The sequence below is a fragment of the Acidovorax sp. 93 genome (assembly GCF_003633835.1).
Classification (GTDB): Bacteria; Pseudomonadota; Gammaproteobacteria; order Burkholderiales; family Burkholderiaceae_C; genus Acidovorax; species Acidovorax facilis.
The window spans coordinates 1,110,211-1,225,553 of the sequence record NZ_RBIT01000001.1 but is presented as its reverse complement, the minus strand read 5'-3'; the positions used below and the strand labels follow the sequence as shown (position 1 = coordinate 1,225,553).

Annotated in this window: 101 protein-coding genes, 1 tRNA gene and 1 other RNA gene (1 of these 103 running past the window's edge); 25 read left to right on the top strand and 78 right to left on the bottom strand. The window is 64.0% G+C overall.

Annotated features, from left to right (window positions below; genetic code table 11):
• Positions 1 to 865, top strand: partial view of a lipid A export permease/ATP-binding protein MsbA gene (gene msbA / locus C8C93_RS05555; RefSeq protein WP_121506179.1) — the final stretch only. It extends 941 nt beyond the left edge of the window; the window shows 865 of its 1,806 coding nt (coding positions 942-1,806); its start codon lies beyond the left edge, outside the window; its stop codon occupies positions 863 to 865.
• 64 nt (positions 866 to 929) lie between these two features.
• Here msbA and C8C93_RS05550 read toward each other — a convergent pair whose 3' ends face one another.
• From C8C93_RS05550 to mltG, 6 genes are all read right to left on the bottom strand, one after another.
• Positions 930 to 1,604: an ankyrin repeat domain-containing protein gene (locus C8C93_RS05550; protein ID WP_199726986.1), complete on the bottom strand. Its 675-nt coding sequence runs from the start codon at positions 1,602 to 1,604 to the stop codon at positions 930 to 932.
• On the bottom strand, positions 1,601 to 2,407 hold the full coding sequence (locus tag C8C93_RS05545) for a TatD family hydrolase (RefSeq protein ID WP_121506178.1): 807 nt from the start codon (positions 2,405 to 2,407) through the stop codon (positions 1,601 to 1,603). The genes C8C93_RS05550 and C8C93_RS05545 overlap by 4 nt, the downstream gene beginning before the upstream one ends.
• A gap of 154 nt (positions 2,408 to 2,561) precedes the next feature.
• Positions 2,562 to 2,921 (bottom strand): PilZ domain-containing protein, encoded by a 360-nt coding sequence (locus C8C93_RS05540; RefSeq protein WP_010465538.1) that lies wholly within the window; start codon positions 2,919 to 2,921, stop codon positions 2,562 to 2,564.
• Between the two features lie 17 nt (positions 2,922 to 2,938).
• Positions 2,939 to 3,949, bottom strand: a complete 1,011-nt coding sequence (locus C8C93_RS05535; RefSeq protein ID WP_121506177.1) for a DNA polymerase III subunit delta' — start codon at positions 3,947 to 3,949, stop codon at positions 2,939 to 2,941.
• Complete coding sequence (tmk, locus tag C8C93_RS05530; RefSeq protein WP_121506176.1) at positions 3,946 to 4,623, bottom strand: dTMP kinase; 678 nt, start codon at positions 4,621 to 4,623, stop codon at positions 3,946 to 3,948. Before tmk ends, C8C93_RS05535 begins: the two co-directional genes overlap by 4 nt.
• A 20-nt stretch (positions 4,624 to 4,643) precedes the next feature.
• A complete protein-coding gene (mltG, locus tag C8C93_RS05525) occupies positions 4,644 to 5,630 on the bottom strand; it encodes an endolytic transglycosylase MltG (protein WP_370108275.1) in 987 nt (328 codons plus the stop codon).
• A 45-nt stretch (positions 5,631 to 5,675) separates the two neighbouring features.
• On the opposite strand from mltG, the gene C8C93_RS05520 reads away from it, so the two are divergent.
• Positions 5,676 to 6,584 (top strand): folate-binding protein YgfZ, encoded by a 909-nt coding sequence (locus tag C8C93_RS05520; RefSeq protein ID WP_121506175.1) that lies wholly within the window; start codon positions 5,676 to 5,678, stop codon positions 6,582 to 6,584.
• 65 nt (positions 6,585 to 6,649) lie between these two features.
• On the opposite strand, the gene C8C93_RS05515 is transcribed toward C8C93_RS05520, so the two are convergent.
• From C8C93_RS05515 to C8C93_RS05505, 3 genes are all read right to left on the bottom strand, one after another.
• The gene (locus tag C8C93_RS05515; protein ID WP_121506174.1) at positions 6,650 to 7,507 is read right to left on the bottom strand and encodes a YbgC/FadM family acyl-CoA thioesterase; all 858 of its coding nucleotides are present in this window, start codon (positions 7,505 to 7,507) and stop codon (positions 6,650 to 6,652) included.
• Between the two features lie 7 nt (positions 7,508 to 7,514).
• Positions 7,515 to 8,435 carry an alpha/beta hydrolase gene (locus C8C93_RS05510; protein WP_233559575.1) on the bottom strand — a complete coding sequence of 307 codons (921 nt, stop codon included), beginning with the start codon at positions 8,433 to 8,435 and terminating at the stop codon, positions 7,515 to 7,517.
• A 104-nt stretch (positions 8,436 to 8,539) separates the two neighbouring features.
• Positions 8,540 to 9,409 carry a 2-keto-4-pentenoate hydratase gene (locus C8C93_RS05505; protein WP_121506172.1) on the bottom strand — a complete coding sequence of 290 codons (870 nt, stop codon included), beginning with the start codon at positions 9,407 to 9,409 and terminating at the stop codon, positions 8,540 to 8,542.
• Positions 9,410 to 9,506: 97 nt separating this feature from the next.
• On the opposite strand from C8C93_RS05505, the gene C8C93_RS05500 reads away from it, so the two are divergent.
• Both C8C93_RS05500 and C8C93_RS05495 read left to right on the top strand, forming a co-directional pair.
• A complete protein-coding gene (locus C8C93_RS05500; RefSeq protein WP_121506171.1) occupies positions 9,507 to 10,643 on the top strand; it encodes an iron-containing alcohol dehydrogenase in 1,137 nt (378 codons plus the stop codon).
• Positions 10,644 to 10,913: 270 nt separating this feature from the next.
• The gene (locus C8C93_RS05495; protein WP_121506170.1) at positions 10,914 to 13,748 is read left to right on the top strand and encodes an EAL domain-containing protein; all 2,835 of its coding nucleotides are present in this window, start codon (positions 10,914 to 10,916) and stop codon (positions 13,746 to 13,748) included.
• A gap of 3 nt (positions 13,749 to 13,751) precedes the next feature.
• Here the strand turns inward: C8C93_RS05495 and C8C93_RS05490 are convergent, their stop codons facing one another.
• From C8C93_RS05490 to C8C93_RS05480, 3 genes are all read right to left on the bottom strand, one after another.
• A complete protein-coding gene (locus C8C93_RS05490; protein WP_121506169.1) occupies positions 13,752 to 14,957 on the bottom strand; it encodes a patatin-like phospholipase family protein in 1,206 nt (401 codons plus the stop codon).
• A gap of 44 nt (positions 14,958 to 15,001) precedes the next feature.
• Positions 15,002 to 15,829, bottom strand: coding sequence for an HDOD domain-containing protein (locus C8C93_RS05485; RefSeq protein WP_055393979.1), 828 nt, complete (start codon positions 15,827 to 15,829; stop codon positions 15,002 to 15,004).
• A gap of 81 nt (positions 15,830 to 15,910) precedes the next feature.
• Entirely contained in the window at positions 15,911 to 18,280 is a 2,370-nt protein-coding gene (locus C8C93_RS05480; RefSeq protein ID WP_121506168.1) for a Tex family protein, read from the bottom strand.
• A gap of 163 nt (positions 18,281 to 18,443) precedes the next feature.
• On the opposite strand from C8C93_RS05480, the gene C8C93_RS05475 reads away from it, so the two are divergent.
• Both C8C93_RS05475 and C8C93_RS05470 read left to right on the top strand, forming a co-directional pair.
• A complete protein-coding gene (locus C8C93_RS05475) occupies positions 18,444 to 18,854 on the top strand; it encodes a hypothetical protein (protein WP_121506167.1) in 411 nt (136 codons plus the stop codon).
• 42 nt (positions 18,855 to 18,896) lie between these two features.
• A complete protein-coding gene (locus C8C93_RS05470; RefSeq protein ID WP_121506166.1) occupies positions 18,897 to 20,003 on the top strand; it encodes a DUF72 domain-containing protein in 1,107 nt (368 codons plus the stop codon).
• A gap of 173 nt (positions 20,004 to 20,176) precedes the next feature.
• On the opposite strand, the gene C8C93_RS05465 is transcribed toward C8C93_RS05470, so the two are convergent.
• Both C8C93_RS05465 and C8C93_RS05460 read right to left on the bottom strand, forming a co-directional pair.
• Positions 20,177 to 21,379, bottom strand: a complete 1,203-nt coding sequence (locus C8C93_RS05465) for a multidrug effflux MFS transporter (protein WP_121506165.1) — start codon at positions 21,377 to 21,379, stop codon at positions 20,177 to 20,179.
• A 99-nt stretch (positions 21,380 to 21,478) separates the two neighbouring features.
• A complete protein-coding gene (locus C8C93_RS05460) occupies positions 21,479 to 22,501 on the bottom strand; it encodes a diguanylate cyclase domain-containing protein (protein ID WP_121506164.1) in 1,023 nt (340 codons plus the stop codon).
• Between the two features lie 380 nt (positions 22,502 to 22,881).
• Between C8C93_RS05460 and C8C93_RS05455 the strand changes: the two genes are divergently transcribed.
• A complete protein-coding gene (locus C8C93_RS05455; protein WP_121506163.1) occupies positions 22,882 to 23,745 on the top strand; it encodes a GGDEF domain-containing protein in 864 nt (287 codons plus the stop codon).
• Between the two features lie 132 nt (positions 23,746 to 23,877).
• Positions 23,878 to 24,495, top strand: a complete 618-nt coding sequence (locus C8C93_RS05450) for a BON domain-containing protein (protein WP_233559240.1) — start codon at positions 23,878 to 23,880, stop codon at positions 24,493 to 24,495.
• A gap of 77 nt (positions 24,496 to 24,572) precedes the next feature.
• Here the strand turns inward: C8C93_RS05450 and C8C93_RS05445 are convergent, their stop codons facing one another.
• The 23 genes from C8C93_RS05445 to C8C93_RS05330 form a co-directional block, all read right to left on the bottom strand.
• Positions 24,573 to 25,274: a Crp/Fnr family transcriptional regulator gene (locus tag C8C93_RS05445; protein WP_121506161.1), complete on the bottom strand. Its 702-nt coding sequence runs from the start codon at positions 25,272 to 25,274 to the stop codon at positions 24,573 to 24,575.
• 175 nt (positions 25,275 to 25,449) lie between these two features.
• Complete coding sequence (locus C8C93_RS05440; RefSeq protein ID WP_121508659.1) at positions 25,450 to 26,124, bottom strand: Crp/Fnr family transcriptional regulator; 675 nt, start codon at positions 26,122 to 26,124, stop codon at positions 25,450 to 25,452.
• 192 nt (positions 26,125 to 26,316) lie between these two features.
• A complete protein-coding gene (locus C8C93_RS05435; RefSeq protein ID WP_121506160.1) occupies positions 26,317 to 34,962 on the bottom strand; it encodes a GH36-type glycosyl hydrolase domain-containing protein in 8,646 nt (2,881 codons plus the stop codon).
• 59 nt (positions 34,963 to 35,021) lie between these two features.
• Positions 35,022 to 35,264 carry a hypothetical protein gene (locus C8C93_RS05430; RefSeq protein ID WP_121506159.1) on the bottom strand — a complete coding sequence of 81 codons (243 nt, stop codon included), beginning with the start codon at positions 35,262 to 35,264 and terminating at the stop codon, positions 35,022 to 35,024.
• 162 nt (positions 35,265 to 35,426) lie between these two features.
• Positions 35,427 to 35,987, bottom strand: coding sequence for a methylated-DNA--[protein]-cysteine S-methyltransferase (locus C8C93_RS05425; protein WP_121506158.1), 561 nt, complete (start codon positions 35,985 to 35,987; stop codon positions 35,427 to 35,429).
• A gap of 124 nt (positions 35,988 to 36,111) precedes the next feature.
• Complete coding sequence (locus C8C93_RS05420) at positions 36,112 to 37,017, bottom strand: SDR family oxidoreductase (protein WP_121506157.1); 906 nt, start codon at positions 37,015 to 37,017, stop codon at positions 36,112 to 36,114.
• 152 nt (positions 37,018 to 37,169) lie between these two features.
• On the bottom strand, positions 37,170 to 38,102 hold the full coding sequence (locus tag C8C93_RS05415) for a glutathione S-transferase family protein (RefSeq protein ID WP_121506156.1): 933 nt from the start codon (positions 38,100 to 38,102) through the stop codon (positions 37,170 to 37,172).
• Between the two features lie 186 nt (positions 38,103 to 38,288).
• Positions 38,289 to 39,959 carry an isovaleryl-CoA dehydrogenase gene (locus C8C93_RS05410; protein ID WP_121506155.1) on the bottom strand — a complete coding sequence of 557 codons (1,671 nt, stop codon included), beginning with the start codon at positions 39,957 to 39,959 and terminating at the stop codon, positions 38,289 to 38,291.
• Between the two features lie 9 nt (positions 39,960 to 39,968).
• Positions 39,969 to 40,433, bottom strand: coding sequence for a GNAT family N-acetyltransferase (locus tag C8C93_RS05405; protein WP_121506154.1), 465 nt, complete (start codon positions 40,431 to 40,433; stop codon positions 39,969 to 39,971).
• Positions 40,433 to 41,449 (bottom strand): NADP-dependent oxidoreductase, encoded by a 1,017-nt coding sequence (locus tag C8C93_RS05400; protein WP_121506153.1) that lies wholly within the window; start codon positions 41,447 to 41,449, stop codon positions 40,433 to 40,435. Before C8C93_RS05400 ends, C8C93_RS05405 begins: the two co-directional genes overlap by 1 nt.
• Before the next feature lie 95 nt (positions 41,450 to 41,544).
• A complete protein-coding gene (locus C8C93_RS05395; protein WP_121506152.1) occupies positions 41,545 to 41,976 on the bottom strand; it encodes a PaaI family thioesterase in 432 nt (143 codons plus the stop codon).
• 146 nt (positions 41,977 to 42,122) lie between these two features.
• On the bottom strand, positions 42,123 to 42,914 hold the full coding sequence (locus tag C8C93_RS05390; protein ID WP_055394014.1) for an SDR family oxidoreductase: 792 nt from the start codon (positions 42,912 to 42,914) through the stop codon (positions 42,123 to 42,125).
• A gap of 387 nt (positions 42,915 to 43,301) precedes the next feature.
• Complete coding sequence (locus C8C93_RS05380) at positions 43,302 to 43,511, bottom strand: hypothetical protein (RefSeq protein ID WP_121506151.1); 210 nt, start codon at positions 43,509 to 43,511, stop codon at positions 43,302 to 43,304.
• Positions 43,511 to 45,364: an acyl-CoA dehydrogenase gene (locus C8C93_RS05375; protein ID WP_121506150.1), complete on the bottom strand. Its 1,854-nt coding sequence runs from the start codon at positions 45,362 to 45,364 to the stop codon at positions 43,511 to 43,513. Before C8C93_RS05375 ends, C8C93_RS05380 begins: the two co-directional genes overlap by 1 nt.
• A gap of 55 nt (positions 45,365 to 45,419) precedes the next feature.
• A complete protein-coding gene (locus C8C93_RS05370) occupies positions 45,420 to 45,902 on the bottom strand; it encodes a hypothetical protein (RefSeq protein ID WP_121506149.1) in 483 nt (160 codons plus the stop codon).
• Between the two features lie 342 nt (positions 45,903 to 46,244).
• The gene (locus tag C8C93_RS05365; RefSeq protein WP_055394022.1) at positions 46,245 to 47,420 is read right to left on the bottom strand and encodes an acetyl-CoA C-acyltransferase; all 1,176 of its coding nucleotides are present in this window, start codon (positions 47,418 to 47,420) and stop codon (positions 46,245 to 46,247) included.
• 40 nt (positions 47,421 to 47,460) lie between these two features.
• A complete protein-coding gene (locus C8C93_RS05360; protein WP_121506148.1) occupies positions 47,461 to 49,560 on the bottom strand; it encodes a 3-hydroxyacyl-CoA dehydrogenase NAD-binding domain-containing protein in 2,100 nt (699 codons plus the stop codon).
• A gap of 189 nt (positions 49,561 to 49,749) precedes the next feature.
• Entirely contained in the window at positions 49,750 to 50,445 is a 696-nt protein-coding gene (locus tag C8C93_RS05355) for an ABC transporter ATP-binding protein (RefSeq protein ID WP_121420373.1), read from the bottom strand.
• A 1-nt stretch (position 50,446) separates the two neighbouring features.
• Positions 50,447 to 51,241: an ABC transporter ATP-binding protein gene (locus C8C93_RS05350; RefSeq protein WP_055394028.1), complete on the bottom strand. Its 795-nt coding sequence runs from the start codon at positions 51,239 to 51,241 to the stop codon at positions 50,447 to 50,449.
• A 2-nt stretch (positions 51,242 to 51,243) separates the two neighbouring features.
• Entirely contained in the window at positions 51,244 to 52,572 is a 1,329-nt protein-coding gene (locus C8C93_RS05345; protein ID WP_121506147.1) for a branched-chain amino acid ABC transporter permease, read from the bottom strand.
• 4 nt (positions 52,573 to 52,576) lie between these two features.
• Complete coding sequence (locus tag C8C93_RS05340; RefSeq protein WP_055394032.1) at positions 52,577 to 53,530, bottom strand: branched-chain amino acid ABC transporter permease; 954 nt, start codon at positions 53,528 to 53,530, stop codon at positions 52,577 to 52,579.
• Positions 53,531 to 53,598: 68 nt separating this feature from the next.
• Complete coding sequence (locus C8C93_RS05335; protein WP_055394034.1) at positions 53,599 to 54,831, bottom strand: branched-chain amino acid ABC transporter substrate-binding protein; 1,233 nt, start codon at positions 54,829 to 54,831, stop codon at positions 53,599 to 53,601.
• A gap of 187 nt (positions 54,832 to 55,018) precedes the next feature.
• On the bottom strand, positions 55,019 to 56,662 hold the full coding sequence (locus C8C93_RS05330; RefSeq protein WP_121506146.1) for a 3-(methylthio)propionyl-CoA ligase: 1,644 nt from the start codon (positions 56,660 to 56,662) through the stop codon (positions 55,019 to 55,021).
• Positions 56,663 to 56,878: 216 nt separating this feature from the next.
• Between C8C93_RS05330 and C8C93_RS05325 the strand changes: the two genes are divergently transcribed.
• Positions 56,879 to 57,565 carry a Crp/Fnr family transcriptional regulator gene (locus tag C8C93_RS05325; RefSeq protein ID WP_055394037.1) on the top strand — a complete coding sequence of 229 codons (687 nt, stop codon included), beginning with the start codon at positions 56,879 to 56,881 and terminating at the stop codon, positions 57,563 to 57,565.
• A 40-nt stretch (positions 57,566 to 57,605) separates the two neighbouring features.
• Here C8C93_RS05325 and C8C93_RS05320 read toward each other — a convergent pair whose 3' ends face one another.
• On the bottom strand, positions 57,606 to 59,312 hold the full coding sequence (locus tag C8C93_RS05320) for a carboxylesterase/lipase family protein (protein ID WP_121506145.1): 1,707 nt from the start codon (positions 59,310 to 59,312) through the stop codon (positions 57,606 to 57,608).
• A 194-nt stretch (positions 59,313 to 59,506) separates the two neighbouring features.
• Between C8C93_RS05320 and C8C93_RS05315 the strand changes: the two genes are divergently transcribed.
• The 6 genes from C8C93_RS05315 (at position 59,507) to C8C93_RS05290 (ending at position 64,214) form a co-directional block, all read left to right on the top strand.
• The gene (locus C8C93_RS05315) at positions 59,507 to 60,556 is read left to right on the top strand and encodes an AraC family transcriptional regulator (protein WP_121506144.1); all 1,050 of its coding nucleotides are present in this window, start codon (positions 59,507 to 59,509) and stop codon (positions 60,554 to 60,556) included.
• A gap of 62 nt (positions 60,557 to 60,618) precedes the next feature.
• Complete coding sequence (locus tag C8C93_RS05310) at positions 60,619 to 62,103, top strand: YdiU family protein (protein ID WP_121506143.1); 1,485 nt, start codon at positions 60,619 to 60,621, stop codon at positions 62,101 to 62,103.
• Entirely contained in the window at positions 62,100 to 62,513 is a 414-nt protein-coding gene (gene msrB / locus C8C93_RS05305; protein ID WP_055394045.1) for a peptide-methionine (R)-S-oxide reductase MsrB, read from the top strand. Before C8C93_RS05310 ends, msrB begins: the two co-directional genes overlap by 4 nt.
• 25 nt (positions 62,514 to 62,538) lie before the next feature.
• Positions 62,539 to 63,087, top strand: a complete 549-nt coding sequence (locus C8C93_RS05300) for a septation protein A (RefSeq protein ID WP_055394047.1) — start codon at positions 62,539 to 62,541, stop codon at positions 63,085 to 63,087.
• Between the two features lie 13 nt (positions 63,088 to 63,100).
• On the top strand, positions 63,101 to 63,361 hold the full coding sequence (locus tag C8C93_RS05295; protein WP_055394049.1) for a BolA family transcriptional regulator: 261 nt from the start codon (positions 63,101 to 63,103) through the stop codon (positions 63,359 to 63,361).
• A 67-nt stretch (positions 63,362 to 63,428) separates the two neighbouring features.
• Complete coding sequence (locus tag C8C93_RS05290; protein ID WP_055394051.1) at positions 63,429 to 64,214, top strand: peptidylprolyl isomerase; 786 nt, start codon at positions 63,429 to 63,431, stop codon at positions 64,212 to 64,214.
• 150 nt (positions 64,215 to 64,364) lie between these two features.
• On the opposite strand, the gene C8C93_RS05285 is transcribed toward C8C93_RS05290, so the two are convergent.
• The 4 genes from C8C93_RS05285 to C8C93_RS05270 form a co-directional block, all read right to left on the bottom strand.
• On the bottom strand, positions 64,365 to 65,159 hold the full coding sequence (locus C8C93_RS05285; protein ID WP_121506142.1) for a DUF1624 domain-containing protein: 795 nt from the start codon (positions 65,157 to 65,159) through the stop codon (positions 64,365 to 64,367).
• A gap of 171 nt (positions 65,160 to 65,330) precedes the next feature.
• Positions 65,331 to 65,407, bottom strand: a tRNA-Pro gene (locus C8C93_RS05280).
• A 206-nt stretch (positions 65,408 to 65,613) separates the two neighbouring features.
• The gene (gene infA, locus C8C93_RS05275; RefSeq protein ID WP_010465645.1) at positions 65,614 to 65,865 is read right to left on the bottom strand and encodes a translation initiation factor IF-1; all 252 of its coding nucleotides are present in this window, start codon (positions 65,863 to 65,865) and stop codon (positions 65,614 to 65,616) included.
• Positions 65,866 to 66,091: 226 nt separating this feature from the next.
• Entirely contained in the window at positions 66,092 to 67,117 is a 1,026-nt protein-coding gene (locus C8C93_RS05270; RefSeq protein WP_121506141.1) for an HPP family protein, read from the bottom strand.
• 689 nt (positions 67,118 to 67,806) lie between these two features.
• On the opposite strand from C8C93_RS05270, the gene C8C93_RS05265 reads away from it, so the two are divergent.
• From C8C93_RS05265 to asd, 7 genes are all read left to right on the top strand, one after another.
• Positions 67,807 to 68,994, top strand: a complete 1,188-nt coding sequence (locus C8C93_RS05265; protein WP_121420383.1) for an ABC transporter substrate-binding protein — start codon at positions 67,807 to 67,809, stop codon at positions 68,992 to 68,994.
• Positions 68,995 to 69,149: 155 nt separating this feature from the next.
• Positions 69,150 to 69,791 (top strand): LysE family translocator, encoded by a 642-nt coding sequence (locus tag C8C93_RS05260; RefSeq protein WP_055394059.1) that lies wholly within the window; start codon positions 69,150 to 69,152, stop codon positions 69,789 to 69,791.
• A 21-nt stretch (positions 69,792 to 69,812) separates the two neighbouring features.
• Complete coding sequence (locus C8C93_RS05255) at positions 69,813 to 70,676, top strand: branched-chain amino acid ABC transporter permease (RefSeq protein WP_121420385.1); 864 nt, start codon at positions 69,813 to 69,815, stop codon at positions 70,674 to 70,676.
• Between the two features lie 73 nt (positions 70,677 to 70,749).
• The gene (locus C8C93_RS05250; RefSeq protein WP_121506140.1) at positions 70,750 to 71,748 is read left to right on the top strand and encodes a branched-chain amino acid ABC transporter permease; all 999 of its coding nucleotides are present in this window, start codon (positions 70,750 to 70,752) and stop codon (positions 71,746 to 71,748) included.
• Entirely contained in the window at positions 71,741 to 72,514 is a 774-nt protein-coding gene (locus C8C93_RS05245; RefSeq protein WP_055394062.1) for an ABC transporter ATP-binding protein, read from the top strand. Before C8C93_RS05250 ends, C8C93_RS05245 begins: the two co-directional genes overlap by 8 nt.
• Before the next feature lies 1 nt (position 72,515).
• A complete protein-coding gene (locus tag C8C93_RS05240) occupies positions 72,516 to 73,229 on the top strand; it encodes an ABC transporter ATP-binding protein (RefSeq protein WP_055394064.1) in 714 nt (237 codons plus the stop codon).
• A gap of 62 nt (positions 73,230 to 73,291) precedes the next feature.
• Positions 73,292 to 74,143: an archaetidylserine decarboxylase gene (asd, locus tag C8C93_RS05235; RefSeq protein ID WP_121506139.1), complete on the top strand. Its 852-nt coding sequence runs from the start codon at positions 73,292 to 73,294 to the stop codon at positions 74,141 to 74,143.
• Between the two features lie 60 nt (positions 74,144 to 74,203).
• On the opposite strand, the gene C8C93_RS05230 is transcribed toward asd, so the two are convergent.
• From C8C93_RS05230 to C8C93_RS05105, 26 genes are all read right to left on the bottom strand, one after another.
• Complete coding sequence (locus C8C93_RS05230) at positions 74,204 to 74,413, bottom strand: hypothetical protein (protein ID WP_055394068.1); 210 nt, start codon at positions 74,411 to 74,413, stop codon at positions 74,204 to 74,206.
• Between the two features lie 130 nt (positions 74,414 to 74,543).
• Complete coding sequence (gene hutG / locus C8C93_RS05225; RefSeq protein WP_121506138.1) at positions 74,544 to 75,362, bottom strand: N-formylglutamate deformylase; 819 nt, start codon at positions 75,360 to 75,362, stop codon at positions 74,544 to 74,546.
• Positions 75,363 to 75,383: 21 nt separating this feature from the next.
• A complete protein-coding gene (locus tag C8C93_RS05220; protein WP_121506137.1) occupies positions 75,384 to 76,766 on the bottom strand; it encodes a formimidoylglutamate deiminase in 1,383 nt (460 codons plus the stop codon).
• A 3-nt stretch (positions 76,767 to 76,769) separates the two neighbouring features.
• Positions 76,770 to 77,609, bottom strand: a complete 840-nt coding sequence (locus tag C8C93_RS05215) for an alpha/beta fold hydrolase (RefSeq protein WP_121506136.1) — start codon at positions 77,607 to 77,609, stop codon at positions 76,770 to 76,772.
• A complete protein-coding gene (gene hutI, locus C8C93_RS05210) occupies positions 77,606 to 78,889 on the bottom strand; it encodes an imidazolonepropionase (RefSeq protein ID WP_121506135.1) in 1,284 nt (427 codons plus the stop codon). The genes C8C93_RS05215 and hutI overlap by 4 nt, the downstream gene beginning before the upstream one ends.
• Before the next feature lie 89 nt (positions 78,890 to 78,978).
• Complete coding sequence (locus tag C8C93_RS05205) at positions 78,979 to 79,587, bottom strand: HutD family protein (protein ID WP_121506134.1); 609 nt, start codon at positions 79,585 to 79,587, stop codon at positions 78,979 to 78,981.
• Positions 79,588 to 79,626: 39 nt separating this feature from the next.
• A complete protein-coding gene (locus C8C93_RS05200; protein WP_121506133.1) occupies positions 79,627 to 80,517 on the bottom strand; it encodes a phytanoyl-CoA dioxygenase family protein in 891 nt (296 codons plus the stop codon).
• A gap of 61 nt (positions 80,518 to 80,578) precedes the next feature.
• Entirely contained in the window at positions 80,579 to 81,373 is a 795-nt protein-coding gene (locus tag C8C93_RS05195; protein ID WP_305000485.1) for an amino acid ABC transporter ATP-binding protein, read from the bottom strand.
• The gene (locus C8C93_RS05190) at positions 81,370 to 82,038 is read right to left on the bottom strand and encodes an amino acid ABC transporter permease (RefSeq protein WP_121506132.1); all 669 of its coding nucleotides are present in this window, start codon (positions 82,036 to 82,038) and stop codon (positions 81,370 to 81,372) included. Before C8C93_RS05190 ends, C8C93_RS05195 begins: the two co-directional genes overlap by 4 nt.
• Positions 82,039 to 82,072: 34 nt before the next feature.
• Positions 82,073 to 82,822: a glutamine ABC transporter substrate-binding protein gene (locus C8C93_RS05185; protein ID WP_121506131.1), complete on the bottom strand. Its 750-nt coding sequence runs from the start codon at positions 82,820 to 82,822 to the stop codon at positions 82,073 to 82,075.
• 32 nt (positions 82,823 to 82,854) lie between these two features.
• Entirely contained in the window at positions 82,855 to 83,601 is a 747-nt protein-coding gene (locus tag C8C93_RS05180; protein WP_199726983.1) for an IclR family transcriptional regulator, read from the bottom strand.
• Positions 83,602 to 83,706: 105 nt separating this feature from the next.
• Positions 83,707 to 85,431: a urocanate hydratase gene (hutU, locus tag C8C93_RS05175; RefSeq protein WP_121506129.1), complete on the bottom strand. Its 1,725-nt coding sequence runs from the start codon at positions 85,429 to 85,431 to the stop codon at positions 83,707 to 83,709.
• Between the two features lie 39 nt (positions 85,432 to 85,470).
• On the bottom strand, positions 85,471 to 87,009 hold the full coding sequence (hutH, locus tag C8C93_RS05170) for a histidine ammonia-lyase (RefSeq protein WP_121506128.1): 1,539 nt from the start codon (positions 87,007 to 87,009) through the stop codon (positions 85,471 to 85,473).
• Positions 87,010 to 87,210: 201 nt separating this feature from the next.
• Positions 87,211 to 88,023, bottom strand: a complete 813-nt coding sequence (gene hutC, locus C8C93_RS05165; protein ID WP_121506127.1) for a histidine utilization repressor — start codon at positions 88,021 to 88,023, stop codon at positions 87,211 to 87,213.
• Between the two features lie 18 nt (positions 88,024 to 88,041).
• On the bottom strand, positions 88,042 to 88,821 hold the full coding sequence (locus C8C93_RS05160) for an ABC transporter ATP-binding protein (protein ID WP_121506126.1): 780 nt from the start codon (positions 88,819 to 88,821) through the stop codon (positions 88,042 to 88,044).
• Positions 88,818 to 89,654 carry an ABC transporter permease gene (locus C8C93_RS05155; protein ID WP_121506125.1) on the bottom strand — a complete coding sequence of 279 codons (837 nt, stop codon included), beginning with the start codon at positions 89,652 to 89,654 and terminating at the stop codon, positions 88,818 to 88,820. The genes C8C93_RS05160 and C8C93_RS05155 overlap by 4 nt, the downstream gene beginning before the upstream one ends.
• 22 nt (positions 89,655 to 89,676) lie before the next feature.
• Positions 89,677 to 90,642: an ABC transporter substrate-binding protein gene (locus tag C8C93_RS05150; RefSeq protein ID WP_121422772.1), complete on the bottom strand. Its 966-nt coding sequence runs from the start codon at positions 90,640 to 90,642 to the stop codon at positions 89,677 to 89,679.
• A gap of 395 nt (positions 90,643 to 91,037) precedes the next feature.
• Positions 91,038 to 92,450, bottom strand: coding sequence for a HAMP domain-containing sensor histidine kinase (locus C8C93_RS05145; RefSeq protein WP_121420400.1), 1,413 nt, complete (start codon positions 92,448 to 92,450; stop codon positions 91,038 to 91,040).
• Complete coding sequence (locus C8C93_RS05140; protein WP_121506124.1) at positions 92,447 to 93,175, bottom strand: response regulator transcription factor; 729 nt, start codon at positions 93,173 to 93,175, stop codon at positions 92,447 to 92,449. Before C8C93_RS05140 ends, C8C93_RS05145 begins: the two co-directional genes overlap by 4 nt.
• A gap of 17 nt (positions 93,176 to 93,192) precedes the next feature.
• Entirely contained in the window at positions 93,193 to 93,519 is a 327-nt protein-coding gene (locus tag C8C93_RS05135) for a hypothetical protein (protein ID WP_121420402.1), read from the bottom strand.
• Between the two features lie 17 nt (positions 93,520 to 93,536).
• Positions 93,537 to 94,004 (bottom strand): Spy/CpxP family protein refolding chaperone, encoded by a 468-nt coding sequence (locus C8C93_RS05130; protein ID WP_055394104.1) that lies wholly within the window; start codon positions 94,002 to 94,004, stop codon positions 93,537 to 93,539.
• A 152-nt stretch (positions 94,005 to 94,156) separates the two neighbouring features.
• Positions 94,157 to 94,432: a hypothetical protein gene (locus C8C93_RS05125; protein ID WP_121420404.1), complete on the bottom strand. Its 276-nt coding sequence runs from the start codon at positions 94,430 to 94,432 to the stop codon at positions 94,157 to 94,159.
• A gap of 40 nt (positions 94,433 to 94,472) precedes the next feature.
• Positions 94,473 to 94,676, bottom strand: a complete 204-nt coding sequence (locus tag C8C93_RS05120) for a hypothetical protein (protein ID WP_121506123.1) — start codon at positions 94,674 to 94,676, stop codon at positions 94,473 to 94,475.
• 165 nt (positions 94,677 to 94,841) lie between these two features.
• Complete coding sequence (locus C8C93_RS05115; RefSeq protein WP_055394110.1) at positions 94,842 to 95,153, bottom strand: hypothetical protein; 312 nt, start codon at positions 95,151 to 95,153, stop codon at positions 94,842 to 94,844.
• Positions 95,154 to 95,302: 149 nt separating this feature from the next.
• Entirely contained in the window at positions 95,303 to 95,563 is a 261-nt protein-coding gene (locus tag C8C93_RS05110) for a hypothetical protein (RefSeq protein WP_121506122.1), read from the bottom strand.
• Between the two features lie 1,066 nt (positions 95,564 to 96,629).
• Positions 96,630 to 97,193 carry a transposase zinc-binding domain-containing protein gene (locus C8C93_RS05105; protein WP_121506121.1) on the bottom strand — a complete coding sequence of 188 codons (564 nt, stop codon included), beginning with the start codon at positions 97,191 to 97,193 and terminating at the stop codon, positions 96,630 to 96,632.
• An 845-nt stretch (positions 97,194 to 98,038) separates the two neighbouring features.
• Here C8C93_RS05105 and C8C93_RS24930 point away from each other — a divergent pair.
• On the top strand, positions 98,039 to 98,566 hold the full coding sequence (locus C8C93_RS24930; protein WP_147433731.1) for a hypothetical protein: 528 nt from the start codon (positions 98,039 to 98,041) through the stop codon (positions 98,564 to 98,566).
• A 31-nt stretch (positions 98,567 to 98,597) separates the two neighbouring features.
• On the opposite strand, the gene C8C93_RS24925 is transcribed toward C8C93_RS24930, so the two are convergent.
• Entirely contained in the window at positions 98,598 to 99,134 is a 537-nt protein-coding gene (locus C8C93_RS24925) for a hypothetical protein (RefSeq protein ID WP_147433730.1), read from the bottom strand.
• Between the two features lie 82 nt (positions 99,135 to 99,216).
• Positions 99,217 to 100,881, bottom strand: coding sequence for a hypothetical protein (locus C8C93_RS05100; protein ID WP_121506120.1), 1,665 nt, complete (start codon positions 100,879 to 100,881; stop codon positions 99,217 to 99,219).
• 1,657 nt (positions 100,882 to 102,538) lie between these two features.
• Here C8C93_RS05100 and C8C93_RS05090 point away from each other — a divergent pair.
• A complete protein-coding gene (locus C8C93_RS05090) occupies positions 102,539 to 102,781 on the top strand; it encodes a hypothetical protein (protein ID WP_121506118.1) in 243 nt (80 codons plus the stop codon).
• 1,375 nt (positions 102,782 to 104,156) lie between these two features.
• Here the strand turns inward: C8C93_RS05090 and C8C93_RS05085 are convergent.
• The 3 genes from C8C93_RS05085 to C8C93_RS25340 all read right to left on the bottom strand — a co-directional run bounded on the left by C8C93_RS05085 (position 104,157) and on the right by C8C93_RS25340 (position 107,549).
• Positions 104,157 to 104,879, bottom strand: coding sequence for an HNH endonuclease (locus tag C8C93_RS05085; RefSeq protein ID WP_121506117.1), 723 nt, complete (start codon positions 104,877 to 104,879; stop codon positions 104,157 to 104,159).
• The gene (locus tag C8C93_RS05080; protein WP_121506116.1) at positions 104,876 to 107,221 is read right to left on the bottom strand and encodes an AAA family ATPase; all 2,346 of its coding nucleotides are present in this window, start codon (positions 107,219 to 107,221) and stop codon (positions 104,876 to 104,878) included. The genes C8C93_RS05085 and C8C93_RS05080 overlap by 4 nt, the downstream gene beginning before the upstream one ends.
• 196 nt (positions 107,222 to 107,417) lie before the next feature.
• The gene (locus C8C93_RS25340) at positions 107,418 to 107,549 is read right to left on the bottom strand and encodes a hypothetical protein (RefSeq protein ID WP_370108240.1); all 132 of its coding nucleotides are present in this window, start codon (positions 107,547 to 107,549) and stop codon (positions 107,418 to 107,420) included.
• A gap of 79 nt (positions 107,550 to 107,628) precedes the next feature.
• On the opposite strand from C8C93_RS25340, the gene C8C93_RS05070 reads away from it, so the two are divergent.
• Complete coding sequence (locus tag C8C93_RS05070; protein WP_121506115.1) at positions 107,629 to 109,107, top strand: PIN domain-containing protein; 1,479 nt, start codon at positions 107,629 to 107,631, stop codon at positions 109,105 to 109,107.
• Between the two features lie 325 nt (positions 109,108 to 109,432).
• Here the strand turns inward: C8C93_RS05070 and fusA are convergent, their stop codons facing one another.
• The 5 genes from fusA to ubiG all read right to left on the bottom strand — a co-directional run bounded on the left by fusA (position 109,433) and on the right by ubiG (position 115,256).
• The gene (fusA, locus tag C8C93_RS05065; protein ID WP_121506114.1) at positions 109,433 to 111,493 is read right to left on the bottom strand and encodes an elongation factor G; all 2,061 of its coding nucleotides are present in this window, start codon (positions 111,491 to 111,493) and stop codon (positions 109,433 to 109,435) included.
• A 499-nt stretch (positions 111,494 to 111,992) separates the two neighbouring features.
• Positions 111,993 to 113,252: a site-specific integrase gene (locus tag C8C93_RS05060; protein ID WP_121506113.1), complete on the bottom strand. Its 1,260-nt coding sequence runs from the start codon at positions 113,250 to 113,252 to the stop codon at positions 111,993 to 111,995.
• Positions 113,253 to 113,470: 218 nt separating this feature from the next.
• Positions 113,471 to 113,857: a transfer-messenger RNA gene (ssrA, locus tag C8C93_RS05055) on the bottom strand.
• Between the two features lie 12 nt (positions 113,858 to 113,869).
• Positions 113,870 to 114,535 (bottom strand): HAD-IA family hydrolase, encoded by a 666-nt coding sequence (locus C8C93_RS05050; RefSeq protein ID WP_121508657.1) that lies wholly within the window; start codon positions 114,533 to 114,535, stop codon positions 113,870 to 113,872.
• Positions 114,536 to 114,545: 10 nt separating this feature from the next.
• Positions 114,546 to 115,256 carry a bifunctional 2-polyprenyl-6-hydroxyphenol methylase/3-demethylubiquinol 3-O-methyltransferase UbiG gene (gene ubiG / locus C8C93_RS05045; protein WP_121506112.1) on the bottom strand — a complete coding sequence of 237 codons (711 nt, stop codon included), beginning with the start codon at positions 115,254 to 115,256 and terminating at the stop codon, positions 114,546 to 114,548.
• Positions 115,257 to 115,343: the final 87 nt, after the last annotated feature.

Sequence of the window (115,343 nt, the reverse complement as noted above, 5' to 3'; positions counted from 1 at the left end):
CCGCCTTGCCGATGTCGCCAGCCCGATCACGCGGGGTGTTGCCGCCCTGGAGCGGGGGCTGGCACTGCTGGGAGACACCGGAGCCGAAGCGGGCGGCCAGTTCCGCAAGGACCGCGCCCAGGGGGCGCTGGAACTCAAGCAGGTCACGGTGTCATTTGGCCCTGACCACGCCCCTGCACTGGACCACATCAGCTTGCGCGTGGAGCCTGGCGAAATCGTCGCCCTGGTCGGCCCCTCCGGGGCAGGCAAGACTACGCTGGTCAACCTGTTGCCACGGTTTGTGACGCCCGCTTCGGGTGAAATCCTGGTCGACGAGACCCCGTTGCCAGAGTGGGACCTCGGATCGCTGCGCTCGCAATTCGCCATGGTGAGCCAAGACGTGGTGATGTTCAACGACACCATTGCGGCCAACGTGGCACTGGGGCACGCGGTGGATGAAGCACGCGTGCAGGCGTGCCTGGCGGCCGCCAACCTGGCCGAACACGTGGCAGCACTCCCCCAGGGCATGCACACGGTGGTGGGTCACAACGCCACGCAGTTGTCGGGGGGGCAGCGCCAGCGGCTGGCGATTGCGCGAGCGCTGTACAAGGACGCCCCCATCCTGATCCTGGACGAAGCCACCTCGGCGCTGGACACCGAATCCGAACGGCTGGTACAGGACGCCCTGCAGCGCCTGATGCAGGGACGTACCACCTTGGTCATTGCGCACCGCCTGTCCACCATCGAGCATGCCAACCGGGTCATCGTCATGGAGCGTGGGCGCATTGCCGAACAAGGCACACACGCTGAGCTGATGGCGATGGGCGGACTGTACGCACGCCTGCAGGCCCGGCCGGCCTCGGGCGAAACCGCCGCATTGCACTGAACACGCTATTGCGTGCTATTGCGCGCTAACCGGCGCGCGACAACGGCCGATCCCAGCGCTACGTCTACCACCGGCCCCGGTTGGGCTGGCGCTTGCGGATGGCTGCGGCGATTTTGTCGGCGGATTCGGTACGACTCACCCGCAAGGCAAAGTCGGCGGCCGTGAGCCCCAGCTGGTTCTTGAGCGTGGGGTCCGCGCCCTCATCCAGCAGCAGCTGAACGGCCTCGTTGGAACCGTATTGCGCCGCCATCATGAGGGGCGTGGTGCCGTTGGGTGATGTGGCATCGATGTAAGCGTGGTTTTCCAGCAGCAACGCGATGATGGCTACATGCTGGCGCGAACCTGCAGAGGCCGCATAGTGCAAGGGCGCCCAGCCTGTCTTGTTCACATCCGCATCGCGTGCCAGCAGCGCCTTGACGGCTTCCAGATTGCCCTTGAGGGCCGCCATCATCAAGGGACTTTCGTCCTGCTCATTGCGGGCCTCCACGTTCACTTGGCTGGATGCCAGCAAGGCTGCAAACGCTTTGGACGACCCATTCTGTAAAGCGATGGTCAGGCCCACCTGCCCTTTCGGGTCGCGCGTATTGGGATCAAAACCCCTGCGCAACAGCGCGGCAATGGCAGCATCGTCATCACGCAGGATGGCGACAAAAAAATCCTCATAGGCTCCGGCCCAGATGCCGGGGGCGGCAAGCCCCAGCGCCAGGGTGGCCAGCGCATTGCGGCGATGGCAAATCATGCGGTCACTCCCTTGAACAGAATGTCGAAGTTGCGGCTGGTGGCGTCGGCCACTTCCTCCAGCGTCAGCCCCTTGGTCTCGGCAACCTGCCGGGCCACATAGGGCACATACGAGGGATTGTTGGTCTTGCCGCGATACGGCACGGGCGCCAGATAGGGGCTGTCGGTTTCAATCAGCGTGCGGTCCAGCGGCACAAAGGCCACTACGTCGCGCAGCTCCTGGGCGCTCTTGAAGGTCACGATGCCCGAGAAGGAAATGTAGTAGCCCAGATCCAGCGCCGCACGCGCCACCTGCATCGATTCGGTAAAGCAGTGGAAGACACCGCCTGCACGGTTTCCGGGGCCGTCCTCGCCCTCTTCGCGCAAGATGGCGAGGGTGTCGTCCGACGCGCTGCGCGTATGGATGACCAAGGGCTTTTCGCACACCCGGGCCGCGCGAATGTGGTTGCGAAAACGGTCGCGCTGCCACTCCAGATCGGCGATGCTGCGCCCGCCCTTGCGGTCTTCCATGCCGTAGTAGTCGAGCCCCGTTTCGCCAATGGCCACTACGCGCGGCAGGGCAGCACGGTCCAGCAGGTCCTGCACCGTTGGCTCGGCAATGCCTTCGTTGTCGGGGTGCACCCCCACCGTGCTCCAGAAGTTGTCGTGCGCCATGGCCAGGGCATGTACCCCGTCGAATTCTTCCAGCGTGGTGCAGATGCAAAGAGCCCGGGTGACCTGTGCCTCGGCCATGGCCTGGCGGATGGCGGGCAGCTGGCTCACCAGTTCCGGAAAATTGAGATGGCAGTGCGAATCAGTGAACATGCGGTTTCAAATTAGTCGTTTCTTGGGCGCAACGCGGGCCGTCAAAGGCGGCGCAGCGCTCTGGAGCAAAGATACGCCATCCGCTCCCTCGTCGTGGGCGCCCATAAAAAATGCCGACCAGCCTGCGCAGGTCGGCACGGTGGCGGCGCCAAACTCAGATGGTCTGGGTGGGCCGGTCGGACCCCAGGGATGTGCCCAGCAGCTCCTCGATCTTGGCCTTGAGCTGGCGCGACTTTTCGTCCTTGGGAAACTGGATGCCCACGCCCTGGGTGCGGTTGCCCGCAGCCCGTGCTGGCGTGACCCATGCCACGCGCCCCGCCACCGGATAGCGCTGCGTGTCGTCCGGCAGCGTGAGCAGCACATAGACATCATCGCCCAGCTTGTAGTCCCGCTGGGTGGGAACAAAAATGCCCCCTTCGGCAAAAAAGGGAATGTAGGCCGCGTACAGGGCCCCCTTTTCCTTGATGGCCAGCTGCATGACGCTGGGGCGGGGGGCGGTGGATGGACTGCTCATGGATGGATGGGTGCGGCTCAGTGCTTGGAGTGTAGGGTGTTTCGCGCCTGGGCGACAAGCGCCTCCAGCATGAGGCCAGCATTGAAAGGATGGTCCGCTGTGCGTGCAGCCTTGGCCAGTGCGCGCGACCAGCGGGTCAGAGCACCCAACGGTGGCACCGCCTTGGGCAGCTCTGCGGGTGCAAAGTAGCGCGGCGCGCCGCCTACGCTGGCCGCCAGCAGGTCATGGCAGAGTTTTTGCAGTGCGTCGATCACCTGCGCGGGCGACCAGTCTCCCAAGGCAGTCACATCGCCCTTGGCCACCGCCTGCGGCAAGGCCGACCAGGCTTGTGGACTTCGGCCCGAGCGCGCCAGTGCCAACGCATCGTCGGGCCGCCCGCCCGTGGCCCGCAAAAACGACACAGCGGCATCCGCAGCGATGCCCTGCCCTTGCAGCCACTGCAGCATCTGGTCCTGTGCGGGCCAGACCATGGTGTGGCCCAGGCAGCGGCTGCGAATGGTGGGCAGCAATTGGTGCGCCGCCTCGCTAGCGAGTACAAAGCGCACGTCACCCGGCGGCTCCTCCAGGGTCTTGAGCAAGGCATTGGCCGTGATGTGGTTCATCTGCTCGGCCGGGTACACCAGCACCGCCTTGCCTTTGCCGCGCGCCGAGGTGCGCTGCGAGAACTCCACCGCATCGCGCATCGCTTCCACGCGGATCTCGCGACTGGGCTTGCGCTTCTTGTCGTCGATGTCCGCCTGGGCCTTTTCCGACAAGGGCCAGCCCAGCGCCATCATCTGCACCTCGGGCATCAGCACACACAGATCGGCGTGGGTGCGCACGTCGATGGCGTGGCAACTGCTGCATTGGCCGCACGCGCCCTGCTCTGTGGGCGCATCGCACAGCCAGGCCCGCACCAGCTCCAACCCCAAGGCGTACTGGCCCAGGCCCGATGGCCCCTGCAACAACCACGCGTGGCCGCGCTGGGCCAGCAGGCTGGTGCGCTGCGCGGCAATCCACGGCGCCAATTCCACTGTTTGCTCGCTCATTGCGCCCCCCGCTGGGACGCCACCATGATCGCCAGCCACCCCTTGCGCACAAACACGCTGGTGAGCTGCTGCCACACGCGGTGGCGGTCTTGGGCAGCGTCCAGGCGCGCAAAGCGCTGCGGCGCTGCAGCCGCGCGGTCGGCATAGCCCTGGGCAACGCGGCGGAAGAACTCCACAGGCTGGGCCTCGAAACGGTCGGGCACGCGCGCACCGGCCAGGCGTTCTGCAGCCACTTCCGGCGCCAGGTCAAACCACACCGTCAGATCGGGTTCACGCATCAAATCTGCCTCTGGCGCAAGTCCAGTCTGCGCAAGACGCTCCAATATTGATAGCACATCAAGATCAAAGCCGCGCCCCGCGCCCTGGTAGGCAAAGGTGGCATCGGTGAAGCGGTCGCACAGCACCACGTCGCCCCGCGCCAGGGCGGGCTCGATCACATTGCGCAGGTGATCCCGGCGGGCCGCAAAGATCAGCAGCGACTCGGTGAGCGCATCCATCGGGTCGTTGAGGACCATCTCACGCAGCTTCTCGGCCAGCGGCGTGCCGCCTGGCTCGCGGCTGACGGTGACAGCACGGCCCTGTGCCCGAAAGGCAGTGGCCAGCCCCTCGATGTGCGAGGACTTACCCGCACCGTCGATGCCTTCAAAGGTGATGAACAGACCGGGTCGTGACATGAAAACCTTGGTGGAAGAATCTACTGCTGGCCGCGTTGGTAGCGGTTGACGGCACGGTTGTGCTCCTCCAGCGACGTGCTGAAGTGGCTGGCGCCATCGCCCTTGGCCACAAAGTACAGGGCGCGCGTGGCGTCCGGCTGCACGGCGGCCAGCAGCGACGCCTTGCCGGGCATGGCAATCGGAGTGGGCGGCAGGCCCGCGCGGGTGTAGGTGTTCCAGGGCGTGTCCGTCTGCAGGTCGCGGCGGCGCAGGTTTCCATCAAACTTCTCGCCCAGGCCGTAGATCACCGTGGGGTCGGTCTGCAGCAGCATGCCCACGCGCAGCCGGTTGGCAAACACGCCCGCAATCTGGCCCCGGTCGCTGGCCCTGCCCGTTTCCTTCTCCACGATGCTGGCCAGAATCAGGGCCTCTTCGGCCGACTTGAGGGGTGTGTCCGCCGCGCGTTGCGCCCAGGCGGCTTCGAGGCGGCGGTCCATGGCATGCATCGCCCGGCGCAACACAGCGATGTCGCTGGAGCCTTTGGCGTAGGTGTAGGTGTCCGGAAAGAAGCGCCCCTCGGGTGGCACACCGGGGCGGCCCAGCTGGGCCATCAGCGCTTCGTCGGTCAGCGTGGCAACGTCGCGCTTGAGCTGATCTTCCTTGGCCAGCGCCTGGCGCACCTGGCGCCAGTTCCAGCCCTCGACCAGGGTGATGGCGCGCAGGCTCTCTTCGCCGCGCACCAGCTTTTGCAGCAGGCTGCGGGGCGTGGTGCCAGGGGGGATTTCATAGTTGCCGGCCTTGATGGCACGGTCCTGCCCCGAGAAGCGGAACCAGGCGTAGAGCATGCGGGCATCCACGCGCGCGCCAGCAGCCACCACATCGCGGGCGACGCCCCGGGGTGTGGTGCCGGGCTCGATGGCCAACTCCAGAGGCTCGCTGCCGGTCACCAGCGGCTGGTGCAGCCACCAAAAAGCCGCACCACCGGATGCGATCAAAACCAACGCGATCAAAGCCAGTAAACGTCGCACAACCCTGCCGTCTGTGTGTATGAAACAGGGCATCATAATTCAGCGATGACTTACCCCCTGAACGGCATTGCCCCCCTGTCCCACCTGGGCGTGATTCGCGTGGAAGGCGAAGACGCCGCCAAGTTTCTGCACGGCCAGCTCACCCAGGATTTCGCCCTGCTGGGCATGGACCAGGCCCGCCTCGCAGCCTTTTTGTCGGCCAAGGGCCGCATGCAGGCCAGCTTCATCGGCTTCAAGCGTAGCGCTACCGAGGTGCTGCTGGTGTGCAGCCGCGACCTGCTGCCCTCCACGCTCAAGCGCCTGTCGATGTTTGTATTGCGCGCCAAGGCCAAGCTGACCGACGCCACCAACGACTTTGCCCTGTACGGTCTGGCCGGAGACACCGTGCCCGACGGCAGCCAACCCGCCTGGACCAAGGCCGATATCGGCACCGCGTCGGTGGTCCACCTGTACCCCGCCGATGGCCAGCCCCGGGCCCTGTGGGTGGCCCCGGCCGTTGACCCGGCCCCCGCAGGCCCCGCGCTGGACGCCGCGCTGTGGCTCTGGAGCGAGGTGAAGAGCGGCGTGGCAACCCTGACCACGCCCGTGGTCGAGGCCTTTGTGCCCCAGATGCTGAACTATGAATCCGTGGGTGGCGTGAACTTCAAGAAGGGCTGCTACCCCGGCCAGGAAGTGGTGGCGCGCAGCCAGTTCCGGGGCACGCTCAAGCGCCGGGCCTACATCGCCCATGCGGCAGCCGAAGTGGCAGTGGGAGCCGAAGTGTTCAACACGGCAGACCTGGAACAGCCCTGCGGCACCGTGGTGCAGGTGGCTTCTGCGCCGAACGGCGGATTCGACACCATCGTGTCGCTGCAGATCAGCGCCGCGCAGGAAGGCAGCCTGCAGGTGGGTGCCACGGACGGCGTAGCGTTGGCCCTGCTGCCGCTGCCCTACGCGCTGCTCGAAGATATTTGAATAAAAATGGGCTCCAGCGCCTATCCATCAAGCGCAAGCAGCTCATTTATTAATAGCAAAATCAACTACAGCCGCTGCGCCATCGCAATGTGCGCGATGCCAGCCTCTTCGTAAGGCTCACCCACCACGGAGAAACCGGCGCGGCGGTAAAACCCCTCAGCGCTGCGCTGGGCGTGCAATTGCACCTCCGTGTCGCCCCGGGCGCGGGCGGCGGCGACCAGCGCATCCAGCAACTGCCGCCCCCACTGCGCACCACGCACCGAGCGGTCCACGGCCATGCGGCCGATGCGGCCCACACCCGGTGACTGCTGCAGCAAGCGGCCTGCAGCAATGGGCATTCCCAGCCGGTTGTAGAGCACGGCATGGCGGGCCGAGATGTCGTGTATATCGGCTTCGATTTCGGCGGGAATGCCCTGCTCGTGCACAAACACCTCCGTGCGCACACGGCCTGCATCGCGGCCCAGCGTGTTCCAGTCGCCCGTGCGCACCTCGGCCATGTCGGCACCGGCCTCAAAGCCCTCGAAGATGGCACGCAGCGCGGGTGGCACCGGGCGCGAGGTCTGCGTGGCCGGGTCGGCAAACACATAGACCAGTTCGGCCGAGATCAGCAACCGGTCGCCACAGAAAATGCCCGCCGTGAACAGGCACGACGAGTTGCCGATCCGCGCGCAGCGCAGGCCCACGTCCAGCGTGTCATCGAGCCGCGCAGAGGCGTGGTATTCCACCGTGGCCTTCTTCACATACATCTCACCGCCCAGCACATGCATGCTCGCCTCATAGGGCAAACCCAGCGCGCGCCAGTAGTCGCTCATGGCCGTGTCGATGTACATGAGGTAGTGCGCGTTGAACACGATCTTTTGCATGTCCACCTCGGCCCAGCGCACGCGCAGGCGGTGGAAACAGCGGAATTCGTTGCGTTGCATGTTGTCTTCACTCCATTCCAAAGGCCAATCGCAGCGCCCGGGCTGCGTCGGCATGGGCCTTGCGCGCCTCGGGGATGGCGCGGCCCATCTTGATGAATTCGTGGGTCACGCCCCGGTAGATGTCCAGGTCCACTTGCACGCCTGCCAGGCGCAGCTTGTCGGCGTAGGCTATGCCTTCGTCCACCAGCGGGTCACACTCGGCCAGACCGATCCAGGCGGGGGCCACACCATCGACATCCGGCGCATGCAGCGGGGCAAAGCGCCAGTCTTCGCGCTCCGCGCGGCTTTGCACGTAGTTGCCGAAGAACCAGCTGATGGCAGGCTCTTCCAGCACCAGGCCGCGCGCGAAGGTGGTGTGCGAAGGCGTGTCCTGGTGCGCTGCACAGCCGGGGTAGATCAGCAGTTGCAGCGCCAGCGGCAGGCCCGCATCCCGCGCCAGGATGGCGTTGACGGCGGCCAGCGTACCGCCTGCACTGTCGCCGCCCACGGCCAGCCGCTGGGTGTCGGCCCCCAGGCGCTCAGCGTTGGCAGCCAGCCACTGCAGCGCATCCCACGCATCGTTGCTGGCCGTGGGAAAGCGGTGCTCCGGCGCCAACCGGTAGTCCAGCGACACCACCATGCAGCGGCCCAAGCGTGCCAGTTCGCGGCACAGGATGTCGTGCGTGGCAACGCTGCCGATGGTGAAGCCCCCGCCATGCGTGTACAGCAGCATGGGCAGGCCCGCGTCGGTGCTCGGCGCATACAGCCGTGCGGGCAGCATGGCGCCGTCGCGGGCCGGGATCTGCAGGTCCTCCACCCTCGCCAGTGCGGCCTTGGGCACCTCCAGCACATCCGCGCCCGCCTGGTAAGCGATGCGTGCCTCCTGCGGCGTGCGCGTGTGCAGCGGTGGGTGCCCCGCGCGGGCCATGCGTTCGAGAACGCTGCGCATCTGGGGGGTGAGACGGGTGTGGTGGATGTGCAGGTCGGTCAACGGGTGGGGTCTCGGCAAGAAAAGAAAACGGCCCGCACGGCGGCGGGCCGCTCATCGGTGGCTTACTTGAAGGTCACGCGCACCGGTGCGGCGCCGGGCAGGCCATCGTAGGTGGCCGTCACCGACAAACCGGCCTTGGGTGGCAGCAGGGGCGAGAATGAGCCCAGGCTGATCAGATCGCCCGGCTGCATGGCCAGGCCTTCTTGCGCCAACGCGCCCGCCAGCCACACCACGGCATTGAGCGGATGCTCCAGGATGTCGCTGCCCTTGCCACCGCCCAGGCGCGCGCCCGCGCCATCGGTCAGCGACACGTTCATGTCGGCCAGCGCCTTCAGCATGGCAAAACGCTCGCCGCGATAGGCTGGCACAGCAATGGGTGTACCCGCCACGCCCAGGCGCGCGCCCACGTTGATGGCCGTCACGCCTGCGCCATTGAGCTTGGGCGGCGCCTGCACCATCAGGTCGGGCAATTCCATGAACGGGATGATCTGGTCCACGGCATCCAGCACGTCCATGGGGGTCTTGGCCTGGTTGATGGCGGCGCTTTTCACGCGCACCAGCATGTCGGCCTCGTACAGTGGGCGGGCACCGAAGGCCGCATCCACCGTGGCGCCACTGGGCAGCACCATGCCTTCGTAGAGCTTGCCCCAAACGGGTTTGTCGGTGTTGAAGCGCTTTTGCACAGCGGGGTTGGTCAGGCCCGCCTTGTAGCCAATCACCTTGCCCATGCGCTGTGCCAGCAATGCGTTGACCTTGCCGCGTGTACAGGCGCCGTCGGCGTCAGTGAGGTTCTCGGGGTTGGCGGCCGGGGTCTTGGCCACATAGTTGGCCACCAGGTCGGCGGCCTGCGCGTCCGTGAGGCACTGGGCCTGGGCGCTTGTCACAGATGCGACGGCCGCCAGGGCCGCCATCAGGGTTTGCTTCGTTTTCAAGGCTGTCTCCTCCTTATAAAGTGGGCTCAGAACCCGTATTCAGGGCTGGCGAGCTATCGTAATCGCTGGCACTCCCATTCACACATCCTGTTGCACCATGGCTTTCATCTACTACGTCACCCAGATCCAGTTTGAATTCGGCGCCGTCCAACTGCTGAAGCAGGAATGCGAGCGTGTGGGCATCACACGTCCGCTGATCGTGACAGACCCTGGCGTGAAGGCCGCAGGCGTGCTGCAAAAGGCGCTGGACGCACTGCCTGGCATGACCGTGGCGGTGTTTGACCAGACGCCGTCGAACCCCACCGAAGCCGCCGTGCGCGCCGCCGTTGCAATGTACAAGGCCCAGGGCTGCGATGGCCTGATCGCCGTGGGCGGTGGCTCGGCCATCGACTGCGCCAAGGGCATTGCGATTGCCGCCACGCACGAAGGTCCCCTCACCCACTACGCCACCATCGAAGGCGGCTCACCCCGCATCACCGAGCGCGCCGCACCGCTGATCGCCGTGCCCACCACCAGCGGCACGGGCAGCGAGGTAGCGCGAGGCGCCATCATCATCGTGGATGACCACCGCAAGCTGGGCTTTCACTCGTGGCACCTGGTGCCCAAGACGGCCATCTGCGACCCCGAACTCACGCTGGGCCTGCCCCCCATGCTCACTGCCGCTACGGGCATGGATGCGATTGCACACTGCATGGAAACCTTCATGTCCGCCGCGTTCAACCCGCCCGCTGACGGCATCGCGCTGGATGGCCTCACACGCGGCTGGGCGAACATCGAGCAGGCCACCAACAACGGCAGCGACCGCGACGCGCGCCTGCACATGATGAGCGCCAGCATGCAGGGCGCCATGGCCTTCCAGAAGGGCCTGGGCGCGGTGCACTCGCTCAGCCACAGCCTGGGCGGCGTGAACCCGCGCCTGCACCACGGCACGCTCAACGCCATGTTCCTGCCCGCCGTGGTGCGCTTTAACGCTACGGCCGAATCGGTGCAAAAGGAAAAGCGCCTGGAACGCATGGCACACGCCATGGGCCTGGCCAGCGCGGGCGACATCCCCGAAGCCATCCGCGACATGAACGCCCGCCTGGGCCTGCCCACGGGCCTGGCGGCCATGGGGGTGACCGAAGCCCTGTTCGACGACATCATCAAGGGCGCCATGGCCGACCACTGCCACAAGACCAACCCGCGCATTGCCACGCCCGAGGAATACCGCGACATGCTGGCGCAGTCGCTGTAAGGGCCTGCCCAAAGCGTATTGGTGATCTCCCTGCGGCGGCGCCACAGCGCCTGGCGCGCCGCCGCCTCCAACGCACATAGAAGCCTTCCTGCCGTGACCGCTCCTGCGGGATTGCGCTGTCCAAACCCATCTCATGCGATTCGCTACGCGCTAGACTCCGACTCGTCAACAATTAATTAACAATTCATTACCCTGGTGGAGAGCCAGTTCAATGTCGTTCTGGCGCTGCCCGGAGACTTTGATCAGGCCCTGGGGGGAGGGCCACTGTCGATGCGCACCGGAAATCTCAGCACCTGGCTCCTGCGGGGCACCTATCCCCGGCTGTATGTGCCTATCGTGCTGATCATCGTGCTGGTCAGCACGGTGCGCTACCACTACCTGGTGGCCACAGAAACCGACGAGGTGCGCCGCCATGCCGCCACCGAACTGCGCCGTGCGGGCGATGCGCTGTTGCCGTCACTGGCGGCCCTGCCCGCCTCGGACCGCCAGGCCCAGGCCACGCTGCTCAGCGAAGGGATTGCCAGCTTCGGGCCGGGCATCCATTCGCTGAAATGGCAGGTGGACAACGAGCCCGCCACCGAAGCCCGGGCGCCCCGCCTGCCCGCCACCGCGCCAGACTGGTTTGCCCAATGGGTCAACATTGCACCGCCCTCGCAGCAGTTCAGCCAGGCGTTGTCCAGCGGCGGGGCCTCCGGGCGCCTGACGGTGACGCTGCAGGCGGCCCCCCTCGTCGGCCAGGTCTGGAGCACGGTGGTGGTGCAGTTGCGCATCTCGGCCCTCAACATTTTCACCATCCTGCTGCTGCTCACCCTGCTGCTGCGGGCCAATGCCCGCATGCTGCGCCGCCTGGCAGAAGCCACCGATGCGTTCCGCCAGGGCCGCCTGGACACGCGCATGGAGGTGACGGGCACGCTCGAATCGCGCGCCATGGCGGCCACCTTCAATGACATGGCGGGCAAGGTCCAGTCGCTGGTGCTGTCGCTGCGCGAAACCCAGCAGCAGCAAAGCGAACAACTTCACTTCACACGCCAGCTGATCGACGCCCTGCCCCTGCCGGTGTTCGTGCGGGATGCGAAGGGTGTCACCCTCGAAGTCAACTGTGCCTGGCAGCGACTTTTTCATGCCCCTGCCGGTGCTGGCAGCGCTCAGGCCTCGCCACCCGCGTATCCCCAGGAGCTGTCGCCCGAGCGCTCCACCCAGATCGCCCAGGCGCAGGACAACGAGATCCGCGTGCACCCGGCCAACCACCAGCCCCCAAGGGACATGGCCTACTACGAGGCCCCATTCACCACCACCCGCGGCACGCTGGCCGGCACCATTGGCACCCTGGTGGATGTGACCGAACGCAAACGCGCCCAGGAGGCCCTGCGCGCCGAGAAGGAACGCGCCGAGGTCACGCTTGCCTCCATCGGCGACGGGGTGATCACCACCGACCCCTCGGGCTGCATCGAAACCATCAACGAGGCTGCACAGCTCATGACCGGCTTCACCGCCGACCAGGCGCTGGGGCGGCAGCTGGACGACGTGTTTCGCCTGTATGAAGAGCTTGCCAGCCGCAACGCCAGTTCTGCGGCCGAGCGGGACACCGTGCCCGGCGCCCTGCAGCCGGTCACGCACGAGGTGCTGATCCACCGCTCAGGCGAACGCTACGCCATCGAGTACACCGCGTCAGCAATCCGCCAGGGCGATGGCACGGCCGCAGGCTGCGTGCTGGTGTTCCGCGACGTGACCGAAACCCGCAACCTGCGCCACCAGATTTCATGGCACGCACGGCACGATCCGCTCACCGGGTTGTACAACCGCGCCGCCCTGGCCGAGCGGCTGACCCATGCCATCTTCGTGGCGCGGCAAAAAGGGCTGCTGCTGGCGGTGTGCATGCTCGACCTGGACCATTTCCAGACCGTGAACGACGCCCACGGCAACCGCGTGGGCGACCGCCTGCTCAAGGAAACCGCGCGGCGCCTGGGCGCCTTCATCACGCCACAGGACGCCGTGGCGCGCATGGGGGGCGATGAGTTTGTGCTGCTGCTGGGCGAGCTGCCCGACGTGCCCGCCATCGAGGCGCGTGTGGACGTGCTCATGCAGCAGCTGGCCGCCCCCTACGCCATCGACGACCGCGTGCTGCACACCACCGTGAGTGTGGGCGTGGCCGTGTTTCCGCAAGACGACGCCAACCCCGACACCCTGCTGCGCCACGCCGACCAGGCCATGTGCCAGGCCAAGGGCTTCGGCCGCAACCAGATGCATGTGTTCGACGTGCAGCTGGACCACGCCGTGCAGACCCAGCACACCCGCCAGACCCGTGTGGCCCAGGCGCTGCACGCGGGCGAGCTGGTGCTGCACTACCAGCCCAAGGTGAACCTGCGCACCGGCGAGATCCTGGGGCTGGAGGCCTTGCTGCGCTGGCAACACCCCGAGCAGGGCCTGCTGGGCCCGCAGCATGTGCTGCCCCTGATCGAGGATGCCGAGCTGGAGGTGGAAGTGGGCGAATGGGTGCTGCGCCAGGCCCTGGCCCAGATGCGGCAGTGGACAGACGCCGGCATGCTGTGGGAGGTGAGCGTGAACATCTCCGCACCCCACTTTCACCGGGCCAATTTTGTGGAGCGGCTCAAGGACATCCTGCACACTTGCCCCGAGGTGTCGCCCACCCGCCTGGAGCTGGAAATCCTCGAATCTGCAGCCTTGCAAGACATGCAGTACATGCGCCACATGATGCAAAGCTGCCAGGCGCTGGGCGTGCGTTTTGCGCTGGACGACTTCGGCACCGGCTTCTCCTCGCTGTCTTACCTGAAGCGCCTGCCCGCCGAAACCATCAAGATCGACCAGTCGTTCGTGCGCGGCATTCTGGAAGACGGCGACGACCTCACACTCGTGAGCGCCGTCGTCGCGTTGGCCGCCGCCTTCCACCGGCATGTGGTGGCCGAGGGCGTAGAAACCGCCGAGCAATGCGCCAAGCTGCTGGAGCTGGGCTGCGAGCGCGCCCAGGGCTTTGGCATTGCACGGCCCATGCCTGCGCACGAGGTGCTGACCTGGGCCCGGGAGCACGCTGCTCGCCATGCGGCCCGGGCGGTGCAGGAGGCGGCGCGGCGGCCTGCCTCAACCTGAGTACTACAGCGGTTGCACTGCGTTCATGTCGGGCCGCGCCAGCCACGCCTGCCACTCGTCCACCAGCTGCTGGCTGGCCCGCGTAGCCGCAAGCCAGGCCTTGGCACGCGCGGCGCTGTCGGTGCCGTAGTGGGTGAAATCGTTGCGGTCGGGCAGCTTGGCGTTGGGCAAGGAGCGCACCCAGTCGGGGCTGGGCGACAGCACCACCAGGTTGTCCAGCGCCGGGGTGGAACGGTGGCGCCACTTGAGTCCCTTGTCCAGCCAGCCGGGCACCACCTGGTGCTGGAAATGCGGGTACAGCACCAGGCCGGGCGAGGCAGTCGGGCCAGAATCTGAGGTTTTTTGGCCGCCAGCGCTTGTTGGATAAGCGCTGCCAGCTATTAATTCAATAGCATTCTGTGATTGCTGGCCGTAGGCCAGGTGCAGGTGGTAGTCGGTGATGCCCCCGTCCCAATACGCTCCACGGGGCGCACCCGGAATGTTGTGCACGGCCTGCAGCACAAACGGGATCGAGCAGCTGGCTTGCAGCGCTGGCATGAAGTTGCCGCCGTGCAGCAGTACCTGCCGCGTGCGGTAGTCCGAGGTCCCAAACGGCAATGCAGCGCACGCAGCACCAACGCTCACACCAACACCATCGGCCGTGGCTGCATCGGACGAGGAGAACACCACCCGCTCCAGCCACGCCCCCATCGCCTTGCGGTGCACCGTGTTCGTCAGAAACGCGCCCAGATAGCCCAGCGGCGTGGCCACGCGGTGCTCGCGCCCCAGCAGGTGCCGCCCGCGCGAGGTGACGATGTGCAGGCGGTAGCGCGGGTGGCTCAGCACCTCGTCGATGCGCCCACCATAGAACGCCTGCAGGTTCTGCCCAAACCGCTCGCTCACATGCGCGGCCGTGGGGCGCTTCTTGCCCGGCGGCAGGTCGTAGTGCTGGTGGATGTAGTCGTGCTCCAGCCGCTCGAAAGCCGCCACCGATTGCTGCAAGCAGGCCGTGGCCATGCGCCAGGCGCCGATCGAGGCGCCCACCAGGTGCACCGTCTGGCTGGACTGGGGCAGCCACTCCCCAAAGATGAAACGGTCCAGCGGACCCAGGATCAGGCCCTTGGGGCCCCCTGCCGCCGCAGGGATCACGCCCACATCGCCGGGCTGCAGCCCGTGGTTTTCAAGGTGTTGGCGGGCGCGGGGGCCGGCATGGATGCGCAGGGCTTTCATGGGCGGCATTTTCGCAAAGCCGCAAGGCGGCTCAAAACCAGCTCTCACACCACGTAATCAGCAGCCTCAGGCTTCGCAGTCCAGTCGATAGGGTCTTGCTGCAGCACCATGTCGATGTCCAGCCCCAGGGCCAAGCCCACTTCGCCAGGGAACGACACGGCCAGTTCCTTTTCGCCCAGTTCTGCCTCGCGCGCTCGGGCGCGCCAGGACGCCAGGTGGATCACGCCCGCGAGGGGCTCGTAGGCATTGTTGTCAAACGGCGCGCTCTGGTGGTGCAGGGCATCCACCACCACCTCGGGCAAACGCCAGCGGCGTGCCAGCCCGGCCGTCACATGGCCATAGCAGTAGCCAAAGATGCGCTGCTCGATCTTGCCGCGCCGCAGGTCAAACGGGGCCACCAGTGTGTTGACCGACTGGGCTTTGTCCGGGTCGGCCAAGTGGATCACCAGCTCGCCCAGCGCGTGCAGCAGGCCGGTGGTGTACGCAGCGGTCTGGTTCTGGTGCACGATGCCCGCCAGCGACCGTGCCAGCTTGGCCGTGTTGAGGCTGTAGCGCCAGAACTGCTGCATGTGCACGCCGGGCACCGAGCGCGACGCGGTGCCCAGCGGTGCCGACGTGACCAGTGTGCGAACCTGGGCAATACCCAGCAGCGCCAGAGCCTCGGGGATGCCGGCAATCTGGCGCGGTACCTGGAAGGTGTGGGAATTGGCCAGCTCCAGCAGCCGCCCGGCCAGCGCCGGGTCGGTGCCGAAAAGCTGGTTCAGACGCCGCAGGCTGGGCTCTTCATGCGCCAGCTCGCTCATCAGCAATGCCACCGTGCGCGGAAGGCTGGGCAGAGCTACGGGTTGGGCCAGCAGTGCGTTCAGCTCCATGGGGTCAGGCACCAGAGTTGGGGTTGCTGGCGATTATGGCCCCCAACCTGTCGCAAACCCAGGCCATCCCGCCGCAATCCGTCAACGGCCCTTGGCCTGTTGCAACTTGGCAAATGCCGACGCCATGGCCGACTGTTGCACGGGCTCGGGCGCACGGCGCTGGGGTTGTGCATAGCCCCGGCCAGCACCCTCAAAACGGTTGTCGCGGGGTGCACCCCGGTCACCGCCCTGGCGTGGTGGCGCATCGCCCAGCTTCATCGACAGGCCGATGCGCTTGCGCTCCACGTCCACCTCCATGACCTTGACCTTGACGATGTCGCCGGTCTTGACCACTTCGCGCGCATCGTTCACAAACTTGTGCGCCAGCTGGCTCACGTGCACCAGGCCATCCTGGTGCACGCCCAGGTCGATGAAGGCGCCAAACTGGGCCACGTTGCTCACCGTGCCTTCCAGGATCATGCCTTCCTTCAAATCCTTGATGTCTTCCACGCCATCGTTGAAGCGCGCCACCTTGAAGTCCGGACGCGGGTCGCGGCCGGGCTTTTCCAGCTCGGCCAGGATGTCCTTGACGGTGATCACACCGAATTTTTCGTTGGCAAACAGCTCGGGCTTCAAGGTCTTGAGCATGTCGGCGCGGCCCATGATCTCGGCCACGGGCTTGCCCGTCTTCTCCATGATCTGCTCGACCACGGGGTAGGTTTCGGGGTGCACGCCGGTCATATCGAGGGGGTTGTCGCCCCCCCGGATGCGCAAGAAGCCCGCGCTCTGCTCAAACGTCTTGGCGCCCAGGCCCGCCACGTCCATCAGCTGCTTGCGGCTCTTGAACGCGCCATTGGCCTCACGCCAGCGCACCACCGCCTTGGCCACGCTGCCCGACAGGCCCGACACACGGCTGAGCAAGGGCACGCTGGCCGTGTTCAGGTCCACACCCACCGAGTTCACGCAGTCTTCCACCACCGTGCCCAGCGTGCGGGCCAGCTCGCTCTGGTTCACGTCGTGCTGGTACTGGCCCACGCCGATGCTCTTGGGGTCGATCTTCACCAGTTCGGCCAGCGGGTCCTGCAGGCGGCGTGCGATGGATGCCGCGCCACGCAGGCTCACGTCCACATCGGGCATCTCTTGCGAGGCGTATTCGCTGGCGCTGTAGACCGAAGCACCGGCCTCGCTCACTACCACCTTTTCAATCACGCGGTCCACCTTGGCCGCCAGCTTGATCAGGTCGGCGGCCAGCTTGTCGGTCTCGCGGCTGGCCGTGCCGTTGCCAATCGCAATCAGGTTCACGCCGTGCTTCTCGGCCAGCTTGGCCAGGGTGTGCAGCGAGCCCTCCCAATCACGGCGCGGCTCGTGCGGGTAGACAGTCGCGGTTTCCACCAGCTTGCCCGTGGCATCCACCACGGCCACCTTCACACCGGTGCGGATGCCAGGGTCCAGGCCCATCACCACACGCGGCCCAGCCGGCGCGGCCAGCAGCAGGTCGCGCAGGTTGTCGGCAAACACCTTGATCGCCACCTTTTCAGCGTCGTCGCGCAGGCGGGCGAACAGGTCGCGCTCGGTTGAAAGGCTGAGCTTCACGCGCCAGGTCCAGGCCACACACTTGCGGATCAGGTCATCGGCTTTGCGGCCCTGGTGGCTCCAGCCCAGGCGCAGGGCAATCTTGCCTTCGGCCATGCTGGGCTTGCCGGGTTCGGGCTCCACGGGCAGCACCAGCTTGGCCTCCAGAATCTCCAGGCCCCGGCCCCGGAACACCGCCAGCGCGCGGTGCGAAGGCACGCGGCCGATGGGTTCGTCGTATTCAAAGTAGTCGCGGAACTTGGAGACCTCGGGGTCGTTCTCGTTCTTGGACTCGACCTTCTTGCTGCGCAGCAGCCCCTCGGCCCACAGCCATTCGCGCAGGTTTTGCACCAGTGCCGGGTCTTCGGCCCAGCGTTCGGAAAGGATGTCGCGCACGCCGTCCAGCACTGCGGGCACGGTCGAAAAGTCCGCACCGGTCTTGCCATCGTCCAGCACCTCGGGCGGCTTCGTGAAGGCGGCAGCCTCCACGGCAGGGTCCAGCGTGGGGTCGGCAAAGAGCTTGTCAGCCAGCGGCTCGATGCCGAACTCGCGGGCCATCTGGCCCTTGGTGCGGCGCTTTTGCTTGAACGGCAGGTAGATGTCTTCCAACTCCTGCTTGGTCGGCGCGGCGGCAATGGCAGCACGCAGCGCATCGGTCAGCTTGCCCTGCTCGTCAATGCTCTTGAGCACCGCAGCGCGGCGGTCGTCCAGCTCGCGCAGGTAAGACAGGCGGGCTTCCAGCTCGCGCAGCTGGATATCGTCCAGCCCACCGGTGACTTCCTTGCGGTAGCGCGCGATAAAGGGCACCGTGGCGCCCCCGTCCAGCAGCTCCACCGCTGCGCGCACCTGTTGTTCACTAACCCTGATTTCTGCGGCCAACTGCCGGATGATCTGCTGCATGTGTGGGCAAACTCTCTGAGACTCGGTCAAACAAACGAACAAAAACGCGAAGCGCGGGAGTTTGCCACAGGCACTATTGGTAACAACCCGTGGGAACAACCGGCCTTGCCATGAGGGCGGGGTGGGCTGTCTAGAATGCTCCAGCCTTCAAGACAGCCCCTTCATGCAGCCGTTGCCCTTCCCCATCCGCACAGAATGCCCGCCCGGTGCCTGTGTCTGCGACCGGGACGCGCTGCTGCTATCCCCCGATGCCGTGCTGGAGGCACGCATCCTGCAGCTCACCCAGGCTGAAGAAAAGAAGTTGCTGCAGCGGCTGGAAAACATCACCAGCCTGAGCGACCTGCGGCGTTTGCAGGAGCGCATGGAGCAGCAGCTGGGCCTGCGGCTGACCATTGCCCCCAGCCCCAACGAAGTGCGCACCCTGCGCGGCATCACCATCCTGGTCCACGAGCAGCGCGGGCTGTGCCGCAAGACGCGCCAAGCGATTCCGGCCGCCATCAAGAAGGGCATGGACCAGCGGCCGGAGATCACGTACGAGCTGCTGAATGAGGGCGGGTTGTTCTCGGGGTTGTGACCCCGCGCATCCGTCTCTTTGCCCACCCGCCCTGCCCGCCGCATGCAAGACGACCTGTTCGGCAGCCCCGAAGCCCCAACACCTCCTGTGCCTTCGCGGCATTCCACCCGGCCGACCAAAGCCGATGCGCCCGAAGCCGCAGAACACGCCGCGCCGCCTGCCCCGCGCAAGCGCTCCAGCCAGGTAACCGCCATGGCGCACGACGATGCGCTCACCGCCCTGGCCGCCGCCTTGCCCCGGCAGTTGCGCCTGGGCACCTCCAGCTGGACCTACCCCGGCTGGAAAGGCCTGGTGTGGGAGGGCGAACATTCCGACACGCAACTGTCCAAGCAAGGCCTGGCGGTATATGTCCAGCACCCGCTGATGCGCACCGTGAGCATTGACCGCAGCTTTTACCGGCCGCTCACCGTGAGCCAGTACGAACGCTACGCCTCGCAGGTGCCCGACGACTTCCGGTTTGTGGTGAAGGCACCAAGTGTGGTGACCGACGCCCTGGTGCGCAGCGAAGACGGCCGGGGCCGCCAGGCCAATCCAGCATTCTTGAGCCCCGAACTGGCTCGCAGCGAGTGTGTGGAGCCTGCCCTGCAAGGCCTGGGGCACAAGCTGGGCGCACTAGTGTTCCAGCTCAGCCCGCTGCCGCTAGCGCAGCTGGACCGCCTGCCGCTGCTGCTGGAGCGCCTGCGCACCATGCTGCTCGCGCAGCCCGCACTGGCACCGCTGGCGCCCGATGGCGTCATCGCCGTGGAGGTGCGCGACCCCGAGTGGCTGGCCCCCGACTTTGCCGCCGTTCTGCGCGAAGCCGGTGCCACCTACTGCCTGGGCCTGCACGCCAAGATGCCGCCACTGCAGCAACAGCTGCCGATGCTGCGCGCGCTGTGGCCCGGCCCCCTGGTCTGCCGCTGGAACCTGAACCCGGTGCATGGCCCCTATGGCTATGAAGAGGCGGAACGCCTGTACGCCCCCTACGACCGCCTGCACCACCCCGACCTGCCCACCCGAGCGGAACTGGCCAGCGTGATAGCGGGCATCACGCGCCGGGGGCAGAACGCCTTTGTGACCATCAGCAACCATGCCGAGGGCTGCGCGCCGCTGACGGTGCGCGGTGTGGCCGACGAAGTGGCTGCGGTGCTGGCGGCAGCGCCCCGCTGATATGCACGCGCACCAGCGACGTCCCTGCGGGTGAGTCTGAGCGCGGTGTGAGCCGGATGCGATGTACCGCTCTGGAAGGCGAAATACTCACATATTCATAGCTGCTAGCGCTTATCCATCAAGCGCTAGAGGCACTTTTTATTCAAATTTTCTGCAAGCGCTTGCGGCACGGACTAGGCATGCACCATCGCCCCGCGCCTGCCGCCCAGCGTGATCCACGCCAGCGCCACGCCCACCAGCGCCCCGGTGGCCATGCCGACTACCATGGGCAAGGGCTTGCCGGTGGCAAACAAGCCGACCACGCCCATGGCCAGGGCGCCCGTCAGCATCTGCAGTGTGCCCAGCAGGGCCGATGCCGTGCCGGCGATGGCGCCGTGTTTCTCCAGCGCCAGCACCGAGGTGGTGGGGATCACCAGCCCCATGAGCGCGCTGGCCACAAAGTACAAACCGATCAGCACGGCCAGGTCATCGCAGCCCAGCAGGTAGTAAAGCAGCAACGACGCCATGACCGCGCCCGAGGCCGTGGCCGCCGCTTTCACCACCCGAACCATGCCAAAGCGCTCACCCAGCGTGGCGGTGAACTGGGAGGCGCCGATGAACGCTGCCGCGTTAACCCCAAAGGCCAGGCTGTACTGCGTGGGCGTCAGCCCGTAGTGGTTGATGAGCACAAACGGCGAGCCCGCCAGGTACACAAAAAACCCGGCCATGGCACAGCCGCCAATGAACACCAGGCCCAGGTAGTGCCAGTCGCGCAGCAGCAGCGCGTAGGCGCGCAGGGCGCCGCCCAGGCTGCTTTCCACGCGGTCGGACGCAGGGCGTGTCTCCTGCAGGCTGCCGTACACCAGCGCCAGCCCCGCCACGGCGGCCACGGCCACCACCCAGAAGACGCCGCGCCAGCCCGTGAGCGCAATCACCCCGCTGCCCGCCAGCGGCGCCAGGATGGGCGACACGCTGAACACCAGGATCAGCAGCGACATCAGCCGCGCTGCATCGGTGCCCGTGTGCAGGTCGCGCACCACGGCACGCGGTATGGCCATGCCCGCCGCCGCGCCCAGGCCCTGTAAAAAGCGCAGGGCCACCAGGGTTTCGATGTCACTGGCCAGCGCACACCCCACGCTGGCCACCGTGAACAGGCCCAGGCCAAAGTACAGCGGCGGCTTGCGCCCCACCATGTCGGAGATAGGGCCGTAGAACAGCTGGCCAGCCCCCAGCGCCAGGAAAAACGCCGTCAGGCTCCACTGCACAGCGCCCACCGACGCCCCCAGGCTGGCGCCAATATCGGGCAGCGCGGGCAGGTACATGTCGATGGCAAAGGGGCCGATGGCCGAGAGCAGACCCAGGATGAGGGCCATTTTGAGGAAGCGGGAAAAATGCATAGCCGCCCATTGTCACCATTTCGGTGCACACCACTCGGGTAAACCCTGAATGAACGGCCAACAGCGCTACCCGGGCACGGCAGGTACTGCGCCCGCCCTTCAGTCCGGCGCCAGCTCGATGCGGTTGCGCCCGGCCTGCTTGGCGCGGTACATGGCGCGGTCGGCGCGGCGCACCAGTTCTTCGGGGGCCTGGTCACGCTGGGGCACAAGGCTGGCCACGCCAAAGCTGACGGTCACGATGCCAAAGGGTGCCCCCTCATGCGGCAAGGCCAGCGCCTGGACGGCCTGCTGGATCTGGCGGGCCACTTCCATGGCAGCCTGCGCGTCCGACGCCGGCAGCAGCACCACAAACTCCTCGCCACCAAAGCGCGCCGCCAGATCACCGTCGCGGCGCCCACCGGTTTGCGCCAGGGTCAGGGCCAGCGCCTGCAGGCAGGCATCGCCCGCCAGGTGACCATAGTGGTCGTTGAAGTGCTTGAACACGTCCACGTCCAGCATGATCAGCGAGAGCGGCGTCTGCGCCCGCTGGGCGCGGGCCCATTCGTGCGCCAGGGTCTGGTCAAAATGGCGGCGGTTGGCAATGCCGGTGAGCCCATCGGTGTTGCTGATCAGTTGCAGCCGCTGGTTGGCCTGCGCCAGGGCTTGGGTGCGCTCTTCCACCAGCGCCTCCAGCTCCAGGTTGCGCTGCTGCAGGCGGCCTACCGGGTACACCTCGCCGTCACGCGCCAGGCCGTAGGGGATGGAAATGCTGCTGTGGGCAATCTTCCAGTCGCCCTCCTCATGGCGAAACACCAGCACCAGTCGCGCGGTCTCGCGGGCAAACAGTGCGTCAGGAATGGGCAGCCGGATGTGGAAAAACGCCGTGACGGCCACCACGTCATCGCTCAGCTCCTGGGGGAAGAGGTCCAGCACGTCAATGCCGATGCGGCCGGGCACCTGGGCAAAGTCCTGCAAGGTGACGTCAACCCAATCGCTACGGCTCTTGACCAGCTGGTCGCTGCTGCCCGCAAAGCCGCTGAAGTTGTCACTAAAACGGGTGACCAGCCTTGCGTCCCGTGCGGCATACATATCGATGTATTCGTCGAACAGCAGGCGGATCAGCCGTTGGCGTTCTGGGGACATGGGAGGGATTCCTTGCCTGAGACTTCAAAAATTCACGGACAGCCAGCGAAGCTGCCACAGCAGCCAAGAGCCCGGAGGCGATCTCCCAAGGGTCGCGCAGCAAGGGCAAAAACAGTTGCTTCAAACGGTATAACTGAATGTAACACTCGCAACACGCCACCACTACCCCTCCTGAGACAAGCTGCAACAGGCCGCCTTCACCGGCCCGTCCTCGGCCAGATATGTGCGGTGACAGACAGTGACAGCGGCAGCAACCCTGCAGACTTTGTGGCAACAGGGAGTCTGTCTGCGCTGGCAATAGCGCACGTGCGCCCTGACCACACGCCGTAAGGCAAATCAAATCTCCTGCCTTGAGGTGAAGGCACAACAGGGCTCGGCATATGGGTACCAACCAAAGATCATTTCTGTGGGGCAAAGCCCTCACCACATCCTGGCCAACCACCGTGCAACTGCGGCGCTGGAACCAGGTGTTCCGGGCGATACGTGCGCAGTGGTTCCACCGCGCAGCACCGCATGCGAAAGTCCTCCTTCCCCGCACCACCCACACCCCCTATCCCAAGCCCGGCGCCGATGTCAGCTTGCCAGAGTGCGTTGCGGCCCTTGAGGAAATGCGCCAGGCCCTCCAGCGCGAAACCGCCCAGCGGCAAGCGCTGGAACGCGCCTTCCGCGGAACCCGCAAGGCACTCATTCAGGCCGAGGCCGATCTGGCCTGCGTGCGTGGGGGTGAGCGCCACGCGCGCCACCAAGCCCTGCATGATGAGCTGACAACCCTGCCCAACCGCCGCCACCTGATGCAGCAACTGGGCCAGGCCCTTGCCCAGCGCGGGCCTGAAGACCTTGGGCCAACGGTGATCTACATTGACCTCGACCACTTCAAGACCGTGAACGACACCCATGGACACGGCGTGGGGAACGAGGTGCTGCGCATTACCGCAGCACGGCTGAGTGCAGCAGTGCGCCACGGCGACCTGGTGGTGCGCCTTGGGGGCGACGAATTTGTCTGCCTGCTACAAGGCGTGGCCGACGCTGCGCCGCTGCGCCAGCTGTGCGCCAAGTTGCTGGAGGCCGTGTCCCGCCCCATGAAGGTCGCCGACCTGCAACTGCTGGTGTGCCCCAGCATTGGCGTAGCCATGTGCCCCCAGCATGGCACGGCGGCCAAAGACCTGTTGGCATGCGCCGATGCGGCGATGTATGCGGCCAAGCGCGAACGGCGCGGATTCGCGTTCTACGGCGAAGCCGCGTGATCCCGCAGGTGCCTTCCTCACAAAGTAAAACATTCCCATGAGTACGGTTACGAACAGACGGCTGCAGCGTGCGATGGGACAGTGCAAACAACGGCCACCACCATGGTGACAACCTTTCCAAAGGACTTTTGCATGCGACATCCCACACCCCGTAAGCTTTCCAGTGCCCTTCTGGGGGCGTTGGCGGTGATGTCGCTGCAAGGCTGCAAGCGCATCGAGCTTGTCACCGACTGGACGCTTGCCGCACCCTCCCCCACCGCCTACCTGGAAGACAGCGTGCTGACGTCTCGCGTCCGCGCCGCACTCATCCTGTCGCCGGTGGTAAACAGCTTCAACATCGGCGTCGAATCGCACCAGGGGGTGGTGCTGCTCAGCGGCATGGCGGCAGACCCCACGCAGATCGACCTTGCTGTGTTTGTGGCGCAAACCGTGCCCGGTGTGAGTTCGGTGGACAGCTTCATGTTCTCTACAGGCGTGGCACCCAGCCCAACCCTCGGCAAGAGCTACGTTCCCGACTCAGACACGTTGCGCAACCAGCGCAGTTTGGGCAATTTCTCACACCCTGAATCCGCCGCGCAGGATGGGACGCCGCCAGCACCGTCCCCCGTTGGGATGGCATTGAGCCATCCCCTGGCTCTGGAAACCGGGCTGCCTGCCGACACTGAACGCAAGCAGAGCGGCTGGGTCCACCTGGCCCACCGCGTGCTGGGCATTCGCAGCATTCAAGAAGAACTGTTGATCAAGCAGTAGGCGCGGCCCCTTGCCCGGAACGGGGCACAACCGTGCGGGCGCTGCGCTCTCAGAGCCTCCTGAGGTCTTCTGGATGGTCAGACTTTGGCCTTCATCAATCGCTGATAGATCTGCTTGTCTGCGGCGTAGCAGCTGCAGGCCTCGGCCTCCAACGCCTTGCGGTCGAGCACCGTGAGTTCGCCCCGGTGGTAGACGATCAACCCGCTGTCCTGAAAATGGCTGGCCGCCTCGGTCACGCCCACGCGGCGCACGCCCAGCATCAGGGCCATGAATTCCTGGGTGACGTGAAAACACTCTGAATGCGAGCGGTCCTGCATCATCAGCAGCCAGCGCGCCAGGCGCGGCGCAATCTGGTGGTAGCGCTGGCATGCCGCCGCCAGCGTCTGCTGGTGCAGGCGCGTCAGCAGGCAGGCCTGGAGCAAGGCCTCCAGTTCGGGAATCGCGTCGATCTGCGTGCGCAGTTGCTGGGCGCCGATGCGCCAGCTGGACCCGGCCCCCTGCACCAGCGCCCGCCAAGGTGTGGCCGCCAGCCCCAGAATCAGCTCCGCCCCCAGCATCGCCTCTCCCCCGACCATGCCAACTTCGAGCGGGGGGTGGCTGTCCACATCGATCACCAGGGACAGGAAACCTTCAATGGGAAAGTGGGCATGCTGCAGCGGCTTGCCCCGCACGCTCAGCTCTGCGGAAAGCACCAGTTCGAACGGTTCGCAGTGGTCCAACAACTGCTGGCGCGCGGCAGGGCGCAACTTGAGAAGAAGGGCATTTTCGGGGCGGTGCATCGGGGCGTCTCACAGGTCGGTCCGCGCCGCTCAAAGAAGCGGCATCATGACAACCGCACGGGGGCTTGCCCAGCGCAGGTCTGCGGCCAGTGTGGGCGTCCCTTTGCCGCGCGACTGTCTGCCAGCGCACACAGCACGCCTGCCCCGCCCGACCAGGCACCCCTTCGAAAACGCGCTAGCTGGCAACGCCCGTGGGCAGCAACCGGTCGTACTCCTTCTTGACGACCTCGTAGCACTCGCAGGTGCGTGCTTCCAGGCCCGGGCGATCCAGCACATTGATATGCCCCCGGGCATAGCTGATCAGCCCCGACCGCTGCAGCTTGAGGGCCGCCTCGGTCACTCCTTCGCGCCGTACACCCAGCATGTTGGCGATCAGTTCCTGCGTCATCACCAGCTGGTTGCTTTGCAGGCGGTCCAGGCTCAGCAGCAGCCAGCGGCACAACTGCTGGTCCAGCGAATGGTGGCGGTTGCACACTGCGGTCTGCGCCATCTGGGTAATGAGTGCCTGGGTGTAGCGCAACAGCAGGTGCATGACAGGCCCGGAGCGGGCAAACTCTTGCTTCATGGCGTCAGCACGCATGCGGTAACCTGAACCCGCGCTTTGCACTACAGCCCGGCTCGGGGTAGAACCGCCACCCATGAAGATGGAGATGCCCACCAGGCCCTCAAAGCCCACCACCGCAATCTCCGCCGAGGCACCATCCTCCAGCACGTACAGCAGAGAAACGATGGCGTTGGTGGGGAAATACACGAATGGCATGGCTGCACCGGATTCGTACAGCACCTGACCCAAAGGCAGCTCCACCGACTCCAGCTGCGGCAGCCAACGCTGCAACTCCACCTTCGGCAAAGCGGCCAGCAATTGATTCTGGAGGGGGGAGTTGGATCGTTTGATGGCAGCACCTTGTGGAACGCGGGGCGCACCACCCTCGCGGTTGTGCCTGCCCCGCTGGGCAAGTAACCAGTTTGTGGGGCCACGCCCTTCGGGTCTGTACGGTATCGCACATACACACATTTACCAAATGACTTCTGCCCATTCGCGCTACACGGCGCCCGCAACAGTGTCTGGCGGCCCCCGGACAGGGATCACACAGCAGAGGTCTGAAGGGAGATCGACCCAGCGCAGCCGCTCTCCCACCTGGAGCCAGCGTGCGCCAGATGGGGCACTGTCCGGCAACGCGGCAGGCTCCCCCCCTGGGGCCATCCGCACCAGGAGGAACCGCAGCGTGCGCCCACCGCGCACCAGCGTCAGCTCTGCGCCCGGCCAGTGCGATGGCAGGCAAGGGGTGAAGAACAGCTCCTGCGCGCCCATCTGCAACCCCACGATGGACTCCACCGCCGCCCGGTGCAGCCAGCCCGCCGCGCCGGTGTACCAGCTCCAGCCGCCGCGCCCCACATAGGGTGGCTGGCTGTAGATGTCAGCCGCCATCACATAGGGCTCCACGGCGTACACCGGCCCCCACACCGGGTGCTGGGCCCGGTGCGCCGGGCTCAGGTAGGTGAAGTAGCGGTAAGGCACATCGAACGCACCGGGGTGCTCAGGCTCCTGCAGGGCCAGTTCTGCAGCGGCCATCAGCGCCCACACGCCGCCATGGGCATATTGCCCCCCGTTCTCGCGCACGCCGGGCGGGTAGGCCTGGATGTAGCCCGCGCTGGGCTCGGCATGGCGCAGCGGGGGCGCCAGCAACTGGATCAAGCCTGCTGCGGGGTTGACCAGATGCGCCTCGACCGCGTCCATCGCATGGCGCTGCCGCACAGGCTTTGCTGCGCCCGAGAGTACCGCCCAGGCCTGGGCGATGAGGTCAATGCGGCCCTCGCCCCTCGTGTGGCTGCCCAGTGCCGTGCCATCGTCAAAAAAGGCGCGCTGGTACCAATCACCGTCCCACGCCTGGTTTTCCGCTGCGGCGCGCCAGCCGGTCAGGGCAGCGTCCCACCGCTGCACGCGATCCAGATCGCCCCGACCGCGGGCCAGCGGAATCCAGTCTGTGACGATCGCGCACAAAAACCACGCCAGCCACACCGATTCTCCGCGCCCACCGTCGCCCACGCGGTTCATACCGTCGTTCCAGTCGCCGCCGCCCATCAGCGGCAGGCCGTGTGCGCCGGTGCGCAGGCTGCGGTCTATGGTGCGGGCGGCATGCTCGTACACACTCGCCGTGGTGGTGCTGGCGCTGGGCGCTTCGTAGATGTCTTCCGCCCCTTCGGGGATCGCAGAACCTTCCAGGAACGCCACCTGCTCCTCCAGCAAGCTGTGGTCTGCAGTGCGTTCCAGGTAATGCGCGCAGGCAAAGGGCAGCCACAGCAGGTCGTCCGAGAAATGCGTGCGCACCCCAGCCCCGCCCGGCGTGTGCCACCAATGCTGCACATCGCCCGCTTCAAACTGGCGCGATGCGCACAGCACAATCTGGGCGCGCAAGGTGTCCGGCTGTGCCCAGGCCAGCGCCATGGCATCCTGCAATTGGTCGCGGTAGCCCGTGGCACCACCCGCCTGGTAAAAGCCCGCTTTGGCAAACAGGCGTGAAGACACCGTCTGGTACAGCAGCCAGCGGTTGACCAGCACGTCGAACAGCGGGTCGGGCGTGGTCACCTGCGTTGCGCCCAGCAGCAGATTCCACTGGTCGACGGTCGCCTTCTCCCGCGTGCGGGCCGCGACGGCCATGGCCTCGGCGCCCAGCGCACGTGCTGCAGCCTCGGTGGGTGCGTAGCCCATCAGGTACACGCGCTCGAAAACCGCCCCGGCCCGCAAGGTCACCAAACGCGACAGGGCTGCACAAGGGTCCAGCCCAAACCCGCTGCGCTGCCCCAGTTGCAGGGGTACCACCAGATCGCCCTGGGCATCGAAGAACTCGCGGCGGTCGCAGGTCCAGTCCACGCTGTCGTTGGCACGGTCGTCCGTGCCCGGCCCAGCCGAGGCTTCGCAGAAAAAGGCCGTGCCCCCGCCCAAGCCTGCGGCCGCCTCGGTCTGCGTGCACAGCAGGCCCAGCAAGCGGCCATCGGGCAGTGGTGCAAAACACGGGGCGGTGGCCAGCGTGGCACGGTCGCAGCGTTTTTCGCCCATCATCCACTCCACCATGCCCACCAGGCGCAAGTGCTCGCGCCGGTTGCCCAGGTTTCGCACCTGCACAAACACCTGTTTGATGGCGGTGGCGGGGTCCACGCACCAGCGCACCTCCACCTCCAGCGCGCCTCGGCGGTGGCGGATGGTGGTAGTGCCCTGGGCGTGCTCCACGCGGTACGCCACATCGGCCGCGCCCCAGGCCGAGGGCGTCAGGCCCCACACCTCACGCGTGCGGCGGTCCTGCAGCAGCAGCCATTCGGCAGGCGGGTCGGCCACCGGGTCGTTCGACCATGCGGTGAGCTGGTTCAGGCGGCTGTTGAGCGCCCAGGTGTTGCCCGCGCCAGTTTCCGAAACCATGGCCCCCAGCTGGGCATTGGCCAGCACATTGACCCAAGGTTTGGCAGGCCGCAGCGCTGCCGACACATCAAACCCAAAGGTGCCGGTCACCGGTGCAAAACCGCCCACCGGCGCGGGCACCCGCGTGCTGCCCTGGTGCGTGAGCACTTCGTCCGTGGCGCCGCCGCGCCAAGGGCCGGCCATCGACACGCCATGGGCCGCCACCCAGGCCTTTACCTGGTGCATGAGCGCATGGCCATCGGCCTGCAGGGTGATGCGGGCCAGGCTCACCAAGGTGCCCAGCTGCGCAGCCGACAGCTCATCGAGCCGTAGCACCCGCAGGCTGGTCACCGCCGGGCCGGTGTGTGTGGCCAGGTCGGCATCGTGGTGCTCGCGCAGCAGCGTCAGCTCACGCTGCAGGGGCATGTGGTACGAGTGCGATTCGCTGCTGAGCACCACCAAGTCGCAGGCCACACCGCCATGCGCCCATTCGCGCAGCGCCTGGGCCAGCGTGCGCAGCAGACCCATGCCCTGGGGCGATCCGGCCATCACCAGCACGATGGGGCGATCACCCGACAGGCCCAGTTGCCACAACGTGCGCCGGTCACACACGGGGTGGGCGGCCTGGGCCTCGGTCAGCACGCCCAGGTAGGTGGTGTGGACCTTGGGCAGCGTGAACACCAGCGCCGTGGTCAATGCCTGCAGCGCGGGCAGGTAGTCGCGGTGCGGGCGGTGCGACGCCCACTGGATGCTGGCCAGCGTGGCCGACATGGCCGAAGCGCGCTCCAGATAGGTGGGCTGGCGGTACTTGTCGATGATGGCCAGCAGCGTGGCCGGGTCTTGCGATGCCGCCGTGGCAAAAGTGACGCAGGCCTGCGCACCGGGCGCAATGCGCAGCATCACGCCCAGCGCCGCCACAGGGTCCAGACCCGTGTCCAGCGATGCAGGCACTTCAGGCACCCGGCTGAGCAAAGCCAACGGCTGGCCGGGCGTATGGTTGCGCCCCAGCCAGAGCTGCCGGTCGGTCTGGCAACGCAGGCCCAGCACCTGCCCTTGGGTATCTGCGACAAAGTGCGCAGCCTGCAGGGTGGTCTCGGTCTGCAGCCGGGGCGTTCGGATGAACCGCAGCGCCTGCTGTGCGGGCAGCCAGTCGGCGGCGACGAAAAGGTTGGAGAACGCGGGGTGCGCCTCGTCGGCCGCGTGGGTGGCCAGGGTGATGTCCAGGGCCGAAATCAGCTCCAGCTCGATCACCTCATCACCCAGGTTGCTCACCACCACCCTTCGCAGTTCAATGTCGTCTTCCGGGCTCACCCACACGGTGGTGTGCACGCGCAGCCCCGGCCACAGTGCGTCAAAACACACGCGGTCGGTGTGGAAGATGCTGCCATACACCGCACGCGCATCGGGCGCGGGGTGGCTGGTGACGGACGCGGGCACGCTGGAGCCCATCTGCCGCACATACAGAAAGCTGCCATGTGCATCCCGCAGCGCATCGTCGCGCCAGCGGGTGATGCCCGTCTGGTGCCAGCGGCTCCACCCTGCCCCGTTGGCGCGCAGGGTAACGCTGTAGCGCCCGTTGCCCAGCAGGTGCGTGGGCTCCAAGACCTGGGCGCCCGGGGTGACGGGGCGCACATGGTCGGGTGTTTTTTGTTGGCGCGCATGCAGCGGCAGGCGCGGCGGTGTGGCCTGCAAGGTGGGCAGCTCGCGCGGGGTGCGCTCCTGCAGCAGCGGCAGCACGGCTTCGATGCGGGCATGCGCCGTGCCCCAACGCTGCGCAACGCCACCCAGCAGCACGTTGGCCAGCGCCACGATGGTCATGCCCTGGTGGTGGGCCATGTAGGTGCTGACCAGCGTGAGCCGCTCGCCATGGGTCTGGCGTTCGGGCGTGAAGTCCAGCGCCTCGTAAAAGCCGTAGCGCCCCCGCGCCGACAGTGCGGCCAGCGTGCGGAAGTTGGCGCAAGCTGCACGGGCATCCACCTGGGTGGCCAGCGCCGTGGCATAGGGGGCAATCACCAGCTCGCCCACGGGCGTGCGGCGCAAGGCCAGGCGGGGCACGCCCTGCGGAGCGTACTGGTAGGCCAGCGTGTGGTCGCGCCCGGCGTAGGCGCATTCTGAAATGCCCCAGGGCATGTCTTTGCCCAAGGCCAGCACCAGCGCCAGATGCTCACGCAGGGCGGACCGCCCTGCCTCGCCCAGGGCGCTGTGATACGGCTCGTCCATGACCAGCGTGGGCATCAGGTACTCGAACATCGAGCCTGACCACGAGCGCAGCACCGCATGGTGGCCGCTGGCAAAGAACGGCCGCCCCAGGGCCGCCCAGTGCTTGACGGGCAAGTCGTCCTTGGCGACGGCCAGCAGGCTGGTAGTGCGCGACTCGGACGCGAGCAGGTCGTAGAACGAGGTGTCCAGCTGCTGCTCGTCCACCCGGTAGCCAATGTGCAACAGGTGCCGGCGGGGGTGGTACAGAAACCGGAAGTCGGCCTGCCAGGCCAGGGCATCCAACGCCTCTGCCAGCCCCATGAGGCGCCGCGTGGCCTCGGGTGCGCCGCCGTTGTGTGCGGCCTGCTGGTCACTGTCCACCGACTGCAGTGTGGCCAGGTGGTCGGCCAGCAGCCACAGCAGTTCGTCCTGCGCCGTGGGCGGGCTGTGCACGATGGCCGGGTGGCGTGGCTGGGCCATGCTGCGCAGTTCGTCCTGCGCCTGCGCCAGCAGCGCGCGAAACGCAGTGGCCTCCGGCTGGTGCGCCGGGTCCGGCAGACGCATTCCCAGCAGACGGCTCAAGGCGGACGAGGGCAGCATACCGCGCAAGCCCGGGTGGTGGACGCCCAGCCGGGGCTGCAGTCGAGCCAGCGAGGTGCGGATGGCCTGCGCACCCGCCAGCGGTGACAGTGGCTGCGCCGCCAGCGCGCTGCAGGCCTGCGCCACGGCCACCAGGTGCGCGCAGAGATTGCCGCTGTCCACCGTGGACACATAACGCGGGTGCAGGGGCTGCAGGGTTTCGGTGTCGTACCAGTTCAGGAAGTGGCCCCGGTGCCGCTCCATGGCCTGCAGGGTCACGAGGGTGGCTTCGAGCCGGTCGAGCAGCTCCAGCGTGCCGATCCAGCCGAACTGGCGCGCACAGCTGGCGCTCAGCAGGTACAGCCCGATGTTGGTGGGCGAGGTACGGTGCGCCACCATTTCATACGGGGCGGTCTGGAGGTTGTCGGGCGGCAGATGGTGGTTGGGGGCATCCACACAGCGCTCGAACAAACGCCAGGTGTCGCGCGCCACGCCTTGCAGCATGTCCTGGTCTTGTGCCGACAGTGTTGGGTTGCCCAGGCCAGACGGAACGCGGTTGGCCAGCCACACCAGCAGCGGCGACAGCGCCCACAGCGCCAGCAGCGGCCCCACCAAGGCCCAGGGTGCCTGGGTTCCACCGGCCCACAGCGCCACGCCACAGCCCAGCGCCAGCAAGGGTGCCGCCTTGTGTCTGCGCAGCGTGGCCGCCAGGCCTGTGATCAGGGTGTTCTGCGCGGCCTCGGCCGTGGTCCACTCCAGCAGATGCCAGCGGCTCACGGCCTGCCGGTGCACGGTGCGCACCACGGCATCGCCCAGCAGCAGCGCCTGCTGCGGCAGCAGGGCCAAGTGCCACACACCACTGGCCAGGGCGCGCAACAGGTCGCCCGATGCTTCGTGCACAAAACGCATGCCGACCAGCCCAAAACGACTGGGCACCCAGCCCGCCAGTGCCCCCATCAAGGGCGCAGCCGCATAGGCCGCCACCACCAGCGCCAGCGTGCTGGCCAAGGGCAGGCCCAGCCCCGCCAGGGCCAGCACCACCAGCACCAGCGATGCGGGCGCCACGAGCGAGCGGCGCAGGTTGTCCAGCAGCTTCCAGCGGTTGATGGGCGAAAGGCCCCAGCGCTGGGCCTGGGCCAGAAAGGGCCACAGCTGCCAGTCGCCCCGCGTCCAGCGGTGCAGGCGGGCGGCGGCGGTGTCGCTGTGTTCGGGCTCCGCCTCCACCAGCGTCACATCGCTGACCACGGCGCAGCGTGCCAGCGCACCTTCGAGCAGGTCGTGGCTCAGCACCTGGTCGGCCGGCAGGCGCCCGCCCAGCACGGCGTGCACCGTGGCCACATGCAGCAGGCCCTTGCCGGTGAAGCTGCCTTCGGCAAAAAAATCCTGGTAGACGTCGGACGTCATGGCGCTATACGGGTCCAGCCCCTGCTGGCCCGCAAACAGCCATTGCCACAACGAGGTGGTGGCAGCGGTGGGCAGTGGCGCCAGCACCCGGGGCTGCAGGATGCCGTAGCCCTGTACCACGCGCTGGCCTGTGGCATCCAGCCGGGGCTGGTTCTCGGGGTGCTCGGCCACCCCCACCAGGCTGCGCAGGCGGCCCGGGGGCAGCTGCGTATCGCTGTCCAGCGTGAGCACATAGCGGGTCTGCGGTGCCAGGTGCGAGAGTTCGCCCAGGTCCAGGAAGGCGCCTTGCCCGCCAGTGGCGAGGGCCGCCACCAGCTGTTCGAGCTTGCCACGCTTGCGCTCCCAGCCGATCCACTGCTGCTGCGTGGGGCTGTAGGTGCGGGTGCGGTGCAGCAGCAAAAACCGCGGGGCACCGCCCGTGATAGACGGGTGCTGGGCATTCAGGGCCAACATCAAGCCCTCGGCATGGGCCAGCAGCACGCCGTCTTCGGGCAGGTCTTGCACATCGGCATCCACACCGTCGGTCAGCAGCGCAAATTGCGCAAAGGGCTCGGGGTTGGCCAGGTAATGCAGGTGCAGGCGGTGCACCAACCGCTCGATGGTGCCGGTGCTGCTGAGCAGGGCCGGGATAGCCACCAGCACACGTGCCGATACCGGAATGCCCGCTGGCAGCAGGTAGCGGGGCATGTAGGTCGGCCGGACGGATTCGCCAATGAGCCGGTTGACCACGGCCACCACGATCTCGGACACCGGCAGCAGCAACAAGACGGCGAGCAGCGCCAGGCCCGCAAGATGGGCTGCGCTGGTATCGGGCCCCGCCTGCACACCCCACAGGGGCGCCATCAGCCAGGCCAGCAGACCGAGCGAGCCCACCAGCAAGGCGCCGAGGTACAACGGCACACGCGACAGGCCCACCGCAGACCGCCACAGGGCCACCGCGTCGGTGGCATGTCGGCGCACACCCAGGGCATGCTCCAGCTGGTTGCGCCCGGCGCCTTGCAGCCAATAGCCTGCCAAGGCCTGCGCAGCTCCCGGATGATCTGGAGGCTCGCCGTCGGCACCCGACATCAGCACCAGCAGCGCCTGTGCCACGGCGGCCTCGCCCTGCCCGCTGCGGGCCGACAGGTTTTCGATGCCGTGCAAGGTGGTGTTGCGGGTGGACTCGTCTTCGGCCGCGAACACGGGCGACTGCAGCATGGCGCGCAGCACCAGGCTGGTCTGGCTGATGATGTCGGACCAGTCGGCCGCGCCCACCCGCCGCAGTGCCGTGACGGCATTGCCCATGCTCAGCTGGTCGGCGGCCTGGTTGATCTGCTGCTGGGCCTGCAACGCCACCAAGTCAGGCACAGCGGTCAGCAACCACTGCTGTACGGGCGTTGGCGTGCCTGCAGCGGCATGCCCGCCCACCACGCCGCGCCCCATCATCGACTGCGCCAGGTGGGCCAGGAACACCGGTGCCACGCCACGCTGCTCCATGGCTGCGCAGGCGGCATCCAGCGTCAACACGTTCAGGTCCTTGCTGCGGGCGGCGCACAGGCTGGCCAGCTCCTGCGCGGTCTTGTGGCTGGCCAGGCGCTCGGCCAAGCGGCGCAGGTTCTCCACCAGCACCACACGCAGCGTGGTGGGCAACGCCCACAGCTCCCCCTGGCTCAGCTCGCGGGTCTGCTGGTAGGCATTCAGGTAGTGCACCAGCAGCGACTCATCAAACGCGCTGTCGGTATGGGCCACAAACGACCACGCCACACCGTACACACGCGGCAGGCCCACCAGCGGGGCGTCTTTGAGCACCGGCAGCGAGCGGTAGTAACGCGGTGGCAGCCCGGCCCGGATCTCCTTGAGCTGGCTTTCGATCAGGTGGAAGTTGTCAAACAGCCATTCAGCGGCGGGGCTGATGGCATGCTCGTCATGCGGTGCATCGAACAGGTAGCGGTATGCGGCCCGCAGCGCGCGGATGTTGCTCTGCAGGCGTGGGTAAAAGGTGGTGCGGCCAAACGGTGCCTTGCCTGCGTCGTGGGACGCGCCCAGGTGCCTGCCATGCTCTTCGAAGCGGGCCACGCCAAACACTTCGGCCCGCAAGGGGTCCAGCACCAGGCCTGCCCGGGCATCGAGCATGCGGTCCAGCGCGGAAGGAACCCAGGGCCATGGTGTGCGTAAGCCCATGCGTGCGCCCCCTATCGCACCAGCGATACGACCCCCACCAGCAACGTGATCAAGAGTGCAACGGTCACCACATGTTCGGCCACCAGGGTCTGCAGCCATGCAGCACCCGCGAGCAACTGGTCCACCGGCCCGCGCAAGGCGCCGCAGTGCGCCAAGTGTTCACCCAGGTGGGAAAGCTCCAGCAGCGATACGTCTGCCGGCTGCCCGACACAAGACGTGTCCCACGCAGAGGCAAGGGTGGATGGATGGGACATAGGGGGCTCCTGGTACACAAGTGAATGGCGCCACCGCGTTGCGGCAGCGCTCTGATCCTCTTGTACAAGGGGCTGGGGCCGCGAGTCTGTACGCTGTCGAACAGACCACCAGAGAGGCCTTTTTCAGCCCAAAGGCAACCCACCAAGAACTGAAACGATCAGTTACCAATCAAAGAGCGATGGTGTTCCACCCGGGCACGCGCCTTCAATCTGAAGCATGCGCAGCTTGGTCAGCGCGCCGCCTCCGGCCGAAAAGCCGCCCGGCCGGTCACCCGCAGCCAGCACCCGGTGGCACGGCACCACGGGCGCAAACGGGTTCAGGCCCAGCGCCTGCCCCACGGCGCGCGACAGGCCCTTGCTGCCGATCTGTTCGGCCACCTCGCCATAGGTGCGCGTGCGGCCCGGCGGGATGGCCCGGGCAATCGCATACACCTGCTGGTGAAACGGCGAAATGCCGGACATGTCGAGCGGCACCTCGCACAGGTCGCGGGGTTGCCCCGCCAGCAGCGCCTGGATGCCTTCGATGGCGCTGCGCACGGGGGCGGGGGGCTCCCCAGACTGCGCGCAGTGTGAATGGCTGCGCAGCAAACGCGCCCGGGTCGCCTCGGCATCCGCCTCGGGCAACTGCACGGCCACGATGCCGCCCGGGCCCCAGGCAATGCCGCAGGTGCCGATGGCGGTGTCGAACAGCGCATGGCCGTGGCCAGGGGTGGCATCAGGCACAGTGCGGGCCCCTCCTTGCAGGTTTGGTACTCACTACTCTTTTTATAGCTACCATCGCTTACTGGATAAGCGCTAGAGGCCAATTTTTCTCATATTTTCGGCACCAAAGCATGCGCGTGCGCCATCAATCGGCCCGCAGCGCCGCGCGCAGTTGCGCGCCCAGCTCGGGCTTGGCGGCAAACGGGTCGGTGGGGTTGCGGCCCATCATCACGTCTTCCATGCGCGTCTGCACCGAAGCCAGGGCCTTGGGGTGGCTGTAGATGTAGAACTGGCCTTGAGCCGCTGCGTCGAACACCTTCTGCGCCACCTCGGCCGCCGTCACCTTGCCGCTGCCCACGGCCTTGTCGCTCATGGCCTGGCCGATGAGCTGGCTCTTGGTGGGCTTTTCGGCAGGCAGGTCGCCGGGGCGGTTGCGGTGGCTTTGGTTGATGCCGGTGGGCACAAAGAAGGGGCACAGCACGCTGGCGCCGATCTGGTCAGTGACCAGCGACAAATCCTGGTACAGCGTTTCCGACAGGCTGACCACTGCGTGCTTGCTCACGTTGTAGATGCCCATGTTGGGCGCCGCCAGCAGGCCCGCCATGCTGGCGGTGTTGATGATGTGGCCGCGCCAGGCCGGGTCGGCCTTGGCCGCTGCCAGCATCATGGGCGTGAACAGGCGCACACCGTGCACCACGCCCCACAGGTTCACGCCCAGCACCCATTCCCAGTCCTTGACGGAGTTCTCCCACACCAGCCCGCCCGCGCCCACGCCCGCGTTGTTGAACACCAGGTGCGGCGCGCCAAAGCGCTGCTGCACATCGGCGGCCAGCTGCTCCATCTGCGCAGCGTTCGATACATCCACCTTGCGGGCCAGCACCTGGCTGCCTGCGGCCTCCATCTCGGCAGCGGCGGCGTCCAGCGCGTCCTGCTGCACATCCACCAGCACCAGGTTCATGCCGAGGCGGGCACCGATGCGCGCGCATTCCAGGCCAAAGCCCGAGCCTGCGCCAGTGAGGACGGCGGTTTTGCCGGAAAAGTTGTCGATCATGGTTTTTGTCTCCTTGAGTCCGTAACAATTTAGAGCGTTGGGTTGAAACTGGCGGGGCCCACGCCGGGGACGCCGAGCAAGGGCCGCCCCGCAGCGAGGGCGTCGTCCCCCTTCCCGGCGAAGCCGAGAGAAGGGGGAAGCGGCGCAGCCGCTCAGGGGGTTGCTCTTAAAACATACCCAATGCGCGGGAAGTGCACATGCACCGTACCCGCGCGCGGGTCGGTACGCCGCAGCGTGTAGCGGGTGCGGGTGGCAGCAATCAGCTCGCCCTCGGTGGGCTCCGTGCCAAAGCTCTCGGCGGAAATCGTGACCTGGCTGCCCAGCGGGACGCCGTGTTCGTCCTGGAACACGTCGTCCATCAGGGGCAAAGGGTCCATGCCCGCAGCCACCGTAATGGCGTCCTGAGCGCTGAACTTTTCCATACGACCATGGCCCAGCGCTGCGATGCGGTCCATCCACTCCAGCACGGCGGGGGTGGCGGCAAAGATGTCGGCCATCACCGGCACACACTGGCGCGTGAACCACAGCGGGTGGTAGGCCGCAAAGTCGGCCAGGCAGGGCTCGGCACCGAACAGGAAGTCGTGCTCCTCGGCCATGTGGGCGATGCGGCGCAGGTACGAGCGGTAGGCAGCCGTCGCGTCGGCCGGTCGCAGGCGCTGCATGCCCGCGCTCATCTCGCGGCGGTCTTCGCCAAACACTTGCGCGGCGGCAGGCGGCAAGTTGGCAAACAGCACCGCAGCGCCTCTGGGCTGCAGGTTGTAGGCCATGGCGGCCCAGAACAGCGTGCTATCCGCCCACTGTGCAAACACACGCGCCACGCCCTTGAGGTGCGGCGGGTACAGCACCGGCTCGGGCTGTTCATGCTCCAGCACGTCGCAGATGAGGGCCGAATCGCAATAGATGTCGGCACCGATCTGCAAGAACGGCGTCTTGCGGTAGCCCCCCGTGAGCGCCACCACATCGGGCTTGGGCATGACGCTGGGGATGATCACGGACTTCCAGGCCAGCTGCTTGAAGCCGAGCACCGCGCGGATCTTTTCGGAGAACGGCGACGAGGGGTAGTGGTGCAGGATGAGGTGGGACATGGGTTACTCCTCGGAAGATTTACGAAGTGCCCGCTGGAGCTGACACTGGTGACAACGTGTGATCCTGGCGCAGCCAAAGCCAGCGCCCCCGCGTAAGGGCCGCCCCGCCGCGCTGGGGGCGTCCCCCTCCCGACTCACGCAGTGAGTCGAGAGAGGGGGAAGGCGCGAAGCGACTCAGGGGGAGCTTCATGCCGGGAGCGCACGGGCCAGGATGGCGTCAAGGTTTACACCCGCGCCCAGCGTGCCAAAGCTGTAGCCCCAGTCGCCGGAGAGGCGCGAGTCGCAAAACGCGCGGAAAACGGCACCGGGCGCACTGCGCAGCAGCAGGGCCGCCTGCACGGCCAGCGCCACATCCTGCGCGAGGCGCCGGGCCTCGGCCTCGGTGGTCATGGCGTCCACGCGCAGGGGCAGTGCGCCGGCCAGACGGTCCAGCGCCGGATGGGCGCCGCGTGCGGGTGCCAGTTCGGCGTCAAGAGCGGCAGCGGTGTCGGCGCGGCGCACGGCGCGCATCAAATCCAGCGCCATGATGTTTCCCGCGCCTTCCCAGATGGAGTTGAGCGGCATCTCGCGGTAGATGCGGGCCATCACGCCTTCGCCGCCCTCTTCCACATAGCCGTTGCCGCCCAGGCATTCCATGGCCTCCTGCGCAAACACGCTGCCGCGCTTGCACACCCAGAACTTGGCCACGGGTGTGAGCAGGCGGGCCATGATGGCCTCGTGCTCGCTCTTGTCTTTGTGGTCAAAGGCGCTCGCAAGCCTTATGGAGAGAGCGGTAGCCGCTTCACTTTCCAGCGCCAGATCGGCGAGCACGTTGCGCATGAGTGGCTGGTCGATGAGCTTCTTGCCAAAGGCCGAGCGCTGGCGCGTGTGGTGCAGAGCGATGCTGAGCGCCTGGCGCATGAGGCCGCTGGTGCCTAAAGCGCAATCGAGCCGCGTCATGGTGCCCATCTCCAGGATCTGCGCCACGCCACGGCCTTCCTCGCCCACGCGCCAGGCCAAGGCGTTGATAAATTCGACCTCGGAGCTGGCGTTGGCGTGGTTGCCCAGCTTGTCTTTCAGGCGCTGAATGCGGATGGCGTTCACGGTGCCTTCGCCACCATCAGGCAACACACGCGGCAAGAAGAAGCAGGTGAGCCCGCAGGGTGCCTGCGCCAGGATCAGGAAGGCGTCGCACATGGGGGCCGAGAAGAACCATTTGTGGCCGGTGATGCGGTAGCGCGCGCCCCAGGCGTCTTCACCATCGTGCACAGCCTGTGTGGTGTTGGCGCGCACGTCCGATCCGCCCTGCTTCTCGGTCATGCCCATGCCCATGGTGAGCGCGGATTTCTGCGAGAACAGCGCGAGGCGCGGGTCGTACTGCGTGCTCGCCAAACCCTTGCTCCAATCCGCCCATACCGCTGAATTGCCTCGCAATGCCGGGGTCACGGCGTAGCTCATCGACACGGGGCACAGCACCGAGGGCTCGGCTTCGGTGAACAGCATGAAGCCTGCGGCCCGCTCGGTATGCGCGTGGCCCGTGTCCTGGCGCGACCACGGCGTGGCGTGCAGGCCGTGGCGCAGCGCAGTGCCGATGAGCGCGTGGTAGCTGGGGTGGAACTCCACCACATCGGTGCGACGGCCGAAGCGGTCGTGGGTGCGCAGTTGGGGTTTGTAGGTATTGGCCAGCCGAGCATGGGTCTGCATTTCGGCCGATCCCATCTCCGCGCCCAGCGCCGCGAGGCCCGCCAGCGGCAGGCTGGGGGCATGCAGGCGCAGCGCGTCCTGCAAGGGCTGGTTGGCGGTGAAGAGGTTCACATCGGCCCAGGGCGTGCTCTGGTTGAACACCTCATGGGTGGCGGCAGGGCTGGCAGCGGTCATGGCGGCTCCTCAGGCGGCGGGGCTGTCACCCCGTCTCAGCATTTCGATGTGGGGGATATCGTCTTCCAGGTACTCATCGGACACGGCCTCAAAACCCAGGCTGCCGTAGAAGCCCTGCAGATGGGCCTGCGCGCTGATGCGGATGCCCCGCCCCGGCCATGCCTGGCTGCAGCGAGCGATGCCCTCGGCCATCAGCGCCCTGCCCGTGCCGTTGCCCCGCGCTTCCTTGGCGGTGACCACGCGGCCGATGGAGGGCTCGGGGTAGTTCACGCCCGGGTCCACCACGCGCAGGCAGGCCTGCGCCACCCCGGCCTCGTCGTAGCCCAGCAGGTGGTAGGACTGCTTGTCCGCCCCGTCCGGGTCCTGGTAAGGGCCCTGCTCCAGGATGAACACCTTGCAGCGCAGCGCCAGCGCATCGTGCAGGGCGTGCACGCCCAGGTCATCGAAGCGGGCCCAGGTCCACCTCAGCATCATCAGATCAGCTTCACCAGCTGTTTGCCGAAGTTCTTGCCCTTGAGCAAGCCCAGGAAAGCCTCGGGCGCGGCGGCGATGCCCTGCGCAATGGTCTCGCGTGGGCGCAGCTTGCCGGTGCCGACCAGCGTGCCCAGTTCCTTGAGCGCATCAGGCCAGACTTCCATGTGCTCGCTCACAATGAAGCCTTCGACTTTCATGCGGTTGATGAGCATGAGCGCGGGGTTGGCCATGGGCAGCGGCGCGCCGTCGTAGCCAGCGATCATCCCGCACAGGGCAATGCGGCTGAAGGCGTTCATGCGCAGCATGACGGCGTCCATGATCCAGCCGCCCACGTTTTCGAAGTAGCCATCGATGCCGTTGGGGCACGCTTCCTTCAGGGCTTTGGACATGGCCTTCACGTCGCTGTGTTCCTTGTAGTCGATGCAGGCGTCAAAGCCCAGTTCTTCCACAGCGTACTTGCACTTGTCGGCGCCACCGGCAATGCCCACCGCACGGCAGCCCCGGGCCTTGGCCAAAGCGGCAAAGGCGCTGCCCACGGCGCCAGTAGCGGCGCTTACCACCACGGTGTCGCCTTCCTTGGGCGCAATGATCTTGACCAGGCCGTACCAGGCGGTCACGCCAGGCATGCCCACGGCGCCCAGGTAGTGCGACAGCGGCACATGGGTCGTATCGACCTTGCGCAGCGCGCCGGGCTGATCGGCATTGACCACGCTGTATTCCTGCCAGCCGCCCATGCCCACCACCTTGTCGCCCACGGCGTACTTGGGGTGCTTGCTCTCGGCCACTTCACCCACGGTGCCACCGATCATCACTTCGCCCAGCGCCTGCGATGCGGCGTAGCTCTTGCTCTCGTTCATGCGGCCGCGCATATAGGGGTCGAGGCTCAGAAAGTGGTGGCGCACCAGCACCTCGCTTTCCTTGAGCGCGGGCGTGTCGGTGGCCACCAGCTTGAAGTTGCTGGCCACGGCTTCGCCTTGGGGGCGGTTGTCGAGAACGATTTGTTGGTTGCGTGGCATGAGAGGCTCCTTCGGAATGTCTATCACTATGAATTCAATAGCTGCTAGCGATTATGGATAAAGCGCTAGGGGCCAATTTGACTTAAAAATTTGACTCAATCGGTGGAAATGACCTTGAGGTCATTCACATTGCGCCCATCCACTGGCAGGCGCCGCACGTACTTGAACGTGCCGGTGGCATGGCAACACACCTTGCCCTGTGCGTCATACACCGTGCCCTCGGTAAAAGCCATGGTGGCCGTGCGGTGAATGAGCCGCCCCTTGGCCACCAGCGGCCCGCGTGCGGGCTGCATGAAGCTGGTCTTCATCTCAATGGTGACCACGCCCATGTCGGGCGTCTCGCTGCGCGCCGCCGTGGCCATGGTCACGTCCAGCAGCGTCATCGACGCACCGCCGTGGGTCACGGCAAACGAGTTCAAGTGCTCGGGCTGAGCTTCGTAATGCAGCTCAGACCCGCCGCCTTCCATACGCTGCAGCGTGAAGCCCAGGTGGTGGACAAAGGGAATTTCGACACCGAAACTTTTCAAGGGATTTCCTCAGAACACAAACCTCAAATACTGGCGCGGCCCAGACCAGGGCAGCCGAGCAAGGGCCGCCCCGCAGCGAGGGCTGCGTTCTCCTTCCCGGCGAAGCCGAGAGAAGGGGGAAGGAGCGCAGCGCCTCAGGGGGATGCTCACCCGCCGGTGACGATACTCACGCCCCCGTCCACCGCCAGCCATTGGCCGGTGATGTGCTTGCCCGCATCCGACGCGTACAACGCGCACAGGCCCTTCAAATCTTCATCATCGCCGAGACGGCCCAGCGGGGCGTGGGCGGCCAGCGCTTCCTCGCCCATGGCCTTGAGCGTACCCACCGTCATTTTGCTCGGGAAGAAACCCGGGCAGATGGCATTGACGCGGATGTTGTACGCGCCCCATTCAGCGGCCAGCGCCCGTGTGAAGTTGATCACCGCGCCCTTGGAGGTGTTGTAAGCAATGGTGTTCATGCCCTTGGGGTTGCCGCCCAAGCCTGCGATGGACGCTACGTTGATGATGCTGCCGCTGCGGCGCGCGATCATGCTGTGCTTGGCGATGTGCTGACTCAAGATGAAGTAACCGCGCACGTTGAGGTTCATCACCTTGTCCCACGCGTCCACGGGATGGTCTTCGGCAGGGGCCCCCCAGGCTGCGCCTGCGTTGTTGACGAGGATGTCCACATGGCCCAGGCGCTCCAGGGTCTCGTCGGCCAGGCGCCGGATGTCGTCTTCCTTGGCGCAATCAGCGGCGATCCACCGTGCGTCGATACCCGCAGCCTGCAGGTCGGCGGCAGCCTCTTCCAGGTCAGACGCCTTGCGCGAGCTGAGCATGATCTTGGCACCCGCTTCGCCCAGCGCGTGGGCCAGTTGCAGTCCCAGGCCGCGCGAGCCGCCGGTGACCAGTGCGGTCTTGCCGGTGAGGTCAAACAGTTGTTGGATGGTACGGGTCATGCTGAAAGTCTCCTTCGGTTTTGGATGGATCTGTCGTTGGGTGTTTGCCCCACGCGCCCGAGGATTGTGCGATGCAATGCGGGCGCTTTGTGTCGCGGGGGTGTCGGGTGTTCAGCTAAGAGCCTGTTCAAAATTTTTCTGGAGCCGCACAAGTGCCTTGCTGGGATGGAATGCAAGGCGCGGTGCGCCGCCGATAGCCCGTGCTATCGGCAAGCGCCGCAACGCCGTAGACCGCCCGGCAAGGCACTTGCCCGAAGGGTTGGAGTGAAATCGGGCGATTGGAAGCCCCGGCTGCTTGCATGGGCATGAGCCCATGCGGTGCATCCGAAGCATCCACTCATCCCGATTGCACTCCAATGCGGTCTCCAAAAAAACTTTGAGCAGGCTCTAAGGGCCGGGGTCGGTGTGCAACCGGGCCCGCACCGCGATCAGCACCACACCCACCACGGCCAGCACCCCGCCGCCCACGATGAGGCTCCAGCCCAGAGCCTCATCGGTGCGGGCGGTGGCAATGCCCAGTATCAGCGTGAGCAACCCGCCGTAAATCAGCAGCCAGATGAGCTTGTGCAGGCGTTGCAGGGTGAGGTGCGCCCCCATCAAAATGCCTCTTCAGGGAAGGCCGCGCAGGTGGCATCGCGCGTGCTCACCACCTGCAGCCAGGCACCGATCTTGGGCAGCTCGTAGTGGAAGAAAAAGCGCATGCCGCCCATGCGTCCCACGCTCGCGGGCTGGGCCAGATCGGCATCCCGGGCCAGCGTGGCCAGGGCCACGTCCAGCCACACCCAGGCCAGCACCGTGTGGCCAAAGGCTTGCATGTAGGGCACGGCATTGGCCAGCGCATCGGCCGGTTGCCCTGTGGCCCAGGCGGCCTTGGTGGCGGCGCCCACGTCCTGCAGCGCCTTGCCCAGCGCGTTGGCGTGGGCAGCAAGCGCGGGCACCTGGATGGCGCGCTCGATGGTGGCGTTGATGCGCCCGGCCAGCAGTTGCAGGCCGCGGCCGCCTTCCATCAGCACCTTGCGGCCCAGCAGGTCCATGGCCTGGATGCCGTGCGTGCCTTCGTGGATCATGTTCAGGCGGTTGTCGCGCCAGTATTGCTCCACCGGGAAGTCGCGGGTGTAGCCATAGCCACCATGGATCTGGATGGCCAATGAGTTGGCCTCCAGGCAGAACTCGCTGGGCCAGCTCTTGGCAATGGGGGTGAGCACCTCCAGCAGCAGGCGGGCTTCGTCGGCCGCCGCCGCGTCGCCCGTGTGCTGCTCGTCCACCAGCTTGGCGCAAAACAGGTTGAGCGCGAGCGCCCCTTCGCCATACGACTTCTGGGCCAGCAGCATGCGCTTGACGTCGGCGTGTTCGATGATGCGCACCTGGGGCTGGGCGGCGTCCTTGACCACGGCAGCGGCGCCATCCTTGGGGCCCTGCACCGGGCGCCCTTGGGGCCGGTTCTTGGCATAGTCCAGGCTGGCGTAATAGCCCGCCAGCCCCAGCATGGTGGCGGCCATGCCGATGCCGATGCGCGCCTCGTTCATCATGTGGAACATGCAGTGCAGGCCCTTGCCGGGCTGGCCCACCAGGTAGCCCACGGCCCCGGCCTTGCCCTCAACCGGGAACCTGCCTTCACCGAAATTAAGCAGCGTGTTGGTGGTACCGCGCCAGCCCAGCTTGTGGTTGAGGCCCGCCAGCGCCACGTCGTTGCGTACGCCGGTGAGCTTGCCTTCGGTGTCCACCAGCTTCTTGGGCACGATGAACAACGAGATGCCCTTGGTGCCCGGCACCAGCTTGCCGTCCGGCCCCGGGATCTTGGCCAGCACCAGGTGCACGATGTTTTCGGTCAGCTCATGGTCGCCCGAGCTGATCCACATCTTGTTGCCCGTGAGGCGATACCTTGCACCCAATGGGTCGGCCTCGAAGCCATCGCCATCAGGCACTGCGCGCGTGGCCACATCCGACAGCGAGGAGCCCGCCTGCGGCTCGGACAGACACATGGTGCCCGACCAACGCCCGTTGAATTCATTGAGTGCAAACACCTGCTTTTGCGCCTCGGTGCCATGCACCATGAGCAGGTTGGCGTTGCCCGAAGTCAGCAGGTTCGAGCCGATGCTGATGGATGCCACCGCAAAGAAGCTGTTGGCGGCCGCCTCGACGGCATAGGGCAGCTGCATGCCGCCGACCTCGTAGTCCTGCGCGGCCGACAACAGGCCGGATTCCGCGTAGGCCTTGCGCGCCTCGTAAGTCGCCTGGGGCAGGATGACCTTTTCACCGTCGAAGTGTGGCTCCTCGATGTCTACGGTGCGGTTGAAGGGCGCGTACTTCTCGCGAGCGATGCGCTCGCAGGTGTCGAGCACCGCATCGAAGGTTTCGCGCGAGTGGTCTGCAAAACGCGTGCGGGCCGTGAGGGACTGGGCATCGAGCCAGTCATACAGCAGAAAGTCGAGCGTGGAACGCAGGGTCATCAGAAGGTCTCCTTGTGGCTGCGCGCATGCCCGATCTCCATTGGCCTGATAGGGCTCAGCGTGCAGGCAGCACGATGTTCTTGAAACACCAGTAGTCCATGTCCGAATCGGGCTTGGGCTGGCAATTGGCTTCTCCGAGCTGCAGGCGTGTGGCACCTGCAGGCAGTGGCGGGAACGTGATCTTGACGAGCTTGTTGCGGCCGGGCTTGACCACATCCATCTTCACGTTGCAGAAAGACAGGCCTCCAATCGACAGCTGCGGCAGCACGGTGCCGGTGCCCAGGTCCTTGAGCGTGAACGCATCGGGCGAGCCAGTGGGTTGCGCACAGGCCTCGAACGATTCATCGGTGGTGTTCTTGACGGCAAGCGTCACCCGCGTCTGTTTGGCGTCCACCACGATGTCCTGCAAAACCACGTCGGAGTCCGACTCCAGCGGCAGCTGGAGCTTGTAGGTCTGGCTCTGGGCATGGGCATCGCATGCAACGGCAAGGGCCGAGAGGGCGACACAGTGGCGAAAGGAAGGAAGCAGACAACGCATGGGAGGTACCGGGTTCGGGATGGAGAAAGGAGACAGGTTCAGTGCCACAGGCAAGCCGGTGGTCGCGCGGATTCTGCCCGCGCCAACCGCGCCGAGGGGCGCATCATGCCCTGGCAAAGCAACAATTTGTAGCCAGCGTCTCTTCACCCCCTCGGCCCTGGTGTCTTCCTCTCATCCCCTTCTACCGGCAGTTCAGGCATCCATCTGAAATTTGCTGGGCGGAGAGCCAACGCATGTGGTCCGCCCATGGGCCCCACCAACGCTGCTTGCGCCACCCACAAAGGGGCAAGCGCACAGGAAACACGTGAAGGTGCCGCCTGTTGCGCCGCCCCAAGCCAAGTTTTACAGCACTTCGAAAATGCCCGCAGCGCCCATGCCGCCACCAATGCACATCGTCACGCACACCTTCTTCGCACCACGGCGCTTGCCTTCGATAAGCGCGTGGCCCGTGAGGCGCTGGCCCGACACACCGTAGGGGTGGCCCACGGCAATCGCGCCGCCGTTCACGTTCAGGCGGTCGGCCGGAATGCCCAGCTTGTCGCGGCAGTACAGCACCTGCACGGCAAAGGCTTCGTTCAGCTCCCACAGGTCGATGTCCTGCACCGTGAGGCCCAGCTTTTTCAGCACCTTGGGCACGGCAAACACGGGGCCGATGCCCATTTCGTCGGGCTCGCAACCTGCCACCGCAAAGCCGAGGAAGCGGCCCAGGGGCTTGAGGCCCTTCTTGCTGGCGTACTCTTCGCTGGTCACCACGCAGGCGCCGGCGCCGTCGGAGAACTGGCTGGCGTTGCCGGCAGAGATCAAACCGCCAGGCAGCGCCGAGCGAAGGCCGCTGATGGCTTCTACCGTCGTGCCTTCGCGTGTGCCTTCATCCTTGCTCACGGTGACCTGCTTGGTGATCAGGCCCAGCGTTTTGTCGGCCACACCGGCGGTCACGGTGATGGGGGCGATTTCTGCGTCGAACAAGCCAGCGGCCTGCGCTGCGCAAGCCTTTTGCTGGCTGGCAGCACCGTATTCGTCCATGGCTTCGCGGCCGATGTTGTAGCGCTTGGCCACTTGCTCGGCGGTCTGCAGCATGCTCCAGTAGATCTCGGGCTTTTGCTTGGCCAGGGCCAGGTCCTGGATCATGTGCAGATTCATCTCCTGCTGCACGCAGGAGATGCTTTCGACACCACCGGCCACGAACACATCGGCTTCGCCAGCGATGATGCGCTGGGCGGCCATGGCAATGGTCTGCAGTCCAGAGGAGCAGAAGCGGTTGACCGTGACACCGGAAGCGGTGATGGGCAGGCCGGCCTTCAGTGCGATCTGGCGCGCGATGTTGCTGCCGGTGGCACCTTCGGGTGTGGCGCAACCCATGATGACGTCGTCCACGTCAGCGCCGTCGATGCCGGCGCGCAACACGGCGTGCTGCACGGCATGGCCGCCCAGGGTGGCGCCATGCGTCATGTTGAAAGAACCCTTCCAGCTCTTGGCGAGCGGCGTGCGGGCGGTGGAAACAATCACTGCGGAGGTCATGTGAATTCCTTTGATTCTGTAGATGGGTGCACGCGGCTATTTACTGGAAGGCCTTGCCTTCGGCGGCCAGCTTGGCCAGCAGCGGAGCGGGCTTCCAGAACGCTGCGTCATCCAGCGGGTTCTTGGCAAAACGGTCCATGGCCTGCACCACATTGAACAGACCCACTTCGCTGGCGTAGTGCATGGGGCCGCCACGGTGGATGGGGAAGCCGTAGCCGGTCAGGTACACCATGTCGATGTCGCCGGACTTGCTGGCAATGCCGTCTTCCAGGATGTGCGCGCCTTCGTTGACCAGTGCGAACACCAGGCGCTGCACGATTTCTTCATCCGAAATCTTGCGCGGCGTGATGCCCAGTTCCTTGCGATGGTCTTCGATCATCTTGTTGACCAGGTCGCTCGGGATCGCGTCGCGCTTGCCGGCCTGGTAGTCGTACCAGCCTGCGCCGGTCTTCTGGCCGAAGCGGCCCAGTTCACACAGCTTGTCGGCCGTGCGGCTGTACTTCATGTCGGCACGTTCGACGGAGCGGCGCTTGCGGATGGCCCAGCCAATGTCGTTGCCCGCCAAGTCGCCCATGCGGAACGGGCCCATGGCAAAGCCAAACTTTTCGATGGCCTTGTCCACTTGCTGGGGCGTGCAGCCTTCGTCCAGCAGGAAGCCAGCCTGGCGGCTGTACTGCTCGATCATGCGGTTGCCGATGAAACCATCGCACACGCCCGAGACCACTGAAGTCTTCTTGATCTTCTTGCCGATGGCCATCACCGTGGCCAGCACGTCCTTGGCGGTCTCCTTGCCGCGCACCACTTCCAGCAACTTCATCACGTTGGCGGGGCTGAAGAAGTGCATGCCCACCACGTCCTGCGGGCGCTTGGTAAACGCTGCGATCTTGTCCACGTCCAGCGTGGAGGTGTTGGAAGCCAGAATGGCGCCGGGCTTGGCCACAGCGTCGAGTTGCTTGAACACGGCTTCCTTGACGCCCATTTCTTCAAACACGGCTTCGATGATGAGGTCGCAGTCCTTGAGATCGTCGTAGCTCAGCGTGGTGCTCAGCAGGGCCATGCGTTGCTCGTACTTGTCTTGCTTGAGCTTGCCCTTCTTGACCTGGGCTTCGTAGTTCTTCTTGATCGTGGCCACGCCACGGTCCAGGGCTTCCTGCTTCATCTCCAGGATCTTGACGGGGATACCTGCGTTCAGGAAGTTCATGGAAATGCCACCGCCCATGGTGCCCGCGCCAATCACACCGACCAGCTTGATGTCGCGCTTGGGGGTGTCGGATGCGACATCAGGGATCTTGCTCGCCGCACGCTCGGCCAAGAACAGGTGGCGCAGTGCGCGCGACTCGGGCGTCCACATCAGGTTGATGAAGATCTCGCGCTCGACCAGCATGCCTTCGGCGAACTTCTTTCTGGTGGCGGCTTCAACAGCGTCCACGCACTTGGCGGGTGCGGGGAAGTTCTTGGCCATGCCCTTGACCATGTTGCGCGCGAACTGGAAGTACGCGTCGCCTTCGGGGTGCTTGCAGGGGAAGTTGCGCACCAAGGGCAGCGGGCGGGCATCCGCCACGCTCTGGGCAAACGCCAGGGCTTCTGCGGCCAGCGATTCGGCCGACGCTGCCATCTTGTCAAACAGCTTCTGGCCGGGCACGGCGCCAATCATTTCACTCTTGACGGGCTCGCCGCTCACGATGAGGTTGAGCGCGGCTTCCACACCAATCACGCGGGGCAGGCGCTGGGTACCGCCTGCGCCAGGGATCAGGCCCAGCTTGACTTCGGGCAGTGCAATCGAGCAGCCAGGCGCTGCGATGCGGTAGTGGCAACCCAGGGCCAGCTCCAGCCCGCCGCCCATGGCCACGCTGTGCATGGCGGCCACGACAGGCTTGGCCGAGTTTTCAATGGCGGCAATCACCGAAAGCAGGTTGGGTTCTTGCAGCGACTTGTCGGTGCCGAACTCCTTGATGTCGGCGCCGCCAGAGAACGCACCACCGGCACCGGTGATCACGATGGATGTGACCGCTGCATCGGCATTGGCACGGCCAAGGCCGTCCACGATGCCCTGGCGGGTCGCCAGACCGAGTCCGTTGACGGGAGGGTTGGCCATGGTGATCACGGCAACGGAGCCGTGGACTTTGTATTCAGCGGTCATGGTGCTGTTGTTCCTTGGAAAGTGAAAAAGAACGATCGTGCGTTTTTATTGTAGAGACTTCAAACCCATTTGGCGTGTCAATTTGTCCCGGGCGGGACAAGGGGGTTTGCAATGCAACATTTGGTAGAGCAAAAAAAGAGGCGCCTTCAGCTATCGGGCGCCTCTTTAGCCATGGTTTTTCAGAAATCGTCAGACTTCAAGCCATTCCTTGCGGATGTAGTTGTCGGCCCGCAGGCTGTCCGGTGTGCCCTGGAACACGATCGAGCCGTGCCCCATGACCAGCGCGCGGTCCGAGATCTTCATGGCAATGGTCAGCTTCTGCTCGATCAGCAGCACCGAGATACCCCGCGCCTTGATGGTCTGCAGGTACTGCCCCACCAGCTCGACAATCTTTGGGGCCAGGCCTTCGGTGGGCTCGTCGATGATGATCAGGTCGGGGTCGCCCATCAGCGTGCGGCACAGCGTTAGCATCTGCTGCTCGCCGCCCGACATCACGCCCGCCTCGGTGTGCTGGCGCTCCTTGAGGCGCGGGAACATCTCGTACATGTCGTCAAACGACCAGCGGCTACCCTTGCCTTTGCCTTTCTGGCCCAGCAGCAAGTTCTGGTGCACGGTGAGGTTGGGGAACACATCGCGGCTTTCGGGCACGTAGCCCACCCCCAGGTGGGCGATCTCGTAAGCCTTCTTGCCGTTGAGGTCCTGCCCCTTCCAGTTCAGCGTGCCCTCCCAGTCCACCAGGCCCATGATGGCCTTGGCGGTGGTGGAACGGCCCGAGCCGTTACGCCCCAGCAGGGCCACGATTTCACCGGGTTGTACGTCGAAGGTCACGCCATGCAGCACATGGCTCTTGCCGTAATAGGCGTGGAGATTTTCGATTTTCAGCATGTCAATGTCCCGCCCCTTGCTCGTCCGCAACGACAGAGCCCAGATAGGCCTCCTGCACGCGCTGGTTGGCGCGCACCTTGTCGGGCGTGTCATAGGCAATGACCTCGCCATAGACCACCACAGCAATCTTGTCCGCCAGGCCAAAGACCACGCCCATGTCATGCTCCACCGTCAGCAGCGTGCGGCCTTCGGTCACTTCCTTGATGAGGTGGATGAAGCGCGTGGTCTCGGTCTTGCTCATGCCGGCCGTGGGCTCGTCGAGCAGGATCACGTTGGCACCACCCGCGATGGTGATGCCGATCTCCAGGGCGCGCTGCTCGGCATAGGTGAGGTTCATCGCCAGCGTGTCGCGCTTCTTGTCGAGCTTGATCATTTCCATGAGCTGCTTGGCGCGCTCATTGGCATCGTGCAGGTTCGACAGGAAGCGCAGGAAGGTGTACTTGTAGCCCATGCTCCAGAGCACACCGCAGCGCAGGTTCTCGAACACCGAGAGCTTGGGGAAGATGTTCGTGATCTGGAAGCTGCGCGACAGCCCCTTGCGGTTGATCTCATACGGTGCCAGCCCGTTGATGCGCTGGCCATTGAGGATCACATCCCCGCTTGTGGGCGCAAAACGCCCACTGATCAGATTGAACAGCGTGGACTTGCCCGCGCCATTGGGGCCGATGATGGCCACGCGTTCGCCAGAGGCCACGGACAGGTTCACGCCACGGATAATTTCCGTCTTGCCAAAGCTCTTGCGCAGGTCGCGCAGTTCCAGGGCATAGGTGGTGTTGGTTGGGTTGTCAGCTGCCATGTTTACAGCGCCTCCCCACGCTTGATTTCATGTTCGATCTCTTCCTGGATCGTGCTCCACTGCCGCAGGAACTGGCGGCGGCAGAGTTCAAAAAGTCCAAAGCCCGTGACCATCACGAAAATGGCGCCAAACCAGCTCGTAAAGCCTGCGGCATTGAGCGTGGCCCCCAGGAACGTCAGTTCTGGCCCCAGGGCCGCGTTGAGCTGCAGGTGGTAGGTCATCTCGATCATGCAGGCTGCGCCCATCACCCCCACCAGCGCCGTGCCGCCCAGCGCTAGGTAAGAACTCCAGAGCTGACGCAGCTTGCCGTACTTGGCCAGCCGCAGGTTCATCATGATCAGGCTGGCAATCCCTCCGGGCGCATACATCACCATGAACAGGAACACCAGGCCCAGGTACAACAACCATGCCTTGGACAGCTCGGACAGCAACACCGACGCCAGCACCAACAGCACCGCGCCGATGATGGGGCCGAAGAAGAACGTTGCCCCGCCGAGGAAGGTAAACAGCAGGTAGCCACCGGAGCGAATCACGCTAAGGCTGTCAGCTCCCGTGATGATCTCGAAGTTGATAGTGGCCAGCCCACCTCCGATGCCAGCAAAAAAGCCCGCGATGATGAACGCGAAGTAGCGCACACGCTGCGTGTTGTAGCCGATGAACTCTACGCGCTCGGGGTTGTCGCGCACAGCGTTCAGGATGCGGCCCAGCGGCGTGCCGGTGAATGCAAACATGGCGGCAGTGCAGACAAAACAGTACGCTGCAATCAGGTAGTACACCTGAATCGCAGGCCCGAAAGTAATGCCAAAGAAGGCTTTGCCATACACCCGGTCCGTGGTGACGCCGCCTTCTCCGCCGAAGAACTCGGGGAACATCAGCGCCATGGAGGCCACCAGTTCGCCAATACCCAGCGTGATCATGGCGAAGGTGGTGCCCGACTTCTTGGTAGTGACAAAACCGAGCAGGATGGCAAAAAATGCCCCTGCCAGGCCGCCCACCAGTGGAATGAGAACCAGCGGAATGTGCACAGAGCCCTTGGTGGCCATGTTCATTGCATGAATGGCGATGAACGAACCCAGGCCGGTGTAGACCGCATGGCCAAAGCTCAGCATGCCGCCCTGCCCCAGCAGGATGTTGTAGGACAGGCAGATGATGATCAGGTAGCCGATCTGCGAGAGCATGGTCAGCGCCAGGCTGCTGCGAAACAGCATGGGCGCCACGATGAGCATGACCGCGAACAACGTCCAGATGATGAGGCGCCCGAGGTTCCAGGGCTTGAACCGGTAGTGCGACGTGGCGCTGGAAGCGACAGTAGTGGTTGTAGTGGAATTCATGGCATCAGTCCTCCCGCGTGCCCAGCAAGCCCTTGGGGCGGAAGATCAGGATCAGCACGAGGAACAGGTAAGGCAAGATGGGCGCAACCTGGGAAATCGTGAGCTTGAGCAAGGGGTAGCCGAAGGTCTGGTCAGTCACCGCCACGCCCACGGCCTTGAAGACATGGATCAGAGAGTAGTCCAGCGCCACGGCAAAGGTCTGCACCAGACCGATGAGCAGCGATGCCAGGAAGGCACCTGCCAGCGAGCCCATGCCACCCACCACCACCACGACAAAGATGATGGAACCCACTGAGGCCGCCATCGCAGGCTCGGTGACATAGGTGTTGCCACCGATCACCCCCGCCAAGCCGGCCAGCGCGGCACCACCGCCAAACACCAGCATGAAGACGCGCGGCACGTTGTGGCCCAACGCCTCGACCATCTCTGGGTACTTGAGGGCGGCCTGGATGACGAGACCGATGCGCGTGCGTGTGAGCAGCAGCCACACCGACACCAGCATCAGCAGGGCCACGAGCATCACAAACGAGCGCGACTTGGGAAATTGCGTGCCATAGAGCGAAAACAGCGGACCCTGCAATTGCTCGGGCAGGCCATAAGGCACGGTGGAACGGCCCCAGACCAGTTGCACCACTTCCAGAATGAGGTAGGACAGGCCGAACGTGACCAGCAGTTCGGGCACGTGGCCGAACTTGTGCACCCGGCGCAGGCAATAGCGCTCGAACGCGGCCCCCAGCGCAAACACGACGAGGGGTGCCAGCACCAGCGCTGGCCAGAAGCCCACCACCCCGGAGATGGTGAACGCGAAGTAGGCACCCAGCATGTAGAAGCTGGTGTGTGCAAAGTTGAGCACGCCCATCATGCTGAAGATCAGCGTGAGGCCGGAACTCAGCATGAACAGCAGGAGCCCGTAGCTCACGCCGTTCAGCAAAGAGATCACGAAAAACTCAGGATTCATTGGAATTTTTCACTGCAGGGGTAAAAAAAAGGCCCGAGTGGTCGGGCCTCGAAGCGATTGCGCAAGGCTTACGGGCGCTTCATCTGGCACGACGTGGGCGTGCTCGCCACATAGGGCTCGTAGTACTTCACAGGCACAAAGGTGTAACCCGTGTTTTCAGAGTCGATCGGGAACTTGCCGCCAGCCTTCTCCCACTTGGAGATGAACAGGCCCTGCTGCAGTTGGTGATCGGTCTTGCGCATCTCGACTTCGCCATTGAAGCTCTTGAACTTCATGCCCTCGAACGCAGCAGCCACCTTGACCGGATCGGTCGACTTGGCCTTGGTAAAACCTTCGGACAGCATCGTGAACGCGTGGTAAACCGCGCCCGTGTACATGTCGTCGTTGAACTTCTTCTTGTAGTCCACCACGATCTGGTTCAGCGGCCCGGGCAGGTTCATGTGGGCATAGGCCACCATGTAGACGCGCCCTGCTGCGGCCGATCCCATAGCGGTGGGGCTGCCAGTGACCGAGCCGTAGTAGGTGTAGAAGTTGACGTTGTTCAGGCCCGCGTCGTTGGCGGCCTTGATCAGCAGCGCCAGATCAGAACCCCAGTTGCCGGTGATCACGCTGTCGGCGCCCGACTGCTTGATCTTGGCAATGTAGGGAGAGAAATCACGCACCTGAGCCAGCGGGTGCAGATCGTCGCCGACGAACTGCACGTCAGGGCGCTTGCGCTGCATCATTTCCTTGGCGAACTTGGAGACCTGGTGGCCGTGCGAGTAGTTCTGGTTGATCAGGTAGACCTTCTTGACCTCGGGCATGTCCTTCATGTACGTGGTCAGGGCTTCCATCTTCATGGAGGTGTCAGCGTCCAAGCGGAAGTGCCAGTAGCTGCACTTGCTGTTGGTGAGGTCGGGGTCCACGGCAGCGTAGTTCAGGAACAGGACTTCCTTGCCAGGGTTGCGCGCGTTGTGCTTTTCCAGCGCATCCATGATCGCCAGTGCGGGGCCGGAGCCGTTGCCCTGCACCACGTAGCGCGCACCCTGGTCCATGGCCGAGCGCAGGGCGCTGGTGGTTTCCTGGGGACTGAGTTTGTTGTCGATGCCGATGATTTCGAATTTGACGCCTGCAGGGTTCTTCTTGTTGAACTCTTCTGCGATGAACTGGAAGCTCTTGAGCTGGTTCGTTCCCACTGCCGCCATCAGGCCAGACAGGGGGTCGAGCCAGGCGATTTTCACCGTCTCGCCCTTTTGAGCGAAGGCCCCGCCAGCGCTTGCCAAGATTACCGAGGCTGCTACAGCCTTAATAGCGAACTTCATGCTTTTGTCTCCTTGTAAATCGACACAACGCAGCGTACCGCGTTGCAACAAAGCGATGCTCAGGGATTGCCCCTACCAGCGTCGCACACGTGACTGGCGCAGCACTCCCCCGAGCGCGCACCAGCCTGGGGCAATGCAAAAAATGGCGTTCGCAAGCGATGCGCGCATGTGCACTGCCCCACCCTGATCACAGGCCTGGAAGCTTGTAATCCTTGAGCTGCTCACGCAGCTTGGTCTTGAGCATCTTGCCGGTGGCGCCCAATGGAATGGCATCGACGAACACCACGTCATCGGGGATCTGCCACTTGGCCGTCTTGCCTTCGTAGAAGGCCAGCAGCTCTTCGCGCGTCACCTCGGTGCCCGGCCGCTTGACCACGGCCACGATGGGGCGCTCGTCCCACTTGGGGTGGGGCATACCCACACAGGCCGCCATGGCAATTGCGGGGTGGGCCATTGCAATGTTCTCGATGTCGATGGAACTGATCCACTCGCCACCGGACTTGATCACATCCTTGCTGCGGTCGGTGATCTGCATGAAGCCGTCAGCGTCGATGGTGGCCACATCGCCCGTGGGGAACCAGCCTCGGCCCTGCGCGTCTTTGACGAGTGGATTGCCGCCCTCGCCCTTGAAATAGCTGCCGACGATCCACGGCCCCTTGACCAGCAAATCCCCATAGGTCTTGCCATCCCAAGGCAACTCGCTGCCGTCGCCCCCCACGATCTTCATGTCCACACCGTAGATCGCGCGGCCCTGCTTTTGCAGGATCTTCATCTGGTCATCCTTGGACATGGCCAGGTGCTTGTTCTTCAAGGTGCACAGCGTGCCCAGCGGGCTCATCTCGGTCATGCCCCAGGCGTGCAGCACCTCCACGCCATAGTCTTCCTTGAAGGCATGGATCATGGCGGGCGGGCAGGCCGAGCCACCGATGACAGTGCGGCGCAGCGTGGAGAACTTCAGACCCGCGGGCTTCATGTGGCCCAGCATCATCTGCCACACGGTGGGCACGCCAGCTGCGTAGGTGACTTTCTCGCCTTCGATCAGTTCGTAAATCGACTTGCCATCCATGGCGGGACCAGGGAACACCAGCTTGCATCCCGTGAGTGCCGCCGAGTAAGGAATGCCCCAGGCATTGACGTGGAACATGGGCACCACCGGCAGCACGGAGTCGCGTGCGGAAAGGCACATCACATCAGGCAGCGCTGCCGCATAGGCATGCAGCGTGGTCGAACGATGGCTGTACAGCGCGGCCTTGGGGTTACCTGTGGTGCCGCTCGTGTAGCACATGCTCGACGCGGAGTTCTCGTCAAACTCGGGCCAGGCGTAGTCGGGCGACTGCGCACCGATCCAGGCTTCGTAGCTGGTGAGGCCAGGGATGCCTGAATCCGCAGGCAGCTTGTCGGCATCACACAGCGCCACCCACTTCTTCACCGTGGGGCACCTGGCATGCACGGCCTGCACGAGGGGCAGAAAGGTCACATCAAAACACAGCACCTGGTCTTCGGCATGGTTCATGATCCACGCAATCTGGTCGGGGTGCAGGCGCGGGTTCACGGTGTGCAGCACACGGCCCGAGCCGCTCACACCAAAGTACATCTCCATGTGGCGGTAGCCGTTCCAGGCCAGCGTGGCTACGCGGTCGCTGAAGTGCAACTTCATTTCATCCAGCGCATTGGCCAGGCGGCGTGCGCGGACAGCCAGGTCGCGGTAGGTGTAGCGATGGATGTCGCCCTCGACCCGGCGGGACACGATTTCGGCGTCGCCATGGTGGCGCTCGGCGAACTCGATCAGCGACGAAATCAGCAACGGTTGGCTCTGCATCAGGCCCAGCATGTGTGCTCCTTGGATGTTGTAGTGAAGGGAACGATCATCGTAGCGCGGGGGTTCTCATGGCGGTGTCGCCCAGGCAAGCGGCCCCGCCAGACCGACACCCCCAACAGGGGTTCAGTGTGCGCGTGTCCAGCGTGCCTGCCAACACCTGTCGTCCCGTTGACAAAGGGCAAGGGAATACCCTGAACGTACGGCCCCCGAACAACGACAATCACGCCCATGCTCAGCTCCGCGCCGTCCGCACAGCGATTCATCGAAGCCCAGCCCTGGTTTGCAGGTGTCCCCGTGGCCCTGCAGGAGAGGCTGCGCGACGAGGTGTCCGTGCAGCACGCCGACAAGGGCACAGTCATGATGCCGGCCGGCAGCGCGGTGCAAGGCTGGCATGCAGTGTTGTCAGGCTTGGTGATGCTGCAAAGCCCCGCCAGCCAGGGCCGCGCGTCGGCGTTCATCGGAGTACCCGATGGCGAGTGGTTTGGCGAAGGCTCAGCCATGAAACCCGAGCCCCGCCGGTACCACGTGGTGGCGTTGCGGCCCACCACGCTGCTGTGCCTGCCTCTGCCACTGTTTGCCACGCTGCGCGAGACCAGCCTGGGCTTCAACCAGTTTCTGGTGCAGCACCTGAACATGCGGCTGGGCCAGGCCATGACGATCATCGAGGCCGGGCGCACGCAATCCCCCGAACACCGCGTGGCGCTATACCTGAGCCGCCTGTTCTGGCGCAGCACACGGCGGTTGAACCTCACGCAGGAAGAGCTCGGCCAACTGGTGGGCCTGTCACGCCAGACGGTGAACAAGGTACTGCGTGTGCTGGAAGGCCGGGGCATCGTGTCGCTGGACTTCGGCCGTGTGGCTATCGTGGACGACGAGGCGCTGAACGCGTACCTCGCCGCCACTGCTGCACGCTGACGCACCGCAGAGTGCACAAACACGTTCACCCTCATCCCTCTCACTGCACGCTCAGGCGCACGGCCTTCTGGTCGGCGTCGAACATGAGCCGACTGGGCCACGGCGTCCAGTTTTGGTTGACCGTTGCGTTGTTCGGGTTGCCCGTGTGCACAAATGCACGCATGGTGTCCATCATCGCGCGCGACAGCGCCAGTCGGCCGGGCTGATTGGCCGTGCTGTTGGTGGCCTTGGCAAAGACCGAAGGTCCAAAGTTGCCGAACAGGAACGGCAGGTCAAAAGCATGCGCCGCGCCGTACACATCGTTCCAGGGCGCGGGCTGCTGGGCCCAGTTGAACTGGTAGCTCCATACCGTGGATTGCTGACTGCGCAGGGTATTGAGCAGGTTGTCGCGGCTCGGATCGATGAACACACTGCCCAGCAGGCGGGTGCGCGCGTTGTAGCCCGTGCCGGGCGCCGTGACCGGCAGGTAAGAAGCATCCAGGATGTCGCCAGCCGTGAGCGTGGTAGGAGCATCGGGGTTGAAGTTCTGCATCATCACAAAGCGCTCGGCGTCGGAGATCTTCATGCCCGGCTTGCCGCCCAGCAGTGCCAGGAAAGGCGCAAACAGCTTGCCCTCCTCGCCCGTGTAGCCAGACAGCACGGGCACCTTGTGATAGCGGCCAGCGCCCATTTCGGCGATCGGGTCTGCGGGCACCACCACGCCATCAGGGATGGGGCCCGAGCCCGTGAGCCCGTTCTTGAGCACCGTCTGCAGCACTGCCCGCGCGTCCTTGCCACGCAGGTAGCTGGCTACCTGCGCAGGGGTCCATCCCGCAACGAGCGCCTGTGCATCGGCAAGCGCAGGCGCCAGGCCGTCAGCCAGCGCCAGATGCGCCAGCAGCATGCCCGCCTGCGCGGTGTACCGGGAGGCCGGGTTGAGCGTGGGAATCGAACCGGGCGGCAAGTTCGTCGCCAGCGAAATTCCGCCACTGACCGGTACGAGCTTGTGGAACAACCCCGCGGCCTGGGGCGCGACCAGCAGCGCAAGCGCGTTGATGGCGCCCGCGGACTGCCCCATCAGCGTGACATTGCCAGCATTGCCGCCAAAGCTGGCAATATTGTTCTGGATGAAGCGAAGTGCCTGCACGTTGTCGAGCAGCGCGTAGTTGCCGGTGTAGTGCTGCGTGCCGGTGTGCAGTGGCGGCATCTGGAAGTAGCCCAGAACGTCGAGCCGGTAGTTGGCCGTGACCACCACGGCGTTGGCAGACCGTGCCAGCGCAGCGCCGTCGTAGACGGGATCGGCCGTGTAGCCCGAGATGGCACTGCCGCCATGGAGAAACAGCAGCACAGGCAGCTTGTCTTGCGAGGTGGCTGGGCGCCAGATATTGAGGGTCAGGCAGTCCTCGCTGCCTACCGGTGTGCTCAGGGTCTCGCCAATCGTATTGTCAAACCGGTTGTTGGCACCGGGGCCGTAGATGCGGCCCATTTGCAGGCAGGCACTGCCAAAACGTGTGGCGTCACGCTCTCCGGACCAGGCGGCCGGGGCTGCGGGCGGTTTCCAGCGCAGCTCGCCCACGGGTGGCTTGGCAAACGGAACACCTTTCCACGCGTAGGTGCCGGTCACCGCACTGTCGTCCACACCGCGCAAGGTGCCGTACACCGTCTCGCGCACCTCGGGCGCAGAGCCGGAACCACCGCCGCAGCCCACCATTGCTGCGGCCGAAAACACCGCTCCCAACCATTGCAAACGCCAGCGCGAATCGACCATGTCTTGTCTCCTTGGGGGTTTTCAGGAATGGGTCGGGCCTCTGTCTGCAGTCACACTACGGGCAGGGCACAACCTCGGAGGCGATTGTGGGAACCAGGTGGCGTTTGGCTACTATCGCAACCTTGCCAAAACACTGACTTCAGGCCACCACCGCGCGTAAACCCTGATCCGCCATTTCTTCCATTCGCCACCCCATGACTCCCCGCACAAGCTCTGCCGCCTGGGTGCGCGGCATCACCGACATGATGGCCGCCGAAGGCTTGCCTGCTGCCGAGTTATGCGCCGAAGCAGGCATCGATCTGGCGGCGCTGCAACTGCCACAAACCCGTGTGGACGTGGACAAGATCAGCCGCCTGTGGGAGCTGGCGGTGGCACGTTCGGGCAAGGTGGCGCTGGGACTGTGCCCGCAGCTCACGGCGCGCTACGGCAATGTGGATGTGGTGGGCTACGCGCTGGCGTCCGGCCCCAACCTGTTGGTGGGTTTTCAGCACCTTACGCGCCACATGGCGGTGATCTCGGACTGCACCACCTTCGCGCTGGATCACGATGCACGCGGCTACTGGATCTCCATCGCGCACATCGGCGCCACCCGCCCCATTCCGCGCCAGCGTGTCGAATACGCCCTGCTCACACTGTTCACGCTGTGCTGCTGGCTCACACGCCGGGAGCTTCGCCCTCTGGCTGTGGAGCTGACCACGCCACAACCCGCCGCTACCGGTGAGGCGCCCTACCATGTGGCGTTTGGCATGCTGCCCCGCTTCGGGCAGGCAGCCAACCGGTTTTTGCTGGCCGAGGCAGATCTGCGGGCCGACATCCCCACACACAACCCCAGCCTGTGGGCCCTGCACGAGCGGCTGGTAGAGACCGAACTGGACCACCTGGGCCAGTCTCTCACCAGCACACGCGTGCGCACCGAGGTAGCCCGCATCCTGCACCGGGGCGAGCCCCGCCGCGAAGACGTGGCCGCGCGCCTGCACCTGACGGACCGCACGCTGCAGCGGCGCCTGCAGGCCGAATCCGTCAGTTACCAGCAGTTGCTGGACGACACCCGCTGTGAACTGGCACGCCAGTACCTCAGCGACGAGCGCCGAAGCCTGGCCGAGGTGGCCGACCTGCTGGGCTTTGCCGACCAGAGCAACCTGTTTCGGGCCTGCAAGCGCTGGTTTGGCCTCCCGCCGGGCCAGTACCGCGCGCAGGTGCTGTACCCCGAGGCCGAAGGCCAAGACTCTACCCAGGCCGCATAGGCCGGGCCGTGGTCCAAGGCCCTGCAAGCGCCGGGGCATCCGGGGTGCGAGACAATCCACCCATGAACCTGCCTGCCGAAAGCGCGACCCCCACCGCCGATATCGGCCTGGCCTGGAAGCACGGATTTACCGCCCTGGGACCAGACTTTTTCACCGAACTGCGCCCCACTCCGCTGCCCGCCCCCCACTGGGTGGGCAGCAGCACTGCCGTTGCACAGCTGATCGGCCTGAACGCTGACTGGCTGCAGCGGGACGAAGCCCTGCAAGCCTTCACCGGCAATACGCTGCTTGCAGGCTCTCGGCCCCTGGCCAGCGTCTACAGCGGCCACCAGTTCGGCGTGTGGGCCGGCCAACTGGGTGATGGCCGCGCCATCTTGCTGGGAGAAACTGCGGCGGGCCTCGAAATCCAGCTCAAGGGCGCTGGCCGCACCCCCTACTCCCGCATGGGCGACGGGCGCGCTGTGCTGCGCTCCAGCATCCGTGAATTCCTGTGCAGCGAGGCCATGCATGGCCTGGGCATTCCGACATCGCGCGCACTGTGCATCACCGGTTCGCCCGCACCCGTGCGCCGCGAAGAGGTTGAGACGGCCTCCGTAGTGACGCGGGTGGCCCCCAGCTTTGTGCGTTTTGGCCATTTCGAGCACTTCGCGGCCAACGACCTGCAAGCACAGCTCAAGACCTTGGCCGACTACGTTATCGACCGCTACTACCCCGAATGCCGGGACACCCGCGACTTCGGCGGCAACGCGTATGCCGCCCTGCTACAGGCCGTGAGCGAACGCACCGCACACCTGATGGCACAGTGGCAGGGAGTGGGCTTTTGCCATGGGGTGATGAACACCGACAACATGAGCATCCTGGGGCTGACCATTGACTACGGTCCTTTCCAGTTTCTGGACGCCTTTGTGCCCGGCCATGTGTGCAACCACAGCGACAACCAGGGCCGCTATGCCTACAACCGCCAACCCAATGTGGCGTACTGGAACCTGTTCTGCTTGGCGCAGGCTTTGTTGCCGCTGATCGGCGACCCGGAGCTGGCAAAAGGTGCCCTGGAGTCCTACAAAACCGTCTTCCCGGAAGCGTTCATGGCCCGCATGCGCAGCAAACTGGGGCTGGCCCAGGCACGCGAGAAAGATGCAGAACTGATCGACGGCATCTTGGTGCTGCTGGCCCAGAACGCCGTGGACTACACCATCTTCTGGCGCCGACTGTCGCACGCGGTGCAGCAGAACGATTTTGAGCCGGTGCGCGACCTGTTCGCCGACCGAACCACCTTTGACGGCTGGTTGCTATCATATTCAGAGCTATTAGCGCTTGATAATCAAGCTCTGGCGGCCAATTTGATGCTAAAAACCAATCCCAAGTTTGTTTTGCGCAACCACCTGGGCGAGCAGGCCATACGTGCCGCGAAACTTGGCGACTTCAGCGAACTCCAAACCCTGCAGCGGCTGCTGGAGCACCCCTTTGACGAGCACCCCGGGCACGACGCCTACGCAGCCTTCCCGCCCGACTGGGCCTCTTCCATCGAAATCAGCTGTTCATCATGACCTACCCCGTTCAGAAATCCGATGCCGAATGGCAAGCCATCCTCAAGGACAAGGGCGCCGAGCCCGTCGCGTTGCAGGTGACGCGCCACGCCGCCACCGAGCGGCCATTCACCGGCAAATACGAAGCCCATTGGGCCGATGGCAGCTACCACTGCATCTGCTGCGGTGCGAAACTGTTCGATTCCGTCACCAAGTTCGACGCCGGCTGCGGCTGGCCCAGCTTCTCGCAAGCCATCCCCGGCGCCATCACCGAGATCGTGGACCGCAGCCATGGCATGGTCCGCACGGAGACCGTGTGTGCACAATGCGGGGCCCACCTGGGCCATGTCTTTGAAGATGGCCCCACCCCCACCGGCCTGCGCTACTGCATGAACTCGGCCTCGCTGGATTTCGAATCCGGCAAGGACTGAGCCCCGAGACCCGCCCCCTGACCCCATGAAAATTCTGATCGACTTCTTCCCCATCCTGCTGTTCTTCGGGGCCTACAAGTTCTATGGCATCTATGTGGGCACTGCGGTGCTGATGGGTGCCACGGTCGCTCAAATGGCGCTGATCTACGCCATCGACCGGCGCCTGCAGACCATGCACAAGGTCACCCTGGTGCTGATCCTGCTGTTCGGCACGCTCACGCTGGTGCTGCAGGACGACCGCTTCATCAAGTGGAAGCCCACGGTGCTGTACGGCGCCATGTCCATCGCCCTCGCGGTGGCGGTGTGGGCCATGAAGAAGAACTTCCTCAAGATGCTGCTGGGCAGCCAGCTGACGCTGCCGGAGAGCGTGTGGCACCGGCTGAACGTCGCATGGATCGTGTACTGCGCCTTCATGTCGGCCATCAACGCGTATGTCGTCGTCAACTTCAGCACCGAGGCCTGGGTGGATTTCAAGCTCTGGGGCTACGCCTTCCCGCTGGTCTTCCTGGTGGGCCAGGGCATCTATGTGGCGCCCCACATCAAGGGCGACGAAGGCGACGAGCCTGCTGCCTGAAGGACAACCTGCCATGACCTCCCTCGCTCAGCAAATGCACCAGACCCTGGCGGACCGTCTTACACCCACCGCCCTGGAAGTGCTTGATGAAAGTGCCGCCCATGCAGGGCACGCGGGCGCCAACGGCACCGGCTTTGGCACCCATTTTCGGGTGCGCATTTCGTCACCTTTGTTTACAGGCAAGCCCCGCGTCGCGCAGCATCGCCTTGTGTATGATGCGCTGCAAGAATTTATTGACCAAGGCGTTCACGCCCTCGCCATTGAAGTTCTCTGAACCGGCCCCCATATCCTCTGTTGCCGGAACTCAGCTGGCAAACAACCTCTCATTTTTTGGATTCCGCATGAAGAAACAGCTCCTGTCCGGCCTCGTGGCCGCTGCCGTGCTGGGCACGTTGGCCCTGCCCGTTTCCGCCCAGAATGTCGCCATCGTCAATGGCAAGGCCGTGCCAAAAGAGCGCGTTGAAGCCCTCAAGCAGCAGGTGGAACGCTCGGGCCGTCCTGTAACGCCTGACATCGAAGGCCAGATCAAGGAAGAAGTCATCACCCGCGAAATCTTCATGCAGGAAGCGCAAAAGCGCGGCCTGGAAGGCTCGGCAGACTACAAGGCACAAATGGATCTGGCCCGCCAGACCATCCTGATCCGCGAACTGTTCGCCGACTACCAGAAAAAGAACCCCGTGACCGACGCCGAGATCCAGGCCGAGTACGACAAGTTCGTGGCAGCCAACAGCGGCAAGGAATACAAGGCCAGCCACATCCTGGTGGAAAAGGAAGCGGATGCCAAGGCCATCATCGCCTCCATCAAGAAGGGCGCCAAGTTTGAAGACATCGCCAAGAAGCAGTCCAAGGACCCAGGTTCTGGCGCCAAGGGTGGCGACCTGGATTGGGCCAATCCTTCGAGCTACGTGAGCGAATTCACGGAAGCCCTGGTCAAGCTCCAAAAGGGCAAGATGACCGACGCTCCCGTGAAGAGCCAGTTCGGCTGGCACGTTATCCGCCTGGACGACGTGCGCCAGGCAGAACTGCCCAAGCTGGAAGAAGTGAAGCCCCAGGTGGCCCAGCAACTGCAACAGCAAAAGCTGGCCAAGTTCCAGGAAGACCTGCGCGCCAAGGCCAAGGTCGAGTAACTGGCAAGGCAACTGCGCATCTGCTTTGGCAATGCACTCAAAAAACGCGGCCCAGGCCGCGTTTTTTTATGGGCGGGTGGAAAGCGCCCCACGGTGACCGGAGCGGCAGCGGGGCCTATGGGTGCAGACCCCAAAGCGGTCCCCGGCCCACTAACCCCTCGATATCCAGGCTACCGCCATCAGCAGCCCAATCATGACCGGCTGGTGCACCATGTAGTAGCTCAGGCTCCACCGCCCCAGCAGTGCCAGCGGCTGCAACCCTTGGGGAAACCGCCACCCCAGCCAGTGGCCCCGACCCGCAGCCATGGCCCATTGGCCGGCAGCCAGCCCCCACCACAACACCCCCAACCAAGGCAGCACGGGTACGTAGTCTTCGGTAAAAGGCTTGCGCGACACCAGACCCAGCCAGTTGAGCGCGCGCCCATTGAACCAGGGCGCAGCGTCGGCCCAGGCACCCGCCAAAAGCTGGTGCGCTACCGATGGCAACGCCACAGCCACCAACCCGGCAAGCCACAGCCACCTCCCCCACCCTGCGGTACACCGGGCAATGAGCAGCATTACGGCCATGCCATGCAGCACGCCAAAATGGATGAAGCTGTGGGGAAACATCACGAACGACCCCGCAGACACCAGCAGCGCGCAACCAGCGATCTGCAACCACCGCCGACCAAACCGAGCCCACCCCTGTCCCTGGTGCAGCGCAATGGCCTGCCCCAGCCCGGCGCAGAACAGGAACAAGCTCACGATCACCGTCCGCTGCGAGGTCCAGAATGGGTCGGCGCGGAAATTCTGCGGCCAGAGGCCCAGATGGCTCAGGTCAAAGCAAAAGTGGAAGACCGTCATCCACACCATTGCCAGGCCGCGCAATGCATCTACGCTGTCATAACGTGGTGACGGCTGGAGCGAGGAGAACGGGGCAGGCGGCAAGGGAAGCGCACGGTTCATGGCAATACCAGCGGAAGGTGTCGGTGCGGACACTTGCCCGCCCTATGGGCCCGATGGTACGCAAATCCAACTCCGTCTTGCCACGCGGGTCGAACCATACATTCCAACAAGCAAAAAGAATGCGGGCAAGAAAAAAGGCCTTGCAGCATGTGCTGCAAGGCCTTCAAACATTGGTCGGAGCGGCGGGATTCGAACTCGCGACCCTCTGCTCCCAAAGCAGATGCGCTACCAGGCTGCGCTACGCTCCGACAGCTCGTATTCTAACCCGGCAATTTCCCTGTTTTTGGTTCAACGCGTGCTTTTTGTGATTTTTTTAAAAGCACGGTGCGAAGACCTGAACCGGGAAAGCACCGCCTCTGGGAGAAACAGTGCGCAGATGAAGGAACACAAGAAACCGTTTGCCCCAAGAGCCGGAACAAGCAAGCGCCAGTCCGTGTCTCCCCGGGGCCGAATATCAACGATTGCCCGAAGGGCCGGGACCGCGACCGGCCAGATGGCGGAACGTGATGCGTCCTTTGGACAAATCGTAGGGCGACATTTCCAGCGACACCTTGTCACCCGCCAGAATGCGGATGTGGTGCTTGCGCATCTTGCCGCCCGTGTAGGCGATCAGTTGGTGACCGTTGTCCAGCGTCACGCGAAAGCGCGAGTCGGGAAGGACTTCCGTCACGGAGCCTTGCATTTCAATGAGTTCTTCTTTGGCCATGTTCTATCTTTTCAAAACAAATATTCTGTGATCGGCACCTGACGCTTGTGCATCCACCACGGCAGCTACGGCGTGGTCGGTGCTCGACACACGGTGCATTGCGGGCGGTGGGAGTCGCTGCACCCGGGGCGCAGATCAGGCAGAGGGCCGGGGGAGACGGCTTCAATGGACAGGCATAAGCACTGTGCAAAGCCTGTCAATTGTACCGCGATGTACCGTGTCTTGCCTATGGGGCAGCTTGCTCTTCGGTCGGCGCACGCCCGCGCACCGAGGTGGGGCCCGCAGAGCCTCCCTCGTCGCGCCCTTGCACAGCTGCTGCCAACGTCCGCACAAGGTCCGTCTGTGTGATCACTCCTACCAGACGGCCCTCGCTCTCCACAATGGGAATATGGTGGTGCCCGCCCTGGGAAAACAGAGGGACGAGATCCATGGCGTGCTGCCCCACGTGGGCCACCTGGACCGGGTGCGACATGATTTCGCCCACATTCTGGGGCTGCCCCGTACGCCCCATGACTAGTGTCCGCAAACGCTGCCCCAAACCTTCATGCATATCCAGGTTGGCCAGCCGCATGAAGTCCGCCACCGTCACGATACCTACCACCAGGCGTTGAGCATCCACCACGGGCAGCGCCTTGATCTGCTGGGCGCGCATCAACGCCCAGGCGTCTTTAAGGGAAACCCCCGCCTCCACCGCAAACGGTGGCCTGGACATGATGTCCGAACAGCGAACCTCCCCCAGCGTCCGCTGGAAGGCTGCACGGCCCGCCAAGTGCAACAGCCCTTCCAGATCGGCACGGCTCACGTCCAGCACCTGGTTGTAGTGTGCCAACGCTGCATCCACATCCGAGGCGGTAAAAGCGCCCTGAGCAATATCGGTTCGGGCTGCCATCCGCTGAGGATGGGGGTACCGGCGCCCTGTCAGGCCGTTGTAGACCACGGCCGAGACCAAGAGAACGATCACATTGAACAGGATGGGAAATGCGGCCAGATGCCACCCGTCCCCCGCGGTCAGCACGACATACAGCGCCATTGCTCCGCCCGGTGGATGCAGGCAACGCAGGGGCACCATCAGCGCAATAGCCAACCCCACCGCAACCGCCCCTGCAAGTGCCGGGTCCGGGATGAACGCGGAGCAAATGGCGCCCACCAGCGCAGACAAAGTACTTCCTCCCAGGACCGGCCAGGGCTGGGCCAGTGGACTGGACGGCATGCCAAACACCAGGACCGCACTCGCCCCCAGCGATGCCACCATCCAGGGACCTGCGCTGCTTCCCCCTGCCCACCAGCGGCTGAGTAATCCCGTCAACAGTACACCGATCACGGCGCCCACAATGAAGCGAAGCCTTTCGCGTCCGTCGATACCTAACGGTGCGGGCCAGAAATGGCGCAACCACCGGGCTAGACGCACCCGCATGGATTGGGAACTGGACGATGAAGATGGGGGTGATGAAAGGGGCATGAAGCAATCGGAAACATGCGGTTTGCCCGCCTTCCGGCGAGACGGGGCGCACCCCCTTCAAGAGCTGGCAACACCGGTCTCCAGCGTCACCCATGCCTCCATTTTGCAGGGCATTGAAGCACTCCCACCCAGAGGGCCACTGCACTCGCGGCCAAACGACCCGTCACGGCTCTTAGAACCGTGCCTATGCTCGAAACTACTGATACCGGAGGCTCAAATAGCTGCCCACAGCAAAAATCACACGATCTATACTGCACAAAAAACACAAAACTGCACTTTAATTCATAAACTTGGTTCTATGTCCGTCAAGCAGCCCTTGGTAAACCCATCATCGGCGAGCCTCTGCCGCCGGGCCCGATTGCAGTCCTCGGGCACCTCGCAATGCGGGAGCCCCTTGCCCAACGGTACGGGTAACCCATAGGTATTCACCACCGAGTGCTTGCAGTAAATTACTTTAAGCCTAAACAAAGGAGACAAGTCCAATGACCACCCGCCGCCTCGTCATCAGCCATAGCGCCGCCCTCGTGGGCGCCGCATCTACAGGGCTGTTGCTGCCCTCCATCGTGCGTGCGCAAAGCGGCAAGGTGCGCGTGGGCTTCATGCTGCCCTACACCGGTACCTTTGCACAACTGGGGGTCGCCATCGAGAACGGCGTGCGCCTGGCCATAGACCAGCAGGGTGGCAAGCTCGGCGGTCGCGAGATCGAATGGTTCAAGGTGGACGACGAGTCCGAGCCCAGCAAGGGTGTCGAGAACGCGAGCAAGCTGGTGCAGCGCGACAAGGTGGATGTGCTGATTGGCACCGTGCATTCAGGTGTGCAGATGGGCATTCAGAAGGTGGCGCGCGATACGGGGGTTCTCAACCTGATTCCCAACGCCGGCGTGCATGCCGCCACACGCGCACTGTGTGCCCCCAACGTTTTCCGTACTTCGTTCAGCAATTCCCAGCCCACGCTGGCCCTGGGCAAAGCCATGGTCGAAAAGGGCCACAAGAAGGCTGTGTGGATCACCTGGAAATACGCGGCAGGGGACGAAGCCTTCGAAGGCTTCAAGCAAAGCTATACCGCAGCCGGCGGCACCATCGTGAAGGAACTGGGCCTGCCTTTCCCCAACGTGGAATTCCAGGCGCTGCTGACCGAAATCGCCGCCCTCAAGCCCGACGCCGTGGCCTGCTTCTTCGCGGGCGGCGGTGCTGCCAAGTTCATCAAGGACTATGCGGCCGCAGGCCTCAAGGACAAGATTCCGCTGTACGGCTCGGGCTTCCTCACCGAAGGCGTGCTGGACGCCGCCGGCCCCGCTGCCGACGGCATCATCACGACCATGCACTACAGCGACTCGCTGGACACACCGCGCAACAAGCAATTCCGCCTGGAATACGCCAAGGCCTTCCGCAGCCAGCCCGATGTGTACGCGGTACAGGGCTACGACACCGGCCTTCTGCTGGTGCAGGGCGCCAACGCCGTCAAGGGCGACCTGTCCGCCAAGGCTGCCGTCATCAAGGCGATGGAAAGCGCCACCATCGACAGCCCGCGCGGCAAGTGGACGATGAGCAAGGCACACAACCCCGTGCAGGACATCTACCTGCGCCGCGTCGAGAACAAGGAAAACAAGGTGATTGGCATTGCCGCCAAGGCCCTGGCCGACAGCGGTGCCGGCTGCCGCATGGGCTGACGCGCTCACCCCACTGCCCGGGGCACGGCGCGTGCTGGACTTCGGGTCCGGTCCGCCCCGCAGCTTTGACACAATGCATTGATGGACTGCCGCCATGGCAGGCCTGTCTGCTGTGCGCCCGGACTTTGCGGCCACCTTGCCTTCCACCCAATCCTATGTCGCTCAGTACCTACCTGCTCTACCTTGCCGCAGTGGCCCTGCTGGTTCTTTCGCCCGGCCCGACGATGCTCATGTGCATGACCAATTCTCTGCAGCACGGCCCGCGCAAGGCCCTCGCCGCTGCTGCAGGCAGCGTGACGGCAGTGCTGGGCACCATGCTGCTTTCGGCCCTGGGCCTTGGCGCATTGCTGGCGGCATCGGAAACCGCCTTCTGGGTGCTCAAGGCTGCCGGCGCGGCGTATCTGATCTGGCTTGGCATCAAGACATTTCGCAGCCAGACCACGGTGTTCGACGAGATGCCCGCCAACAGCACGCAGACCAAGGCCGTGGTGCCCGCGCGCAAGCTCTACATCCAGGGTCTCATCGTGGGCGGCAGCAACCCCAAGGCCCTGCTGTTCTTCACGGCGTTCTTCCCCCAGTTTCTGGACCCGACCGCCGCATGGGCGCCGCAGTTTGCCGTGCTGGCAAGCACCTTTGTGGCTTTTGAATTCACGGTTCTCACGCTGTGTGCACTGGGTGTAGCACGGCTGGCACCCGTTTTGCGCTCTGGCGCACGCATGCGCTGGTTCAACCGCATTTCGGGCGGCCTGTTCACGTTGATGGGCACCCTTTTGCTGGCGACACGCCGCGCTACCTGATCCCCTGTCTCTTTGCCCACCATGGACTTCGCCACTTTCCTGATCCAGTTGCTCAACAGCGTGCAGTACGGGCTGCTGCTGTTCATGCTGGCCGCCGGCCTGACGCTGATTTTCGGAATCATGGGGGTGGTGAATCTGGCGCACGGCAGCTTTTACATGCTGGGGGCTTACCTGGGCTATTCGCTGTCGGGCCACTTTGGCAGCCTCACGCTGGCCATCCTGGGGGGTGCCGTGCTGGCCGTGTTGTTTGGCCTGGCGCTGGAGTGGCTGCTGTTTCGCCACTTCTACCACCGCGACCACCTGGACCAGGTGCTGCTGACCTTCGGCCTCATCTACATCTTTGAGGAACTGCGCTCCATCCTCTGGGGGGACGACGTGCACGGCGTCCCGATTCCAGCGATGCTGGACTGGTCCATTCCGCTCACCGACACCCTTTCCTACCCGGTCTACCGGCTGTTCATCTCCGGCGTGTGCATGGCGCTGGCGCTGGGCCTGTACCTGCTGATCTCCAAAACGCGGCTGGGCATGAAGATCCGCGCGGGCGCCTTCAACCGCGACATGGCCGAATCGCTGGGGGTGAACATCAAGCTGATCCACGCCATCGTCTTTGCGCTGGGCGTGGGCCTGGCGGCCGTCGCGGGCATGGTGGCCGCGCCGGTATCCAGCGTCTATCCCAACATGGGCTCGTCCGTTCTCATCATGTGTTTTGTGGTGGTGGTGATCGGCGGCATAGGTTCCGTGCGTGGCGCCCTGATCTCGGCCCTGCTTGTGGGGCTGGTGGACACCTTTGGCAAGGTGTTGCTGCCATCGATGGCCGGAATGCTGGTCTACATGCTGATGGCGGCTGTGCTGCTGTGGAAACCCGAAGGCCTGTTCAAACAATGATGACCCCGATGCTTGCCACTGTCACTTCGCGCGCTTCCCACACCATACACGCTTCGCAGCCCGGCGCCCCCCTATGAGTACCCCCCGCGCCCATATCGAAGTGCTGCCGCGCAGCGTGCAATTCGCCCTGGCACTGGGGCTGGCTGCGCTGCTGCTGTTCCCGGTCGTCGGCAGTGATTTCTACGTGCAGATGGTCACACGCATGATGATCATGGCCATCTTCGCAATGAGCCTGGATCTGCTGCAGGGCGTGACCGGCCTGGTGTCGCTGGGCCATGCCGCCTACTTTGGCGTGGCGGGCTACGCGCTGGCCTTTCTCACGCCCGCCGATACGCCGGTGAGCCTGTGGTGGTCGCTGCCGCTGGCCGTTGCCGGTGCCGGGCTGGTGGCGCTGGTCATCGGCTTCTTTGTGGTCCGCACCCACGGCATCTACTTCATCATGGTCACGATGGCGTTCGCGCAGATGGTGTTCTACCTGTTCTTCGACAACAAGGTGCTGGGCGGCTCGGACGGGCTGTACATCAATTTCCGGCCCGACGCCTCCATCTTTGGCTGGCTGCCTTTTGACCTCGAAGGCCGCAAGACCTTCTACTACTTCACGCTGGCGCTGGTGGTCATCGTCTATGTACTGCTGCGCCGCCTGCTCTGGAGCCCACTGGGCCGCGCACTTTCGGGCATCCGCATCAACGAGCACCGCATGCGCGCCATGGGTTTTGGCACGCGCGGCTACAAACTCACCGCGTTCACCGTGGCGGGTGCGCTGGCAGGCCTGGCGGGCTACCTGTGGGGCGCACAGACGGGCTACGTAAACCCTGAGCTGATGGGCTTTCACATGAGCGCGCACGCCATCATGATGATCATCCTGGGCGGTATGGGCAATTTTGCGGGAGCCATCGTGGGAGCGTTCGCGTTCGAGTACCTGCTGCATGTGTTCAAGGACATCACCAAACACTGGCAGCTGCTGATGGGCGGTTTTATCGTGCTGGTGGTGGTGGCAGCGCCGCGTGGGCTGCTGGGCATGCTGGGGCAGCGCCGGGCCGCCAAGGCGCAGGAGGATTCTCACCATGGCTGATGCTCTGCTCTCGGCCCGCCAGCTCACCAAACGCTTCGGAGGCCTGGCCGCTGTCAACGGCGTATCGTTGGACCTGTGGCGTGGTCAGATCCATGCCGTGATCGGCCCCAACGGCGCGGGCAAGTCCACACTGACCAACCTGCTCTCGGGCGACCTTCCACCGAGCGCGGGCCAAGTGCAACTTGGCAGCACCGATGTGACCGGCTGGGCGCCCGAACGCATCTCGCGCCAGGGCCTGGGGCGCAGCTACCAAAAAACCAACATCTTTTTGCCGCTCACAGTGCATGAAAACGTGCGCCTGGCCGCGCAGTCGCGCGATGCGCAGCAGCCCTGGAACCCGCTGCGCTGGTGGCAGGACACACGTGCAAACACTATCAAAAACAGCGCTACCAACGCCCGCCTGGAAAGCGCTATCGAGCTTTCTGGCTTGAAAGACCGGCGCATGGCGATTGCCGGCGCCATGAGCCACGGCGAGCAGCGCCAGTTGGAGATCGCCATGACCTTGGCCACGGAGCCCCAGGTGCTGCTGCTCGACGAGCCCCTGGCGGGCATGGGCGTGGCCGAAGCGGAACGCATGGTCGAGCTGCTGCAGCGCCTCAAACCCGCCCACGCCATCATGCTGGTGGAGCACGATATGGATGCCGTGTTTGCGCTGGCTGACCGTCTCACGGTGATGGTCAACGGCGAGGTGATTGCGCATGGCACACCGCCCGAGGTGCGCGCCGATGCCACCGTGCAGGCGGCCTACCTCGGAGAGGACCACTGAGATGACCACTCCATGGATCGATGCCAAGGGCATCCACACCTTCTACGGCAGCAGCCACATCCTGCACGGCATTGATTTCACCGTGGGCCAGGGCGAAACCATCGGCCTCATGGGCCGCAACGGCATGGGCAAGAGCACCCTGCTCAAGTCCCTGATGGGCCTGATCAAGCCCCGCTCTGGCAGCGTGGCCGTGGCGGGCCGCGATATGACGGGCAAGCCACCCTATGAGGTGGCGCGCCTGGGCATCGCGTACGTGCCGGAAGGCCGTGGCATTTTTGGCAACCTGAGCGTGGTCGAGAACCTGCAGATGGCCGCGCGCGCCGGCACACGCGGCCAGCGCGATTGGACCTACGAGCGTGTGCTGGAGACCTTCCCGCGCCTGAAGGAGCGCCTCGGCCACGGCGGCCAGCAGCTCAGCGGGGGCGAGCAACAGATGCTGACCATTGGCCGCGCGCTGATGACCAACCCCGACGTACTCATCCTCGACGAGGCCACCGAAGGCCTGGCCCCGCTGATCGCCCGCGAGATCTGGCGCATCTGCAGCCTCATCAAGGACAGCGGCATCAGCAGCGTCATCGTGGACAAGAACTGGAAACACGTCACGCAGATCACCGACCGCAACATCATCCTGGTCAAGGGCCAGGTGGTGTTCGAGGGCAGCTCCGACGCATTGCACGCGCAGCCGCAACTGCTAGACCAGTACCTCGGGGTATAAGAATGCGGCCGATGGCGCCCCGCCGATAGAATCGTCCGCTTTCGTCTTCGAGGGGTTCGCCCGTGTCCGATCGCCTGGCAGTTCTGCCGCAATACCTCCTGCCCAAGCAGGCACTGACCACCCTGGCTGGAAAATTTGCGTCGGCCCAGTTGGGCGGACTGACCACCTCGGTGATCCGCCACTTTGTGGCCCGCTATAACGTCAACATGGCCGAGGCCGCCAACCCCGACATCACCAGCTACGCATCGTTCAACGACTTCTTCACGCGTGCGTTGAAACCCGGGGCCCGCCCGCTGGCGGCGGCAGACCTGATCTGCCCGGTGGACGGCGCCATCAGCCAGTTTGGTCCCATCGCGAAGGACCAGATTTTCCAGGCCAAGGGGCACACCTACTCCACCACCGCGTTGGTGGGCGGCGATGCGGAAGCAGCAGCCCGTTTTGACAACGGCCACTTCGCCACGCTGTACCTCAGCCCGCGCGACTACCACCGCATCCACATGCCCTGCGCGGGCGAGCTGACGCGCATGGTGCATGTGCCGGGCGATCTGTTTTCGGTGAACCCGACCACGGCACGAGGTGTGCCCGGCCTGTTCGCGCGCAATGAACGCGTGGTGTGCTTTTTTGAGTCGGCCCAGGGGCCCTTTGTGCTGGTGCTGGTGGGCGCCACCATCGTGGGCAGCATGGCCACCGTGTGGCACGGGCAGGTCAACCCGCCACGCACGGGCACGCTGCGGCAGTGGGACTACGCCAAAGGTCAGGTCAGCCTGCAGCAGGGTGAAGAAATGGGCCGCTTCCTGCTCGGCTCCACGGTGGTGATGTTGTTTCCCCAGGGGCCATTGCAATTCAACCCGCAGTGGGCTCCGATGCGGGCGATTCAGCTGGGCGAGGCCATGGCACAGCGCGGGGCGGTCTGAGCGACCGCAGCCTTGCGACAGGCAAAGGGTGGTAAGCACCCTGCCCTGTGCACCAGCCCGTCAGATCCGGTCCGGGACGCGCGTCAGCTGAAACGCGGTGGGGGCCAGTTGCAGGGTGTCGGGGTGCACGGCAGTGTCGTTGCCCACCAGATAGATCATCAGCGCATTGCGGCGGATGACCACATGGCTGACTGTTTCGCGCTGCTGCTTCCACTGGACGGAAGCGCCAGGCTTGAAATGGGGCATGTAGTAATAGGCGGTTGGATCCATGGGGTGCGGCTCCTTCCGCTTGAGTGGGCCAACAGGGAGCCCTCTCAGCGGCCAGATGTGGACCGCTGACCCATGGTAGCACCGAACCCCCATCAACAGTGAGAGGGCTAGCTCACAAGCTTGAGCAAGCTCAAGCCTTTGATGCTGACGTGGCGAAGGCCAGTGCCGCAGTCAACATGCGCTGCAGATGGGGCTGGACGCGCGCCGCAACCTCAGGCAGATAGTCAAATGGCAAGGCCTCCTGCATGTAGCTGCACTGTGTCATTTCCAGCTGGATGGCATGCACGCCTTGCTCTGGCTGGCCGTAGTGGCGTGTGATGTGCCCGCCCTTGAAACGGCCGTTGAGTACGGCGGTGTAGCCAGTGGCTTGTTGTGCAATCGACAGCAGTTCTTGCGCCAGGGCGGGGTTGCAGCTTTCGCCATCGGCCGTGCCCAGGTTCAGGTCGGGCAGCTTGCCCTCAAAAAAGCGTGGCAGTACCGAGCGGATGGAATGCGCATCCCATAGCACCGCCACGCCATGCCGGGCCCTGATGCGGTCCAGCTCGGCACGCAGTTGTGCGTGGTATGGCACCCACACCGCCTGGCGCCGCGCCGCCACCTCTGCATCATCCGGCACATCCCCTTGGGCGTAGATGGGCGTGTCATCAAAGGTATCGACCGGGCACAGGCCGGTGACGCTCTGGCCGGGGTACAGGCTGGTGCCGTCGGGCGGGCGGTTCAGATCGACCACATACCGCGAATGCGTGGCTACGAGGATGGAAGCCCCCAGGTCTTTGGCAAACGCATACAGTCGCTCCATGTGCCAGTCGGTGTCGGGCACCTGGCGGGCCTCGTCGGTAAAGCGCGCCGCCAGCGCCGGGGGCACGTAGGTGCCCGCGTGGGGCATGGACACCAGCAGCGGTGCGGTACCGGGGTAGAGAACATAAGGTGGTGGAGAGGTATCAGTCATCACAAATCCAAAGGTATGGGTTCAATCTGGCGCGATGGTGGCGGAACGCGCGGTCACAAACGCATGGGCAGCATCACCGTGCAGTGCGTGCCGTCCAGCAGCGATGCGCCGCTGGCCCGCCACCCACACACTGTCAATGGCGGAGGTGCGGTGGCTGCCAAACACATGGGCCGACAGCATGCTGTGCGCGGGCAGATCGCGCAGCGCCACATGCTGCGCATCGAGCGCCACCAGGTCGGCCTGCTGCCCCACCGCGATGCCGCCAATGGCGCGCCCTGCGGCCTGCGACCCGCCTGCAACGGCCTGCAAGGTCATGGCCGTCGCAACCTCGGGCTGCGCTGCATTGGCCAGCACATTGCGCTGGCGCAGCGACAGGCGCTGGCCGTATTCGAGCATCAGCAGTTCCTCGGCCGCGTTCACGCAGGCATGGCTGTCAGAGCCCACGCCCCAACGGCCGCCGTGCTGCAGCCACAGCGGCATGTCGAAGATGCCGTCGCCCAGGTTGGCTTCCGTGGTGGGGCAGATGCCAGCCACAGCACCCGTGCGGGCAGCATCGGCGTATTCCTGCGGCGTCATGTGCGTGGCATGCACCAGGCACCAGCGCTCATCCACCAGCGCGTGCTCCAGCAGCCACTGCACAGGGCGCTGGCCGCTCCAGGCAATGCAGTCATCCACCTCCTGCGTCTGCTCAGCAATGTGGATGTGGATAGGGGCCTCGGGGCTGAGCGCCGTGAGGCCCTGCACAGCAGCGGCCAGGCTGTCGGGCGGCACCGCACGCAGCGAGTGCGGTGCAAGACCCAAAACAGCCCCTTGCGCCTGTGCAGCGGGCGTGAGCCGCTCCAATAATGAGAGCATGTTATCCGTGCTGCGGATGAACCGGGCCTGGTCTGCACGCGGCGGCTTGGCGCCAAACCCGCTGGTCTGGTACAGCACCGGCAGCAGCGTGATGCCCATGCCCGCGTTGCGCGCTGCGCGCAGCAATGCCTGCGACAGCGTGGCATCGTCGGCATACGGTGTGCCATCCTGGTCGTGGTGCACGTAATGGAACTCGCACACCGACGTGTAGCCTGCCTCCAGCATCTCCACATACAGCCAGGTGGCGATGGCCTCCAGAGACTCGGGCGTGATGCGTGCGGCAAAGCGGTACATCAGGTTGCGCCAGCTCCAGAAGCTGTCCTGACTTTCCCCCCTGTACTCGGTGAGGCCCGCAAACGCGCGCTGGAAGGCGTGCGAATGCAGGTTGGGCATACCAGGCAGCACAGGCCCTGGGGCCACGGGAGTGCCCTGTGGCACAACGGCATCCGGTGCGACGGTGCAAAGGCGCCCAGCCTCATCCCATTGCAGCAGTACATTGCGCGCCCAGCCGGTGGGCAGCAGGGCGTTCGGGGCAAACAGCTCATTCATTGATCACGCTCCAGAAGGGTAGGCGCTGCGCCAGAAGGCTTCCAGTGCTTCGCAAAAAGCCTGCGGCGCCTCGTCAGGCCACATATGGGTGGCCTGAGGCACCACCAGATGGCGCACCTGCGGCACGGCACGCGCCGCAGCGCTGGCGACTTCGCCAAAGACGGGGCGTGTGTCACCGCCCTGGGCAATACACACAGGCAGCGTGATGGCCGCCAGGTCGGTGGCAGACAGCGGCAGCGGCGGCGTCTGCGACATGATGCGCGGCAGCGTGTGCGCGTTGTCCAGTTGCACGGCGCGCCGCTCTGCAGGCTGGCGGTCAAAGTACCCCGGCGACTGGCCCGAGGCATCCATGAGGATGCGGGTAGCAGCGGCCAAATCACTCCGCAACACGGCCTCGGCCAACGGGCCGTACATGAGCTGTGCATCGGCCTGAAAGCGTGCCAGCGCTTCCGGCTCCTGCAGATAGGTAGGAAAGCCTGGCTCGTACACGAACACGCTGCGCAGCCGCGTGGCGTGGTGCCGCGCCATGTACAAAGCGGCATGTGCTGAATACGACCAGGCCACCAGATGCACCGGGCCCTGGCCCCATGCGTCGATGGCCTGCACGAGGTCGTCCAGATGCGTGGCCAGCCCAAAGGGCGGGCCATCGTCGGGCCAAGTCTCCGTACCAAAGTAGCGCAGCGTGACGGCCAGTGTGTTCCAGCGCGCAGCCAGATGGATCTGGTGGGCCGACCACATCCGCGCATCGGCCAACGCACCGTGCACCAGCAGCACGGGCGCCCCCTGCCCTTGCTGGCGCCCGGGCATGGGGCCCAAGCGCAGTTCCGACACAGCCATGCTCATGCCTCACTCCTTGCCCTTGCAATACGCCCTTGCCGCACGATGGTGCAGTCGGGCTTTTGGCCCAGCCAGTAGGCCAGCTCGGCCGCCTCGCCCACAGGCCACAGCACAAAATTGGCGGGCCTGCCAGATGCGATGAGGCCGTGGGAATCTTGCAAGCCCAGCGCGCGCGCGGCATGGGTGGTGATACCAGCCAGCGCCTCGGGCACCGTCAGGCGGAACAGCGTGCAGGCCATGTTGGCCATCAGCAGCAGGCTGAGCGCGGGCGAGGTTCCGGGGTTGTGGTCGGTGGAGACGGCCATGGGCACGCCCGCTGCGCGCAGCTGCGCGATGGGCGGCAGGTGCGTGTCGCGCAGCGTGTAGTAGGCACCGGGCAGCAGCACGGCCACGGTGCCTGCGGCCTTCATGGCAGCGATGCCGTCGGCCGAAAGGTGCTCGATGTGGTCGCATGACAGCGCGCCGTAGCGTGCTGCCAGCGCCGAGCCGCCCATGTCCGACAGCTGCTCGGCATGCAGCTTGACGGGAATGCCCAGCTTTTGCGCAGCCTGGAAGACCTGTTCGGTTTCGGCCAGCGTGAAGGCGATGCGTTCGCAGAACACATCCACCGCATCCACCAGGCCCTCGGCGGCCAGCGCGGGCAGCATCTCCTTGCAGACTAGATCGACATAGTCTTGGCTACGGCCTGCGTACTCGGGCGGCAGCGCGTGTGCGCCCAAAAAGGTGGTGCGCACCGTCACGCCAAACGCCTCGCCCAGACGGCGGGCCACGCGCAATTGCTTGCGTTCGTGCTCCAAGGCCAGGCCGTAGCCGGACTTGATCTCGACGGCGCATACGCCTTCGGCCATCAGGGCCTGCAGGCGCGGCGCAGCCTGGTCAAAGAGTTCGTCTTCGGTGGCAACGCGCGTGGCCTTCACCGACGAGACGATGCCCCCACCCGCCTTGGCCACTTCTTCATAGGTGGCACCGGCCAGGCGCATGGCGAATTCGTTGGCACGCTGGCCACCATAGACCAGGTGCGTGTGGCAGTCCACCAGCCCGGGGGTGGCGAGCGCGCCCCGCGCATCATGGCGCGGCAATGCCTGGTAGGCGGCAGGCAACTGCGCCTCGGGCCCCACCCAGGCCATCTGGCCTTGCTGCACCACCACGCAGGCGGGCTGGCCCTCGGGCACGGGCACATCGGCCACCCACAGGCCGGGCGCGGGTTTCAGGTTCTGCCACACGCCATCGGCGTTCTGGCTGGCGGCCCATCCATTGGGGTGACTGGGGTTGTCGTTGTGTTGCATCTGCCTGCCCACCCGTGGGCTCCGTGTTGAATGCTATATAAATAATAGCTACCAACTCTTATCCATCAAGCGGTGGCGGCCATTTTTATTCAAACTTTAGGGGCTACACCGCGCTGCAAGGCGATCCAGACCAGTGCGGGCGCATCGGCGTCGGCCCCCGCATGCAGCGGCTCCAGTTGGCCCGGCGTCGCACCGCCCTCACCCGCCCACCAAAAGCCCTGCCCTGCCGCCAACGCACGCGGCCCGGCGCCCTGCGCCACCCATTGCCAATCGCCCTGCAGCACCAGGCACAGGCCTGCGGGCGTGTCGCCCGGAGACTGCGCATCGCCCACCACCTGCAGCGGCCCGTGCCACAGGCCCCGCCGTTGCATCAGGTTGAAGTCCTTGGAGGTGCCGCCCAGCATGGCGTCATCCACCGCGTCATCGCCCGAGAACGCAAACGGTTGCCAGCGCTGCTCCAGCCGGTGCTCCCAGCCAGTGCTGCGCAGGTGCAGGCCGTCACCGCCCAGCAGCATGATCTGGCGATCAATGGCCGGGAAGACCGAGAACGGCCCGGGCCGGTCCACCGTGGCCAGGCTCACGCGCCACTCAAAGCTGTTCATGTCCGCGCCGGGGGGCCAGCAGGCCAGCTCCTGCGTGCTGCCGCCGCCGTTTTTCCAGGGCATGCTGGGCGTGGTGGCCAGGTCAAAAAAGTGCATTGCCATCGGTGTCGTTGTCGTTGTCGTCGTGTTCATCAATCAGGATGTTGCGGCAGTCTGCCCCGCGCCCGTCACCAGCAGCGGGAACAGCGGATGGTCCATCTCAGCCCCGGCAGGCAGCTCATCGGCCAGGCCCGGGAACTCGGGCGAGGTCTTCCACGGCCGGGGCGCATGGCGCGTGTCGTCGCCCAGAAAGCGCACCGAAAACACGCGGCGGCGGTTAGTGCCCTCTACCCCACCCGCCGCATGCAGCGTGAGCATGTGAAAACACACCACGTCACCGGGCTCGATCTCCCAGCCCACGATGGGGAATGCAGCACGGTCGGCCTCAACATTGGGCAGGTCCTGCAGGCTGCCTTCGGGGAACCACTTCGCCTGGTTGTCCATGAAGGTGCGCGGCATGAGCCATGGGCCCTTGTGCGAGCCCGCCACAAACTCCAGCGTAGCCGCACGCGACACCGGGTCCACCGGTATCCACATGCTGATGTTCTGCTGGCCGTCGATGTTGTAGTAGGGCTGGTCCTGGTGCCAGGGCGTGCGCTGGCGGGTTCCCGGCTCCTTGACCAGCACATGGTCGTGGTACAGCCGCACGGTGCGCGACTGCATCAGGCGCTGCGCAGCCAGCGCCAGCGGTGTCTCGTGCACAAAGCGGCCAAACTGCGGGATGTCCTGCCAGTTGCAGAAGTCCTCGAAGAAGCGGCCCGGGTCGTCAGGCCTGCTGGCCACCTTTGCACGCGGGCTGGGTGCGGCCAGGTTGGCATCGATGCCATCGCGCAGCAGTGCCACCTCATCGCGCGTGAGCAACTGCTTGATGCAGATGGCGCCGTCGCGGTCAAAACGCGCGATGTCGTCTGCGGTCAGGCGCTCCTGCAAGCGCTGCTGAAAGCGTGCTTGCAAGGGTGTGTCCAAAGCAGATGAAGGCTGGGGCATCGGGGTTGTCTCCTTGATTGTTATTGACCATGGTGCACCACGCCGCTCCCAGCCTCAGGCCTCAGGCGCGCGTGAGCACGGCTTGCAGGAAAGAGCGCGTGCGCTCCTGCGTCGGGTTGGTGAAGATGGTGGCAGGTTCACCGGCCTCAATGATGCCGCCGCCGTCCATCACCACGACCACATCGCCCACCTCGCGTGCAAAGTCCATTTCGTGCGTGACCACCATCATGGTCATGCCTTCGCTGGCCAGCAGCTTCATGACCTGCAGCACCTCGCCCACCAGCTCGGGGTCCAGCGCTGAGGTGGGCTCGTCGAACAGCATCACGCGCGGCTCCATGGCCAGCGCGCGGGCAATGGCCACACGCTGCTTCTGTCCGCCCGACAAGCTGGCGGGCATGGCCGTGGCTTTGTGCGCCAGGCCCACCTTGGCCAGCAGGGCCTGGGCACGCTCCTCGGCCTCCTTGCGCGACAGGCCGTGCAGCTTGCGTGGGCCCAGCGTCACGTTGTCAAGCACCGACAGATGCGGGAACAGGTTGAACGACTGGAACACCATGCCCACCTCCTCGCGCAGCGCGTTGAGGTCATGGTCGGGCAGCATGCGGCCGTCCTGCACCAGTGTGCGGCCACAAATCTCGACCGTTCCGCCTTCGGGCTGCTCCAGCCCGTTGCAGCAGCGCAAAAAAGTGCTCTTGCCCGAGCCGCTGGGCCCGATGACCACCACCACCTGCGACGGCAGCACATCAAAGTCGATGCCGTTCAGCACCACATGGTTGCCAAACGCCTTGCGCAGCCCGCGGATGCGCACGATGGGCTCGGCGGACGGGCTTGCTCCGGTCATCACAGAATTTTTCTTCATTGCACCATCCCCCCGGCACGCAGGCGCAGCTCCATGCGGCGCAGCACCAACGAAGTGACACCCGTGAGGATGAAATACACCACCGCAATCGCCAGGTACACCTCCAGCGAGCGGTACGACACACTGATGATCTTCTGCCCTTCGTGCATCAGGTCGTGGATGGTGAGCAGCGACACCAGCGCCGAGTTCTTGATGAGCGCGATGAACTCATTGCCCAGCGGCGGAATCATGCGCACCACGGCCTGTGGCAGCACCACCGTGCGCATGGCCAGGCCCGACGACATGCCGATGGAACGCGCGGCCTCCATCTGCCCCTTGTCGATGGACTGGATGGCGCCGCGCACCACCTCGGACACATAGGCGCCCGAGTAGATGCCCAGGCCGATCACGCCACACACGAAGGCAGGCAGGAGGATGCCAAACTGAGGCAGGCCAAAGAACAGGATGAACAGCTGCACCAGCAGCGGCGTGCCGCGTATCGCGGCCACGTAGGCAGTGCACAGGGCGTAGACCACGCGGCGCTTGGGGTTCAGGCGGCCAATGCCCACCAGCAGGCCCATGGCGCAGCCCAGCAGCAGCGAGGCGGCCGTGATTTCCACAGTGACCAGCGCGCCCGCCAGCAATTGGGGCAACCCGGCCCAGACAGGAGAAAAATCGAGTTCCATGGCTCAGTTCGGCAACGGTCAGTGGGTCAGTGGCTTACTTGGCAGCGCTGTTGCTGAACCACTTCTTGACGATGGCCGCATAGGTGCCGTCGGCCTTGAGCTTGGTGATGGCACCGTTGACGGCCTTCGTCAGCTCCGGCGTGTCCTTGCGCAGGGCCATGCCGTATTCCTCGGTGGTGAGCTGCTCGTCGAGCACGCGCAGACCCGGGCGGGTGCGCACATACTGGAACGCGGCGGGCTTGCCGGTCACGGCGGCGTCGGCGCGGCCGATGTCCACCAGGTTGAACATCTCCTGGTTCTTCTCGACCTCCACGCGCTGCACCTTGGGGAATTTTTCGGTCAGGTACGACACCGACTTGGTGCCCACCTGCACGCTGACCTTCTTGCCGTCCAGGTCGGCCAGCTTGTTGATGGCCTTGTTGTCGGCCTTCACCATCACCACCAGGCCGCCGGCGTAGTAGGAGTCGGTGAAGTCCACCACCTTCTTGCGCTCGTCGGTGATGTAGATGGCCGACACCGCCATGTCAAAACGCTTGGAAATCAGGCCGGGAATCAGGCCCTTGAAGTCGATGTCCACCCACTCGACCTGCTTGCCCATGGTCTTGGCAATGGCCTCCACCAGCTCGACATCAAAGCCTGTGCGTTTGCCGTTCTCGACAAACTCCATGGGCGGGAAAGTGGCATCGGTGCCCACACGCAGGACGTTGTCCTGGGCCTGTGCACCCGTGGTGCAGAAGGCTGCGGCGGCCAGGCTGGCCAGAAGAAGGTTGCGGCGAAGGTTCATGGGGAAAGCTCCTTGGGAAGGGGTGAGGGAAATCAGGGAGAAGTGAGCTGGCGGGAGATGCGCGCTGCGGCGACGACAGCCATGCCGGTGAGTGCGGTCTCCTGCCCCTGGGCCCGCAAGATCGGGGCCATCAGGGTGATGGCTCCGGCGGCCTGCCGCGGAGAACCGAACACGGGCACGCTGACGCCCCAGACACCGGCATCCACTTCGCCGGAGCTGACGGCGTAACCCGCCTTGGCAATGCCCTCCAGCTCGGTCAGCGCCGCCTGGCGCTCAGCAGTGTCTGCGCCGTAGTGCAGGTCCAGAATGGCATTGCGCGTAGCCGGTGCCACATGGGCAAGCAGGCACTTGGCGGAGGCACCCGCGCGCAGCGGCACGCTGCGCCCTTTTTCAAACGAGCAGCGCAGGGCCTGCGTGCTGTCCACCATGTCCAGGCACACCACGCTGTCATTCACGGCCACCACCAGTCCCACGCTTTCGTGGGACTGCCGGGCCAGGGCCTGCATGTCCGGCCGCGCGTGGTGCACCAGGTGCGACGCCATGTCAAAGCCCAGGGCCAGTTGCAGGCTCAGCGGCCCGGGCGCGTAGTGCCCGCTGCTCTCCAGCACAAAGCCCCACTGCTTGAGCCGCGCCAACTGGCGGTACAGCGTGCTGCGCGCCAGGCCCGTGGCCTCCATCAACTCGGCCGCCGACATGGGCTGCCCATGTTGCGCCAGCACCGCCAGCACGTGCAAAACACGGTCGGCAGCAGCAACGGAGGTGGGTCCACGGGTGGGCATGGACTCAGTATCAAAGGATTGCAGCGGCATTCAAACCCAACATTCCCAACGACTGGGAATGCAGTTCCCTTTTTTCACATTCCTGTCATTTCCTCCCTCGCCCCTTCACTTCACCATGGGCAGCTTCAGGCCCTGCTTCTTGGCCGTCTCCACCGCCAGTTCGTAGCCAGCATCGGCATGGCGCATCACGCCGCTGCCGCAGTCGTTGACCAGCACGCGCGCCAGACGCTCGGCTGCGGCATCGGTGCCATCGGCCACGATGACCATGCCCGAGTGCTGCGAGTAGCCCATACCCACGCCGCCGCCGTGGTGCAGGCTCACCCAGGTGGCGCCGCCTGCGGTGTTGAGCAGCGCGTTGAGCAGCGGCCAGTCGCTCACGGCGTCGGTGCCGTCCTTCATGCCTTCGGTCTCGCGGTTGGGGCTGGCCACGCTGCCAGTGTCCAGGTGGTCGCGGCCGATCACGATGGGGGCCTTCAGCTCGCCGTTCTTCACCATCTCGTTGAAGGCCAGGCCCGCGATGTGGCGCTCGCCCAGGCCCAGCCAGCAGATGCGTGCGGGCAGACCCTGGAAGGCAATGCGCTCACCCGCCATGTCGAGCCAGCGGTGCACATGCTTGTTCTCGGGGAACAGCTCCTTGATCTTGGCGTCGGTCTTGCGGATGTCTTCCGGGTCGCCCGACAGGGCCACCCAGCGGAACGGGCCCTTGCCTTCGCAGAACAGCGGGCGGATGTACGCGGGCACAAAGCCGGGGAAGTCGAATGCGTCCTTCACGCCTTCGTCAAACGCCACCTGGCGGATGTTGTTGCCGTAGTCCACCACCGGGATGCCCATGTGCTGGAAGTCGAGCATGGCCTGCACGTGCACGGCGCAGGACTTGGCTGCAGCCTTCTTCAGCACCTCGTGCTGGGTCACGTCCTGCTGCGCGGCGCGCCACTGCGCCACCGTCCAGCCTGCGGGCAGGTAGCCGTTGACGAGGTCATGGGCCGAGGTCTGGTCGGTCACCAGATCGGGCTTGAGGCCACCGGCCTTGGCGCGGCGCACCAGCTCCGGCAGAATTTCTGCGGCGTTGCCCAGCAGCGCAATCGACACCGCCTCTTTGGCTGCGGTGTGCTGATGGATCAGCTCGAACGCGTGGTCGATGTCACGTGCCTGCTTGTCCACGTAGCGCGTGCGCAGGCGGAAGTCGATGCTGCTTTGCTGGCATTCAATGTTGAGCGACACCGCGCCCGCAAAGGTGGCGGCCAGCGGCTGCGCGCCGCCCATGCCGCCCAGGCCTGCGGTCAGTATCCACTTGCCTTCGAGTGACCCGCCATAGTGCTTGCGGCCCGCCTCGGCAAAGGTTTCGTACGTGCCCTGGACGATGCCCTGCGTGCCGATGTAGATCCAGCTGCCGGCGGTCATCTGGCCGTACATGAACAGGCCCTTCTGGTCCAGCTCGCTGAAGTGTTCCCAGTTGGCCCACTTGGGCACCAAGTTGGAGTTGGCCAGCAGCACGCGCGGCGCGTTGGCGTGGGTCTTGAACACGCCCACGGGCTTGCCGGACTGGATGAGCAGGGTCTCGTCGTCGTTCAGGTCCTTGAGCGACGCGAGGATCTGGTCAAAACACTCCCAGTTGCGCGCGGCACGGCCAATGCCGCCGTACACCACCAGGTCTTGCGGGCGCTCGGCCACTTCGGCGTCCAGGTTGTTCTGGATCATGCGATAGGCCGCTTCGGTGAGCCAGCTCTTGCAGGTGAGTTCTGTGCCGCGCGGCGCGCGGATCACGCGGCTGGCGTCGTGGCGGGGGTCGGTGTTGGAGGCGGCGGCGATGATGGCGTCGTTGGCGTTCATGGTGGGCTCCTGTGAATCAGTGGGTGTGCGTGGAAAAAATCAGGCGAAGCTGGGCAGGCACTGCGTGAGCGCGGCAGGCCAGGGGGACTGCTGGGCCCATGCGCGCATGGCTTCGATGTCGGTGGCAAGGTAGCGGTCTTGCTCCAGGTAGGCCACACGCTCGCGGATGGCGGCGAACTGTGCTTCGACGAGCGGAGAGGATTTCAAGCTGCGGTCGAACTCCATGCCCTGCGCAGCGGCCATGGCCTCGATGCCCACCATCACGGCCGCGTTGCGCACCATGTCGCCCAGTCGGCGTGCGCCGTAGGTGGCCATGGAGACATGGTCCTCCTGGTTGGCCGATGTGGGCAGACTGGTCACGCTGCTGGGGTTGGCCAGGCACTGGTTCTCGGCCGCCAGCGCGGCGGCGGTGACCTGGGCGATCATGAAGCCGGAGTTCACGCCACTGTCGCGGATCAGGAAAGCCGGCAGGCCCGAGAGGCCCGGGTCCAGCAGCAGCGACAGACGGCGCTCGGAGATGGCGCCGATCTCGGCCACGGCGAGCGCAATGATGTCGGCCACAAAGGCGACCGGCTCGGCGTGGAAGTTGCCGCCGGAGATCACGTCGCCGTTGTCGAACACCAGGGGGTTGTCCGACGCGGCGTTCGCCTCGATGGTGAGCACGCGCGCGGCGTGGTGCAGGTTGTCCAGGCACGCGCCCATCACCTGCGGCACGCAGCGAATGGAGTACGGGTCTTGCACGCGGCCGCAGTTGGGGTGCGATGGGTCGATGGCGCTGCCGTCGAGCAAGGCGCGCACAGCGGCCGCCACGGCAATCTGCCCGGCCTGGCCGCGCGCTTCGTGGATGCGCGCATCAAAGGGCTTGACCGAGCCCTTGATGGCTTCGAGTGACAGGCAGCCCGCGACCAGCGCTGCAGCAAACACGCTCTCCGCGCCAAACAGCCCGGCCAGCGCGAGTGAGGTGGACACCTGCGTGCCGTTGAGCAGCGCCAGCCCTTCCTTGGGACCCAGCACAAACGGCTGCAAACCGATGGAGCGCATGGCCTCGGCACCGGGCACCACCTTGCCATCCACCTTGGCCTGCCCTTCCCCGATCAGCACACAGGCCAGGTGGGCGAGCGGCGCCAGGTCACCCGATGCGCCGACGGAACCCTTGGCCGGAATAACAGGAAGCACATTGGCGTTGGCCATGGCCAGCAGCGCATCCACGATCTCGGGCCGGATGCCCGAATGGCCACGCGCCAGGCTGATGGCCTTGGTCGCAAGGATGAGGCGCACCACATCGTCGGGCAGCGCATCGCCCGTGCCCACGCTGTGCGACAGCACCAAGTTGCGCTGCAGCTCGGCCAGGCGCTCATGGGCGATCTTGGTGCTGGCCAGCTTGCCGAAGCCGGTGTTGATGCCGTAAACCACCTGGTCTTCGTCCACGATGCGCTGCACCGTGGCCAGGGACTTCTGCAAACCCGCGCGGGCCGCCGCGTCCAGCACCAGTTGCACGGGGCCAGCGTGGATGTGGCGCAGCTCGGCCAGCGTGACGCGGCCGGGGTGCAGGGTGATGGGAGATGCGTTCTGTGTCATGGCGTTGATCCTGTATATACAAGTAGGTACAAGCGAAAAATAAACAGCGTTACTTTGTTCTTCAAATCCTGTCAGCCAATCCCGATGCGGGTAGAACTGCCACGGCACCCGCGAGAGACACCGAGCAAGGGCCGCCCCGCAGTGAGGGTGTCGTCCCCCTTGAGGGGGAAGGCGCGAAGCGACTCAGGGGGTGCTTCATATTCAACCGGCGACGGGGTTACCGTCGGCTCGGAAGCGGCTGCCCAGGCGGTAGCGGGTGGCGGGGTGCAGGCAGCGCACCACGGTGATGGGTACGCCACGCGACCAGGTGCGGCGGGTGAGCAGCAGGCAGGGCTCCTGCGGCGACATCTCCAGCAGCGTGGCCTGCTCCGCAGTGGGCATGACGGCATCGACCACATGCTCGATCTGGTCGAAGGGCACGTTGCGCACCAGGTACTCGGAGGGTTGCAGCAGCGTGAAGTCCTGCGCGGCGAACTGAGGCACCTGGCGCGGGTTCACGTGACGGTCTTCGAGCTGCACAGGCAGGCCGTCTTCGCGATGGATGCACAGCGAGTGGAACACCGACTCGCCCGTGCGCAGGTCCAGCGCGGCGGCCACTTCGAGCGTTGCCGAGATGCGCTCTACCGCCAGCACGTCGCAGCGGTAGTCGTGCCCGCGCTGGCGGATCTCGCTCGCGAGGTTGGCGATCTGCAGCAGCGTGGACTGCGGCTTGTCTTCGGCCACAAAGCTACCCACGCCCGCCACGCGCACGATGCGGCCCTGCTCTACCAGCTCACGCAGCGCGCGGTTCACCGTCATGCGCGAGATACCGAACTGGGTGACCAACTCGTTCTCGGAAGGCAGGCGGTCGCCCGCGCGCCAGATGCCTTCCTGGATCTTGCGCGAGATGTGGTCCTTGACCTGCTCGTACAGCGCCATGGCCTGCGCGGGCGCAGCCACGGCGGCCACGGCCTTGGCGGGCGTGGCCCTGCGCGGTGCAGTGGCTGCGGTGCGGCGGAATGGACGGGCGCTCATGGGGTGTGCGGGTTCAGGTCAGTGCAGGTCCGCCGCAATGGATTCGGCGCGGATCTCTTCGGTGAGGCGCGCCTTGAGGTCCATGAACTCGGGGCTGGTCTTGATCGTGTAATGGCGCGGGTGAGGCAGGTCCACCGCCAGCTCGGTCTTGATGCGGCCGGGCCGGGCACTGAACACGGCCACGCGGTTGGCCATGAAGATGGCTTCGTCGATGTCGTGGGTGACAAAGAGCACCGTCTTGCGCTCGGCCTCCCAGATGCCCAGCAGCAGCTCTTGCATGAGCACGCGGGTCTGGTTGTCCAGCGCGCCGAAGGGCTCGTCCATCAGCAAAATCTTGGGGTCGTTGGCCAGCGCGCGCGCAATGGCGGTGCGCTGTTGCATGCCGCCCGACAGCTGCTTGGGAAAGTGCTGCTCGAAGCCGCGCAAGCCGACCTTGGCGATGAAGTACGCGGCGCGCTCCTTTTGCTGCGCCTCGGGCATGCCACGCTCGCGCAGGCCAAAGCGGATGTTCTGCTCAATGGTGAGCCAGGGGAACAGCGTGTAGCTCTGGAAGACCATGCCGCGCTCGGCGCCGGGGCCTTCGACCGGCGCGCCATCCAGTAGAACGCGGCCGCTGGTGGCATGGTCCAGCCCCGCGACGATCCGCAGCAGCGTGGACTTGCCGCAGCCCGAGGGACCGAGGATGGTCACAAAGTCGTTGTCCCGCACTTCAAAGTCCACCGGTTGCAGCGCCTGCGTGCGCTGGCCCTTGGCAGTCTCGAAAACGCGCGAGACGGCTTGAATGGAAACAGAGCTCATCGCACGAAACTCCAGGCAAACAGCCGGTGGTTGAGGGCCTTGAAGGCGAAGTCGGACACCAGCCCGATAAGGCCGATTACGATGATGCCGAAGATGATCTGGCCGGTGTTGAGCAGCGACTGGCTGTCGGTGATCATGTGGCCGATGCCGCTCGATGAGCCGATCAGCTCGGCCACGATCACATACGTCCAGGCCCAGCCCAGTACCAGGCGCAGGGTTTCCGCAATGTCGGGGGCAGCACCGGGGATGAGCACCCGCGTGACGATGCCCTTGTGGCCCGCACCCAGGGTGTAGGCAGCCTCCACCAGGTCGCGCCGCGCGCCGCCTACGGTCACGGCCACCATCAGCGTGATCTGGAAGACCGAGCCGATGAAGATGACGAGGATCTTCTGAGCCTCGCCAATGCCCGCCCACAGGATCAGCAGCGGGATGAAGGCCGAGGCTGGCAGATAGCGGCAGAACGAAATGAAGGGCTCAAAGAACGCCTCGATGCCCTTGTAAGCACCCATGGCAATGCCCAGCGGCACGGCGATGACTGCGGCCAGGATGAAGCCGCCGAACACACGCCACACCGTCATGCCGATGTCCTTGTGAAAGCCATACTCTGCAAACAGCAGCCAGCCCTCCTTGGCCATCGTGACGGGGCTGGCCAAAAACGTGGGCGACACATAGCCGCCCAGCGTGAAAAACGCCCACACCAGCACAAACAACACAAAAAAACCAAAGCCCAGCAACCAACGGGCGCGGGCACTCACAGGCTCCAGTGGAGCCAGTGAACGCCGCCGCACAGGGGCTTTTGGCGCGGTAACGGACAGGGGTTGCACGGCAGACATGGCGCGTTCTTCTTCCAGTTTCTTACTTGATGAAGCTCGCGTCGAAGGTGACCGCCAGGTCCTCATTCGCCTTGCGGATGATGCCGGCCTCCAGCAGGATGGCCGTGGCGTCCTTCATGAAAGCCTGCAGTTCGCCCGCAAAGAACTTCTGGTTGGCAGCCTTGTCCTGCCAGCGCAGGAAGGACGACGACTTGGCGAACTGCTCGCCCGTCTGCTTGACCGCAGCGCCCATGATTTCGTTGGACTTGGTCGGGTCGGCCTTGATCATGTCGAGCGCCTGGAAGTACGAGTTGGCGAGCGCCTGCGCGGCCTTGCCGTTGGCTTTGAGCCAGGTGGGGTCGCAGCCCACGGTGTCCATCACCATGGGGTAGTCGAGCGTGGTGGCCAAAATCTTGCCCGAGGCGGGGTTGTCGCGCACGGTGGACAGGTAGGGCTCATACGTCATGGCGGCGTCGTTCTGGCCCGCCACGAAGGCCTGCGCGGCCGCCTGGGGCGACAGCGTGGTGGTCTTCACGTCCTTGAGGCTCATGCCGTTCTTGCTCAGCATCCAGGCCAGGCCGAAGTAAGGCGCGGTGCCGGGCGCATCCACGCCGATGGTCTTGCCTTTGAGATCTGCAAAGCTCTTGATATCGCCACGCACCGCAATGCCGTCGGCGCCGTAGGACTTGTCCATCTGGAAGATCTGCACGATGGGCACGCCGTTGGCGTTCCAGGCCACATGCGTCTCGACCGTAGTGGCAGCGCACTGGATGGACTTGGAGGCCAGGGCCAGGTGGCGGTCCTTCTGCGGGATCATCTTGATCTCCACATCAAGGCCGTTCTTCTTGAAGATGCCGGCCTTGTCGGCGAGGGTGAGCGGCGCAAAGCCCGTCCAGCCGGACATGCCCAGCACAATCTTGGTGTCCTGCGCCTGGGCCGGTGCGGCCAGTGCCATCACGCATGCCGTTGCCGCTGCCAGCGACGTCCATTTCGCAACCGATCGAGTCATCATCTGCTCCTGTGTGAAGAAAGTTCGTTGGCCCACCCAGCCGGGACGCCTGCGTGCCGATTGCCATGATGACAGCCGGAGCATACCTGTATATACAGGGTAAACGCTAGGCCCTCACCATGTGCGGAGGTAGTGCCAGGGTTGAGCAAGATCGGGGCCAGCTGATCTGGCTAGGCGGCTTGGGTCTCCATGGGCCTGGCAATTTCACTATTAAAATAATAGCTATTAGCGCTTACCCATAAAGCACTAGCAGCCATTTCAGGCATTATTTTGACACCTACCGCAAAGCACAGGGCTGCCAGGGCGGGTTGGAGCAGCACCCGTTGCGCCATCTCGATGCAGGCCACAAGCGCACCAACCGTGTGCGCCAGATATCGGCGTGGACTGCGCCGCGCTCAGCCTGGCGCGCCAGCAGTTGCCTGTGCCGCACCGTCAGGACACGGCAAGCGCGCCGTGACTCTCAGGCCCGGTTCCGCATTGCGCACCAGCAGGGTGCCGCCGTGGGCCTGCGTGACCAGGCGGCACAGATACAGCCCCAGCCCTACCCCCCCTGTGGTGCGCTGGCGCGCCGTGTCGGGGCGGTAGAACGCCTGGGCCAGATGCGGCAGATGCGCAGGCGGCACGCCGGGGCCGTGGTCCCGCACTTCGATCTCCACCACGCCTTCGTTCATTCGCAGTTCGATCTGCGGCGGCTGGGCTGCGGGGTCGTTGTGGCGCAGGCTGTTGTCCAGCAGATTGCGCATCAGCAGGCGCACACGGGACCGGTCGAGCATGCAGGTGGGCAAAGTGCCGGGCACCAGCAGCGTGATCGCTGTTGCCCCAGGGTGGCGCACTTCCAGTTCCGCCACCACCTCACGCGCCAGCTCGGCCAGGTCAGTGGGCTCGCGGTGCAGGGCCGCATGACGCCCGGCCAGGCGCTCGCTTTCGAGCAAGTCGGTAATGAGCCGTGCCATTTCACCCAGGTCGCGCATCAGGGCTGCGCGCTGGGCAAGCACATCGGGCGATTCGGGCAACAGCTCGGTGTTCAAGCGCGCCCGTGTGAGGGGGCTGCGCAGCTCGTGGCTCATGGCCAGCAGCAGCGCCCGCTTGGCCTCCAGCATCTGGTGGATGTCTTCGCCCATGGTGTTGATGGTGCCCGCCAGCTGTCCCAGCTCATCGGGCCGGTGCGCGTGGCGCACCGGAATAGGTTCGCCAAAGTCGCCATTGCCAAAGCGCCGCGCACCATGCCGGATGTCGTCCAGGGGCCGCAACAGGTGGCGCACATACACAAAGGCCAGCGCTGTGAGCAACAGCAACACCGTGAGCGTGCCCCAGGCGATGCGCGGGCGCTTGTCCCACGATAACGCGTTCAGCCCGAATTCGATGTGGTGGCCATCGGCCGTGGTGCGCTGCAGAAGGCGGTAGCCGGTGTCATCGCGGCTCCAGTGGTCCTGGCGCTGGACCTTGTCACTCATCCAGTCCGGGCGCGGCCGATCGGGGTGCGAATCCCAGTGGATCTGCGGCCCGTCGATGCGCAGCGTCACCGGAAGCCGGTCGGCTATGGCCTGTGCCCGCTCGATGCTGGGCGGGCTGCCAATCTCAGCGGTGAGGCGGTCCACATAGTCCATCAGCAGCGGACGTGCGGCCTCCTTCCAGCCCAGAGCAACCACCTTCTGCATGCCACCCATGAAGACCACGGCCACGGTCACGGCCAGTGCCATGAACACCAGCACTAGGCGGATGCGCAGCGAATACCCGACGGCATCGCGCGCACGTCGGTGCCATGGGCAGGCGGGATCGTGCCCGAGCTGTGAATCGGAGGGCTTCATGGCCAGGTCGATGCCGAAGAAGGGGCACCAGGCGGAGCACTGGCCGCCCTGCGCAGTGCCAGCGAATAGCCCGCGTTGCGCAACGTCTTGATGCAGTCCAGCGGCTCCAGCTTCTTGCGCAGGCGGCTGACCACAATATCGACCGCGCGCGTATACAGCTCGGCCTCATGCCCGCGCAGCTGGTTGAGGATGTCGTCGCGGCTGAACACCTTGCCAGGCTCCCGGGCCAACAGGTGCAGCAGGTCGAATTCGGTGCCCGTCAGCTCCAACGCCACCCCCTGGCGCAACACGCTGCGGCGGGCTGCATCAATGCTCAGGCCTTCAAACTCCAACGTGGCACCCGAGCCGTTCCCGGGCGCGCTGGCCCGGCGGCGGCGCAGCACGGTCTGCAGTCGAGCCACCAATTCACGCGGCTCAAAAGGCTTGGGCAGGTAGTCATCGGCTCCCAGCTCCAGCCCCACCACCCGGTCCATCACCTCGCCCCGGGCGGTCAGCATCACGATGGGCAGATCGCCCTGCTTGCGAATGGTGCGGCACAGCTCAAACCCGTCCATTTCGGGCAGCATGACATCCAGGATGGCGGCATCAAATCCGCCTGTCGCCAGCTGGGCGAGCCCGTCGCTCGGTTTGAGGGCATGGATCAACTCCAGCTCGAACCGTTGGAAGTAGGTGGCCAGTGGCGGGCCCAGCTGCGCGTCGTCGTCAATAAGCAGGATGCGGTGCATGCGCAATTCTCACACCGTCAGGCATCCGCTCCGTGGGCGGGCCCCCGAGCGGTGTCCACCACACGCAATGCGCGGTGTCGCACGATAAGTTTGCGCAGGCGGCCCTGGGCACCGGAATGCAGCGTGTCAAAGTGGTCTGCGGCGGCCAGCAGCGCAGGCAGGGTCTGCGCTGCGGCTGCAGGCTGGCGAGCGACCAGGCCCAGCGCATGCTCGCGGTCAAAACGCGGCCCCCAGACCAGCGACATTAACTCGTCGTGGGGGTCGGGCATGCCCGCCAGCAGCGCAGGCCCATGTTTGCGCACGCCCTGTGCCAGGCGGTGGATGGGTTCCAGCGTAGGAGACATGTGAACGCCCCCCGCCATCAGCCGCGCGCCATCCAGCCCTTGCGCCTCTGCATCATCTCGCGCACTTTCTGCTGCTGGTCGGGGTTCAGGCTGTCGTAGAAATCGGCCAGTGCGCTGATGACTTCGGGGCTGTTGGCCTGGACCGCGCGGGTTTTCTCATCCAGCAAGGTCTGCGCCCGCGCGCGGTCAAACTTGGCGCCCGCCACAATGGCCTGCATTTCGGTGCGCGGGTCCGCAGTCTTGCCGATGAAAGCTGCCCGCTGGGCTTCCATCTTGTCAGCCAGCACATTGAGCTTGAGCTTTTGCGCCTCGTTCAGGTCCAGCTTGCTGCTGACGCGCTCCACCACTTTGCCACGCACCTCGGTCATCTTCTCGGGGCTCATCGGGCCGCGGTGATGGTGGCTGCTGGAGCAGGCCGTCAAGCCGCCCACGGCAATGGAGGCGCCGAAGATGCCCATCAGGGTTTTCTTGATCCAGGGTTTCATGGTGCAGTCCTTTCATGGACGGTGTTGAACATGCCCCTGATGGTGCCGACAGACCCAGTCGATGGGGTCTCGACGCAGTTTCGGTTTATTTCATTTTGTTTCACCCCCCGTGCTATGCCACCCACCAGCCTGCAACATAGCTGCGAGTGCCCTTAACGGACCACGGCGGAAAGCACAACAAGGCGATTTGCCAACTCGGCAGCCTCAGTCCGCATCCGGTCGAGTGGTATGGTGCCGACGCTCCAGCCGCCATACCAGATATGGAAGGCAATCACCCCCGCGAAGCCTTGGCCCAAGCCATACGCCTCTATCGCCTCCTTGATGCCGGGGTGCAAGGTCGGAACACCGACCAGAATTTTTCCGTCGAACACCCTTGCCAGATACTGCTGGGCACCTTCCGGGCGGATGTGCAGTGTCAGCACCGACATCGCTTTGCTCCGCAACCACCCATTTGCAGGCGAAAAGTCATCAGCCCATCGCCTGCGGCTCTTGACAGTCCAGATCGGCAAACTGCAACTCCCGCTCCAGGCCGTGACTATCGCTGCGGCCCAGAGGCAGGTTGTCGGTTTGCTGGCGTTGCAAGAGCCTGGCTGCGGGCTGGCCCATCTGCAGAGAGGGAGCCTCTGGGCAAGCTTCCAGGTGGTGAGAAAGCGTGGGATCGTAGGACAACATACTTACTCCTCAGGCCGCTCCGATGAAGGCCGGTAAAAAGATTGGCACATGCCCATGCACGAGCGCATGTCAGAGCCCAGAGAACACGGATGTGGGACAGCGCATACACGTCAAGTGCGTAAGACCAAGAGGCCGGCTTTGCAAGTGCCATTGTCCGGAAGAGGACTACGCCGCCTTTTTCAGCAAAGGAGACTCCCCCATTCCGAGCGCATCGCCTTCACCGGCCAGCAGACCAATGCAGTCCAGTGCTGTCGGGGAATCACACGGCTGTGCATACACACGCAATGCGATGTCCTGCGCTGCAGGGGAAAAGTACAGCCAGAGGTTGTCGTTCGCCTTGTCGTAGCAAGAAAAAAGTGCCCTGCCAGAACCAGGAGGACACATCAAGAACTTCGACATGAACATCTGCTGGATTCGCAAGGCAGGCTCAAAGGCCTCATCGTCGTTGCCAAGCGCCAATTTGTACCAACTGCTCATATGCACCTTTCGTCTGGCCGTGCCAGCAATACAGATGCTTCATCGTATTTTTGGCCTGCGACTATGGCCCTTCTGGTGCAGCGCAACACTCTGTAGGACGATTTCTCCCGGTGCCTAGAGCTTTTCCAGGAATCCCCCCACCAGGGCCCTCAGTCGTAGGAAGACTCCAGATCGCAATGCGATTCCCGGTGGTGTGTCTTGACGCTGGCTCCACAGGCTCGCAGGGTCGCACAACCGAGGCCAGTGACATACAGCACCTGCGCTTTCTGATGGGGTGAATCGACGGGTGGAAGCTGCACCTCCACCATTCCAGCCGCTCGCAGGATGCGCAGCTTGTCGATGTTGACGACATCCGATTCAATCAGGGGAAGCGCGTCGCGCTCCAGCGCCCTCAAGTACTCCATTGGCATGGTGGCCTCCGGCGTGAACGAGCGTGCATTGTGCGGCGTGAGCCCCTGAGGCTCAAGAATTGATACACGAAGCTACAACCTCGCGATCTAATCAGGCTGCGTCGTCCAGTGACAACTTGCGCCGCTTGGCGATACGGTCCGTAGACCCAAAACCCATCTTCACAACGCTGCGATTGCGATGCTTGGAACAAGCGGCACTGCAGCCAAGAGGGCGAACAACACCTAGCGCAGCGACCCGGGCTAGGCGTTCCTTCACAGGCAGAACAAGCCGTACAACAAGACGGGCGGCCGCCAGGGGAGTTTTGTTCGTCGCGCTAAAACCTTCAAACCCTGGTGACACGTCGGAGGCCCGTGTAAACCGGACATATTTCACGATTTACTGACCCGCCCATCGCACACCAATCGGAACCGGGCTTAGGATGCACCTACCGTCAAATCTGGCGGTTCGCCCCTCCCCTGTGCGAGTGATGCAATGATTTAGCCCGCCTCGTGCGGGCTATTTTTTTCGAACCTCGCGGCTCTCGCCGCAGGCTAACAGCACCTGCCGACCAATCTATCGCACCCAATTGCCGATATTTCCCAGGACATCGATGGTCAGCACACCAACCCCTGGGAGGCAAACAAGGATCTTTCGGTGCAGCAGTTTCTGGAAAGAGTCTTGGAATGCAAGGATGCAATAGCCTCCGAAGGAAACGGGGGAACAACTGGGCGCAGTCGGTGAATTTTCAGGTTTGTTCCCCCATCCATTCCCCGGTTTAGCTGTTGCTACCAGCGAACTACAGCGCATGTCCATGCACCGTAAGTACCTGTTTTACCAATGAAAAAGGGCGTTCGCTGGAAATCAGCGAACGCCCTTGGACGTTGCTGGCGGGCCCGGCCCTCGCGCGGCATCGTGCCTCGCAGCGTCAGCACCTTCTGCCCGGCGCGCGGGCCGAAGGCGATGCGGTAAGTGATGGGCCGCGGCCTGTAGAGGCCGCAGCGTGCGCGACTCCTCGCCGTCGGCATCCGGCTCGGTCAGCTAGGTCTGGCCCATGTCCTCGACCAGCACGCCCCGGCAGGTGAGCATCTACATGTGCCGGACAATGATGGTGTGCAGCAGCGCGTCGAGCTCGTCGTCGGTCGGCGCACCCGCCTCGATGAATTCGGGTACGCCATCGGCGCCGCAGCGGTACACGCGCCCAGGGTAGTGCAGGTGGATGTTCAGGTTGGCGGCGGACCCGAAGCGCTGGATCTGCCTGACAGCGCCACCGTGGCCTTCGTCAGCGAAGAGCCCGGCAGCGGCCAGCAAGTGCCGCGTGACCACGCGCTGCACCACCTGCAGCACCGGCGTGACCGGCTCGGGCTGTGCGGCCAGCAGCAGGCGCAGCGGGATCGGCAGCGACAGCACCCACTGCCGCACCGGCACATGCGGTATGACGTGGTCGACGAGGTGCGCCGCGGTCTGCGACATGCGCCGCGCGCCGCGTGAAGGACAGAAGCCCCGTCGCTTGTAGCTGAACGCCAGCAGCTTGTCGTGATCGCACTCGCCGCAGCGCAACCGCAGGAAGCCGCGGGCCAGGAGGCCGCAATCCAGGAAGACGTCGGCAACATCTAGTGAGCGACCACTGCATACCCGCCGTCTGGCCGACACCCTGCTTGCGTCAACAGGCTACCGTCCCCAGCTGATCGCCTTTACACCCGACTCTCGTCATGGCAGGCTACCGTCACGCCAGCGACGCTTGTGGCGAACAGCAAATTGCTGCCCGCCACGGCAGTTGTCAGAGAGAAGGAAAGCCGTGCGCCTCATCGTTGCGGCCCCAGTGTGTGGGCTAGTCGTGTGTTCTGCCTTCGGTCAAGCACAGCTGGAAGTTTCGCCAGGCGCTCAGATCCGCTTGAACTCACTGGCACCATACGTGCTCAGCCAGATTGATTGCGCTGCGCAAGGCGCCGGCCAGCTTGTCGTCGAGGGACCGGTCGAGTTAAGGCATCCCGACGGCCTAGACCGGGTGGCACAAGGGCGCGGCCCAATCATATTCGTGCGGTGCGCGCATATCGTGTTTGCAGCAGGCTCCATGATTCGTGCCCCTGCAAGCCTGCAATTCACAGCGGAACGAATTACCGGTCCTGTGACCATTCATTCGTCTCGGGGTGTCAGCGGCGCGCCAGGAAGCGCGGGCGCAAATGGCAGCGACGGCGCAAATGCTGGTGACGTAACCCTGCTGACCGGGACCTTTGCCCCAGGGGCATCGGTCAAGATTTACGCTCGCGGCGGTATGGGCGGCGCGGCAGGCGTAGTCCAATTCGGCGGCGCTGCTGCTATTGGCGGCCGAGGGGGAGATGGCGGCGACGTTGCCATCGTCGTTCGATCTGGGGGAAACGCCCCCGCCGAAATGCAAATTGAGAACCAAGGCGGGGCTGGCGGAGAGGGAGCCCGCTTGGGTTTCGCTGGCAACCTCGGACGCATCAAGAATAATCTACCGTAGCTAGCAGGCCAAAATGCAGATTCCTAACCGCAGCAAATTGCAGATTTATCGAACGACAGCCGCCGTCCTATTCTGCACCGCGCCTGTAGCGTCGGTCGAGGCTGCGGGACTGCAAGGCCTAGAGCGTCTGAGCGTTCCCCCTTCCGCTACAGCTTCCGAAGATCGAAGGGTTGACGTCAAGACCTTTGGGATAAAGACGGGTTGCAAAGGGGACACGGTAGAGGCCAATATTCAGTTTACGCGAATGACTGCGGCATTTCGTGCGGACGGCACCCAAGTAGCCCTTTCCTATATCGGCGAATACACGCGGCAAAGTTGGTCAACGCCTTGTGTACCCGTTCCATCACTACTGAATGGCGTCGAATACAAGAAAATTTCGGGGCAATATACTTTTCTGGTGCGCATCGGAGCCGATGGGACCCCAATCATCGATCCTGGCGACGTGAAAGCGCTAAGTCCGATCACTGATCCATCGCACGATTCAAATCTCCAAGCGGTTCGCGCAGTGCGCAACGCTATAACCACCCTGTCTAAACCTTAAGCTTTCCCGACGAGGGAATCTCGCCTCGTTTCTATGGATTGAGATCCTTCAGCGCTTCTATGAACTTCCAGGGCCGTGTGGAGCCGGCACCGTCTGGAACCTTGAGTTGAACGGTCTTGGCCACTGCGGAAACTAGTCCATTGCAGTTGATTCCTCCATTCCCAGTGAGCGAGTACTTAGGAGGCGTAGCGCTCCATTCACTAAAGTGAACGAGCACGGCTGATTTCTGTTGATCGTCGATAAACCGTCTGAGTTCGGTGTCCCAGGCTAAATCATCCCAAGTGCGATCGATCTTCCCGGTCGCAGGCCCAAATGAGCTCTTTATGCCCTCCAAAGCACCATCTTTCGGATACAAGCCGAAGAATCGTTCATAAAGAAGGAGGCCTGCATCCAACTCCACTCCTACACCGACAAAAGCATGGCCGATAGTCGAAGATGAACCTTTGCGCCCCAAGAATGAGACAAAGGGTCTTTTGGAAACACTATTGATATAGTCGTCGTATAAGTCTGCCCAGACAATACCGGGAAGTGAAAGCAGCCCGAATAGTAAGCGCCTGCGCGAATACATGACCATTATTCCTTGAGTTCAAGATCTAAGAGGCGTGACAGAAACAGGCCTCTTTTCAGTGGAAGCTCTCAACTGCACCTCGCTAGAGTGCAGGTTTTTGAACTGGGCAGTTTCCTCCAAATGGCGGCCCAACGGTATTGCGAATGAACATACCGTTCTTCGCTTGCATCTCGATCGCGTACACTGAACTAAGCAGCCTCTGATGTTTCGCCTGTAACGCGTCTAGATTAGTTATTGCAACCGTGCCGGCGCTCGCCGTCACTTCAGGCCGAAATATCTGATTATCTAGCTGTGCCAGCACCCGAACAAAACCGTCTGCAGCGGGCGCACTCATCGCGAAGGCCTGAAAGGTCGTCGACATTTTCAACGGCTCACCGTCTGCTTCTGGGCCAAACCTTGACAGGAGCGCAACGGGCAATGCGACATACTCCGTCAGACGTGCCTTTGCTCGCATCACCACAGCAGCATTCGTCAGCACGTTGACTTTGACCTGACCATCTCCACTGTCAAATCGCTTGTAGGAGCAATCTAGTGTTACCGATTCGGGAGCAACAATGTCCTCAACAAAAAGCACCGCCAGTTCCGCCGGCAATTTGTAGGAACATTGGTCGTTGACAACACAGGCCTCGATGGCGGTGACCAACTGGTTCCGCTGCTGCCGCAAAGACAACAAGGGTTTTGTATATTGCGCCTCGTATACTTGAGGAAAGGTCTGCTTGTAGTCGCCAATGCGCTTCAGCGCAAAGTCAAGCTTCGCCAACTGTAGATAGTAGCCGTTCAGGGCATCGAGCTTCGAGGCATCTGCCACCTTAATCTTTGCGCCCAGCGCAGTGTTTGCCAATAGCAGGTACTCGACCGGAGCTGCCTTCTCGCGGGTAAAGCTTTCCCCCACGGTTCCCAATGCCGCAAGAATTTGATCCACTTTCGTGGGGTCACCGGTGATCGCTAATTTGGTGGCATCGGGGATCCCCGCACCACCACGCGATTCAAACTTCACATCGAGCCGCCCCAGACGAGAAGCAGACTCAACCAAGCTCTTCCACTTTGTTGTGAAGTCCGAGCTTGCCTTAACGGTGGCAATCTTCACCGGCCCTTCGACCTCGAAGTGCTTCTTGTACATTCCCTCGAAAGCTCGTTTCGATGAGGCGGTGACTTCTGTAAGGGTAATGACTACGGCGACCATCGCATTCCGATGCTCAGCAACCACAGTGTGAGTGCCACATCGCTGTCGGAATGTGTCGGATTTGCCCTGCTCAATTAAGTCTCGGAACTCCTTCTTTAGCGGATAGCTGCGTAAGCCACGCCTACCGTAGTCGCTATAGGCTTTGACCACAATCGCTACAGAACGCGTCTCATCCTTTGCGAAGTCCGAATACTTCAAATTGAGATCGAGGCTACCACCCGCCTTTAGCTTAGCGATGCTCACATCTGCCTTCGACTTATAGTCGACCTCTAGATCCAATGTCTTTGCGAGCGACTTATAGTCACTCACTAACTCCATGCTAGCTGTGGTCGCAATTGCTCCGTCGGTATCCAGCCATTTGATATCGGCGTCATTGAACTCCAAGCAGTTATCGCGCTGTTGATTGACCAAATCAATATCGAGGCCAGAACCCAGCGTAATTGCGGAATCGGCCTTGTAGGGGACCGACAGAGAACGCAGGTCATCGGCTGCAAGGGCGGCCGAAATGCCTAGCCCGACCACCAGGCCCACTCCGGCAACACGTTGGAAGTACTTGGCGATCATTTGGCTGCTCCAGTTGACTCGTCAACGTATCCCCAGACCCAAGTTCCCTTTCGACCGGGACGTCCATCGCGACCGTAAACACCAGCGGGACCAGCCTGCCCGTCCCGACCGTCGCGACCTGGAGAGCCAGGCCCGCCACAGCTGCCGGATCCGTTCCATTGGACTGGACCCCAGTTCTTGCCCGCACCTCCGCAACCGGCAGAGCCGAGCTTGCCTCCCTTCCCACCTGCGCCCGGCGCACCACCTAAGCCAGGTTCTCCGCCCTTTCCACCCTCATTCAACATGTCCCACTCGGATGGCGGGGTACCGGGGCTTCCTTTGTCCTTGACGATCAGAAGAATAGAAATGTTTCCGCCGTCGCCGCCATCGCCACCATCACCGCCTTTGCCGCCATTCCCGCCATTTCCCCCGTCGCCTCCGTTACCTCCATCGCCGCCATTGCTTGCCGAGTGCACCTCGTTGGCGTTACCACCGTCACCACCGTTGCCCCCGTTGCCCCCGTCACCCCCGTATTGGCCCTGACCGCCGCGGGTCCCTTTGCCTCCTTCTCCACCGGGGCTACTCAGGGTGATGGTGGTACCTCCGCCGTAGGTGCCAGCCCTGAGGGTTATAGGCGCTCCGCTAGTGCCGCGCTTACCAGAGGCTCCTTCTGAACCAGTTGATCCATGCTCACCATCACCACCTCTTCCGCCATTTCCGCCTCGCTCACTGCTCCAGTTTCCCTGTAGATCAGTCTGCGCGTTTCGACCCTTATTGCCATTCCCACCATTGTCGCCAGAGCGCCGCTTCACGATGTTGTAGATCGCTTGGTCCACGGTGCCATCGGCCCCGTTGGTCGCGCGCTTGCTCTCAATGTTTACGGCTCCAGTTATGGAGGTTTCCGCACGAATTGAGAGCGCCGCACGAGTCAGAATTTTCGAGTCCTTGCTGAAGATGAATTTGTCGCAACGAATGGCAACCTCAGGCGGGGATGCCACATTTGGGCCGTCGTCGGGATGCTGAATTTCGATCACCCCCTGTATCAAAATGAGCCCAATCTTTTGGGCCTGCTTATCGCAATCGAATGTCGAGAACTTATATGGCGACCGCTCGGGTCCCCATGAAATCTGGGCTTGGGCAAACGCGCTGCTGGCTGCACCGAGCAGCGTACTAACTAGCATTACAAGCATTGCCCCAGAACGATGAACCCTTGGATAAGGATGATCCAGGGAACTTTCCGATATCGGCAGGACTTGACTTGGGGCAACAGCAAAGGCGCGAAAAGTAGAAAAGGAGCGCGCCAGATGAAGACCTTGAAAACTAGTCATTGCGATTGCCCTTACCTTTCTAAGATCATTGCCAACTTCGACGTACCACGGCGCCCGGCTGCTCCGTCTCTGCCATACAGGCCAAGAGCCCCTGCTTGACCAGATTGCCCTGCAGCCCCTGATTGACCTGATGCACCGGCGCCAAGATTGATCGTTCCAGCCCACGCGTAGCCTTGTTGCCCGCCAGAGCCACCCACCCCTGCTCTGCCACCGCGACCGCCTGGCCCAGGGGACCCGCCAAGGCCAGGATCGCCTCCACGCCCACCCTCGTTATGAAATTCCACTTCTGCCGGTGGGGCACCAGCGGTGGTTGGATCCTTCACCAATAGCAACACCGTTAGGTTGCCGCCTTGGCCGCCACTACCACCGTCCCCACCCTTGCCGCCACTACCACCGGCGCCACCATCGCCTCCGTGGCCGCCAGGGCTGCCTACGAGAACCTCGTTGGCTCGTCCGCCCCGGCCTCCGGGCCCGCCGTCACCGCCGTTCCCGCCTGGCTGGCCCTGGCCGCCAGGTGCGCCTTTTCCACCGTCACCGCCACGGCTCATCAGGTGAATCGTGGTTCCCGGCGCGAAAGACACGGCCAGAAGTGAAATTGCAGAGCCATCGCTGCCCCCGACACCGTTGGAGCCGGCAACACCGATTCGCCCGGGGGTTCCATCATTTCCTCGCCCGCCAGGCTGTCCGGCACTGCTAGGGCGGATACCAGCTAAGTCGACTCGGGCATCTTCACCGTTCGCGCCACTACTGCCTGGCCCCCCGTTCTCCGCCGGGCCATAGGCCATGACCGAGCCTTCCGATGCGTCTGCACCCTTCGCGCCGCGATTGCTCTCAATCACGATCGCACCGCCTAGGGTCTGTTCCGCTCGAATACGCAGGCCCGCCCGCGTAAGCAACTTCGAGCCGGGTTCGAAAAATACTTGGTCGCACCTAACTGTGATTTCAGGCGCTACGCGTGAGTCTGACTTGTCGTCGGGATGGTGAAGCTCAACCACGCCCCGAACCACGATTCGAGACGGCGTGGCGACCTGTCGCGCGCAGTCAAAGGCTGCGAACTTGTATGGAGAGCGCTCGGCAACCCAAAGCGTGTCGCCCGAAAGTGAGTTGCCTTCCTCCGCAGCAACTAGAAGCGGAGACGCAAACAGCCCCACGACCGCGAGAAGTACCCGATTCGAATCAAGCATCGCTCCCCACCGCACCAGATGTTCTCAACCCAGCGCCAATGCGAGAACTCTTCCGTCCGCATGCCTGCGCCCCACCCAAACTGAGATTATCAGGCATCCAAGGTCCTTGGCAATCATCAAGACAATTGACGATCCCGAGCTTGGGACCTAACCGGCGTCGGGAGCTGACCTGCTCCCTATGAGCGAGCTTGCTTGTTCGCACGCTCTCGGTCCGCTGTCAAGTCAGGACGTTCGCGCAGGAAAGAGTTCGTCCGCGTAGTGTTTGGTCCGTTTGGACGCTTCCCAGGCAGCTGACTGCCCACCCGTGGCAACCTCGGCCAAGTATTCGACTGCCAGCACTGCTAGACGGATATCCGTGCTGAACGCGAAGGCCTCAACCAGTTTCCGACCGGCGGCTTTGCGGCTGCCAGTCCGGCATCACGAATGTTGCTTCAGGGTCGGTACTGTGAGTTCATGACAAGGGGAAGCAGCCTTTCAAGCAGTGCTCACGCCCGATCGCGATAGTTTGTCAGCTGTGCTTCGCTTAGCGGCCGTTCAAGCCCGCAGCAGCGGCTGGATCGGATGTCAGCTTAACCAGCCAACCGTGAGCCGGCTTGCCGGCACCGACCGGCTCTTGACGCTGCTACGCCGACTTTGACATTGGCTGGTCTGCTTGAGGTTGAATCCGGTCTTTCGATGGGACACTTCTCACTGGCAACTATTGACCCATGAAAGCAGGTCGCCTTGCCGTCCAGACTGCCATGAAGCGGACATCCGAGACCGGCGCCGTTAGGCTGTTCCTCGATCACGTCGGGTCAGCGGCAAGTTCCAGTGCTTCCATGAAGTCCAACAACTTGACGTCGTCGTGAGTGGCAGCAATCTGCTGAACTTGGCCACGAAGCTTGTCCATGGCCGCAGAGAATCGTGGGTTGGCGCTTACCGAGAGGGTTCTTTCCGAAGACTTCCTCAGTAGCTCGACGCATAGGTGCCGTCCTTGCGGCGTCAAGCCAGCGTAGACGCTGATCGCAGCGCCGTTCGTCTCCAGATGAAGATATCGGACGTGGGAGTCGTATTCATGGAGGCGGGCATGAAAGAAGCCACCACAGCTCTTTTCCTTGAGGTACCGCCTACGCGCTGGTGGCCAGTTTGACCAGTTGTCGTTGGTCTTGACGTGGTTGCAGTCGAAGCACGCCACGGCAAGATTTCGGTATGTGAACGTGTACTGATTGAAGGTATCCTTGGGCAGGACGTGCTCGATGGGCCGCGCATAGGCGATTCCATCAAGACGGCGCCGACAGTAGCAGCAGCGTTCGGCCTGCAGCGCCGCAAGGTGACTGCGCAACGCTGAAATGATAGCAATGCCGGAGCTCTTCTTGCCCGCTACCGTAAACTTAGCATCTCGGATGGCTGACCACGTCCCGGCTCTGCTTGACGCGAGTTTGCGCCATTCACGATAGAAAGCGCGAGCCTCCACTGAGGTCAGCACGTTCTTTCCAAAATCCTTCTCCGCAATCACCAACGGGTTCACGGGTTGGCCCCCTCGGATTGATTGGGGCGAGCCAGTTCCGCTATTACGAGCGTAGCTTTTCGGATGAGATCAAGGTGCAATGCTGGCACCTCGAAGCCAAGCGCTGGGACGGATCTAGCAACCTTCTTCTCCATCTGCTCTAGTTCATCCAAGACGTTCGGCAGCATTTCAGATCGCTCAGTGTTGACAAGCTCGATCGCCCGCGAGACCAACTCGGCGCAGCGTTCGTGGACCTCTCTGTTGTTCCCGGTGTAGGTGTCAAATCCCTGGAAAAGGACTCGCTCGACGCTGCTCGAGGCCTGCTCGCCGATGGCTTCTAGCACACCACCGTCTGCCATATATCGGAAGGTGTCGCTCCCGCGTGAGGTCGAAATCAGAATCGGTGAGTGCGTTGCGATGACAATCTGACAGGTGAAGTCCCGACTGATGGTCTGAAAGACCGAAGGCAGCGCTCGCTGCCAAGCGACATGCAAGCTCGTCTCAGGCTCATCGACTAGAAAGACAACGCCGGGTTGGGCGTATTCAACAAGCCGTGCCGTGAGAAGCAGCAATTGCTGTTCGCCTGTACTGAGATGATCGAAGGGAACAATCGAATTCTCACTTTTTTTTCGAAAGCCTAGCTTCCATCCGCTCAGGTTGGCTGGAGCGGCTTCATTACCGAGTGCACGCACAGATTCAAGGACATCGGAGGTAGCGGCCTCCGGCAGTAGGTAGTGCTGACCCTCGAATGACAATTGCTCGAGGACTCTGTTCACCGTTGTGACTTTATCGCTATCGGCGTGGATGGCGACCATCAATTCTGCCAACTTTCGTCCAAGCCTACGTGGCTGCGTGGACGTCTCGCTGGTACGCGCACCCAAGTAGACGTAGTCGGCAGTAGCCCCCATTCTGGACTCGAATCTGTCGCTGGTCGCGGAGGCTATAGCACGCACGGGCCGCCCGGAACTACCATATGCCTTGGCAAGCTGACGCAAGAGCATGCTCTTTCCTGCACCGTTGTTGCCGATGACGTACACGCAGCAGGCTCGTCCTCTTTCTTCCAGCAACTTGTATACAGGGGAGCCATCCAGCAGATCGCTGGCGACCATAGATTCACGCTTCGGAACCCACTGAGACGGGTCGAGAACCGCGTGCTGGCTGTCCTGAATTTCTTCCGACATCACGTAGCGGAAAAGTCCTGGTACTTCGCGTGAGTCTGACCCATACATCTTCCGAGCCCGATTTGACAACGCATCGCCAAGATAGTCGTCATGACGTCGTGAGCTAGTTCCGTCACGCATCATTGCCCCCATGAATGGGACGCTGAGAAATCGCGCCAAGCGGTCCAGAGGTTCGTCCCGTAGTCCGTCGATCGCGCGACCGTTCATCATCAGGACGGGATCACCGACACTAGACCGCTCGGTCGCCATGATCATCATCGAAAGTCGTGCGGAACCGGAAACCCGAGCCGGAATATCTACGACACCCAGAACACGCCTACGCCGTAGCAAATCACGCCGAACTTGCGCGCGCCAGCCTTTGGCTCGTAGATCAGATGTAGGAAGGACCACAATCGTGACGCGCAGGCCATCCCCGCCGTCAAGGAACCATTGAGCGAACTCAAGGCCTCCGAGTTGCAAGGGCCGCTCGCTCTCATACGAGTCCCTCGTCAGGCGATTGCGAGTTGGCCAAGCAAACTTATAGGCTGCCCCAACGTTGACCCAAGAACTGTCTGATCCCTGTTCTCGGGAGAAACTGAATCGCGCACCATGAGCACGAAGGCGAAGACAGACCTCGAAGAGATGGGGCTGAAGTTCATCTGGTAATACGTAATCGTTGGCGGCCTCAACGTCATTGAGGCGCACTCCGAGTTCACCAGAGGTCATCGTGTTCAGGTCGACGACTAACCTGCCGCGAGCCGACCAGCCCTGAGAAAAATCGGCGACGAAGCTTTCTACCCGCCGTGCCCAGCTATTTGAGTGCCTTATGACCCCCAAGCTTGTGACAAGAAAATCCAAGCGCTTCAGGGTCACCAGGGTACTGTCGCTATCAGATACAAGGTGACGTAGCTGATCCAGCGCGAGTTGAGGTAGGCGCCCCCATTCTGACCGCGCTCCATCATCGTCTCTAATACCTAACCACGCGGTGGCGCTAAACTTGGCCTCCACCAAGCCGTCAGTCGTCTCTGTATCGGCCCATGACCAAGGGAACTGTGGGCGTTCTGCGGTCAGGTGCGTGAACAGCAGAAATACAGCGAGTTTGAGTCCTCCTGCTGGTGTCTGGCTAGGCAGTCCGCGCCAGATAGTCAAAATCTGCTTCTCAAAGCGAGCGGCGTCGATATCGCGTTCGTCTATGTTCTCCATAATCCAGGCCTAACCTCCTCCATGACTTTTGGCCTTATAGGCTGGCGTACTCTGTAAGACACTGTCTTTCGTTTTGCAGAATCCCGCTATTGGCACGCTTCCGATTCAAGCTACGGCTTTTATAGCATCTCGTTACCGGGAAATCACCACAATCTGACTGACTGGAACCGCTGAAAGTCGACTTCAGGCGGCGGATTCAACCGGTCGATACAACATATTCGCTGAACATCTCAGCCGGTGTGTGGAAACCGAGCGTCTTGCGCGGCGTCGCATTCAATTGTCTCGCAATTGCGTTGAGCTGAAGCTGTGAGAGACCCACGAGCTGCATGGCTGTGGCCTGTAGCGTGGGGCGACGAGCTCGAGCCCGAGCCGCTTAAACTGGCGCGAACAACACCTTTGAGCATCCAGTGAGCAATTCCGCCGACCTTTACCTTTTCGCGGACACCAACGTGTTCCTCCAATGCAAGCCACTAGAGAACGTGGACTGGTCGCCGTTCGCGGATTACGCGCGGATAGACGTGGTGCTCTGCAGGCCTGTGCAGAGCGAAATCGACGCGCTGAAAGAGGGTGGAAACACTCGCAGGGCTAAGCGCTCGCGCCTCACTTCTTCTGTCATCCGCGAGCTGCTCGCCGAGCCGAAGGCTCTTCGCGAGCGCGCGCCTGCTGTTCGACTTATATTGCGCCACGACCTCCGACGGGACGAAAGCGCCGCTCAAGACCTTGACTACAGCGAGCGCGACGATCAGTTCGTAGGAATTGCCCTAGCATTCAAGAATGCTCGACCGGATGTTGCCGTGCGTTTGTTGACAAACGACACAGGGCCTATGGCAAGCGCAAACATGGTGGGCCTCGAGTTCGTCGAGGTGCCGGAGAACTGGCTACTTGAGCCAGAGTCTGACGAGAACGACAAGCGCGAGAAAGAACTGCGCGACCAGCTCGCACGATACAAGCAAGCTGAGCCGCAGTTCGAGTTGACGGTCATCGAGCCCGCGTCGAAGCGAATAGAAGCTGCGATGCAGTGTTTCGCATCGCTAACAGATGCGGAAGTGGAAGGCCTGATGGCCTGCTTGGCCGAAGAGAATCCGGTCGCAAGCGACTTCGGCCCCAGAGAGGCGCCGCCCCGGTCTGCCTCTCTGACTGGGGGGGGCACTGCACTCTATGGCATCGGCCGGGAAATGTTCGAGCCTGCTTCCGAGAAAGAGATCGAGAACTACAAGGCGGCGCACGAGAACTGGCTTGATTCATGCCGTGAGTATCTAAGCTTGTTGCACGAGAAGCTCAATAACTCCGTTGCTTGGCCCGAGCTGATTGTGGCCATCAAGAACACAGGTACTCGTCCAGCTGATGATTCGCTGGTGCGATTCGAAGCCAAGGGAGACATCGCGCTCTTTGCCAAGACGGAAGACGACGACGAGAGGGAGGAGAGCGCTGAAGACGGGAGGCCTCCTCGCTTGCCCCAGCCACCGGAACCGCCGAAGGGGCGTTGGAAGGCGATGCGGCACATCTTCGACCCACTTGGGATGAATCGTTACGGCCTGGACAGGCCCTACAAGAACTTAGATTGGCTACATAACGCGAGGACTGAGAGCGACCCGAACGCGCTTTACTGGCGCGATGGACGCTCAAACTACCCTGCGACGAGCTTCGAGCTCACGTGCGACCAGTGGCGGCATGCTCAGGACGAGCACCAGTTGCACTTCCATGTCATGGGTCGGTCGGAGCCTGGAACGCTCGCTGGAGCTGTCGAAGTGCAAGTGCATGCGGCCAACCTAACCACACCTGCAAGCGCGAGAGTCCTAGTTCGCATCCAAGTGGAGCAAACGTCGTGTATTTCCCTTGCACGCGAGCTGGTGGAGGATTTGTGCGGGCCTCACCTGCCCCAATAGCCGAGCCCTGAGCACCAGTTCGCAATTGGAGATAGCGGACGTTCAAGATGAAGTCTCACGGCGGCATGCTCCCGACGCCGGCTGTACATCTAAACCCGGCCGAAGGGCCTGCGAGGATCGCCGGCTCTCCGATGACCGCTGCTGGACGCAGACCGTGAGGTCACGGTGCGGCCATCGACGGCCGCAATCGCTGCATATCGGACATTTGCCACAAGAATCAGGGTGATTGCAATCGCCGGGCGAGGGAGCATTTTGATCTCACGGTGCGCCCAAGTCGATTGCTCGGCAGCGCGCGTGCAAGCTGAGCATTGGCGCTGCGCTTTTCCTAGTCGTCTTCGCGCACCCGGTACTGCCCCATCAGCGTCTGTTGGACGGTCGACGGCACGGCCTCGTAGTGCGACAACGCGATGGTGTAGCGGCCCTGGCCGCTGGTCATCGCATTGAGCCGCGACTGGTAGTCGGCCAGCTCGGCCTCTGGCACCTGACCGCCGATGGCCACGGTGCCGGCCCCCAGGCCCGATGTGCCGGTGACCAGGCCGCGCCGCAACGACAGGTCGCTCGTGACGTCGCCCACGGAATGCTCGGGCACGGCGATCTCGATCTGGACAATCGGCTCGAGCACAGCCGGCCGGGCCTCGCGAATCGCCGCCATGAAGGCCTTGCGACCGGCGGTCGCGAAGGCGATGTCCTTGCTGTCCACGCTGTGGTGCTTGCCGTCGTACACCACGACGCGCACATCGACCACTGGGTAGCCGGCGATCGCGCCGTACGCCAAAACCTCGCGCACGCCTTTCTCGACCGCGGGGATGAACTGGCCCGGGATCGCGCCGCCCCTGACTTCGTCGGCGAACTCGAAGCCCGCGCCGCGCGCGAGCGGCTCGATGCGCAGGAAGACTTCGGCGAACTGGCCGGCACCGCCGCTCTGCTTCTTATGGCGGTAGTGGCCCTCGGCCGGCGCGGTCACGGTCTCGCGGTAGGCGATGCGCGGTGGCCGCGTCTGGACCTCGAAGCGGTAAATCTCGCGCAGGCGTTCGAGCACGATGCGCAGGTGCAGCTCGCCCAGCCCGTAGAGCACCGTCTCGTTGGTCGCGGCCACATGCTCGATGCGCAGGCACGGGTCCTCGGCCGCGAGCTTGCCGAGGATTTCCCAGGCGCGCTGCTCGTCGCCATGCCGCTTGGGCTCCACGGCCAGGCCGTACACCGGCACCGGGAACGGTAGCGGTGCAAGATGCACATGGCTGTCTTGCGCCGCATCGTGCAACACGGCATCGAAATGGATCTCCTCGACCTTGGCCACCGCCACGATGTCGCCCGGCGCCGCGTGCGACACCTCGACATGGTCCTTGCCCTGGAGCATGAACAGGTGCCCCACCTTGAAGGGCTTGCGGCCGTCGCCAATGTAGAGCTGGCTGTCGCGCGTGACCGTGCCCTGGTGCACGCGGAAGATGCCCATCTTGCCGACAAAGGGGTCGATCGTGACCTTGAACACATGCGCCAGCACGTGCAGCGTCGGGTCAGGCTTGGCCTTCATGGGCATGGCCTCTGCGCCCTCGCCAACGATGAAGCTCGGCGGGTTGGCTTCGGTCGGATCGGGCAGGAGCTTGACGATCACGTCCAGCAACTCGGCCACGCCGGCGCCGCTGCGCGACGAGGCGAAACACACCGGGATCAGGTGGCCTTCGCGCAGCGCCTGCTCGAGCGGCGCGTGCAGCTCGGCCGGATCCACGTCGCCCTCCTCGAGGTAGCGGTCGACGAAGGCCGCGTCGACCTCGACCACCTGTTCCACCAGCGCGCGGTGCGCCGCTTCGACGGGGCCGAAGTCAGACTGCCCGAAACGGTTGAAGAAGCAGTCGATCACCTGCCTGCCGACCCCGTCGGGCAGGTTCAGCGGCAGGCATTCGCGGCCGAAGGTCGCCTGGATGTCGGCCAGCAGGCCCGCCAGCGAGACGCCCTGCGCGTCGATCTTGTTGACGATGATCATGCGGGCGAGGCGGCGCGAGGCTGCGTATTCCATCATGCGCACCGCCATCGGCTCGATGCCGGTGGCGGCATTGATGACCACCGCCACCGTTTCGACCGCCTCCAGCGCCGACAGGCTCTGTCCGAGGAAGTCGGGGCCGCCGGGCGTGTCGATGAAGTGGATGCGCGTGCCACCATGCGTGAGGTGCATCACCGATGCGTTGAGCGAGTGCTGCATGCGGCGCTCGAGCGGGTCGTGGTCGCTGACGGTGCTGCCGCGCTCGATGCTGCCACACGCGCCGATGGCGCCCGCCTTGTACAACAAGGCTTCGGCCAGCGAGGTCTTGCCGGCGGCCGCGGCGCCCACGAGCGCCAACGTTCGCACGGCTTTCATTTCGGCCGCGAGGCCGTTCGATCGGCTTGGCATGGCTGGACTCCTTTGCACGTCCGGAAGGCCGGCCCGGCGGCCCGCATGGGCTCGGGCGTTGCGTGTGGACGTCGGGGCAGCGTACGGGATTGACCGCGCTGATGCAAGTTGATTGCGCCGCCGATTTCCAATACCTGACCGGCATGCATGCCGCGTTGACCTCCCCTTGTTGCCAGCGTGCAGAGACATGGGCTCACGCTCAAGATGTCTCAACAACAACGCTCTGAGCCCGTCATGACCACTGTCACCGTCGACTCTGTATGCCATTGTCGGCGACCGGTCATCGCGCTCGATATGTGTCGAGGGCTTTCAACGACTGCACTGCGGCCGTCACCGTGAATTGACGGAGCGCACACCACCGGCGGTAATCGCTGCAGAACGGCCGTTCACACCACCAAGCTCACACTCTTTGCCGACGGGGTCCCAACATCAGTTGGCGAGAAACTGCCATCGATTCATGGCAAACCACCGCAGTGACCAAGCCCAGCGAAACGGTAGATCAGGTATTTGCATTGTCAAGAGTTTTGGAAGTCGTCTTGCCTGCTGCTTTGCCTTCCCTCAGCCTGTCCAGATAGTCTGCCCACCGCTGCATCATCTTCGTTCGATGAGCCAGATACTGGGTCCTGTTGTAAGCGCGCCCATTGGCGTCCTTCACGGCGTGAGCCAGCTGCGCCTCAATCACCAGCGGGTCGACATCCAATCGCTCCGCCAGCATTGTTCGCGCCGTGGCGCGAAAGCCATGCCATGTTTGGATCTCCGGCGTATAGCCCATGGTGATGAGCGCGGTTCGCACTGAGTTCTCTGAAATAGGCCGACTGTGGTTGCGCTCACCGGGAAACACCAAGGCGCTGTGGCCCGTCAACGGATACAGCTCCCGCAACACTTTCACAGCCTGGGTTGAAAGAGGGACCAGATGTGGATCCCCGTTTTCCTTCCCGTCCTTGCCCCGCTTCATCCGCGCAGCCGGAATCGTCCAGAGCGCGGCATCCAAGTCCACTTCAGCCCAAGTTGCACCACGCAATTCGCCGGGACGCTGAAACAACAAAGGCGCCAACTGTAGTGCCGCCCGCACGATAGGCCCGCCCTTGTATGCCTGGATAGCGCGCAGTAGCTCACTCAGCTTGACCGGTTCGGTGATAGCGGCAAAGTGCTTGCCGCGATACGGAGACAACGCGCCTTTGAGGTCTCCCGTGATGTCCCGCCCCACCCTGCCTGTCGCGACGCCATAACGCCAGACCTGGCGAGCCAGCATCAATCCACGATCAGCAGTCTCTACAGCCCCGCGCTCTTCCACCTTGCGCAGGGTTGCCAGCAGTTCCACCGGCTCAATCTCAGCCAGACGACGCCCCCCTAGCCACGGAAAGAGATCACGTTCGAACTGGCGCAGCGAGCGCTCAGCATGAGAATCACTCCATAGAGGCTTCTGTTTGTCGTACCACTCCAGAGCGACAGCTTTGAAGGTATCCCCGGCACTGGCAGAAGCCTTCAGCCTTTCCACCTTTCTGGCATGCACAGGATTTATTCCTGTCGATTTCTGCAGCCTGGCGGTATCACGAGCCTTGCGAGCTGCCGTCAGGCTGACCGAGGGATAGCTGCCCAGAGCCATACGCCCTTCCTTGCCCTCATGCCGATACTTCCAGAACCAGCGCCTCGATCCTCCGGGAGCAACCTCCAGATACAGACCTCCCGAGTCCGACAAACGCTCCCGCTTCGATGTGGGGGAACAGACGGCGTTACGGCACTGTGCGTCGGTCAACATGGGGGAACACCTCCAGAGGTTTAGCTAGGATTTCCCCTCTGAAACGGGGGAACAAACGCCGCCAGTCTACCTTTTTCGGATTTTGTTCCCCCGTCTGTTCCCCCGCCTCAGCCTGGCTGCCAGGAGACCGCTCCGGACATCCCCACACCGTAACCCATTGATTTACCAAAGAAAAAGGGCGTTCACCGGATGTTGGTGAACGCCCTTGGACGTCGTAATGGTGGAGCTGGCGGGAATTGAACCCGCGTCCGCAAGCCTTCATCGGGCAGATCTACATGTTTAGCGATCTGATTTGAGTCTCGCCGCCTGTGTCGCGCAGTCGCACGCTACACAGGCCGCCAGCACCCTATTTTCTCGCTCCAACCCAAGGTACCCGGATCAGAGCCAGCCCATGTAATTATCCTTGCAGCCGGGAGGCACTGATTGCTCAGAACCCCCTTGCCCAGCCCATCGGCCAACTGTTGCAAGGCTCACTGGCAATTAAGCAGCGAGTGCGAAACGTTCGTCGTTTGCAGTTAGTTTTTTAAATCGAGATTTACGAGCGTGACTCAAGCTCGACATGCACCACACCGATTCCGAACCCACGTCGAAACCAGGACAGCCCCAGACCCTCTATTTTAGGTGCGTACAAGCAATTGCAAGAGCTCGACCGGAGATTTAATTGCAGCATGCGCGCCCCACTCCGCCGGATTGGTCTTGGCCCCCAGGTATCCGTAGGTTGCTGCGACAGTTCCCATGCCCGCAGCGAGGCCTGCAAGAATGTCGCGCTCATCGTCCCCCACATAGATGCACTGCCCCGGCTCCAGTTTCAAGCGCGACGCCGCTTCGAGCAAAGGGGCTGGATGGGGTTTTGCATGGGGAGTGGTATCTCCGCTGATCACCGCTCCTGCGGTCGCAAACAGTGGAATGGCGCGGGTCAGAGGGTCCGTAAAGCGGGTCGCCTTGTTGGTCACCACGCCCCATGCCAGATTGCGGCGGAGGATCTGGGATACCAGCTCCGGCACCCCCTCAAAAATGCTGGTGCGTTTTGTCATGCACGACTCATAGTTCACGAAGAACTCCTCGCGCATGGTCAGAAAGTCGGGATGGTCGGGCGCCATGCCAAATGCCTCGCCCAACATGCCACGGGCGCCAGCACCGGCCATCGGACGATAGCGCTCCAGCGGCAGGGAGGGCAAACCACGGTCCGTGCGCATCTTGTCGGCAGCAGCACCTAAATCAGGGGCACTGTCAATCAGTGTTCCATCCAGGTCAAACAGCACCGCGCGGATATTCTGAAACATTGGCTGGGCCTCAGGCTGCGCGCCGCGTGGCAAACAGGTAGTTCACACTGGTGTCGCTGCTCAACCAGTAACGTTGCGTAAGGGGGTTGTACTCCAGGCCTCGGGTGGTCTGCACGTCAAGGCCCGCACTGCGGCAGCTGGCGGCCAGTTCGCTGGGTCGAATCATCTTGGCGTATTCATGCGTTCCACGGGGCAGCATGTTCAATACATATTCAGCGCCCACAATGGCCAGCATGAAAGCCTTGGCACTTCGGTGTATGGTCGAAAAGAACACCCATCCGCCCGGCTTCACGAGCTTAGAGCAGGCTCGCACAACCGATGCAGGATCAGGCACATGCTCAAGCATTTCCATGCAGGTCACCACGTCAAAGCTGGCGGGTTGCTCTTTGGCGAGCGCCTCCACACTGACTTCCCGGTACTGGATATTGGTGGTCTGGGCCTCCAGCGCGTGCAACTGGGCCACTCGCAGCGCCTTGGAAGCCAGGTCAATACCCAACACGTCCGCGCCTTTGCGGGCCATGGAATCGGCCAAAATACCGCCGCCACAGCCAACATCCAGTACACGCTTGCCCGACAGGCTGCACTGCGTATTGATCCAGTCGAGCCGCAAAGGATTAATCTGGTGCAAGGGGCGAAATTCACTTTCGGGATCCCACCAGCGATGGGCCAATTCCGAAAACTTGGCCAGTTCGGCCGGATCTGCATTGACGATTTCACTCATGCACTGATTCTCCACGACGAAAGGCAATGGACAAAAAACCCCAGACGCAAAAAAGCCCCGATAACGGGGCTTTTTTTGGAAGCAATC

Coding starts and splice junctions, on each gene's coding strand:
- C8C93_RS05550 (WP_199726986.1), bottom strand. CDS start 1,604: ATGATTTGCCATCGCCGCAATGCGCTGGCCACCCTGGCGCTGGGGCTT.
- C8C93_RS05545 (WP_121506178.1), bottom strand. CDS start 2,407: ATGTTCACTGATTCGCACTGCCATCTCAATTTTCCGGAACTGGTGAGC.
- C8C93_RS05540 (WP_010465538.1), bottom strand. CDS start 2,921: ATGAGCAGTCCATCCACCGCCCCCCGCCCCAGCGTCATGCAGCTGGCC.
- C8C93_RS05535 (WP_121506177.1), bottom strand. CDS start 3,949: ATGAGCGAGCAAACAGTGGAATTGGCGCCGTGGATTGCCGCGCAGCGC.
- tmk (WP_121506176.1), bottom strand. CDS start 4,623: ATGTCACGACCCGGTCTGTTCATCACCTTTGAAGGCATCGACGGTGCG.
- C8C93_RS05520 (WP_121506175.1), top strand. CDS start 5,676: ATGACTTACCCCCTGAACGGCATTGCCCCCCTGTCCCACCTGGGCGTG.
- C8C93_RS05515 (WP_121506174.1), bottom strand. CDS start 7,507: ATGCAACGCAACGAATTCCGCTGTTTCCACCGCCTGCGCGTGCGCTGG.
- C8C93_RS05510 (WP_233559575.1), bottom strand. CDS start 8,435: ATGCGCAGCGTTCTCGAACGCATGGCCCGCGCGGGGCACCCACCGCTG.
- C8C93_RS05500 (WP_121506171.1), top strand. CDS start 9,507: ATGGCTTTCATCTACTACGTCACCCAGATCCAGTTTGAATTCGGCGCC.
- C8C93_RS05495 (WP_121506170.1), top strand. CDS start 10,914: ATGCGCACCGGAAATCTCAGCACCTGGCTCCTGCGGGGCACCTATCCC.
- C8C93_RS05490 (WP_121506169.1), bottom strand. CDS start 14,957: ATGAAAGCCCTGCGCATCCATGCCGGCCCCCGCGCCCGCCAACACCTT.
- C8C93_RS05485 (WP_055393979.1), bottom strand. CDS start 15,829: ATGGAGCTGAACGCACTGCTGGCCCAACCCGTAGCTCTGCCCAGCCTT.
- C8C93_RS05480 (WP_121506168.1), bottom strand. CDS start 18,280: ATGCAGCAGATCATCCGGCAGTTGGCCGCAGAAATCAGGGTTAGTGAA.
- C8C93_RS05475 (WP_121506167.1), top strand. CDS start 18,444: ATGCAGCCGTTGCCCTTCCCCATCCGCACAGAATGCCCGCCCGGTGCC.
- C8C93_RS05470 (WP_121506166.1), top strand. CDS start 18,897: ATGCAAGACGACCTGTTCGGCAGCCCCGAAGCCCCAACACCTCCTGTG.
- C8C93_RS05465 (WP_121506165.1), bottom strand. CDS start 21,379: ATGCATTTTTCCCGCTTCCTCAAAATGGCCCTCATCCTGGGTCTGCTC.
- C8C93_RS05460 (WP_121506164.1), bottom strand. CDS start 22,501: ATGTCCCCAGAACGCCAACGGCTGATCCGCCTGCTGTTCGACGAATAC.
- C8C93_RS05455 (WP_121506163.1), top strand. CDS start 22,882: ATGGGTACCAACCAAAGATCATTTCTGTGGGGCAAAGCCCTCACCACA.
- C8C93_RS05450 (WP_233559240.1), top strand. CDS start 23,878: ATGCGACATCCCACACCCCGTAAGCTTTCCAGTGCCCTTCTGGGGGCG.
- C8C93_RS05445 (WP_121506161.1), bottom strand. CDS start 25,274: ATGCACCGCCCCGAAAATGCCCTTCTTCTCAAGTTGCGCCCTGCCGCG.
- C8C93_RS05435 (WP_121506160.1), bottom strand. CDS start 34,962: ATGCTCGATGCCCGGGCAGGCCTGGTGCTGGACCCCTTGCGGGCCGAA.
- C8C93_RS05430 (WP_121506159.1), bottom strand. CDS start 35,264: ATGTCCCATCCATCCACCCTTGCCTCTGCGTGGGACACGTCTTGTGTC.
- C8C93_RS05420 (WP_121506157.1), bottom strand. CDS start 37,017: ATGATCGACAACTTTTCCGGCAAAACCGCCGTCCTCACTGGCGCAGGC.
- C8C93_RS05415 (WP_121506156.1), bottom strand. CDS start 38,102: ATGTCCCACCTCATCCTGCACCACTACCCCTCGTCGCCGTTCTCCGAA.
- C8C93_RS05410 (WP_121506155.1), bottom strand. CDS start 39,959: ATGACCGCTGCCAGCCCTGCCGCCACCCATGAGGTGTTCAACCAGAGC.
- C8C93_RS05405 (WP_121506154.1), bottom strand. CDS start 40,433: ATGATGCTGAGGTGGACCTGGGCCCGCTTCGATGACCTGGGCGTGCAC.
- C8C93_RS05400 (WP_121506153.1), bottom strand. CDS start 41,449: ATGCCACGCAACCAACAAATCGTTCTCGACAACCGCCCCCAAGGCGAA.
- C8C93_RS05390 (WP_055394014.1), bottom strand. CDS start 42,914: ATGACCCGTACCATCCAACAACTGTTTGACCTCACCGGCAAGACCGCA.
- C8C93_RS05380 (WP_121506151.1), bottom strand. CDS start 43,511: ATGGGGGCGCACCTCACCCTGCAACGCCTGCACAAGCTCATCTGGCTG.
- C8C93_RS05375 (WP_121506150.1), bottom strand. CDS start 45,364: ATGACCCTGCGTTCCACGCTCGACTTTCTGCTGTATGACTGGCTCGAT.
- C8C93_RS05370 (WP_121506149.1), bottom strand. CDS start 45,902: ATGCGTTGTCTGCTTCCTTCCTTTCGCCACTGTGTCGCCCTCTCGGCC.
- C8C93_RS05365 (WP_055394022.1), bottom strand. CDS start 47,420: ATGACCTCCGCAGTGATTGTTTCCACCGCCCGCACGCCGCTCGCCAAG.
- C8C93_RS05360 (WP_121506148.1), bottom strand. CDS start 49,560: ATGACCGCTGAATACAAAGTCCACGGCTCCGTTGCCGTGATCACCATG.
- C8C93_RS05355 (WP_121420373.1), bottom strand. CDS start 50,445: ATGCTGAAAATCGAAAATCTCCACGCCTATTACGGCAAGAGCCATGTG.
- C8C93_RS05350 (WP_055394028.1), bottom strand. CDS start 51,241: ATGGCAGCTGACAACCCAACCAACACCACCTATGCCCTGGAACTGCGC.
- C8C93_RS05345 (WP_121506147.1), bottom strand. CDS start 52,572: ATGAATTCCACTACAACCACTACTGTCGCTTCCAGCGCCACGTCGCAC.
- C8C93_RS05340 (WP_055394032.1), bottom strand. CDS start 53,530: ATGAATCCTGAGTTTTTCGTGATCTCTTTGCTGAACGGCGTGAGCTAC.
- C8C93_RS05335 (WP_055394034.1), bottom strand. CDS start 54,831: ATGAAGTTCGCTATTAAGGCTGTAGCAGCCTCGGTAATCTTGGCAAGC.
- C8C93_RS05330 (WP_121506146.1), bottom strand. CDS start 56,662: ATGCTGGGCCTGATGCAGAGCCAACCGTTGCTGATTTCGTCGCTGATC.
- C8C93_RS05325 (WP_055394037.1), top strand. CDS start 56,879: ATGCTCAGCTCCGCGCCGTCCGCACAGCGATTCATCGAAGCCCAGCCC.
- C8C93_RS05320 (WP_121506145.1), bottom strand. CDS start 59,312: ATGGTCGATTCGCGCTGGCGTTTGCAATGGTTGGGAGCGGTGTTTTCG.
- C8C93_RS05315 (WP_121506144.1), top strand. CDS start 59,507: ATGACTCCCCGCACAAGCTCTGCCGCCTGGGTGCGCGGCATCACCGAC.
- C8C93_RS05310 (WP_121506143.1), top strand. CDS start 60,619: ATGAACCTGCCTGCCGAAAGCGCGACCCCCACCGCCGATATCGGCCTG.
- msrB (WP_055394045.1), top strand. CDS start 62,100: ATGACCTACCCCGTTCAGAAATCCGATGCCGAATGGCAAGCCATCCTC.
- C8C93_RS05300 (WP_055394047.1), top strand. CDS start 62,539: ATGAAAATTCTGATCGACTTCTTCCCCATCCTGCTGTTCTTCGGGGCC.
- C8C93_RS05295 (WP_055394049.1), top strand. CDS start 63,101: ATGACCTCCCTCGCTCAGCAAATGCACCAGACCCTGGCGGACCGTCTT.
- C8C93_RS05290 (WP_055394051.1), top strand. CDS start 63,429: ATGAAGAAACAGCTCCTGTCCGGCCTCGTGGCCGCTGCCGTGCTGGGC.
- C8C93_RS05285 (WP_121506142.1), bottom strand. CDS start 65,159: ATGAACCGTGCGCTTCCCTTGCCGCCTGCCCCGTTCTCCTCGCTCCAG.
- infA (WP_010465645.1), bottom strand. CDS start 65,865: ATGGCCAAAGAAGAACTCATTGAAATGCAAGGCTCCGTGACGGAAGTC.
- C8C93_RS05270 (WP_121506141.1), bottom strand. CDS start 67,117: ATGGTGGCATCGCTGGGGGCGAGTGCGGTCCTGGTGTTTGGCATGCCG.
- C8C93_RS05265 (WP_121420383.1), top strand. CDS start 67,807: ATGACCACCCGCCGCCTCGTCATCAGCCATAGCGCCGCCCTCGTGGGC.
- C8C93_RS05260 (WP_055394059.1), top strand. CDS start 69,150: ATGTCGCTCAGTACCTACCTGCTCTACCTTGCCGCAGTGGCCCTGCTG.
- C8C93_RS05255 (WP_121420385.1), top strand. CDS start 69,813: ATGGACTTCGCCACTTTCCTGATCCAGTTGCTCAACAGCGTGCAGTAC.
- C8C93_RS05250 (WP_121506140.1), top strand. CDS start 70,750: ATGAGTACCCCCCGCGCCCATATCGAAGTGCTGCCGCGCAGCGTGCAA.
- C8C93_RS05245 (WP_055394062.1), top strand. CDS start 71,741: ATGGCTGATGCTCTGCTCTCGGCCCGCCAGCTCACCAAACGCTTCGGA.
- C8C93_RS05240 (WP_055394064.1), top strand. CDS start 72,516: ATGACCACTCCATGGATCGATGCCAAGGGCATCCACACCTTCTACGGC.
- C8C93_RS05230 (WP_055394068.1), bottom strand. CDS start 74,413: ATGGATCCAACCGCCTATTACTACATGCCCCATTTCAAGCCTGGCGCT.
- hutG (WP_121506138.1), bottom strand. CDS start 75,362: ATGACTGATACCTCTCCACCACCTTATGTTCTCTACCCCGGTACCGCA.
- C8C93_RS05220 (WP_121506137.1), bottom strand. CDS start 76,766: ATGAATGAGCTGTTTGCCCCGAACGCCCTGCTGCCCACCGGCTGGGCG.
- C8C93_RS05215 (WP_121506136.1), bottom strand. CDS start 77,609: ATGAGCATGGCTGTGTCGGAACTGCGCTTGGGCCCCATGCCCGGGCGC.
- hutI (WP_121506135.1), bottom strand. CDS start 78,889: ATGCAACACAACGACAACCCCAGTCACCCCAATGGATGGGCCGCCAGC.
- C8C93_RS05205 (WP_121506134.1), bottom strand. CDS start 79,587: ATGCACTTTTTTGACCTGGCCACCACGCCCAGCATGCCCTGGAAAAAC.
- C8C93_RS05200 (WP_121506133.1), bottom strand. CDS start 80,517: ATGCCCCAGCCTTCATCTGCTTTGGACACACCCTTGCAAGCACGCTTT.
- C8C93_RS05195 (WP_305000485.1), bottom strand. CDS start 81,373: ATGAAGAAAAATTCTGTGATGACCGGAGCAAGCCCGTCCGCCGAGCCC.
- C8C93_RS05190 (WP_121506132.1), bottom strand. CDS start 82,038: ATGGAACTCGATTTTTCTCCTGTCTGGGCCGGGTTGCCCCAATTGCTG.
- C8C93_RS05185 (WP_121506131.1), bottom strand. CDS start 82,822: ATGAACCTTCGCCGCAACCTTCTTCTGGCCAGCCTGGCCGCCGCAGCC.
- C8C93_RS05180 (WP_199726983.1), bottom strand. CDS start 83,601: ATGCCCACCCGTGGACCCACCTCCGTTGCTGCTGCCGACCGTGTTTTG.
- hutU (WP_121506129.1), bottom strand. CDS start 85,431: ATGAACGCCAACGACGCCATCATCGCCGCCGCCTCCAACACCGACCCC.
- hutH (WP_121506128.1), bottom strand. CDS start 87,009: ATGACACAGAACGCATCTCCCATCACCCTGCACCCCGGCCGCGTCACG.
- hutC (WP_121506127.1), bottom strand. CDS start 88,023: ATGAGCGCCCGTCCATTCCGCCGCACCGCAGCCACTGCACCGCGCAGG.
- C8C93_RS05160 (WP_121506126.1), bottom strand. CDS start 88,821: ATGAGCTCTGTTTCCATTCAAGCCGTCTCGCGCGTTTTCGAGACTGCC.
- C8C93_RS05155 (WP_121506125.1), bottom strand. CDS start 89,654: ATGTCTGCCGTGCAACCCCTGTCCGTTACCGCGCCAAAAGCCCCTGTG.
- C8C93_RS05150 (WP_121422772.1), bottom strand. CDS start 90,642: ATGACTCGATCGGTTGCGAAATGGACGTCGCTGGCAGCGGCAACGGCA.
- C8C93_RS05145 (WP_121420400.1), bottom strand. CDS start 92,450: ATGAAGCCCTCCGATTCACAGCTCGGGCACGATCCCGCCTGCCCATGG.
- C8C93_RS05140 (WP_121506124.1), bottom strand. CDS start 93,175: ATGCACCGCATCCTGCTTATTGACGACGACGCGCAGCTGGGCCCGCCA.
- C8C93_RS05135 (WP_121420402.1), bottom strand. CDS start 93,519: ATGTCTCCTACGCTGGAACCCATCCACCGCCTGGCACAGGGCGTGCGC.
- C8C93_RS05130 (WP_055394104.1), bottom strand. CDS start 94,004: ATGAAACCCTGGATCAAGAAAACCCTGATGGGCATCTTCGGCGCCTCC.
- C8C93_RS05125 (WP_121420404.1), bottom strand. CDS start 94,432: ATGTCGGTGCTGACACTGCACATCCGCCCGGAAGGTGCCCAGCAGTAT.
- C8C93_RS05120 (WP_121506123.1), bottom strand. CDS start 94,676: ATGTTGTCCTACGATCCCACGCTTTCTCACCACCTGGAAGCTTGCCCA.
- C8C93_RS05115 (WP_055394110.1), bottom strand. CDS start 95,153: ATGAGCAGTTGGTACAAATTGGCGCTTGGCAACGACGATGAGGCCTTT.
- C8C93_RS05110 (WP_121506122.1), bottom strand. CDS start 95,563: ATGCCAATGGAGTACTTGAGGGCGCTGGAGCGCGACGCGCTTCCCCTG.
- C8C93_RS24930 (WP_147433731.1), top strand. CDS start 98,039: ATGCAGATTCCTAACCGCAGCAAATTGCAGATTTATCGAACGACAGCC.
- C8C93_RS24925 (WP_147433730.1), bottom strand. CDS start 99,134: ATGTATTCGCGCAGGCGCTTACTATTCGGGCTGCTTTCACTTCCCGGT.
- C8C93_RS05100 (WP_121506120.1), bottom strand. CDS start 100,881: ATGATCGCCAAGTACTTCCAACGTGTTGCCGGAGTGGGCCTGGTGGTC.
- C8C93_RS05080 (WP_121506116.1), bottom strand. CDS start 107,221: ATGGAGAACATAGACGAACGCGATATCGACGCCGCTCGCTTTGAGAAG.
- C8C93_RS25340 (WP_370108240.1), bottom strand. CDS start 107,549: ATGCAGCTCGTGGGTCTCTCACAGCTTCAGCTCAACGCAATTGCGAGA.
- fusA (WP_121506114.1), bottom strand. CDS start 111,493: ATGCCAAGCCGATCGAACGGCCTCGCGGCCGAAATGAAAGCCGTGCGA.
- C8C93_RS05060 (WP_121506113.1), bottom strand. CDS start 113,252: ATGTTGACCGACGCACAGTGCCGTAACGCCGTCTGTTCCCCCACATCG.
- C8C93_RS05050 (WP_121508657.1), bottom strand. CDS start 114,535: ATGTTTCAGAATATCCGCGCGGTGCTGTTTGACCTGGATGGAACACTG.
- ubiG (WP_121506112.1), bottom strand. CDS start 115,256: ATGAGTGAAATCGTCAATGCAGATCCGGCCGAACTGGCCAAGTTTTCG.